The sequence below is a fragment of the Caulobacter sp. GW821-FHT09H08 genome (genome assembly GCF_059415885.1).
Genome location: NZ_JBWKOC010000004.1, coordinates 492812 through 604290 on the forward strand (window position 1 = coordinate 492812; position 111479 = coordinate 604290).

Below are 111479 nucleotides of genomic sequence, written 5' to 3' on the forward strand. Positions count from 1 at the left end.
CTATCGCTTCGTGGCTCCGGTGAGCGTCGAAGGAGGCAGCGTCGGCGAAGACTCGCCACCGCCCGCAGCGCCCGCCTCCACGCCCGCTCCCGCCTGGCGGAGCATCTTCGCGCGCGGCGGCGCCGGGACCCTGGGCGCGGTGGCGGCCGGAGCTCTGGGCGGCCTGATCTACGGCGTCATCGGCGCCGCGCAGGCCGGCGCCAGCGCCGTCTCGACGGTGCTGGTCCTGGCCTGCCTCACCGTGGTCATCGCCCTGCTGGGCGGAGCGGGTGTCGCCTTCGGCATCGCCGCCGCCGAGCTCGCTCCCGGCCGTCCCTGGTGGCGCGCGCCGTTCGGCGGGGCGGTCGGCGGTCTGGTCGTCGGCGCGGCGGTCAAGCTCGTCGGCCTCGACGCTTTCGCCCTGCTGTTCGGCCATGCGCCCGAAGGCATCACCGGCGGCGGCGAGGGCGTGCTGCTGGGCGGCGCGGTCGGCCTGGGCGCCTGGCTGGCCGAGCGGACGAAGGGCGGCCTCCTGCGGCGCACCGGCCTCGCCGCCCTGGCCGGCGGCGCGGCGGGCCTCGCGATCCCCCTGCTGGGCGGACGCCTGATGGGCGGCAGCCTGGACCTCCTGGCCCAGGGCTTCCCGGACTCCCGCCTGCGGCTGGGGACCATCGGCGGCCTGCTGGGCGAGGCGACCTTCGGCCCGCTCAGCCAGGCTGTCACCGGCGCGGCCGAAGGCGCGCTGTTCGCCGCCGGCCTGATCGGCGCGATGCTCTGGGCGAGGCGGCGGGAGCGCTAGGCCCCTACTTCGCCGCCACCGTCGCCGTGTCCGCCCCCAGCCAGCGCGTGCGGAAGGCCAGCTGCGCGTCCGTCGGCTTCAGGCCGGCGGTCTCGTAGCGCACCACTTCCAGCGTCGGGTCCGATCCCACCTTGATCTGCGCCTCGCGCGCCTGCCCGCGCTGGACGAACTTCACGGTCAGGGCCTCGTCGGGCTTGAGACGGCCCAGGGCGTCGGTCCAGTCGGCCTCGTTGGCGAACTCGAAGCGGCCGATGCTGACGATGCGATCGCCGACCTCGAGACCGGCGCCATAAAGCGGGCTGTTCGGGACGGGCGGCTCGGCCAAGATCACCTCGGCGCCGTTCACCCGGACACGAGCCGCGCCCAGCCAGGCCTTCTTGGGCGAGGCGCGACGCAGCTTCAGGCCGGCCTGCTCCAGCAGCGGCTCGAAGTTGGGCAGGTCAGAACCCTCGACGCTGGCCTTGAAGAAGTTGGTGGCGAAGGCCGCATCGCCCGTCACGTCGGCCAAGGCCTGGCGCGCATCCGCCGGCTTGTACGGTTTCTCCGGCGCCCCGTGCTTGCGCCACATCTGCCGCATGTAGTCGTCGAGGCTCAGCGACTTGCCTTCCACTGGGGCCCGCTCCCGCAGCTGCAGGTCCAGCGCCAGGCCGACGATCGCGCCATAGGGATAGTACGAGGTGAAGATGTTCGGATTGGTCGGATCGAGGGCCGCGGCGGCGTCGACGAACGGCGCGCGCAGGCTCATCTCCTGCGGCGAGCCGTAGAGCCGGCCCGGGCTGTTGACCACGCCGTTCAGCGTGCCGCCCAGGGTCTTCAGATACTCGTCCACCGTCGACTGGCCCGAGCGGCGGATCAGCAGCGGGCCGTAATACTGGGTGAAGCCCTCGGCCAGCCACAGCGACGGGGTCGGATTGGCCTTGCTGAAGTCGAACGGCTCCAGCTCGGCCGGGCGGATGCGCTCGACGTTCCAGGCGTGGAAGAACTCGTGGCTGGCCGTGCCCAGCTGGGCGAAGTTGGCGCGGAACAGCGACACCGGCTGGCTGATGAAGGTGGAGTTGCGGTGCTCCATGCCATCGCCGGTGATCTGCGGCATGTAGTCGGCGATGAAGGTGTATTCGCCGTGGTCGAACTTCGGCAGCTCGCCGAACACCTTGATGTGCTCGGGCACGATCTTCTTCAGCTTGTCGGCGAAGACGTCGGCGTCGGCGTCCGTACCCGGAGGGTGCATGGCCAGGCGGAAGGTGTAGGTCTTGCCGGCGTCCGCGACCTGCCACTCGCGCACCGTCAGGGCGCTGATCTCGGTCGGGCTGTCCATGAAGTACTGCAGGTTCGGGGCCCAGTACGTGTCGGCCTCGCCCGAGGCGGCGGGCAGCTGGGTGGCGACTTTCCAGCTGGGATCGGCGCGGTTGAACTTCACGCGGATCGGCTTGTCGTCATAGCCGGCGGCCCACACGAAGGTGGCCGGCATGTTCAGGTGCGCATGGCTGGCGTCGACCTGCGAATAGGTGCCGTCGCCCCGGTCCGCGTACAGAGTATAGGTGAGCTTCACCGTGCCGTCGTGACCGGCGACCGACCAGCCATAGGGCTCGGTCCGCTCGACCTTCAGCGGCTTGCCCGCCCCGTCGGTGGCGGTGACCTGGTAGACGTTCTTGGCGAACTCGTGGATCGCGTAGCGGCCCGGCGACGAGCGCGACATCCGCAAGGCCAGCGGCCCCTTGGGCGCGCCCCGGAAGGTGGCCGTGACCTTGGCCTCGTGGTGGGCGGCGTTCTCGAACGAGATGTCGTACTGGACCGGCGCCTTCGCCCCGGGATCGGCCGCCTTTTCCTGGGCCAGGACCGGCTGGGCCACGAGCGCGGCGAGACCCGTCAGGGCCAACAGAGACTTACGCATCAACATCCCCTTGAGGCCGTCATTCGAACGCGGCCGTGGAGCGCCACCATGTCGAATGGGGGCAGCGCCCGCAAGAAGTCAGGGGCGTAGGCGCGGAGCCCCGCGACCGCCCGCGTGAAAACGATTTGCGCTCGCGCCACCCAGCGTCTCTGATGCGCAGGACAGAGTGCCGTCGCGTCCCGAATCTCCCTCAGGAACCCGTCACCATGCCGGCAGTCGCTTTCCAGGTTCTTCCCGGCGCCGTTCCTGACTTCCAGAAGACCTACTACTCCAGCTTCACCGCGCCCTATCTGGTGTTCATCCATAACGTGACGCCGCTCCAGTTGAACGGCGTCGACTACGTTATCGTCAGCCTCAATTCGATGCAGCGGTTCGGCGAGCAGGGAAGGGTGACCACAGGCCCAGCGGCCAATCGCGAGGTCATCTTCCGCCTCGATGCGGACGGCCACATGGTCGACGTCACCCAGCAGCTGCTGGGCTCGGCCGTCAGCCCGACCACGGGCCTTTCCCTCAACAGCCTCACCGCCCAAGTCTATATCGCCGACGTCAATGGCGACGGCCGCCCGGATATCCTGGTGGCCGAGCACAATGAGGACGGTCGGGGCAGCAACGCCGACAATACCAACAGGGACGCCGTCGCCCAGATCCATCTCTCGCAGCCGGACGGGACCTACAAGCTGGTCAATATCGGCGATCCCGGCTGGGGCGCCATGAACTCGTTCCGGGTGGTGAACAGCGGCGGCCAGACGCTGATCTACTATTCCGTGATCTACGCGCCGGCCGGCACGCCGTTCATCAGCTCCGGCGGGCTGACCTTTACGCCCCAGCCCGTCTATCGCCTGAACAGCGACGGCCTGACCTTCACCAAGGTGGGCACGGCGCCGGTCCATAACTACGGCTCGATCATCCTGTCGGACAGCCAGATCGTGACGCTGGGCTACGGCAACGGCAACACCAAGATGGCCTTGATGGCCAAGGATGGAGCCGGAAACTGGAACGTGACCAGCCAGCTGGACCCGTTCCCCGCGCAGACGCTCAGTGTCGGCTACTATTCCTGGAACAACGAATACTCGGCGTCCTCGAATGTCCGCATGGTGGACGGCGACCTGCTGTTCGAAGGCTTCTATGCGCTGTTTGGCCAACTGACCTCCAAGCCGGACGGTCCGGCCCTGTTCCTGGCCAATCTCACCGGCGCGGTGATGAATACCGTCTCCGCCGACGGCGCCTATCACATCCAGGGCGTCCCCGCGGTCACGCGCTTCTTCCTGCTGGAACTGAAGAACGGCGCGCTGGTCCAGTCGGACGCCAAGCTGATCGGCGAGAATCGAAACAGCGCCTCCAGGGGTGTGCAGCTGCTGGACCTCAACAACGATGGCCTGACCGATATCGTCTCCACCAACGTCAGCCCCCAAGGTGGGCTACCCGACGTCTACATGAACGACGGCCACGGCCACTTCATCCACGTCGATCCGGCCATATTCCCGTCGACGGGGCTACTGACCTCCTATGCCGACTTCATCAAGGTCGGCGACCGCTACGACCTGCTGGTCGTTCCTTCCGGCGTCGACGACGTCCATCACCAGGAGCCGGTCTATCTGAAGGGGCTGGGGACCTTTCCGATGGGCGTCTACGCCATGAGCGGGGCCGAGCTGGCCTCGAACCTGGACGCCCTGCAGACCAACTTCGCCGACGGCCGCCTGGTCTCGATCGCCCTGGAAGACAAGACCGCTCCGACCCTGGCCCTGACCGCCGCCCAGCTGGCGGCCGACAAGGGCGCGCTGGGCAAGGTGATCTCGGCCTTCGCGGTCACGGTCAACGCCTCGACCCTGAACGGCGCCGTCGACGGCCTGGCCGGACACCAGAACACGGCCAGCTTCGCCGCCGCCTCGGCCCAGTACGCGGTCAAGCTCAGCGACACCGGCCTGAAGGTCACGGGCGCGGGCGCCAGCGCCAGCCTCAGCCACGTGCAGTGGCTGCAGTTCGCCGACACCACCGTCTCGGTCGCCGACACGGTGGCGGGGACGCTGTTCAGCCGCGTGCTGCGCGAGGACGCCAAGACCGGTCCCCATGTCGGCCTGGCCAACCAGATCGGCCAGCTGATCGTCGCCGGGACCGACACCCAAGGCCAGGTGCTGAAGCTGGTGATCGACCAAGCTCGGGCCACCAGCTCGGTGGCGACCCTGTCCTACGCCTTCTTCACCGGCAAGACGCCGTCGGCGGGCGGCATGGACTATCTGGTCTCACCGACCGGCCCCAACGCCAACAACCTGAATTCGACCTACTACCAGAGCTTCAGCCTCGAGAACCGCTACATCAATTTCTCGGTCAATCTCGGCAAGGCCGGCGAGGGCAAGGCCCAGTTCCTGGCCCAGTACGGCGACCTCAGCCTGTTCGAGGCGACCCGCAAGGCCTATGCGGCCATCTTCGGCGCCGCCCCTTCCGACACCAAGCTGCACGCCCTGCTGGACCCGACCTTCACCCTGAACGGCGTGACCATGACCCGGTCGGAATATTTCGCCTCCTACGGCCAGGACGGCGTGACCGGCATCGGCACGAAGGCGGCCATGGTGGGCTGGCTGCTGGCCGAGGCCGTCAAGGCAGACCTCGGCATGTACGCCAAGGCCAACGACGCCTTCTGGGCCGCCGTCGCCTTCGACAACGCGGCGTTCGCGGTGGACCTCGTGGGGACATACGGCCAGCCGGGCTACGTGTTCCAGCCGGGCTAGGGCGCGCCTGTGGGAGCAGGGCTTGAACCTGCAACTCCGGTTGTGACCGGTATGTTCTAGTTTACACCATCCCGCGAACAGGCTGACGCGCGCGGCGATGCCGAGTCAACGTTCGTCAGGGGCGGGTAGCGGAAGCGGGAACTTCGCGCCGGCATGCTACAGCCCGCGTCACGACGACCATGCGAGGCCTGGAAATGATGCGCCGAACGCTGCTGACCGGCCTTCTGGCTGGCTTGCTGGGCTGCACGCGGCGATCCAAGGCGCCAACCGCGCCGATCGTGACGCTGATGGAGGCGCAGGCCCTGCCTTGCGTGCTCTTGCAGTCCGGCGTCGGCGCCCCGGTCGGCAAGATCGGCGGACGGCCCGATCTGAACCCCCGCCACCGCTGGCCGACCTGGAAGGGCGCGCCGCAATCGTTCCTGGCTCAACTGGACCTCGCGGCCTTACGCGCCAACGGCGGCCCCGACTGGCTGCCCGACCACGGCGCGCTGTTCTTCTTCTACGACGCCGAGCAATCCACCTGGGGCTTCGATCCGGCGGACCGGGGCAGCTGGGCGGTGATCCACGATCCGAACGGCTTCGCCGCCAAGGCCCTCGCCGCGCCGAACCTGCCCGATCACGCCGTCTTCGACGCGCGCGCCTTGGGCGGACGTCCCGGCCGCTCCCTGCCCGACGCCGAGCTGATGGGCGTCCCGTCTCCGGACGTCGATACGCCGGAATACGAAGCCTATGAGGCCCGGCTGTCCGCGAGCGCGCCCGGGGACGCGCCTTGGCATCAGGTCGCGGGCTACCCCGCCGCGATCCAGTCCAGCGCCATGGCGCTGGAGTGCCAGCCGGCCTCCAGCGGCGTCAATGTCGGCAGCCCCGAAGGCTATGCCTCGCCCAAACGGAAGGCCCTGGAGGCGGGCGCCAGGGACTGGCGGTTGCTGCTGCAGATCGACTCCGACGCCGCCGCCCACATGATGTGGGGCGATGTGGGCAGGCTTTACTTCTGGGTGCGCGAGGACGAAGCCCGCAGGGGCGATTTCGACGGCGCCTGGATGGTGCTGCAGAGCTCGTGAGACGGCATGCTGGGGTCAGCAAGGGGTGGAGAGCGGAACTCTCCTCCCCCGCGATGCGGGGGAGGTGGCCCAGAGGGCCGGAGGGGGCTAACGCGGCCTAAGTCCAGCTTGCCCCCTCAGTCGCTCCGCGACAGCTCAGGGAGGAAAGCCGCTCTTCCCTCCCCCTTGTGGGGAGGGGGGACCAGCGAAGCTGGTGGGTGGGGCTTCGTCAGCCTCCCGAACCTTGACCGCCCCGCGCCGATCCCCACCCGACCCGCTACGCGGGCCACCCTCCCCACAAGGGGGAGGGAGTTGTTCGCGAACATCCGCAAAGGCGCGCGCCCGGTCGCCCGACCTCCCGAGACCCAACTTCCCAGCAAATGCCCCGGACATGGATCGCACCCGCCAACGGTGGGCTCGCCCCAAGCGCGCCCAAGCGTCGCGACGTTGGAAGCGCTTTCAGCCTCCAGGACAAATTTTGACGGAAGAGTCAAAAACTGAGCCGTAACCCAGATACACCAAACCCGCCGCGGGGGATAATCGCGACGGGCTGGCTATTTTCTCGATCACTCGATCTAGGCGGGCGTTTCCTCCCCGAAACGCCGAAGAACGGGAGCTCTCTGTTGGGCTCGTTTCGTCCTTGCAGTGTGTAGAAACGTCAAATTCGTGACGGTGTCAACGCGCCAAACGCCTTTTTCGCAAAGGGTTGGCCGAATTTTTGACGCGAGTGGCGTAGTTTGGACGCCTCAGTCGAAGTTACCCCCGGATTCAGCGCTTATTTTTGACGGAAATATCAAAACTTACTTTTTGAGGGCTTCAGCGAAGCGGTCCAGCACCGCCGAGCGCGACTCGAACACATAGTCCGGGCGCGACACGGTCACCGGCTCGACCCCGGCGGCGGCCAGGGCGGCGGCGGCGTCGAACAGGTCGGCGGTGGCCAGCAGGGCGCCGTTGGCCCGGCGCGAGCCGCCCTTGGCGACGAAGGCGGCCACGGCCGCCTGGCCCGCGGCGTCCTGCTCGGCCGGCCAGACCAGGGTGGCGAGCTTGCCCGCCCGGCCCTTGGCCTCGACCACCGACAGCAGACGCTTGAGGCTCTCCAGCTGCTCGGGCGACCAGTCGGTGATCAGCGAGGCGGTCAGCTGGGCCTGGCTCTTCAGGATCACGCCGTCCGACAGGATCTTCAGGCCGTTGGCCGCCAGGGTCGCGCCGGTGGTGGTGATGTCGACGACCAGTTCGGCCGCGCCGGCGGCCGGCGCCCCCTCGGTGGCGCCGCTGCTCTCGACGATGCGGTAGTCAGCGACGCCGTGGCGCGCGAAGAAGGCGCGGGTCTGGGTGACGTACTTGGTCGCCACCCGCAGGCGGCGGCCGGTCTTGGCGAGATGGGCGTGCCCGACCTCGTCGACATCGGCCATGGTGTCGACGTCCAGCCAGTTCTTGGGCGCAGTCACCACCAGGTCGGCGCGGCCGAAGCCCAACGCCCGCAGCAGCATGACCCGACTGTCCATGTCGTCGCCGCGCTCGCGCAGCAAATCTTCGCCGGTGACGCCCAGGTGCAGGTCGCCGCTGTCGAGGCCGGCGGCGATGTCGCCCGCCGACAGCAGACGCACCGAGACGCCGGGCAGGCCGGCCAGCTCGGCCGAGTAGCCCCGCGCGCCGCCGGTCATTTCCAGCTTGAAGCCGCACTCGGCCAGCCAGGCCTCGACCTGGTCCTTCAGGCGCCCCTTGGAGGGGATGGCGAAGATCATCGGAGCAACAGTCATTCGCCGCCTCCCGCATAGGCGCGCGCCGGGCGGATCATGAAGCCCACGGCGCCGGTGTTGGCGGTAACGCCCAGTTTCGAAGGCAGGCCGTCGTAGCGACCGCCGGCGGCCACCGGCCGCTCGTCGCCAAGAACGGCCGAGCGCACCTCGAACAGGTAGCCGTCGTAGTAGCCGAAGGCGCGGCCGAAGGCGGCCGCCAGCGTCATGCGATCCAGGGGCGCGCCGCGCTCGGCCATGCCCGCCAGGCGCGAACGCCAGCCGGCGATGGCGGCCGTCAGGGCTCCGTCGTTCGGACCCGCGAGCGCCGCGATGGCCGACAGGGCCGCGTCCGGACGATCGGCGACGGCGAGGAAGGCGCGGACCTTGGCGGCCTGCTCGGCGTCCAGACGACCGGCCTTGGCGGCCTCGGCCTTTTCGACCAGGCGATGGGCGATCTCGGCCGGGCGGCGCCCCCCGACGGGCTCGATGCCGGCCAGGGACCACAGCTCCTGCAGCACGGCGGAGGCCTCGGCTTCGGGCAGGCCCGCCAGGACCGAGGCGATGCGGCTTTGCTCGCCCGACAGCGGAGCAGCGGCGTCGCCGTCCAGCTCGGCCTTCAGCTGGCGCGGCTTGGCGAAGGCGCGCTTGAGCCGCGCGGCCAGGGGCGCGGCCAGGTCCAGGCTGTCGACGAAGGCCGCGAACAGCGAGACGTCGCCCAGGATCAGCGAGAGGTCGGTTCGTCCGCCGGCGGCGGAAGACGCCCAAGCGAGCGCGGCGATCTCGGCGTCGGCGGCCACGGGGTCGCCCGCTTCGAAGGCCTCGACGCCCAGCTGCAGGAACTCCTCGGCCCGGTCCGAGCCGCGCGGCGCGACGCGGAACGCCTTGCCTTCGTAGCGGTAACGGCCGGCCTCACTGCCCCCCGCGAAGTGCTCCCGCGCCACGGCGACGGTGAAGTCGGGACGCAGGCAGGCCTCCTCGCCGCCGTCGCCGGAGACGACGAACAGCCGCGAGCGCATGGCCTCGCCGGCCAGGTCCAGCAGCAGGCCCAGGGGCTGCAGCACCGGGGCGTCGGTCGCCACGGCGCCGGCCGCCAGCAGAGGAGCGCGGATGGCGTCGAGCGCCTCCGCCGGAATGGAACGCTCGAGCCTCACGTGATCAGCCCCCGATGATCTTGCGGACGGCGGCCACGAGGTCGCCACGCGGGATGGTCTGCTGGCCGGGACGCTCGGCCTTCCAGGCAGCGTTGTCGGCCAGGCCCTCGGCGGCCATGCGGCCCGCGTCGAGGTCCTTGATCGTCACCGTGCCGGCGGCGATCTCGTCCCCGCCCAGCATGACAACGGCCGGCGCGTTGCGGCGGTCGGCATATTTCATCTGCGGCTTCATGCCCGAGGTCCCGAGATAGACCTCGGCCGGAATGCCCGCCGCGCGCAGCTGTCCGACCACGGAGAAGTACTCCGGCATGTGCGCCTGGTCGAAGGTGATCACCACCACCGGCCCGCGCGCCACGCCGCCCGGCTCGCGCCCGGCCGCCCGCAGCGCCGCCGCCAGGCGGGTGACGCCGAACGAGAAGCCCGTGGCCGGCGTCGCCGTGCCGGTGAACCGCGCCACCAGGTCGTCATAGCGCCCGCCGCCGCCGATCGAGCCGAACGAGACCTTGTTCCCCTTCTCGTCCGTGGTCTGCAGCAGCAGCTCGGCCTCGAACACCGCGCCGGTGTAGTATTCCAGCCCCCGGACGATCGACGGATCGATGAAGGCCTGGTCGTCGGCGATGCCGAGGCTGGTCAGCGCCGCGTCGATCCGCGACAGCTCCAAGAGGCCCTCGTCGCCCTCGGCTGAGCCGCCGATCACCTTGGCGATGTTGTCCAGCGTCGCCGCCCGACCGCCCGCCCCGGCGGACACGAAGTCCAGCACCGAGTCGACCGCCTTGCCCTTCAGGCCCGCGCCCTTGGTGAAGTCGCCGCTCTCGTCGAGGCGCCCCTCGCCCAGCAGCAGGCGCACACCGTCCACGCCCAGGCGGTCCAGCTTGTCGACCGCGCGCAGCACGGCCAGCTTCTGGCCCGCGCTCTCGGCGCCGGCGGACGTCAGCAGGCCGTTCAGCAGCTTGCGATTGTTGATCTTCAGCACCGCCGCGCCGCGCGGCAGGCCGGCCGCCTCCAGCCCCTCGACCGCCATGGCGATGATCTCGGCGTCGGCCTCCGGACGGGCCGAGCCCACCGTGTCGGCGTCGCACTGGATGAACTGGCGGAAGCGCCCCGGCCCCGGCTTCTCGTTGCGCCACACCGGCCCGAAGGCGTAGCGGCGGAACGGCTTGGGCAGGGTCTCCCAGTTCTGCGCCGCGAACCGCGCCAGCGGCGCGGTCAGGTCGTAGCGCAGCGCCATCCACTGCTCGTCGTCGTCCTGCAGCGCGAACACGCCCTCGTTGGGCCGGTCGCTGTCGGGCAGGAACTTGCCCAGGGCGTCGGCATATTCGAACGCCCCGGTGTCCAGCGCCTCGAAGCCGTAGCGCTCATAGACCGCCGACACCGCCTCCAGGATCGCCCGCTCGGCGCGTAGGTCGCGCGCGCGCTTGTCGGCGAAGCCGCGGGGGGCGCGGGCCTCGGGGCGGAAGTCTTGAGTGTCGTTGGCGGAAGTATCGTCGGTCATCTGCGTCGGTCCTGAATCTTCAAGGCTTCGACGGATGGCGCTTGCGCTTAAGCCCCATCCGCTAGGCGGGGCTCTGGCTGGGTCGCTGGCTTTAGAGCGAACGGACCCGGCCGATCCCGCGAGGCGAGGTCGGATGGTGGTGGTGGCCGTGATGGTGCGGCGCGCGGGTCATCGGGCGGGGGTATAGAGGAAGGCAGGCGTCGGGGGAAGGGAGCAAAAAGGGCTAACGAAGATCAGCACACCCACGGGCCCTCTGCACTAGAAGCCAGGCCCCTTAAATCAGGGATTGTGTTTCCGTGTGCCCCCTCACAACTTAGAGGGCATGACAAATCTAGCAATCTTGATCGGAAATAGCAGCTACGAGACTCAGGCTGCCTTGCCTTGCTGCGAAAACGATGTTGAGGCGGTCCGCGAGCTAATCGAGGCGACCGGCCGATATGACGTCATAAAGACAATAATAAACCAGCCTGCAAATATACTGAAGGCCGATATCCGTCACGCCATCGATAACAACACTCCTATAGGCGATATATTTCTATTCTTCAGCGGTCACGGACATCAATACGAGGCCGAACTATATTATTGCGCGACAAATTTTGACTCTAAGCGGCCAAACGAGACCGGCTTGTCGAGCTCTGAGCTACACGACTTGCTACGCCCATCAAAGCCTGACTTGTTAGTAAAAGTTACCGATGCTTGCCACTCAGGGACGTTGCTCTTTAAGAGAGATAACGTATTGCCCGCCATCGACAAGTCTACATTCAAAAATGTAATTCAAATATCATCATGCTTGGACAATCAAGTTTCCCTCACTGGAGATCCTTTGAGCGAATTTACAAAAAACTTCTGTAAGGCAGCAATCAGAAAGCAAGACGGCCAGATATTTTATACGGACTTAATTTCAGCACTTAGAGACGCCTACATCGGCAACGATAATCAGACACCACACTTCGTTTCGCAGAGCTCCGGGCGCGAAGTTTTTGCTGAAGACGCACGAAGGCTGGACATTTTCAGAAACGCCTTTCCGCAGAAATGGAACGGCGAGCCCCCGGACCAAAAGATAGAAGAGGCGGAGGAAGCAGCACCCACTCAGGAAGCTGCCCCATCAATATTGGAAGCACTACATTCCGCTGAGAACCGCCTCGCGAGTCCAGAGGACATGGCCAATCTCACTAATAGGCTTTTTGATAATCTCAGATTGCGTCTCGAAAATCATAAATTCTTATCTATGTTCGATGTCGATTTCGCCGAACATTCTGCATTCCCGGAGCGGACAACACGCGGCTTCATTATACGATCTCTTCATAAAGAAGATCGCCCCGACGACTTCGTCTCGGCGGAGATAATCAGAACTAAGAAGAAAAAGAAGAAAAATCCCTGGGAGTTTAGATTCTCGACTCTGTCTTCATTTTACGACGACGATGACGAATTCGACGAGACGTGGCACCTCCACCTCAACTGTAAACTCGACCGCGCACAGCTTCGCGTGAGCTTTGACCCAAAATTCAAAGCACTTCAAAAATTAATTCTGGTAGTTAGCTGCGCCCCGAGCCTAGATAGGTGCTATATATTTGAAATGCTTACCATTCACAAAAGAACTGACTTCGATGCATTCGAGGAACTTGGTTCCGATGTCGTCAAGCGCTGGTACCGACAAGATTGGAAGAGTAGCATCAACTCGCTCGTCGACAGTATAGTCGAGCGCTTAGAAGATGCAGTGACTGCTCACGTATCGCAGGTGATCGGCAGATCATAGCTTCCCTTGCATCTCACGGCGAGACGATCGCTGTGGCGGGCCGGGGTTGCTCAATACGCCGCAGCCTCCAAGAGGTGTAAGGCTTGGCCCGACCTGGTGCGGTCGGTCAGCGCTGGGGTTTACCGGTTAGCTCCAACCACAAAAACACCCGCCACCCCGCGACTTGTTCGCGGGCACCCATTTGTCCGCCGTAAGTGCGGCGCGGAGCGGAGCCCTCACGGGTCAGCTGAACCATGGGTCCCGCGCATGAAGCGCGGGATGACGGCGGTGTTGGCGGGGGTGGTGGCGACGGAGACCCCCTCTACCGGCGTTCGCCGGTCCCCCTCCCCCAAAGGGGGAGGAAAGCGAGCCTTTACCCGGTCGGTGAGGCGGCTGGAGCTGTCCTCACCCACGCCACGACGAACAAAGCCCCCAGCACCAGGTCCACCGTCCCGAACACCACCACCGGCGCCGCCACCCGTCCCTGGAACCACAGCACCCAGACCGGGACGCCGAACGCCAGCTTCTCCAGCACGCCCGCCCACATCGCCGGGCGGAACCGCACCGGGTCGCTGGCGATGATCAGGAACAGCACCTGCGCCGCCAGGGCCGTGCCGATGAAGCCGTAGTAGTTCTCGGCGTGCGGCAGGACGGCGGCCGGGGCGGCGACCTTGGCTTCCAGGAAGTACATCGGCAGCAGGACCACGATCCCGTAGATCGCGGCGATGCGGAATATCCAGCGCGCCAGTCGCATGGCGGAGAGCCCTCCCCGTTTGTCGTTGGAGGCGAGGTTAGCGGCAGCGGCGGCCGGGGTTCAACGGGCCACCGCCGCAGGCCCCCACCTGACCACGCGACGCGTGGTCGTCCGCCCCCGGAGGGGGCGGAAGGTTCGCGCGGCCTCCTTCTTCCCCCTCCGGGGGAGGAGCGCCGCAGGCGCGGAGGGGGCGAGTATGGGGATAGAGCGCCCTCTATCCCCGGCGTTCGCGATCTCGAACCCAACGAAATCAACCGCTTCCCACTTTTACGCGCTCGCCAATCCTCCGCGTCCAGCCCCGCTGCATACTTGTCCTCGCCCCATCGCCGGGGAGGCCGTCCAGCTGGCGACCTGACGGGCGGTGGGGGCGGTCGAGCGGGTAGCGCTCGTCGGGGTCCCTTCGGGGACGCCTTCGCGACGATCCGGATGCGGGCTCCCTGAAACATCGGGACGAAGCGCCGGCGCCGAGGGTTCGGCGAACGCGCCAGGCGCGGGCTGAAATCGCCCGCGCGGTCCGGAGGGTTCGCTTGCCCTCCGCCCGCCGCAGGCCTCTCGTCGGGAGCGGGTTAAGACCCCGCGCCCCGAAGGCTTGCGCATCGACGATCGCGCGGAGCGCTCCGGCCTCGGCCGAAACGGTTCCTCTACCTATCCCTTCCGGGCCCTGCCCGGACGCTCCGCCGCCTCCCCAGCCCGCCGGCTTTCCCGGCGGAAGACCGTCGCCTCATGCCTCAGCCCCAAATGCCTCGATCCAAGGAGACTTCGAATGTCCAAGTCCCGCGCCTCCGGCAAGACGCCGACCCGTCCGCCCGGCGAGAGCCCCATCACCCCTGAGAGCGACCTGCTGAACATCCTGCGGGCCACGGTGGCCGCGCGCACCGAGATCCTGCGGCGCACGGCCTATGACGACTATCTGGTCGTGAAGGCCCAGCTTGACGCCCTGCCGCCCTTCCTGGGCCTGGGGGTGAACGCGACACAAGACGACTGAGAAACCGACGCTTCAATTCACCAATTCTTAAGTCTAACCCGTCTCGGAGAAGACTTATCCACAGCGCTGCCGGTATAGAAACATGAACGGCGTGTAATGTGACCCCGAAGTAACCCACATGTCAGGCTTGTAACTTGAGATGAACGGTCGTGGCGTCCAGACCTCTCCTCGCTGAGGGGAACTAAGATGACCAAGACCATTCTACTGGCCACCGCGGCCGTATTCGCTATCGCCAGTGCGGCTCACGCCGGCGAAGCGGCTCAGGTTCCGGCCACGACCGGCGCCGCCGCGCCGCAGGACGAGGCCGCCCAGCGTGGCGTGCTGGTGTTCCAGCCGGACTTCTTCGCCGCCCAGCGCCCGAACACGGCGCAGGACATGGTCAACCGGGTGCCGGGCTTCTCGATCAACGACGGCGCGGGGACGCGCGGCTTCGAGGGCGCGGTCGGCAATGTGCTGATCAACGGCGACCGCCCGGCCTCGAAGAACGACACCGGCTCCAGCGTCCTGTCGCGCACCCCGGCCAGCCGGGTCGAGCGCATCGAGCTGATCCGCGGCGGCGCCCCGGGCGTCGACATGCAGGGCTATTCGGTCGTCGTGAACGTGATCCTGAAGAAGGGCGCCAGCCGCCAGTCGATCGCGACCTGGAACGCCCAGTTCTTTGACGGCGGCCACGACATCTACGGCGGCAGCTACCAGTTCACCGCCACCAACGGCGACCGGACCTGGGGCGTGTTCCTCAGCGACGGCACCTCGTCCAGCGACAGCAACGGCCCGGGCACGAACGTGCGCCACGACGGGACCGGCAAGCTGATCCGCGACGAGAAGTTCCTCAACGACAGCTGGGGCGGCGGCAATTCGATCCGGGGCAACTATTCGGGCCCCTTCGCCGGCGGCAAGATCGAGGGCACCGCCCGCTTCGGCGTCAACGACTGGCAGCAGTGGCAGACCCTGACCTCGGCCTCGGCCCTGCGTCGCAGCGACTATGCCGAGGAGAGCCACTCGGGCGAGGTCGGCCTGACCTACACCCGCCCGCTGGCCCCGAAGTGGAACCTGGAAGCCCGGGCCATCCACAGCTTCTCGAACTTCGACAACGTCTCGACCAGCAACGAGACCCTGAACGGCGTCAAGAACCCCGAGCAGCGGTTCATGGCCGACGGCGACGACAGCGAGTCGATCGCCCGCGCCCTGGTCCGCCACGACTTCTCCAAGGCCCTGACCATCGAGGCCGGCGGCGAAGTGGCCTACAACATGCTGGACGTGCGGCAGGCCTATAGCGTCGGCGGGACGGCGGTGCCCCTGCCCTCGGCGTCGGTCAAGGTCGAGGAAATCCGCGGCGAGGCCTTCACCAAGGCCACCTGGCGCGTGAACCCCAAGCTGACCCTGGAAGGCGGCCTGCGCGCCGAGAAGTCGACGATCAAGCAGTCGGGCGACGCCGACAACGAGAAGAGCTTCTTCTACGTCAAGCCGCGCTTCCTGGCGACCTGGACGCCGGTGGCCAACAACCAGTTCCGCCTCCGCTTCGAGCGCGAGCTGGGCCAGCTGGACTTCGGCGACTTCGCGGCTTCCTCGGATCTCGAAGACGAAACCGTCTATGGCGGCAATGTCGACCTGAAGCCGGAACAGCGCTGGATCACCGAGGTCGGCTACGAGCGCCGCTTCTGGGGCGAGGGCATCGTCGCCGTCACCTATCGCCACGACGAGATCATCGGCGTGATCGACCGCCTGCCGCTGCCCAACAACCTGTCGGCCACGGGCAATATCGGCGACGCCACGCTGGACAAGCTGTCGGTCAACATCGTGATCCCGACCGACAAGCTGGGCATCAAGGGCGGCCGCTTCACGTTCCGCAACGACTGGAACGAGACCCACGTGAAGGACCCGACCTCGGGCAAGGACCGTCCGATCTCGGGCGTGCGTCCGACCCAGGCCAATATCGGCTTCCAGCAGGACCTCGTGAAGTACAAGACCCAGTGGGGCATCAACGTGCTGCCGCTGCTGGGCCAGGGCACCTACGACGTCGACCAGACCAATGTCTGGCGCGGCTCGCGCTACTACGAGGCCTTCGTCGAGTACAAGCCGACCGCGACCCTGGCGATCCGCACCCAGCTGAACATCTGGGACGACTTCACCATCCGCCGCACGGTCTTCGCCGACCGCACGGCCCGCGCCATCGCCTTCGTCGAGGACCGCGAGATCAACCCCCGGACCTTCGTCTCGGTCCGGGTGCGCAAGACGTTCTAGGGGCTTATGAGCGGCATTAAACTAGAACGAGCATTTTTCTGATTGCAATCTTGTGTGGGCCTCCCAATGTCGACGGGCAATGGGAGGCTCAAACCATGCGTAAATATCTTCATGCGGCCGTGATGGCCGTGGCTCTGATGGTGGCGACCACGGCGCACACGCCGACCGCCAAGGCCGGCGTCGATGAATGCACCTATGCCGCCTGGCAATGGTGCCAAGGCTTCCAAGGCCCCAATGGCGAAACCATGCACCCTGGTGGTCAGGGTTGGCTGGAGTGCGTCGCCGACGCCAAGCAGTACCTGGCCGAATGCACGCCGCCGCCTGGCACCGGAAATATCGGCACCTGGTGCTACTACGACGGCTTCGGCTGGGTCCGCTGCGGCTAGGCCTCGGGCGGGCGGCCTGGCCGCCCGCCTTCACCTACTTCTTCAGGCGCTGAATCAGCGCCGTGGTCGACGGGTCATGCTGGCCCGTCGCGCCGCTCTCCAGCTCGGGCAGGATGCGGTTCGCCATCACCTTGCCCAGCTCGACGCCCCACTGGTCGAAGCTGTTGATCCCCCAGATCACGCCCTCGACGAAGGTCTTGTGCTCATAGAGCGCGATCAGGGCGCCGAAGGTCTGGGGCGTCAGGCGCTCCAGCACCACCAGGGTCGAGGGCCGGTTGCCGGCGAAGGTGCGCTGCGGGGCCAGGGTCGCGATCTCGGCGTCCGAGACGCCCTTGCCCTTCAGTTCGGCGACCACATCTTCGGTCGAGCGGCCGACCATGAAGGCCTCGGCCTGGGCCAGCAGGTTGGACAGCAGCTTCTCGTGCATGCCGGCCGGCCCCTCGTCCGACTTGGCGACGCCGATCAGCTCCATGGGCGTGATGTCCGTGCCCTGGTGCATGCACTGGAAGTAGGCGTGCTGGACATTGGTGCCCTCGTCGCCGAACACCACGGTGGCGGTGCCCCGCTGGGCCGGCTGGCCGTTCGGGCCGACCGACTTGCCGTTGCTCTCCATCTCCAGCTGCTGGAGGAACGAGGCCAAGCGGCGCAGGCGATGCGAATAGGGCACGACCGAGCGGGCGCGGCGGTCCAGGCCGTTGCGGTTGAAGATCTGGGCCAGGGCGACCAGCACCGGGGCGTTCTTCTCCAGCGAGGCCGTGCGGAAATGCTCGTCCATGGCCGCCCCGCCGTCCAGGAAGCCTTGGAAGGCGTCCCAGCCCGCCGCCACAGCGACCGACAGGCTCACGGAGGACCACAGCGAATAGCGACCGCCGACCCAGTCCCAGAAGCCGAACACCCGCTCGTCCGGCACCCCGAAGGCGGCGGTCTTGTCCAGCGCGGTCGAGATGGCGGCCAGGTGCTGGTTGGCGCCGGTCTCGCCCAGAGCCTCGACCAGCCAGGCCCGCGCGGCGCCGGCATTGGCCAGGGTCTCCTGGGTCGTGAAGGTCTTCGAGACCACGATGACCAGGGTCTCTTCCGGATCCAGATCCGCCGTGGTCAGCACGAACTCGGCGCCGTCGACATTGGCGATGAAGCGCAGGTCGATGCTCGGCTTCACCGGCCGCAGGGCGTCCCACAGCAAGCGGGGGCCAAGGTCGCTGCCGCCGATGCCGATGTGCAGGATCGCCTTGAACGGCTTGCCGGTCGCGCCCTTGATCTCGCCGGAGCGGACAGCCTCGGCGAAGGCCTTCATCCGCTGGCGGACGCTCTCGACCTCGGCCATGACCGGCTGGCCCTGGGCCTTGAAGTCGGCGTCGGCCGAGGCGCGAAGCGCCGTGTGCAGCACCGCGCGGCCCTCGGACGAATTGATCGCCTCGCCGCCGAACATCCGGGCCCGGGCGCCTTCGACGTCGGCCGCGTGGGCCAGGTCGAGGGCGGCTTCGAGACCGGCCTCATCCCAGGCCTGCTTCGACAGATCCAGGTGCAGGCCGGCGACATCCAGGGTCAGCGCCTCCAGGCGATCCGGCTCGGAGTCGAAGAACTCGACGATGCGCTTCTCCCCGGCGGCCTTGGCGGCGTCTTCCAGGCGGGTCCAGGCGGCGTCGAGATTGGCCATCAGCTTCCTCTAGATCTTGGTAAATCGGCGTTTACAGAACGGGGCTTATCAAAGAGGCGCCGCCACGTCATGGCAGACCAATGACGTTTTTTGCGGGAGTATCCCATGTCGTGTGACGTCGTCGCCTTTTCCGCCATGCTCTGGATGGCTTCGTTCAATCCTGGCCAGGCCACGGACGCCAAGCCGACGCCGCAGATGATGCAGGCGCCTGCCGTCCCGGCATCCGTCGCGAACGAGCCGCTGTTCATCGACATCGTCAAGCGCGCCAAGCAGTTGAAGGCCCAGACCGAGGCCTACCGCGCCCAACTGGCCAAGGCCGACCCGGCCGGCGCGGCCCTGACGCTGAAGGGCTTCGACGTCTTCTCCACCAAGATCGGCGACCTCTCGGCGCTGGACATGAAGGGCCATGTGACCCTGAAGGAGCGCGGCGCGGTCGACGACCTCAAGTGCATCCTGCGCGGCATCAGCCAGGACCTGCCCGAGAAGCTGACGGCCGTCGGCGCGGCCACCACCCTCAAGGCCCAGGACCTGGCCCTGCGCGACATGGTCTATCTGCTGAACGACAATGTCGAAGTGATCACCGCGCCGCCCCAACCGGCGGCCTAGGCGTCCCCTCTACGCATCCTTGTACTTCACCGAGCAGCCGTAGGGTGTGGCGAACGGCGTCGCGACCTTGCGGCCTGCCTTGACGTCAGCCAGGGCGGCGGCGACCAGGTTCTTGGCGGTCTTCAGGTCCTCGACCTTGCTGGTCGGCGTGTCGTCGATCGCGCCCTCGTAGACGACCGCGCCAGCCTTATCGATGACGAACATGTGCGGCGTGGTCTTGGCCTTGTAGAGCGTGGCCACCTTGTTGTCTGAGTCGAGCAGCAGGGCCGTCGGCTTGGCGCCCTTGGCGTCCATCCAGGTCCTGGCGGCCCCGCCATCGGCGAAATAGCCCTGCTTGCCTGGCGCGGACGAGGCGATGGTCAGCCACACCACGCCATCCGCGCGGGCGGCCTGCTGCAGGCCTTGCATGTTCCCGGAATAGTGCTTGCGGACATAGGGGCAGCCCTCGTTGACCCACTCCAGCACCACGGTCTTGCCCTTGAACTCGGACAGCGAGCGGGCCTTGCCGTCGGCGTCGACGGCGGTGAAGTCGGGGGCGGGCCCGGCGTGCGCGACGGCCGGGACCAGGGCGGTCAGCGGCAGGGCGGCGGCGACGAGACGGCGTGTGATCGACATGTCGGTTCTCCAGCTTCGAACTCCCCGGCGGCGACCTTCTCACGGATCGCGGATTTGCGAAACGGTCGCAGGACCAATCGTCACGGAAGGCCGAAACTTCGCCATTCTTGCTTGATCCAATAGGCCTCCACGCTCAGAAGAGCGGCCGATCCTCCCTGCTCTTCGAACTCGATGTCCCGCTTCAAGAACCTCGCCGCCCTCGCCGGTCTCGGCCTGATCCTCGCCGCCTGCGCCACCGAGACGAACACCACCGTCTTCGTGCCCGTCGTCGCGCCCGTGCCGCCCAGCTCGCTGACGCCGCAGCCGATCATGCTGTTCAACCAGACCAAGGACGGCCGCAAGCTGTTCACCCTGGACGCCGAGTTCCCCTATTGCGACGTCGAGACCGGCAAGGTGATCGTGGTGCCGCGCTGGTACGTCACCGACTTCGCCAGCGTGCCCTGGTACGGCCAGGGCTTCGTCGATCCGCAAGGCCCGACGGCACGCGCGGCCATCGTCCACGACTGGCTCTACACCATCGGCGAGCCGGGCAAGCGCGAGGAGGCCGACCAGATCTTCCTGCGGGCGATGATGAAATACGGGGTCACGCCGTTCCAGGCCAACATCGCCTACCAGGCCGTGCGGATCGGCGGCGAGAAGGGCTATGGCCTGCCGACCGATTGGCGCTTCGTCGACCCCAAGCGCCAGGACCTGGCCCAGCCCGCCCCGTTCGCCAAGCCGCGCGCCGGCATGGTCCGCTATCTGCCGAAATGCACAGGCTTCAACGCCCTGATCCAGACCGGCTGGCGCGCCTATCCGGTCAAGACCGCGCCGGTGAACGTGCCGCCGCCGGTCGTCGTGACCAAGACGCCGCTGGACCAGGTGAAGGCCAAGCTGCCGTTCGGTAGCGACAAGAAGCGGTAGCCTGAGTAGCCGTCCTCGCCCTTCGACAAGCTCAGGGTGAGGACTACTTTCGCGGCGACTCGGTAGATAACCTCACCCTGAGCCCGTCCAAGGGCGAGGTTATCGAGACCTACACCCCCGCCTTCTCGATCGCCTCGATCACCAGGCCCTCGGTCAGCAGCTGGGGCAAGATCACCGGCGCTGCGCCGTTCTTCGGATAGACCACGTACAGCGGCACGCCGACACGGTTGAACTCGGCCAGGGCCTTGGCGATGGCCGGGTCGCGGTTGGTCCAGTCGGCCTTCAGATAGACGGCGTTCTGGGCCTTGAAGGCGTCAGCGACCTTTGTACCCGACAGGGCGACTTTCTCGTTGACCTGGCAGGTCACGCACCAGGCGGCGGTGAAGTCGACCAGCACCGGGCGGCCTTCCGCCTGCAGCGCCTTCACCTTCTCGGGCGACCAGACCTCGGCGGCCAGACCGGGGCCGGTGGGCGCTTCCGTCGACGCCGCGGCGGTCGGCGGCTTCGCGTGCAGAGCGCCGAAGGTCGCGACGGTGAGGGCGAGACCAAGGGCCAGCAGCGCGACCAGCATCGAGACCAGGGCCGGCTTGCCCGAAGCGCGGCGGTTTTGCGCCAGGCCGTAGAGCCAGGCCCCGAACGCGGCCAGGACGCCGGCGGCCAGCAGGTGGGCCAGGGACAGCGGCCCGGACTGCTGGGCGAACACCCAGACCAACCACAGGGCCGCGCCGTACATCGGGAAGGCCAGGCCCTTCTTCAGGACGTCCATCCAGGCGCCGGGGCGCGGCAACAGCTTCAGGAGACCCGGGATGAAGGCCACCGCCACGAACGGCGCGGCGAAGCCCAGGGCCAGGGCCAGGAACACCAGCAGGGACACGATCGCCGGCTGGGTCAGGGCGTAGCCGAGGGCTCCGGCCATGAACGGCGCGGTGCAGGGCGCAGCCACGACCACGGCCAAGGCGCCAGTGAAGAAGGCGCCGGTCGCGCCGCCCTGTGCCGAGGCGCCCGAGCCGACGTTCTGCACCGAGGTCCCGATCTCGAAGACCCCCGACATGTTCAGGGCCACCAGCAGCATCAGCAGAGCCAGGCCCGCGATGACCAGCGGCGACTGCAGCTGGAAGCCCCAGCCCACCGCCGCGCCGCCGGCCCGCACGGCCAGCAGCAGGCCGGCCAGGGCCAGGAAGGTCGCCACGACGCCCAGCAGGAACACCAAGCCCTGCAGGCGGGTCTTGCCGGCGTCGTGGGCATGGCCAGCCAGGCTGGCGGCCTTCATCGACAGCACCGGGAAGACGCACGGCATCAGGTTCAGGATCAGCCCGCCGACGAAGGCGAACAGCAGGGCGCCGAGCAGGCCGCCTGACGCGCCAGCTGCCGGCGCGGTCTCGGCCGGCGGCGCGCCCAGGCCCGAGGCGGTCGCGGGCGGCTCGCCCGCCGTGGCGGTGACTTCCCAGGCGCCGGCCTTGGTCGAGATCACCCCGGCCAGTTCGGTCGGAGCGGTCCCACCGCCGACGAAGTCGTAGCCGGGCTTCAAGGTCAGGGTCAGGCCCTCGGGGCCACGCTCGATCACCTGGTCGGCGGCGTGCTCGATGACCTTGGGCGAGTAGGGATAGAAATAGGCTCCGGCCATGTCGGCGCCCTTGAGCGGACCGCCGGTGACGGCCAGCTTCAGCGCCTGGCCGTCCAGCTTGAACACCGCCTTCAGACCGGCAGGCTTGGGCGCATCGGCCAGGACCTTGCCGACGACCGCGCCCCACTTCGGATCGGCCGACGGCGCGCCTGCCACGACCGGCAGCAGCAGGGTCAGCTTGGCCTCCTCGGGCACGCAGACCTGCTCGCAGACCAGATAGAAGACATCGGCGGTCAGGCTGACCGTGGTTCCGACCTGGGCGTTCGCCGCCGCCGTCACCGGCACGGGGATCAGCACCTCGCCCTCATAGGCGTAGTCGAGCAGCGGACCCAGCTTGGCCTTCTGCGGCGTCGGCCAGACCATGTCGCCGGCGCTCCAGCCGGCCGGCAGGGTCCAGGTGATCTTGGTCGCCTCGCCCGCGTCGCCGGGATTGCGCCAATAGGTGTGCCAGCCGGGGATGATCTTCTGGCGGAGGGCCACATAGACCGTGCCGCCCGGCGCGATGCCCGTCTCCTGGGCGACCAGCTCGGACTCGATGTGCCCGGAATTGACCACCGGCCCGGCGGCGGCCGGAGAGGCCAGCAGCACCGCCATCAGCAGGGCTTGCAGGGCGAGGACGGCTCTCTTGAGGAACATGCGCGGGTCCGGACGGAAAACGACGGCGGAGGAACACATGGCCCGCCTGCTTCCTCTCGACAATGCTCAAGAGGGAACAGACAGTCGATTAGGGAATCAACCGGAGCAGCCACCCATGCCCGCCGCCTTCGACGACATCGAGATCGGCCAGGTCGTGAACCTCGGCTCCCGCGCCGTGGACGGGAAGGCGCTCGAGGCCTTCATCGCCGCCTTCTCGCCGGGCTGGCCGCTCGAGAACGGCGCGCCGGACGGCATGGTCTTCGCGATCTGGAGCCGGCTGGACGGCGAATCCAGCGCCGCCTGGCCGCAGACCAAGCGCGTGGGCGTCGACGCCCTGCGCTGGATGCGCAACCCGCCCGTCGGCGAACTTCTGCGGGGCCGCATGACCGTGATGGGCAAGGATCCGGTCGGCGAGGGCAAGGGTATCGTCATCGCGCAGCACGACCTGCTCGACGAGGCCGGGCGCCTGGTCTTCTCGTGCCTGACGCGCAGCATCTTCGCGCGCTGAACGCCGGGACCGCCGACCCAAAGAAAAAGGCGGCGGAGCCTGGGCCCCGCCGCCTCTTCGTCTTCAGCTGACGCCGAACCCTAGTTCAGGTTCGCGGCTTCGGCCTGCTTCATCATGGTCTTGTTGATCAGGCGATCCCAACCGAGCAGCGACACCAGGTGCGCATAGATCTGGGCCAGGGCGCCGTTCTCTTGCAGTTCCTTCAGCTTCTCGGCCGACAAGGCGTTCAGCTTCTCTTCCGAGACGCCGTAGTACTCGGCGACGGTGACCGGCTCGCCGGCCGGAGCGCCGGCTTCGTCCTGCGGCTGGAAGGTGGCCTTCTTCAGCTCGAACAGGTCGTTGTCCTTCAGGATCTGGACGAACGAGTCCGTGCGGCGGCGCTCGACTTCGAAGTCGTCGCAGAACTTGATGCAGTTCTTGGTGTATTCGGTCGGCTCGCCCTGGGCGTCGAACAGCGGGGTCTCGCCCTTCTCGGTCAGCAGGTCCGAACCCGTGTCGATGCAGACGATCAGACGGTCTTGCGTCTCATCGTTGGCCAGCACGAACGGATAGCGGCGGATGTAAGCCGGGATGTAGACGTTCACTTCGATCGAACCGTCGACGCCGACGAACAGGTTTTCCTGCTGGTTCAGGCCCATGACGGCCAGCGGCACGCGCTCTTCGCCGGCGAAGATCACCGGGTAGGTCAGGGCGGCCGGAGCGAATTCCGAGACCGTCAGCGGCACGGCGGTGCCGGCGGCGGCGAAGCTGTAGGGCTTATCCTTGTGAACCAGGGCCAGCTTGGCGTGCTGCTCGCGGTTCAGCGGTTCCGGCGAATGGTAGAACAGGACGTTGCCGGAGATTTCGCCGGCGGACTGGGGCGTGGTCATGAAGAGCTCTACGACAAAATTAGAAACGGACGCTCGAACGCTTCAAGACGACCGCAAAGGCCCGGCGTTCTAGCCGATCCCGGAGGAACCGGCAATCTAGGCCGCTGTCATAGCGAGACTCGAGGCCGGAATTCCCCTCCAGGGGGAGGCGGAAACCTTGATATCCACCTCCTAGGCGAACGCAGTCCGGGGCCTGGAGGGAGGATTCCAGGCCCCGGCGCGTGGCGGGTCCGCTGGGGGCTGACTAGGGGACCCGCCCGATCACCCGGCTAGAAGCGCCAGGAGAAGCCGGCGCGGACCGAACGGCCCGGCGAAGGCGCGAAGTCCTTCAGGAACGAGGCGTGCTCGCGGATCGTCGCGTTGGTCAGGTTGCGGCCGTCGATGAACAGGCGCAGCGGCGAGTCCTCCAGCGGCTTGAAGGTCGCGATGGCGTTGACCTGAGTGTAGCCGTCGGTCGGCAACTCGAACGCCGCCACGCGGTCCTGGTCGGCCACCCGGCGGACCTCGCCCTTCACCTCCAGGCGTGATGAGCTCCAGACGACGCGGCCGGTCAGGGCCCACGGCGGCACGCGAGCGGGGACGCCCAGGTCGGTCTCGCCGCGCACCCAGTCATAGACACCTTCCAGCTTCAGCGACCGCTTGCCCTCGCGCCAGACGACGTAGCTGGTCTCGAGCTCGGCGCCGTGGAACTTGGCGCCGGTCTGGAAGTACTGGAACACCGGCAGGTCGTCCTCGATCGCGCCCGTCTGGGCCTCCTCGATGAAGCCGTCATAGTGCGCGCCCCACAGGTGACCCTCGACGCGCAGGCGCTCACCGGTGAAGCGATAGGTGGCCTCCAGCGAGGTGACCTTCTCGGACTTCAGGTCAGCATCGCCGACCTCGTAGCCGCCGGTGCCCGGGTGCGGGCCGTCGGCGAACAGCTCGAACTCGGTCGGGGCGCGGCCGTTGCGCGACAGGCTCAGCGCCACGAACTGGTGCTCGGCCGGCTTGTAGAACAGGCCCAGCGAGGCCGAGACGTTGTCGAAGGTCTTCTTGGCGAAATCGGTCTTCAGCTGGCGGCTATCAAAGCGCAGGCCCGCATCGATGCCCCAGTCACCCTTGTCCAGGCGCTGCAGGGTGAAGACGCCGAACTCCTTGATGTCGGTCGAGGGCACGAACGCCTCGTCGCCGATGGCCGAGAAATGGCGCTTCAGGGCCTGGAAGCCCACCGCGCCCTGCCAGCCGTCACGCTCCTTCTGGACCAGCTCCAGGCGGCCTTCGGTGCCGTTCGACAGGAAGCGAGTGCCAACCTCGCCATCCTCGACCGAGACCTCGGCGTGCTCGTACTTGGCGTGGCCGGTCGACAGGCGGATCTTGTCGAACGGACCGAAGTCGCCGTCCTGCTCGCCGCGCAGGTCGTAGCGGGTCTGCTGCAGGTGGATCGAGACCGGGCCTTCCGCATCCGGATCGATCGGAGCCAGGATCTGGCGATAGGGCACGCCATAGGTCGTGTCGGTCTTCTTCACCGCCACGCCGAAGAAGCCGTTGTCGTGCACGTAGCTGACGCCGGCGCCATAGGCGTCCATCTCGACGTCGGTGTTGCGGACGGTCTTGTCCGGGTCCGGCGTCAGGCCGTCGCGCTTGGCCAGGCGCGCCGAGACCGGCGCGGTCGGCACGTCGTAGTCGCTGCTCTCGCGATGGTCGGCGTCGATAGCGAACACCAGCGGGCCCTTGCCGAACTGGGCCGAGCCGTTGATCGCCTTGCCCTTGTCGACCGACGACAGCGAGCCGGCCAGGCGGCCCTCGAAGCCGTTGTCAGGCGCCCTGTCGGGCACCCGGTCATCGATGATGTTGACCACCCCGCCGATACCCGAGCCGCCATAGGCCAGGGTCGAGGGGCCGCGCAGCACCTCGACGCGCGAGGCCTCGCCCGGGTCGGTGGCGACGGCATGGTCGGGCGACAGCGACGAGGCGTCGACCTGGCCGACGCCGTTCTCCAGCAGCATGACGCGCGGCCCCGACAGGCCGCGGATCACCGGGCGGCTGGCGCCGGGACCGTAGAAGGTCGAGCGCAGGCCCGGCTGGCCATTCAGCATGTCGCCCAGGCCCGCCGGCGGGGCCAGATCCAACTGGTCGCGGGTCACGACGTTGACGCTGCTGGTCACCGTGTCCAGCGACACCGCGTACGGCGCGGCGGTGATCACGACCTTGGAGACTTCCGTGTCCGGCCCCGCGTCCGGCGCGGCCTTGGCGGGGTCTTCGGCATGGGCGGAAGCAGCGGCGGCGAGCACGAGCAGGCTCGCGGCGGAGAAGGCGACGCGACGAAGCATGGAGGGTCCTGAAACCACGAGAAACTTGGCCGGGGGAGCGGCCGCGAGGAAGTGTTATGAAATAACATATCTCTTCGTCAATCCGCTTTTTCTTGACTGAGGAGATTCCCGGTTCTCTGTGGGAAGATGACCTCAGGGACCCATCCCATGACCCGTTTCGCGCTGATCGTGGCCGCCATAGGCGGCCTGGCGGTCGCCGGCTGCTCGGCCGACGGCGGCCCCGACCTGTTCAAGAGCAAGGCGCCTGTCGCCACGACTCCGCCCTCCGCCGGCTGGGCGAAGCCGCCGCCAGGCTACCTGGCGGAGAACGGCGGCATCGACGCCGCCGTGATCCTGGGCCCGCCGCCCGCGCCGGACTCGCCGCGCGGCAAGGCCGAGCGCACCCAGTTCAACGAGACCCGCAAGCTGGTGAACACGGAGGCCTGGAGCCAGGCGATCGCCGACGCCGACCTGACGGGCAAGACCGGCATGAAGAACTTCTCGTGCGCGGCCGGCGTCACGCTCAGCGCCGAGGCGACTCCGACCCTGGCCAACATGCTGCTGCGCATCACCGACGATGCGGCCAAGATCTACCAGCCGGCCAAGGCGGTCTATCAGCGTCCGCGCCCGCCCGTGGGCAACAAGGCCCCGATCTGCGTGCCGCGCGAGGCCTGGATCGACACCGACGGCTCCTATCCGTCGGGCCACAGCCTGATCGGCTGGGCCTGGGCCTCGGTGATCGCCGAGCTCGTGCCGGAGAAGGCCAGTCCGATCCTGGCGCGCGGCAAGGCGTTCGGCGACAGCCGGATCATCTGCGGCGTCCACTTCCAGAGCGACATCGAGGGCGGCCGCTATCTGGGCTCGGCCCTGGTCACGCGGCTGCACGACGACCCGGCGTTCATGGCGGATCTCGCCAAGGCGCGGGAAGAAGTGGCGGCGTCGAAGGCCAAGGGGCCGCCGACGGGGTGTGGCGGCTAGGCCCGCCCTCGCCCTTCGACAAGCTCAGGGTGAGGACTACTTTCATGCCGGACCAGGAGAAAACCTCACCCTGAGCTTGTCGAAGGGCGGGGTTTTCAACTCCTCAGCTTCAGGCCTAGGACCGCGCCACGTAGATCACATGCGGCTTCAGCGGATCGCCTTCCGGCAGCCCGGGATGCATGAAGTCGCGCGCCGGCTCGTGGATCATGCCGATCCGGTGCATGACCGCCTGCGAGGCCAGGTTCGTCTGGGCGGTGAAGGCGATGATCTGCGACTGCTTCAGCACCTCGAAGCCGTAGGCCAGCGCGGCCTTGGCGGCTTCGGTGGCGTAACCCTGGCCCCAGGCGCTGGGATGGAAACGCCAGCCGATCTCGACGATGGCGCCCATGTCCATCTCCGGCGGGACCCACCAGACGCCGGTCATGCCGATGACGCGGCCATCGGCCTTGCGTTCCGCGACCCAGAAGCCGTGGCCGTGCTCGGCGTCGTGGGCCTGGACCCGGTCGACGAAGGCGTCGCTAGCGGCGCGATCGCGCGCCCCGCCCAGCCAGGCGCCGACCTCGGGGTGGGCGTTCAGCTCGGCGATGGCGTCCCGGTCGGCGTCGACCGCCGGGCGCAGCACCAGGCGGTCGGTCTGGATCACGCCGGGCGGCCGTTGGCCAGGGCCGTGTAGAACTCCGGCCGGCGATCGCGGAAGAAGCCCCAGGCGGCGCGGTGCGTCGTCAGGAAGTCGAGGTCGAAGGTCGCATTGACCAGGCCTTCGTCGGCGCGGCCCAGCTCGCTGACCAGATCGCCGCGATGGTCGGCGATGAAGCTCGAGCCATAGAAGGTCTGGCCGCCGTTCGGATAGCCGTCCCACGGCTCGAAGCCGATGCGGTTGGCGCCGACCACCGGGATGACGTTGCTGACCGCGTGGCCCTGCATGGCGCGCCGCCACGGCAGGGCGGTGTCCAGGCTGGGGTCGTGCGGCTCGCTGCCGATGGCGGTCGGGTAGAACAGCGCCTCGGCGCCCATCAGGGCCATGGCGCGGGCGCATTCGGGGTACCACTGGTCCCAGCAGATGCCGACGCCCAGGCGGCCAAAGCGCGTGTCCCAAACCTTGAAGCCGGTGTCGCCGGGCCTGAAGTAATACTTCTCCATATAGCCCGGACCGTCCGGGATATGGCTCTTGCGATAAACGCCCAGCAGCGAGCCATCGGCGTCGGCCATGACCAGGCTGTTGAAGTAGTGCGGGCCCTCGCGCTCGAAGATCGAGATCGGGATCACCACGCCCAGCTCGCCGGCCAACGGCGCGATGGCCTTGACCACCGGGTGCTCGCGCCACGGATGGGCCTCGGCGAACCAGCGCTCTTCCTGGGCGACGCAGAAGTACGGCCCCTGGAACAGCTCCGACGGCAGGATGACCTGCGCGCCCTTCCCCGCCGCTTCACGGATGAAGTGCTCGGTCTTCTTGATGTTGGCCTGCAGATCCATGCCGTACGAGGTCTGGATCGCGGCGACGCTGAGCTTACGGGCCATCAGGCGGTCTCCGGCTCTTGCTGGCTGATGCAGTGGAACGAGCCGCCGCCGGTCAGAATGGCGGTGGACGGCAGGCCGATGACCTGGCGCTCGGGGAACAGCCCCTTGATCACCTCGACGGCGAAGGCGCCCGACTCCTCGGCGTAGATCGGCACGATGACCGCCTCGTTGGCGATCAGGAAGTTCATGTGCGAGGCCGGGATCACATCGCCATCCTCGTCCAGCAGCCTGCCCGGCGAGGGGATGCGGACCACCTGCAGCGGGCTGCCGCGGCTGTCGGTCATGCCGGCCAGCATCTTGGCCGTGTCGCCGTAGACTTCCGTGTTCGGATCGTCGAGGCCGTAGCCCATCGGGCAGGCGACGACGCCCGGCGCCACGAAGCGGGCCAGGTTGTCGACGTGGCCGTCGGTGTGGTCGTTCTTCAGGCCCTTGCCCAGCCACAGCACCTTCTTGGCGCCCAGGGCCTGGGTCAGAGCGGCCGTGGCCGTGGCCTCGTCCCAGCCGGTGTTGCGGTTGTCGTTCAGCAGGCACTGGCGGGTGGTCAGGATGGTGCCGCTGCCGTCGTGGTCCAGCGCGCCGCCTTCCAGGATGAAGTCGTTGCGGACCAGCGGCGCGCCCGAGGCGGCGGCGATCTGCTCGGCGACGATGTCGTCGCCCTCCAGGCTGTACTTGCCGCCCCAGCCGTTGAACTGGAAGCCGGCGGCCGAGGCCGAGCCGTTGTCGTCGACAAAGATCGGCCCGGTGTCGCGCAGCCAGATGTCGCCGAACTGGCCCCGGACGATCTCGACCGTGGTGTCGGAGAGCAGGGCGCGGGCGGCGGCTTCCGCTTCGTCGCCGACCACCATCAGGCGCACGCGCTCGCCGCCCGGGCCGGCCAGGGCGCGGGCCAGATCGGCGACTTCCTGCTGCGCCTGTTCCAGATCCTCTTGCCAGAGGTCGGCGTGGCTGGGGAAACCCACCCACATGGCGCGGTGCGGAGCCCACTCGGCGGGAACGGTGACGGTCATTCGGAAACCCAATGGAAAACGTGGGGAAAACGAAAGGGGGCGCAGATGGCCCCTTCGGGCCTCTGGGTCAAGCGCCGCCTAGATAGCAAACACAGATGACAAAGAAAAAGGGCGGCCCGAACGGGCCGCCCTTCTCTTGTCTTCCGACGCTGACGCTTAGAAGCGCGCGTGGATCGTGGCGACGACCGTGCGCGGAGCGCCCGGCTGGCCCAGACCCGTGCCGCTCGGGTTGACCGCGAGGTCGCCCAGGTAGCGTTCGTTGAACAGGTTGCGGACGTTGACCTGGAAGTAGGTGTCCTTCAGGCCGAAGGCGTCCAGCTTGTAGCGGGCGTCCACGTTGACCAGGCTGTAGCCCGCCGCCTTTTCCGTGTTGGTCAGGTTCGTCCAGCGCTCGCCGACGATCTTGACCCGCGCGCCGACGCTCAGGGCGTCGGTGATGTCCCAGTCGACGCTGAGGCCGCCCTGGTACTTCGGGGTCTCATAGACTTCCTTGCCCTTGGTCGGCAGGACCGAGCCCAGGGTGGTGCCCGGGATGTTCGACTTCAGCTCGGTGTCGATGAACGAGAACGAGGCGTAGAAGCTCAGATACTCTTCCGGCTTGAAGCCGAACTGAGCGTCGAAGCCCTTGTAGACGACGTCGCCGACGTTGACCGAGAAGGCGATGTTGTCCTGCTCGTTGAAGGCGCGCTCGATGCGGTTCGAGAAGTTGTTCTTGTAGACCGAGGCGGCGAACAGGATGGTCGGCGACTGGAAGCGATAGCCGAAGTCGATGGCCTTGGTCGTTTCCGGGTTCGGGCTCGTCATCTTGCGGTCGTACAGGTCGTCCGTACGCGGCACCGAGATGGTCTCGGCGTAGCTGGCGTAGACCGACTGGTGCTTGGCCAGCTCGTAGCTGACGCCGACGTTCGGCAGAACGTCGTCGTACTTGCGCGAGAACTTGCGCGGACGACCGTATTGGGTCGTGCCTTGGCCCGGCAGGGTGACCAGGGTCTGGCCATTGCCGTCATCGGTGCCGGCGACGGCGGTCGGCGTCTGGAGCGAGCAGTAGGCCGTGAACGTGTCCGCCTGATAGCAGAAGTTGTTCAGGTTACGCTTGAAGAACGGCGCGCGGACGCCGACGTTCACCAGCACCTTGTCTTCCAGGAAACGGCCGCGATATTCGGCCGAGAACTGGTTCAGGGTGGCGACCGAGACGCGGTCGCGACGACGCAGGATCGTGCCGTCAGCAGCCTTGATCGGCTCGCCGTAGCCGTCCTTGCCGCCGAACACGCTGGTCGGGACCATGTTCTGGTCGAAGCGGGTGTACTCGCCCGTCTGACGGTGGTGAGCGTCGTCGTAGGTGTAGGCGGCGCGGACGCTCTGGTTGTCCGAGAACTTCCAGATCAGCGACGAGGTGATGCCGTAGCGGCGGGTGTTCGTCGTGTTCGGCGCGTAGACCAGGACGGTGTCCAGGGTGTCGCCGTCGCCGTTCAGGTCCAGCGTGCCGGTCGCGGCCGAGCCACGGATCAGGCTGTTGTTCGTGCCGGTGCCGTCTTCACGGAACAGGGCGCGACCACCACCGTTGGCCAGGGTGTACTGGAAGTACGGGTCGGCCGTGATGATGATGTTGTCGCCGATGTGGAACAGCGACTGACCGCGCAGGTTGCCGGTGTTCGACGGGTTGATGTTGTACTTGTAGCAGGTGCCCGGGTTGGTCTCGACTTGGGCGCCGGCGCCCGGGGTCGGACGCGCGCAGGTCGATTCCAGATAGCCCACGCCGGTGTTCGCCTGGAACTGCGCCAGCGTCATCCGGTTGATGAAGTTGTTGCGGTTCTCGTTGTAGTTGGCGATCAGGCTGACGAAGTCGCCGTTGTCGCCGACCGGCTGGTAGATACGGGCGTTGTACTGGACCTTGTGGATCTTGCCCGGGCCGTTGAACACGTCGTTCTTGGCGTTGGCGTAGCTGAACCAGGCGCTGGTGCCCCACGGGCCGACCTGGCCGGTGTCGATCACGCCGAAGAAGCGCTTGAAGTTGTCTTCACCGACCTGACCTTCGACGGTCACGCCGAAGTCGTTGTACGGCTTGCGGGTCACGTAGTTCATCGTGCCGCCGGCGGCCGCGGCCGTCGGGCTGTCGACGTCGGTCGTGCCCTGGTTGACGTCGATCTTGCCGATCAGTTCCGAGTCCAGCTGCTGGTTCGGGTAGATGGCGTAGTTGCCGCTGTCGTTCAGCGGAATGCCGTCCTGCAGCAGGGCGACGCGCTGCGAGTCGAAGCCGCGGATGTTGATGTCGCCGCCGGCCGAACCGTACGAGTCGTTGTTCGTGAAGTTCACGCCCGGCAGCAGGTTCAGCGAGTCCAGGACCGTCTGGCCCGGGATCTGGCGACCGATGAATTCCTGCGTGATCGAGACACGCGACTTCGGCGCCGTCTGAGCGACAATAGCGCCGTTCTGGTTACGGACGGTCGAGGCCGTGACCACGACCTGTTCGACAGCTTCCGTACCCGTCGATTGCGCCATCGCGCCGTTGGCCGCCAGCAGGCTGCCGACCAGCGCGGTCGTCGCCAGGGCGAAATTTTTCATGTTCATCTTGAAGGATCCCCTCATTTTCGACACGCCCACCGTTAGACCAGCATGGTTCCGCGCCGTTGAGGGCCGTTTAGCGAAAGTTTTAGAAGGTTTGGTGACGGAATCGCCACGCCCACCCACAAACTGTCACAAACCCTCGGATAAGCGGAAGAATTGGTCAGTTTTTTCTTACTTGGTTAATCAGGCGTCATGCAAGCCGCTCCAGACACCGCACAATTCCCGGTCGAGGCCCGCGCGTGGCGGTTGACGCTGCTGATGGTCGGCGGGCTGACGATCGTGCGCCTGCTCGCCCTGTTCGCGACCCCGCTAGAGCTCTATCCGGACGAGGCCCAGTACTGGTTGTGGTCGCGGGAGCTGGCGTTCGGCTACTTCTCCAAGCCGCCGATGATCGCCTGGCTGATCTGGCTGACCACAACCATCGGGGGTGACGCCGAGGCCTGGGTGCGCCTCTCCGCGCCGCTGTTGCACGGAATCACCGCTCTGGTGATTCATCGCATCGCCCGGCGCCTTTATGGCGGCTGGGCGGGCCTGGTCGCCGCCGCGATCTACAGCCTGATGCCCGGCGTGGTGCTGTCCTCGGGCCTGATCGCCACCGACGCGCCGCTGCTGCTGTTCCTGTCCCTGACGATCTGGGCCTATGTCGACCTGGCCGACGCCTACGCCCCGCGCCGCTATTTCGTCGCGTTCGGCATGGGCGTGGCCCTGGGCCTGGCCTTCCTGTCGAAATACGCCGCCGTCTACGCCCTGGGCAGCATCGCCCTGCACTTCGTCATCTCGAAGGAGGCGCGCAAGCGCTGGTGCCCGGCCGCCGCGGTCCTGTTCGTTACCGCCTTCGTCCTGACCCTGGCCCCGAACTTCGCCTGGAACGCCAGCCACCACTTCTCGACCGTCAAGCACACCGCCTCGAACGCCAACTGGGGTGCGCACAGCCTGTTCAATTTCCGTGAGCTGATCGAGTTCATCGGCTCGCAGTTCGGCGTGTTCGGCCCCGTGCCGTTCGCGGTCCTGCTGGGCGGGGCGATCTGGCTGGGGGCCAAGCGCAAGCTGGCCTCGCCGGACCTGCTGCTGCTGTGCTTCGCCGCGCCGCCGCTGATCGTCGTGGCCGGCGAGGCCTTCGTCTCGCGCGCCAACGCCAACTGGGCCGGCGCGGCCTTCGTCGCCGGCTCGGTGCTGGCCGCTGGCTGGCTTCTGCGCTGGAACGCCCGCAAGTGGCTGATCGGCGGCCTGGCCTTCCAGGCCCTGTTCGCCCTGTTCTTCGTCGCCTGCATGATCAGCCCCAGGGTCGCCGACGCCACCGGCCTGTCGAACGGTTTCAAGCGCGTGCGCGGCTGGGACCAGACGGTGCAGGCGATCGTCGAGCGGGCCAGCGAGGAACAGGCCCTGCGCGGCGGGGTCACCGCCGTCGCGATGGACGACCGCTTCGTCTACAACGCCGCCGCCTACTACGGCCGCGACTATTTCGGCCAGCCGGGCGCGCCGCCGCTGCGCATGTGGGTGCACGAGGCCTATCCGCAGAACCAGGCCGAGGCGGAGACGCCGATGGACGAGCCGCACGGCCGCCGGGCGCTGATCGTCAGCCTGGAGGGCGGCTATCGCCCCGAGATCGAGCAGGACTTCAAGACCAGCTCCGCCCTGCAGATCTCCCGCGTGCGCCTGGACAAGAAGCGCTCGCGCCGGATCGACCTGTTCATCGCCCAGGGCTTCGCTCCCCTGCCCCGCGACCCGATCACCGGCCTGCCGCCGGAGCCGAAGCGCAAGCCCGGCTGACCCTGGCGGCTTTCGAGGGATCCCCGTCCTTTCGCGGAGCCGCCCGCCGTCGATGCTTCCCGCGTCTCACGGGAGGTTCCGATGCTGCGTCTTTTCGTTTTCCTGCTGGCCCTGGTCGCTGGCGCTCCAGCCATGGCCAAGCCCCTGGTCGTGATCCTGGCCGACCCGCGTGGCACGGAGACCACCGACCTGATTGCACCCTATGCCGTGCTGGCCGAGTCCGGCGCGGTCGAGGTGAAGGTCATCGCGCCCAGCCTGGCGCCCGTGCGGCTGATGCCCGGCCTGGCCTGGGTCCGCCCGCAAGCGACCTATGCCAGCCTTCGTCAGCGCCCGGACGTCATCGTCGTCCCCTTCATGATGCCGGCCTATGACCCCGCCCGCGACGCCTGGCTGCGCGAACAGGCCAAGGCTGGAGTCCGCATCGTCTCGATCTGCGCCGGGGCCGAGACCCTGGCTCACGCCGGTCTGCTGGACGGCCGCGCGGCCACCACCCACTGGTACGAACTGAACCGCCTGGCCAAGACCTATCCGAAGGTGGACTGGCGGCGCGACCGGCGCTGGATCGTCGATGGCCCTGTCACCACCACCGCCGGCGTGACGGCCTCGATCCCGGCCAGCCTGGCGCTGCTGCGCGACCTGGCGGGAGAAGAGACAATGCGCGCCACGGTGACGCGACTGAACGTTCCGGCGCCCGCCCAGGCCCATGACGGCGCGGCGTTCCGGGTCGGCGGCGACGCGGCGATGACCGGGCTCTCAGGCTGGATGAATGTCTGGCGGGCCGAGAAGGTCTCGGTGCGGATCGCCGACGGTTTCGACGAGCTGGCCTTCGCGACGAGCCTGGACGCCTGGTCACGGACCAATCGCTCGGAGGCCTTCGCCAGTCGGGACGCGGTGTCGCGACACGGCTTGCAGGTGATCGCGCCGACGAAGCCGCCGCATGCGGGACGGTCGGTGGAGGCGCGGTCAGGCGATCCGGCGACGGTGCTGGGGGAGATCGCGCAGGCCTATGGCAAGGCTACGGCGCGGTACGTGGCGCTCACGCTGGAGCATCCGTACTGGCTGGAAAAATGAAGGCGCGGCGGGCCTCGCCCTTCGACAGGCTCAGGGTGAGGTCCGACTTCGAGCCCGGCGCTAGCCGATAACCTCATCCTGAGCTTGTCGAAGGACGAGGTTATCGCGCCACCGGTCTTTAGAGGCTGACCTCGAACGCCGCCTCGGTCTTGGCCTTCACCTCGTCCACCGTCACGCCCGGCGCCAGCTCGATCAGCTTCACTGGCGTCTTGCCGCGATTGATCTCGAAGACGCCCAGTTCGGTGATCAGCAGATCGACAACACCAGCGCCCGTCAGCGGCAGCGAGCACTGCTTCAAAAGCTTAGGCGCGCCCGACTTCTCGCAGTGGTCCATCACGACCACCACGCGCTTGACGCCGGCCACCAGATCCATGGCCCCGCCCATGCCCTTGACCATCTTGCCGGGCACCATCCAGTTGGCCAGGTCGCCGTTTTCCGAGACCTGCATGCCGCCCAGGATCGACAGGGCGATATGGCCGCCGCGGATCATCGCGAAGCTGTCGGCCGACGAGAAGTACGAGCTCGAGTCCAGCTCGGTGATCGTCTGCTTGCCCGCGTTGATCAGGTCGGCGTCCTCCTCGCCCTCATAAGGAAAGGGGCCCATGCCCAGCATGCCGTTCTCGCTCTGCAGCGTGACGTGCATGCCTTCCGGGATGTAGTTCGCCACCAGGGTCGGGATGCCGATGCCCAGGTTCACGTAGAAGCCGTCCTGCAGCTCCTTGGCGGCGCGGGCCGCCATCTCGTCGCGCGTCCAAGCCATTACGCTTGTTCCTTCTGGCGGGTGGTCACGCGCTCGATGCGCTTCTCGAACTTCGCGCCGGCGACGATGTTGTCGACATAGATGCCGGGCGTGTGGATTGCGTCCTTGTCCAGGGCGCCGATCGCGACGAGCTCCTCGACCTCGACGACGGTCTTGCGCCCCGCCGTGGCCATCATCGGATTGAAGTTCCGGGCGGTCTTTCGATAGATCAGGTTGCCCTCGGCGTCGGCCTTCCAGGCCTTAACGATCGCGAGGTCGGCGGTCAGGCCGCGCTCCATCACGTACATCTCGCCGTCGAACTCGCGCACTTCCTTGCCCTCGGCGACCAGGGTGCCGTAGCCGGTGCGCGTGAAGAAGGCCGGGATGCCCGCGCCGCCCGCACGGATGCGTTCGGCCAGGGTGCCCTGCGGATTGAACTCCAGCTCCAGTTCGCCGCTGAGGTAGAGCTGTTCGAACAGCTTGTTCTCACCCACATAGGACGAGACCATCTTCTTGATCTGGCGGTTCTCCAGCAGGATCCCCAGGCCGAAGCCGTCGACGCCGCAATTGTTGGAGATGACCGTGAGGTCCTTCGTGCCCGCCTCGCGGATCGCCGCGATCAGGTTCTCCGGAATGCCGCACAGGCCGAACCCGCCGGCCATGATGGTCATGCCGTCGAACAACAGCCCCGAAAGGGCCTCGATGGCGTCCTTCTTCACCTTGTCGACCATGGTGTCTCCCTATCCCCGGACTTATACGTCCGACGCTGGGCGAACCGTGTCGCCCGAGCCGCGAAGAAATTCAACCCTTGATGAATTATTTTCCCGAAGGGCCGCTTGATGACCGACGCTAGCACCGGCTCCGTGACGCCCGCCACCTCCGGCAAGACCCCCGGGGTGCTTCTGGTGCTGGCCCACCCCGCGCTTGAACGTTCTCGCGCCAATCGCGCCCTGGCGAAGGCCGCCAAAAGCCTTCCCGGCGTCACCTTCAAGGACCTGTACGAGACCTATCCGGACTTCGTGATCGACATCGAGGCCGAGCAGGCCGCCTTGAGCACGCACGAAGTCATCGCCCTGCAGTTCCCGCTGTTCTGGTACTCGACCCCATCGTTGATGAAGGAGTGGCTGGACCTCGTCTGGCTGCACGGCTTCGCCTATGGCGAGGGCGGCGAGGCGCTGAAGGGCAAGAAGCTGTTCGTCGGCTGCACCACCGGCGCCACGGCCAAGGCCTATCACGCCCACGGCTACAACCGCTTCTCGATGGACGAGTTCCTGCGCCCGCTGGAGCAGACCGCCCATCTGTGCGGCATGGAATGGGAGACGCCGTTCGTCGTGCACGGCGCCTCGGTGAAGGACGATGCGGCGCTGAAGGCCGAGGCCGAGCGTTACAGGGCGCGGGTGGCTTCGCTGCTGCCGCTGAAGACGGAGGCGTAAGGGCGCATGGAGAACTTCCTTACCCAGACCCTGGTCTATCTGGGCGCGGCCGTCGTCTCGGTGCCGATCGCCAAGCGCCTCGGGCTCGGCTCGGTGCTGGGCTATCTGATCGCCGGCGTGGTCATCGGCCCGTTCGCCCTGGGCCTGATCGGCGCCCAGGCCGACGTCATGAAGTTCGCCGAGTTCGGCGTCGTCATCCTGCTGTTCCTGATCGGCCTCGAGGTGCAGCCCTCGATGCTGTGGGACATGCGCAAGGCCATCTTCGGCTTCGGCGGCGCCCAGGTGGTCGGCACCTCGGTGGCCATCGCCGGAGCCTCGATGCTGCTGGGCCTGCCGTGGCAGACCGCGCTCGCGGTCGGGATGGTGCTGGCCATGTCGTCCACGGCCATCGTGCTGCAGACCCTCGACGAGAAGGGTCTCAGGCAAGGCCCCGTCGGCCGCGCCGCTTTCGGCATCCTGCTGCTGCAGGACCTGGCGGTCATTCCGATGTTCGCCCTGCTGCCCTTGCTGGCGACCGTCGCGCCGGAAACCCACGGCGCGGCCGGCGGGCATGGCGGGAGCCTGGTCTCGCACCTGCCGGTCTGGGCCCAGACCCTGTCGGTGTTCGCGGCCGTGACGGCCGTGGTCGGCGGCGGGCGCTATCTGGTTCGCCCCGTGTTCCGCTTCATCGCCAAGGCGCGGCTGCGCGAGATCTTCGTCGCCGCGGCCCTGCTGATCGTGGTGGCGGTGGCCAGCCTGATGCAGATCGTCGGCCTGTCCCCCGCCCTCGGGGCCTTCCTGGCCGGGGTGGTGCTGGCCGAGAGCGAGTTCCGCCGCGAACTGGAGACCGACATTGAGCCCTTCCGGGGCCTGCTGCTGGGCCTCTTCTTCATCACCGTCGGCGCCGGCGTGAACCTGCCCCTGATCGCCAGCCAGCCCCTGACCCTGATCGGGCTGGTGGTTGGGCTGATGCTGTTGAAGTTCCTGGTCCTGCTGGGCCTGGCCCGGATGTTCGGCGCCCCCATGCGCGGTGCGGCCGCGGTCGCCACGGCTCTGGCCCAGGGCGGCGAGTTCGCCTTCGTGCTGCTCAGCTTCACGGTCGGCGCGGGCGTGATCGGCGCGCAGCTGGCGGCCCTGCTGACCGCCGCCGTCGCCGTCTCGATGGCGCTGACGCCGGTGGCCATGATCCTCTACGAGCGCATCGCGGCCCTGCTGGACGCGGCCATCCCGGACGTCGTCCCCGACACCGGCGACTTCGACGAGGGCGAGCCGGACATCATCATCGCCGGCTTCGGGCGCTTCGGTCAGATCACCGGCCGCCTGCTCAGCGCCAACGGCTTCAAGTCGACGGTTCTGGACAGCGACATCGAGCAGATCGAGCTGCTGCGCCGCTTCGGCCGCCGCGTGCACTATGGCGACGCCACGCGCCTGGACTTGCTGCGCCAAGCCGGCGCCGACCGGGCGCGGATGCTGATCGTCGCCCTGGACGACCGCGAGAAGACCGTCGAGCTGGTCGAGACCGCCCGCAAGGCGTTCCCGAACCTGACCATCCTGGCCCGCGCCTGGGACCGCCGCCACGCGTACGACCTGCTCGCCAACGGCGCCGACGCGGTCGAGCGCGAGACCTTCGAGTCGGCGCTCGCCCTGGGCGCCACGGCCCTGCAGCGGCTGGGCTTCCGCGCCCACCGGGCTCACCGGGCCGCCGCCTTCTTCCGCCGCCACGACCGCCGGGTGTTCGAGGAGCTGCGCCCGATGTGGGGCCAGGAGGAGGCCTATATCCTGGCCTCCCGCGACGCGGCCCAGACCATGGACCGCCTGCTCGACGCCGACCTGCACCGCATGCGGCCGGGGGATGCGGGCGGCGCCTGGGATACGGCCAGCCTGGACGAGGAACTGCGGGAGCGCGCGGAGCAGGAGGGGGCGGAGTAGGTTTGTACCTCTCCCCGTTCAACCCCCTGCCTTCCTAGGCCTTGTGCCTAGGAACCATCCTTCAGCTTGCGATGGGTTCGACCCGCTGTGCGCCCACGCTGGCGGTGATCTCACGGAAGCCTGGAGCCAAGCCGCGCCATGGGTCCTAGGCACAAGGCCTAGGAAGGCGGGTTCTTTGGTTCGCTCTATTCCGCTGGAATGGCGACCGCCTCCGGGATCGCTTCCCCCTTGAACGCCTCCACGAACGGCGTCGCGAAGCCCCCGGTCAGGCTGTGCGGATCTTCCGCCACCGCGCCGAACGTCAAACCCGCCGGGCGCTCGCCAGGGACGTGGAGCGTCCCGAACAGCCGGTCCCAGACCGCCAGGCAGCTGCCCAGGTTCTTGCCGAAATGGGCGGGGTCGGCCGAGTGGTGGATCTGGTGGTGGGCCGGGCTCAGCAGCCACTTGCCCAGCGGCGCGAACGTCATCCAGGCGTGCGAGTGCTGCAGGTGGATCACCGTCATCACGAACACCAGGAAGATGGCGTTCTGGCCGAACATCAGGGGCGCGTGCCAGGCCGAACCGAACGCCCAGGCGAGCACCCCGCCGGTCCCGCCGGTGGCCAGGGCGGCGATATTGGCGAACTTCAGGCTCTCGATCGGGTGGACGCGGTAGACGGTCAGCGGCGTCAGCGTCTCGGCCGTGTGGTGGACCTTGTGGAAGGCCCACAGGAACTTGACCTTGTGGCTGAGCCAATGGTCGAGCCAGTAGCCCAACTCGTAGGCCAGGAAGCCCGCCACCGTCCCGACCACCGCCACGATCGGCCAGGGCGTCGCGCTCAGCGGCCCCTCGCCCAGTGTCGCGCCCAGCCAGCCGGACAGACCCTGGGTGATCGCCTGGCTCGACAGCAGCGCGCCACTCAGCAGGACGCCGGCGCACCAGACGTTGAAGACGAAAAACACGAGGTCGGCGCGGCTGGAGGCCGTCAGCCAGATCTTGCGGGGAAACAGCGCCCTCAGCAGCAGGCGCGGCGAGGTCTTGCGGCCCCGCGAACGGCGGCTCAGCACGATGTGCGCGGCGACGATGACCAGGGCGCAGGCCAGCGAGACCAGGGAAAAGGTCGAGCCCAGAGGCAGCAAGGTGTCGAACAGCGGCGCGGCCAGCCGATGGCCGGCGGCGGCGAAGTCGATCCCTGTCGAACCGGTGGTCACGCCCGAAGGTCCCCGTGAAGCAGGAAACCTTCTTAGCGAAGACGCCTCAACCGCCGCTTAATGGGCCGGCTGGTCGGCGGTCCCGGCCCGGTTCTTCCGACCAACCCGGCGGAAGAGGTCAGCGAGGGCTTCGAACAGACCCTTCTCGGACGCGCGGTGATAGATCGAGTCCGAGCCCAGTTCCTGGGCCAGCCGAGCGTGGGCCTTGCCGAGGTTGTGGTATGGCAGGCGCGGCAGCAGGTGGTGCAGAGCGTGGTAGCGCAGGCCGACCGGCGCCCACAGTTCCGAGGCCAGGTTCGGCGGCGGGACGTTGACCGAGTCGAGGAACTGCTCCTCCAGGCTCATCTTGTCGCCGTCGTTGTCCCAGTGGTGGGCGACCAGGGTGCGGGCCTGGTTGACGAAGGTGGCGACCGAGAAGATCGCCAGACCCGTCAGCACATAGCGGACCGGCAGCCAGCCCAGAGCCATGGTCACGATCACCGCCCACGACCACAGCCAGCACGCGACGTCCTGGGCGATCCAGCCGGCGCGCCAGCGATGCAGGTCCTCGCGCACGAAGTCGGGATTGATCATCAGGGCCGACAGCCTGGTCTTCACGTAGCGGCCCAAGGGCGGGATCAAGAACGACAGCGGGATCAGGATCGCCGAACGCAGGATCACGCCCAGCGGCGCCAACAAGGCGATGAAGAGGAAGACGGCCAGCTTCAGCGGCGTGAAGCGCGACAGCGGCAGGTATTCCGGATCCAGGGCCGTGCCGAAACGGTCCTTGATATGGTGGATGTTGTGCACGCCCTCGTACATCAGCGAGGGCGTCATCAGGGGGACGCCGACCAGGGCGTTCCAGCCGAACAGGAAGCCTGGCGTCTCGTCGGCGCGCAGGTGGGTCAGTTCGTGGATGAAGCTGAGGCCCCGATAGAGGGCCAGCACGCTGACGGCGCCGGCGACCAGGCCGATCACCACGTTCGAGGTCGTCACGGCCACCGCGAAACCGGCCCACATGACGACGACCGACGCGATCAGGTCGATCCAGTAGACGGCCGCGTTCGGCGTCATCAGGTCTTCGGCCAGGACCTGGGCCTGCCGCGTCAGACTGATTTCGCTCGCCGTCTTCGCCACTTCGTCCTCGCGCCGCGCCATTCGAGGTGACGAATTGGCGATGGCGCGAGGGAAAAGCAACTGTTTGCGTCTTGGGCGCGACGATTGTGCGCCCTTACGCGTAGCTAGGTCAGCGGCCGCAGGATGATCTCGACCCGGCGATTCTGGGCGCGGCCGGCCGGGGTGGCGTTGTCCGCGATCGGCTGGCGTTCGCCCATTCCGGCCACAAAGATGCGGTCCTGCAGCACCCGGCCAGGATTGGTCAGGTAGCCGGCCACCGCACTGGCGCGGCGTTCCGACAGGGTCTGGTTGTAGTCGTCCGGACCGCTGCTGTCGGCGTGACCCACCACGTCGATGGTCGTCTGCGGATAGGCGTTCAGGGTGCGGGCTACGTCGTCCAGCACCTTGGTGAACTGCGGCTGCACGTCCGACTTGTCGACCGCGAAGGTCACGTCGCTGGGCATGACCAGGACGATCTGGTCGCCGTTGCGGCGGATCATGACGCCCGAGCCTTCCAGGCTGCGGCGGAAGTCGGCCTGCTGGCGGTCCATGTAATTGCCGATGGCGCCGCCCGCGAGCGCGCCGACGCCCGCGCCGATCAGGGCATTCTTGCGCCCCTGCTCGCCCTTGTTGGTGTTGGTCAGATAGCCCAGCAGCGCGCCGCCCGCGGCCCCGGCCAGGGCGCCCGTGCCGGTGTTGTTGCGCACCTTCATGCCGGTATAGGGATCGGTGGTCGAGCAGGCGACCAGGGCGCTGGCGCCAAGCATCAGAGCGGCCAAAGCAAACTTGCGCATTCTCGCAACCCTCGTGTGTTTGTTGTAGATCAACGTCACTCGGGCAAACGCCCGTCTTATGGTCAAGTTCCAACACCGCACATGACGCGAAGCTGAACGGCCTTCGTTTCGGCTTCAATTCGGTGTAGTAAGAAAGAACTTACTCATTCCCGTATTCGCTTTCTTGGGGCTCGCAGAAGTGTCCACGTCCGCCATCGATCCGATCTCGTTCTCCCTCTACAGCAAGGACTTCCCGCGCTTCGCCCAGGAGCTGGGCGCGTCGTTCGAGCGCTACGGCTTCGCGGTGCTGTCGGAGTACGACATTCCCCAGGACCGCATCGACGCGGCCATTTCCGACACCAAGGCGTTCTTCGCCCTGCCGGTCGAGACCAAGAAGCAATATGCCGGGATCAAGGGCGGCGCGCGCGGCTACATCCCGTTCGGGGTCGAGACCGCCAAGGGCGCGACGCACCACGACCTGAAGGAATTCTGGCACATGGGCCGCGACCTGCCGCCCGGCCACCGCTTCCGCGCCACCATGGCCGACAACGTCTGGCCGGCCGAGATCCCGGCCTTCAAGCATGACGTCAGCTGGTTCTACAACGCGCTCGACAACATGGGCGGCAAGGTGCTGGAGGCGATCGCCACCTACCTGAAGCTGGACCGCGACTTCTTCAAGCCGACCGTCGAGAACGGCAACAGCGTGCTGCGCCTGCTGCACTATCCGCCGATCCCGCTGGACGCCACGGGCGTGCGCGCCGGGGCTCATGGCGACATCAACACCATCACCCTGCTGATGGGCGCCGAGGAAGGCGGGCTGGAGCTGCAGGACCGCAATGGCGAGTGGCTGCCGATCAACCCGCCCCCGGGCTGCATCGTCATCAATATCGGCGACATGCTGGAGCGCCTGACCAACCACGTCCTGCCCTCGACCATCCACCGCGTGCAGAACCCGCCACCCGAGCGCCGCCACATCCCGCGCTATTCGACGCCGTTCTTCCTGCACTTCGCGTCGGACTACGAGATCAAGACCCTGCCCAACTGCGTCACGCCCGAGAACCCGGACCGCTATCCGGAGTCGATCACGGCCGACGAGTTCCTCCAGCAGCGCTTGCGCGAGATCAAGCTGGCCTAAGGGCGGCGCAATCCCGGACAAGACAAAGCCCCGCCGATCGCTCGGCGGGGCTTTTTCGTTGGACCGTAAGGGCTGGCGCTACTTGGCGATCCGTAGCGACGAGATCTCCTGGGCGATGGCCTTGAACGAGGACTTCAGCTCCGAACCGGTCGACGGGAAGAAGGCCTTGGTCGAGTCGGTCGCGCAGTACTTCAGCATCGCCTTGGCGTCGTCATCGTCCACGTCAAAGCCGACCGTGTAGATGGTCAGTTCGTAGGCCGACTTCTTCATCTCGTCGCAGACCTTCTTGGTCTGGGTGAAGGGGTCGCCGTTGGTGGAATTGCAGTTGATGTGGTCGTCGCTGCTGCCGCTGCCGGAGTCGGCATCCTTGGCGATGACGCCCTTGCAGTAGGGGGTATTGAAGGCGCCGTCGGTCATCAGCACCACGACCTTCATCAGGTCCTTGGTCTTGTAGGCGGCCGGTTTCTGCGAAGCATTGGGCCACAGGTAGCCGAAGTTCGGCGAGATCATGTACCAGCCCCAGGTGAAGCCGATCTGGCCGGCCGTCGAGCCGCCGACCGACAGGCCGGTGATCTTGGCCTTCAGGGCCGTCCTGTCGCTGGATAGCGGCATGATCTCGGCCGTCGGGCAGGGGTTGGCGCTTTGGGTCGTGTAGTTGCGTCCGACGTACGAGGTGCTGGGCGCGGTATCGAGATAGGAGTCCGTGCCCGTCCGCTCGCTGACGCAGGTGCTGATCGGGCGCGTCTCGGTGGTGTTAGCCGCGCTGGTGAAGGTGAAGTTCGTGCAACCCGGATTGGTGCTGGTGTCGCAGGTCGCCGTACCGCCCGAGGTGTAGGTCGAGGCGCTGGAGGTGTTGGCGTTGATGGTGAACGTGTTCGTTGTCACCGCGCTGATCGTATAGGTGTTGCCGTTCAGCGAGGTCATGCCGCCGATGCCGCTCATGGCCACCTTGTCGCCGACGATGTAGCCGTGGCCGTTCGAGGTGACGACGGCGTTGTTGGCCTTGGTGACGCCCGTGACGGACCGCGAGGTCACTGGCCCCCGCACGGAGTCGGCGTACGAGCCGACGTTGACGCCAACCGAGTACGGCACGATCGCGACCTTGGAATAGAAGGGCGCCTGCACGTCCTTGACGATGATGTCGACCAGGTCCGACGCGCCGGTCTTCAGGTCGGTGATCCGGGACCCCGACATCGAGCCGGTGATGTCGAGCACCACGGCCACTTCCAGGTTCTTCGACGACCGCACCACGTCCGACGTGGCGACGATGGTGACGTCGCCGCTCTTCCACAGATTGGCGATGATCGGCTTCAGGGTCGCCGTCGCGGTGCCGACGACGTGGTTGTCGGTCGCGTTCTTGAACGTGGCGGCCGAGGCGGTCAGGCCCATGTTCAGGCCGGCGATCTCGGCCACGAAGGCGGGGTCGCCGACCGCTTCCAGTTCCGCGTCCGTGACGGCGGTGGAGCGGGCGGCCATCAGGGTGGAGGCGTCCAGGGCGTCCTGCATCTGCCGGCGCTGCAGGCTGATGCGGCCCAGGTCGACCAGGGCGAAGACCAGCACCGACAACGGAATGGCCAGGAACGCGAACTGCACGGCGATGGCGCCGCGCTGGTCGCGCCGCAGACGGCCGGCAAAGGCGACGACGCCTTCAACCAGGCGTCGGAAGGGGCGGCTTTGGCTCGACATCGGCGTTTCCCGGGCGTTTCCAGACGTGACTTCTCCGCGTGAACATCGCGCACGAGGGTGAACAAGCCGAAAACGGCCTTGGTGAACGCCGTTCGCCCCTGCGGAGCCGGCGCTCCGAAATACCGGCTTCGACTCCAGGCCCGCGTGCGGCTAAAGAGCCGGGATGCCGTTCACCGCCACCGTCATGACCATGTTCCCCGAGGCCTTCCCGGGCCCCCTCGGCGTCTCGATGATCGGGACCGCCTGGAAGGAACAGGACCTGTGGCGTTTGGAAACACTGGACATTCGGGCCTTTTCCAAGGATAAGCGCGGCTTCCTCGACGACACCCCCGCGGGTGGCGGCGCGGGAGCCGTGCTCAAAGCGGACGTCATCGCCTCTGCGCTCGATAGTGTGGAGCTGGATGGTCGGCCGCTTTTGTACATGAGCGCCCGGGGCAGGCCCCTGACCCAGGCGCGCGTAAGAGAGTGGTCCAAGGCGCCCGGTATCGTGGTGCTGTGCGGCCGCTTCGAGGGGGTGGATCAGCGGGTGCTAGACGCCCGAGGGTTCGAGGAGGTCTCGGTCGGAGACGCGGTCCTTGCCGGTGGCGAGGCGGCGGCGATGGTCGTGATCGAGGCGTGTGTTCGACTTGCCCCGGGTGTTCTGGGGAATATCGAGAGCACGCTGGAAGAAAGCTTCGAGGACGGCCTCCTCGAACATCCGCAGTACACGCGACCGCGGACGTTCGAAGGACTGGATATCCCCGAGGTGCTGCTGTCGGGCGATCACAAGCGGATCGACCAATGGCGCAAGAGTATGCGTGAAGAAACGACCCGCGAGCGGCGTCCAGATCTCTGGGAAACGCATCTCGCCAATCAACAGGCAAAAGGCGGCCCGAAAACGGGTAAGCCCAAAGGAGAATAGACCATGGCGATCAACATCGTCGCTCAGCTCGAGCAAGAAGAAGCGGCCCGTCTGCTGGCCGTCCGCGCGATCCCGGAATTCCGTCCCGGCGACACCCTGCGCGTCAACGTGAAGATCAAGGAAGGCGAGCGCGAGCGCGTTCAGGCCTATGAGGGCGTCTGCATCGCCCGCGCCGGCACCGGCGTCCACGAGAGCTTCACGGTCCGCAAGATCTCGTTCGGCGAAGGCGTGGAACGTCTGTTCCCGCTGCTCTCGCCGAGCATCGAAAGCATCGAAGTCAAGCGTCGCGGCGTCGTCCGTCGCGCCAAGCTGTACTACCTGCGCGACCGTCGCGGTAAGTCGGCTCGTATCGCCGAGCGCGCTGGCAGCCCGAAGGCTTCGGCCTCGACGGAAGCCTAAGGCTCTCGATCTTCGAGACATGAACGAGGCCCCGGCGGTAACGCCGGGGCCTTTTTCTTTTTGGAGCGCGAGAGGCGCACTCCCCCCTTTTCCTTATCTCCCGTCATTCCCGCCCTTGTGGCGGGAATGACGGTAAGATTTGAGCGCAGTGCTCAACCTTCCTTATCGCGGCGCCATCAGGCGCGGATACTTGCGGGGCGGCGACGGCGTGCGCAGGGCGGTCCACAGCTGTTGCAGGATCAGCACCCAGCCGAACGTGGCTTCCTTATGGGTCTTGAGCGCCAGGTCCATCATCGTCGCCTTCCTTGGATTTTCGTGATGACGAAAATCGCCGTTCTGCGAGCCCGTGACAAATGCGGCCTCCTTGGCTATCCATAAGCCTTACTTATGCCCGACATCCTCGCCCGCCTGCCGCTCAGCGCCATTCGCGTCTTCGAGGCGGCCGCTCGCCTGAAGAGCTTCACCCGCGCGGCCGACGAGCTGGGCGTGACCCAGGCCGCCGTCAGCTGGCAGGTGAAGGCGCTGGAACAGCGCCTGGACCAGCCGCTCTTCAACCGCCTGCCGCGCGAGGTGACCCTGACCCCGGCGGGCGAGCGCCTGTCGAGAGCCTCCACCGAGGCGATCTCCCTGCTGCGCTCGGCGGTCTCGGACCTGGTCGAGACCGAGGACGGGGTGCTGTCGATCACCACGGTCCAGAGCCTGGGCGGCCAATGGCTGGCCCCGCGTCTGGGCGGCTTCCAGATGGCCCATCCGCGCATCGCCGTGCGCCTTGAGGCGTCCAGCCGGGTGATCGACCTGTCGCGCGAAGGCGTCGACATGGCCATGCGCGGCGGCCAGGGGAAATGGCCGGGCATGACCGCCCATTTCCTGATCCCCGCCGTCCAGACGCCGCTCTGCACGCCCGAGTTCCTGGAGCGGATCGGCGGCCTCAAGCGACCCGAGGACCTGCTGGATGTCCCGCGCATCGGCATCGCCCGCGAGTGGGAGGAATGGTTCCAGGCCGCCGGTGTCGCGATCGAGAGCGATCGGCGCGAGCCGCGCCTGGCCTCCGACGCCCAGGCCCTGGAGGTGGCCAGCGCCCTGGCCAGCCACGGCGCGGCCCTGGGCTCGCCGATCTTCTTCGCCCGCGAGCTGGCCGAGGGCCGCTTGGTTATGCCGTTCGACGTGGTGGCCCGCTACATGGGCGGCTACTGGCTGGCCTATCCCAGCGACCGGGCCCGGGTGCGCAAGATCGCCGCCTTCCGCGACTGGGTCCTGGCCCAGGCCGCCGCCGATCCGCTGATCGCCCGTTATGCCGCCGTCGCGCCGCTGGAGAAACCCACGGCCTCGCCCCTGTCACGGCCGGGCGCCTAATGGTCAAGCTTAGGTGCGAACGCACCTAGATTGACAAACCTTCGTTCCGTGACATGATCCCCCTACCCCCGGCGTCAGCCGGGCTTCCAGACCGTCTCCTTTCTAGTGGACGGCCCTCTTCGAGCGGAGCCATCGGCCCTCGAAGGCTGAAAATGATGCTAGGGCGCGCCGAAACACAGGCGCGCCCTATGTCGTTTGGGGCACGCCATTGCTTTTCTTGAAGGCTGCAGAGCCACAGGGCGCAAGAAATTGTCGCGGAGGCGGGGCACCACTGGATTTTGGCGCATGATCCGCCCTATATCCCCGCCATGTCCGGCAAAACCCTTTACGACAAGATCTGGGACGCCCACGTCGTCAGCGAAACCGACGGCGAGGCCATCCTCTATATCGACCTGCACCTCATCCATGAGGTCACCACCCCGCAGGCCTTCGCAGGGCTTCGCGCGGCCGGCCGCAAGGTGCGCCGGCCCGATCGCACCCTCGCCGTGGCCGACCACAACATCCCGACCGAGGGCCAGGCGCTCGGCGTCGACGCCGTGGCCGACGAGGAAGCGCGCCTGCAGCTCAAGACGCTGGCCCGCAACGTCGCCGACAACGGCATCGAATTCTTCCCGATGGGCGACATCCGCAACGGCATCGTCCACGTGGTCGGTCCCGAGCAGGGCCGCACCCAGCCGGGCATGACCATCGTCTGCGGCGATAGCCACACCTCGACCCACGGCGCCTTCGGGGCCCTGGCCCACGGCATCGGCACGTCCGAGGTCGAGCACGTCCTGGCAACCCAGACCCTGCGCCAGAAGAAGGCCAGGAACATGCTGGTCCGCGTCGACGGCAGCCTGGCTCCTGGCGTCACCGGCAAGGACATCGCTCTCGCCGTAATCGGCGAGATCGGCACCGCCGGCGGCACCGGCTATGTCATCGAGTTCGCCGGCCAGGCCGTGCGCGAACTGTCGATGGAGGGTCGCATGACCCTCTGCAACCTGACCATCGAGGGCGGCGCCAAGGCCGGCCTGGTGGCCCCGGACGAGAAGACCTTCGCCTATATCCAGGGCAAGCCCGCCGCGCCGAAGGGCGCGGCCTGGGACATGGCCGCCTCGCACTGGAAGACCTTCTTCACCGACGACGACGCCGTCTTCGACCGCACCGTGGTCATCGACGGTTCGGCCCTGGTCCCGATGGTCACCTGGGGCACCAGCCCCGAGGACGTCATCCCGGTCACCGGCAATGTCCCCGATCCGGAAAGCTTCGCCACGCCCGACAAGCGCGCGGCCGCTCACCGGGCGCTGGACTATATGGGCCTGACCGCCGGCCAGCCGATCTCGGAAGCCCGCATCGACCGCGTCTTCATCGGTTCGTGCACCAACAGCCGCATCGAGGACATGCGCGCCGCCGCCGCCGTGGTGCAGGAAGCCTTCCTGCACGGCCGCCTCGTCGCCCCGCACGTCAAGGCGATGGTCGTCCCCGGCTCAGGCCTGGTGAAGGAACAGGCCGAGGAAGAAGGCCTGGACGCCATCTTCAAGGCCGCCGGCTTCGACTGGCGCGAGCCCGGCTGCTCGATGTGCCTGGCCATGAACCCCGACAAGCTGGCCCCGCAGGAGCGTTGCGCCTCGACCAGCAACCGCAACTTCGAAGGCCGCCAAGGCCGCGCCGGCCGCACCCACCTCGTCTCCCCCGCCATGGCGGCGGCGGCGGCGATCGCGGGTCACCTGGTCGACGTCCGGACCTTCCTGGATTGAGGCGGCGAGCCGCGTGAACTTTGGTTGGAACGAGTCGATGAAGCGGTTTGCGGCAGCAATGCTGTTCGCCGTTGCATTGGCAGGATTGGGCATCGCTTTCCAACCCCCGCGGCTGGACTTCCCGTTCCTCGCCAAACCAGAGGCGGGCGTGCTCGAATGGACGGAGATTTCGCCGACCTACAACGGCTTCATCTTCAGCATGGGAGTGGTCGGGAGGGCGCGGCCGCTCGTCTACGACTGCGCAACAGGCCGAAGAGGCGACTGCATACCCTTCAACAGCCTGCAGGATATGGCGGATGTCGCCTCGCCCCTAGAAGTTCGGTATGTAGCCGTGGGTGATGAGCTGGTCATGCTGACAGTCGATAGCCGCCAGGTTATCCGGCTCTGGCTCGAGCAAGCTCAGCAGGTCTGGCTTCCTTTGTTTTGGCCGCTCGTGGCCATTCTCATCGCGATCTGGGCGACCAGACGCTTGGTTATCGAAGACCGCCTTTCGGAGGCCTCGACTTGAAAGCTTTCACCCGCCTCGACGGCCGCGCGGCTCCGCTGGAGCTGGCCAATATCGACACCGACCAGATCATCCCCAAGCAGTTCCTCAAGACCGTGGAGCGCGAGGGCCTGGCCAAGGGTCTGTTCTACGACTTCCGCTTCGACGGCGACGGGAACGAGATCGGCGACTTCGTGCTGAACAAGCCGGAGTACAAGAACGCGTCCGTGCTGATCGCCGGCGACAACTTCGGCTGCGGCAGCTCGCGCGAGCACGCCCCGTGGGCCCTGATGGACTTCGGGATCATGTGCGTGATCTCGACCAGCTTCGCCGACATCTTCAACAACAACTGCTTCAACAACGGCCTGCTGCCGGTGGTGGTCAGCGCTGAAGACCTGTCGCTCCTGATGGATGAGGCCAAAGGCGGCAACCACATGGTCAGCGTCGACCTGGAAGCCCAGACCGTGGTCTCGCCGTCGGGCAAGACGATCGGCTTCGACATCGATCCCGTCCGGAAAGAGAAGATGCTCAAGGGCCTCGACGCCATCGGCGAGACCCTGCAGCACGGCGGCGACATCGACGTGTTCGAGAGCAAGCGCGCGATCAGCCAGCCCTGGCTGGAGGCCTGAACCGCCTCCCCTCCCCTTGATGGGGAGGGGTAGGGGTGGGGTGACGCGGCGGTTCGGCCGCGCCAGACCCCGACAGGCTGTCACCCCCATCACTGGCCCTTCCCCCATCGATGGGGGAAGGGGGAGATCCAGAAGATGACCATCATCCTCGCCGGCACGATCCGCATCGCCCCTGACCGCCTGGCCGACCTGCGCCCGCACCTCCGCGTCCAGGTCGAGAACACCCGCGCCGAGCCGGGTTGCCTGGACTACGCCCTGACCGAGGACACGCTGGATCCCGGCCTGATCCGGGTCTACGAGCACTTCGAGAGCGAGGCGGCGCTGGAATTCCATCGCGACACCCCGCACATGGCCGCCTGGCGCGCCGCCTGCGCCGAGCTGGGCGTCCACAGTCGCGACCTCAGTTCCTTCGACGTTTCCGACTACCGTAAAATCTAAGCCGCAAGATCTAGAGAGAAGCTCCCATGTCCACCCTGCTGCTCCTGCCCGGCGATGGCATCGGCCCCGAAGTCTGCGCGCAGGTGCGCCGCGTGGCGGCCGCCCTCACCCCGGACCTCCAGGTGTCGGAAGCCCCCTATGGCGGCTCTAGCTATGACGCGCACGGCACACCGCTGCTGGACGAGGTGCGCGACCAGGCCATCGCCAGCGACGCGGTGCTGATGGGCGCCGTCGGCGGTCCGCAGTGGGCCACCGCTCCGCGCCATCTGCGCCCGGAAGCCGGCCTGCTGAACCTGCGCAAGGCCATGGACGTCTACGCCAACCTGCGTCCGGCCTACTGCTTCGAGGCCCTGGCCGGCGCGTCCAGCCTGAAGACCGAGCTGGTCTCGGGTCTGGACATCATGTTCGTGCGCGAACTGGTCGGCGGCGTCTATTTCGGCGAGCCGCGCGGCATCGAGACCCTGGCCGATGGCCAGAAGAAGGGCTTCGACACCGCCGTCTACACGACCAGCGAGATCGAGCGCGTCGGCCGCGTGGCCTTCGAACTGGCCCGGGGCCGCACCAACAAGGTCCACTCGGCCGAGAAGTCGAACGTCATGGAGTCGGGCCTGCTGTGGAAGCAGGTCATCACTGACCTGCACGCCCGCGAATATCCGGACGTCCAGCTGGAGCACATCCTGGCCGACAACTGCGCCATGCAGCTGGTCCGCGCGCCCAAGCAGTTCGACGTCATCGTCACCGACAACCTGTTCGGCGACATCCTCTCGGACGCCGCGGCCATGCTGACCGGCTCGCTGGGCATGCTGCCCTCGGCGGCGATCGGCGACCCGAACAAGCCGGGCCTCTACGAGCCCATCCACGGCTCGGCCCCCGACATCGCCGGCAAGGGCCTGGCCAATCCGCTGGCCGCCATCCTGTCGTTCGAGATGGCCTTGCGCTGGTCGCTGAAGCAGGTCGAGGCCGCCGACGTCCTCCTGGCGGCGGTCAAGACCGCTCTCGACACCGGCGCCCGCACCCGCGACCTCGGCGGCTCGCTGACCACCGCCCAGATGGGCGACGCGGTGCTGGCGGCGCTCTAAGCCCCTTCCCGAACAACCGTTACAGGTCCTAGGTTCCTCCCAACGATAAGAGTTGGGAGGAACCGATGATCCCGGGCCTGATGCAGACGACGCCGCTGATGATCAGCAGCATCCTGACCTATGCCGCCCAGGCTCACGGCGCGCGCGAGATCATCTCGCGGCTGATCGACGAACCGCTGCATCGCTACGACTATGCGGGCCTGGCGCGCCGCGCCGGCCAGGCCGCCAATGCCCTCCAGCGCCTGGGGGTCAAGGCCGGCGACCGGGTCACCTCCCTGGCCTGGAACACTCACCGCCATCTGGAGCTTTTCTACGCCGTCCCCGGCATCGGCGCGGTGCTCCACACGGCCAACCCGCGCCTGTTCGACGAGCAGATCGTCTACACGATCAATCACGCGCAAAGCGCGGTGCTGTTCTTCGACCGAAACTTCGCCGCCCTGGTCGAGCGGATCGCCCCGCAGCTGACCACGGTGAAGACCTTCGTCATGCTGTCGGACGCCGAACGAACCATCCCCGGATCGGTCGGAGCGATCAGCTACGAAACCCTGATCGCCGGCGAGCCCGACACGATCGCTTGGCCGTCCTTCGACGAGAACGCCGGAGCCTTCCTCTGCTACACCTCGGGCACGACCGGCGACCCCAAGGGGGTGCTCTATTCGCACCGCGCCGTGGTGCTGCACGCCATGGCCGGGGGCCTCAACAGCGCGTTCGGCTTCACCGCCTTCGACGTGGTCATGCCCTGCTCCAGTCTCTACCACGCCACCGCCTGGGGCCTGCCGTTCAGCGCGCCGATCTGCGGGGCCAAGCTCGTCTTGCCCGCCGACAAGATGGACGGCGCCAGCCTGCACCAGCTGATCGAGGGCGAGGGCGTCACCTTCACCGGCGGCGTGCCGACGATCTGGACCATGTATCTCGACTGGCTGGACAAGACCGGCCAGCGGCCGGACAGCCTGAAGAAGGTGGTCATCGGCGGCAGCGCCGTGCCGCGCGCCATGGCCGAGGCGTTCAAGCGCCGCTACGGCGTCCAGACCCTGCAGATCTGGGGCATGACCGAAACCTGCCCGATCGGCGTCGTCGCCACCCCCACCCCCGCCCTCGCCGCGCTCGGCGAAGAGGCCATGGACGAAGCCATCTGGACCCGCCAGGGCCGCCTGCAGTTCGGCATCGAGCTGAAGGTCGAGACCGAGGACGGCGGCGACGCCCCCTGGGACGGTGAGACTTCCGGCGCCCTGCTGGTGCGCGGCCCCTGGGTGGTGCGGCGCTACTTCCGCAAGGAGGCCGACGCCGCGCGCGAGGACGGCTGGTTCGACACCGGCGACATCGCCACGCTGGACGCCAACGGCTTCATGCGCATCACCGACCGCCAGAAGGACGTCATCAAGTCGGGCGGCGAGTGGATCAGCTCGATCGACTTGGAGAACGTCGCCGTCGGCTGCCCGGGCGTGAAGATCGCCGCCGTGATCGGGGTGCCGCACCCCAAGTGGGAGGAGCGCCCCCTGCTGGTCATCGAGGCGCACGAGGGCTCGGAGGTCAGCAAGGCGGCCGTGCTCGACTACCTGGCGCCCAGAATCGTGAAGTGGTGGACGCCGGACGACGTGGTCTTCGCCTCGGTCCCGCTCACCGCCACCGGCAAGATCGACAAGAAGGTCCTGCGCGAGGCCTGGAAGGGGCATCTCGCCGGCGGCTAGAGCATTTTCCGACGAAGTGGACGCCGGTTCGTCGTCAGAAAATGCGTCAAAATAGAAAAGTCAGTCCGCGAACCCGGCGATCATGCCATCGACGAACCCGCCTCCGAACTCCATCACGAGGCGGAGCAGGACGAGGGCCAGGATCACCTGGAACGCCGTGGTCAGCGGCGCTTGCCGCCAACGGTCGAGGAACATCAGCTTCATGGCGCCTAGAGTTGCGCGAAATCTTCCGCTCGCGCCAGCGCCATTCTCGGCGTCAGAACTTCAACCGCCAGCTCTCCGAGGTCAGCCCCTCGGCGAAGCCGTCATAGTCCCAGCTTTCCTCCAGCACGAAGCCGAACTTCGCATACTGCCGTCGCGCGGGCAGCAGGTTGCTCTGGGTCCACAGCACCACCTCGGCATAGCCGGCCTCGCGGGCGAAGGCCAGGCATGCGCGGATCAGGGTCTCGCCGACGCCCAGCCCCCGCGCCGAGGGCTCGACCAGCAGCAGGCGCAGGCGGCCGACCGTGTCGGTCTCCTTGGCCATCATGATCGAGCCGACGGGCTTGCCCTCATGCTCGGCGATCCAGCAGGCCTCGCGGGCCGGGTCGAAGGTTTTGACGTAGTCGGCGACGACGCCGGCCACCACGCCCTCGAAGCGATGGTCCCAGCCCTCTTCGGCCGCATAGAGCTCGCCGTGCCGCTGGATGATCCAGCCCAGGTCGCCGGGCCGGGTGGTGCGCAGGGTGATCATGCTTCGACCAGCGCCTTCAGCTTCGCCAGATCGCGGCCCACCGCCGCCGCGTCGCGCTCAAAGGTGGCGGCGTCGAACATCCCGGGCGGCCGGTAGAGGGTCAGCACCACCTCGGCCGCCGCGCCGTTCGCGACCACCCGCAGCGGCATGTAGAGCTCGGTCCCGTCGGGGAGGGTCACCCAGTGGTCCAGCACGCCGTACGGGTTCTCGGGCGAGAACCGCACATGGACGTCGCCGCCCGGACCGTGGGCGATCCAGCTGTCTCCGTCGCGGGTCAGGCCCGAGGCCAGGCCCGCCGCCCACTTCACGAAGCTCTCGGGGTCCTTGGTGAAGGCGTAGACCTCCGCCGCGCTCTTGTGGATCCGGATGCTGATGTGCCGAGACTCGAACATGGCTGCTACTCCACTGTCATCTGGGTCTGGGTGACCACCGCCACGAGCTTGCCCTCTTCGGTCTCGATCCGCGTGGTCCAGACGCTGGAGCGCCTGCCGATGTGCAGCGGGATGGCGGTCGCCACGACCGCGCTCCCGACCTTGGCCGAGCCGATGAAGTTGGTCTTGCTTTCCAGCGTCGTGGTGCGCTTGCCGTCCGGTGTCGAGAGGAAGGCGCCGATGGCCCCAAGCGTATCAGCCAGGGCCATGGCCGCCCCGCCATGCAGGATGCCGCCGGCGGTGCAAAGGTCGGGCCGAACGACGAGCCGCCCCTCGACGCGGTCGGGGGCGGCGTGAGTTACCGAGACGCCCATCAGGGCGGCGAACGGCAGCAGGTCGAGGTCGAAGGCGGGGATGCTCATGCGAGCATTTCACCCCCGTCTCCCCACGTCAGGCAAGATGGGGCGTGAAGGTGGTCAGCGCTCGCTGTCGAGGTGGGTCATCATCGCCTCGGCATAGCGCGTGCCGGCCACGGCCTGCGCCGGCACGGCGGCCTCGATGGCGGCGAGGTCCTCGGCCGTCAGGTTCACATCCAGCGCGCCCAGGGCTTCGCTCAGGCGGTCCCGGCGGCGGGCGCCGATCAGCGGCACGATGTCGTCGCCGCGCGAGGCCACCCAGGCGATGGCGGCCTGGGCCGTGGTCACGCCCTTGGCCTCGGCCACCGCGCGCAGGGCCTCGACCAAAGCGAGGTTGGCGTCGAGGTTCTCGCCGACGAACCGCGGGCTGAAGCTTCGGAAATCGCGCCCAGCCTTGCCGCTGTCCTTGTTCCAGTGCCCGCTGATCAGGCCGCGCGACAGCACGCCATAGGCCGTCATGCCGATGCCCAGCTCGCGCAGGGTCGGCAGGATGTCCTTCTCCACGCCGCGCGAGACCAGCGAATATTCGATCTGCAGGTCGACGATCGGCGCGACCTTGGCCGCGCGGCGGATGGTTTCCGAGCCCACTTCCGACAGGCCGATGTGGCGCACCCAGCCGGCCTGGACCATGTCGGAGATGGCGCCGATGGTGTCCTCGATCGGCACGGTCGGATCCAGGCGCGAGGGGCGGTAGATGTCGATGTGATCCACGCCCAGGCGCTTGAGGCTGTAGGCCAGGAAGTTCTTCAGCGCCGCCGGACGGCTGTCGAAGCCGAGAAAGGCGCCGTTCGGATCGCGCAGGGCGCCGGTCTTGACGCTGAGCACCAGCTTGTCGCGCTTGTGGTTCTTCAGCGCCTCGCCGATCAGCATCTCGTTGTGGCCCATGCCGTAGAAGTCGCCGGTGTCGATCAGGGTCACGCCCGCCTCGACGGCGGCGTCGAAGGTGGCCAGGCTCTCGGCCCGATCGCTGGGGCCGTACATGTCCGACATGCCCATGCAGCCGAGGCCGAAAGCGGAAATGACGGGGCCGGTGCGGCCAAGTTGGCGGGTCTTCATGGGGATCTCTCCGTCAGGTGTGGGAAAGCTTATGCGCCCGATCACTTCGTGCGATAATCTGGATAAGTCCGCACGGGCTGTTCTGGATTTCGCACAATGCAGCAGGCCGACTTCGCCGATCTCGACGCCTTCACGGCGGTGGCCAATGCTCGGGGCTTCCGGGCGGCCGCGACCCTGCGCAACGTCTCGGCCTCGTCGATGAGCGAGGCGGTGCGGCGGCTGGAGACCCGGCTGGGCGTACGACTCCTGAACCGCACCACCCGCAGCGTCACCCCGACCGAAGCCGGCCAGAAGCTGCTGGAGCGCCTGTCCCCCGCCCTCGCCGACGTCTCCCTGGCCCTGGACGAGGTCAACGCCTTCCGCGACAGCCCTACCGGCACCCTGCGGCTCAACGTACCGATCGTGACGGCCAAGACGGTGTTCCCAAGCCTGATCCCGAAGTTCCTGGTCCAGAACCCCGGCGTCGCCGTCGAGATCGTCGCCGACGACAACTTCATCGACGTTCTGGCCGCCGGCTTCGACGCCGGGGTGCGCTACGACGAGCGGCTGGAGAAGGACATGATCGCCGTGCCGCTCTCGGGCCCGCAGCGGTTCGTCGTCGTCGGCTCCCCGGCCTATTTCGCCGAGCACGGCCGGCCGACCCATCCGCGCGAGGTGCTGGACCACGCCTGCATTCGCCACCGTTTCGCCAGTGGCGTGTCGTACCCGTGGGAGTTCGAGAAGGACGGCGAGGTCATCCGCCTCAATCCGCCCGGCCGACTGACCACCACGGACGGCGACCTGAAACTGGCCGCTTGCGAAGCGGGCGCCGGCCTCCTGGCCACCTTCGAGGACTTCGTCCGTCCCGCCATCGCGGCCGGACGGCTGGAGGCGGTGCTGGAGGACTGGCTGCCCCCATTCACCGGCCCCTATCTCTACTATCCCAGCCGCCGCCACATGCCCGCCCCGCTGCGGGCCTTCATCGACTTCGTGAAGGCCGAGCGACTGGTCTAGGTCGCCGCGACCTCGTCCCGCGCGGCCTTGCCGAACAGCCAGGCCGCCAGCAGCCAGCCAACCGCGAAGACGCCGCTGGCCACGAAGCCCTCGGCCGAACCCATCAGCTGGGCGATGATGGCGACCAGGGCCTGGACGAATGCGGTGGCGACCATGGCCCGCGCCAGTCCGCCCGCCCGGAACCGGCCGACGAAGCCGCCGGCCAGGGCGACGACCAGCACGGCCACGAACATCAGGTTGGCCGCGTTGTTCTCGTCGCCGATCACTCCGACGGCGCCACAGGCCCAGACGATGAAGAAGCCAACCGCCACCGCCACGGCGACGGCGGCGCGGAAGGCGATATTCCCGGAGGCCCGCACGCCCAGCTCGAACGTCCCGCAGGCGATGGCCAGCATGGCTCCCGCGACCGCGAAGTCGAAGGCGGTCCAGGCGACCTCCTTGGTGAACTGCATGGCCACCAGCGGAGCCAGCAGCAGCAGGCCCGCCCCGGCCCAGACGATCAGGCTCCAGCGGCTGCCGCGTCGCGGCGTGGTGGTCGGTTGGGTGAGTTGGTCGTTCATGGCGTCGCCCCGTGTTGAATGAGGCTCGATCCATGGCGCTCAGGCCGCCTGAGCGGCATGAGGGAAATGTGAGGTCTTGCTGAAAAGACCTAAACCGGCAGCGGCCGGGGCTTCCGGTCTTCACCGATCGCCACGAAGGTGAAGACGCCCTCGGTCACCTTGTGGGCCTGCTCGCCGTCGCGGCGGCGGCGCCAGGCCTCGACCGCCACCTTCAGCGAGGTGCGGCCGGTGTGGACGACCTTGGCGAACAGGCTGACCTCGTCGCCGACGAACACTGGGCTGATGAAGGTCATGCCGTCGATGGCGATGGTGGCGCAGCGGCCCGCTGCACGGTGGAAGGCGATCGAGGCCGCCGCCAGGTCCATCTGCGACAGCAGCCAGCCGCCGAAGATGTCCCCTTCGGGATTGGTGTCGGACGGCATGGCGATGGCGCGCAGCACCGGGGCTTCGTGCGGCCACTCGGCCTGCTCCCACGCCTTGGCGAGGGTCTCGGCGCGCTTCGACGTCGCGATTTCGTCGGTCACAGGCTTAGTGGCCGCCGGCGCCTTCATAGACGCCCGGGGCCAGGCGCTCGTCCTCGTCGCCCTCGGCCGTCGAGGCCACGAAGCGGCGATCGCAGTACGAGCAGTCGACAAAGCCGGCCGCGCCCATCTCCAGCCACACGCGCGGATGGCCCAGCGCCCCGCCGACGCCATCGCAGGCGATGCGGTGCGAGCGGACCGAGATCGTCTCGGGCGCGGGGCCGGCGATCGCGTCCAGGTCCATGGCGGTCGGCGCGGTGGCGGGGGTCTTGGCCATATCGGCGAGTCCTTGAATTCGGAACGTGACGCCTTGGCGGCGTCGCGAACGAGGCATACCTATGCGACGCTCGAAGGCGCCGTCAATCGACGCGCGCCTCATAGGGCGTTGTCGCCTATCTATCTGGCCCATCTCTCTCTGGAATGTTCATGGACCTGCCCGCCTACGCCATCGAAGCCGAAGGCCTCTACAAGACCTATGCCGGCACCAAGACCTCGCCGGAAAAGCGCGCCCTCAACGGCGTCGACCTGAAGATCCCCCGGGGGTCGATCTTCGGTCTGCTGGGTCCCAACGGCGCGGGCAAGTCGACCTTCATCAACATCCTGGCCGGCCTGGTTCGGAAGTCTTCCGGCACGGTGCGGATCTGGGGCCGCGACATCGACCAGCGCCCGCGCGACGCCCGCGCCGCCATCGGCGTGGTGCCCCAGGAGCTGGCCGCCGACGTCTTCTTCACCCCGCGCGAGTCGCTGGAGGTGCAGGCCGGCTTCTACGGCGTGCCCAAGAACGAGCGCCGCACCGACGAGCTGCTCAACGCCCTGGGCCTCGGCGACAAGGCCAACGCCTATGTCCGCCAGCTGTCGGGCGGCATGAAGCGCCGCCTGATGGTGGCCAAGGCCATGGTCCACCAACCGCCGGTGCTGATCCTCGACGAGCCGACCGCCGGCGTCGATGTCGAGCTGCGCCGCCAGCTCTGGCAGTACGTGACCAGCCTCAACAAACTGGGCGTCACCATCGTGCTGACCACCCACTATCTGGAAGAGGCTCAGGAGCTCTGCGACCAGATCGCCATCGTCAATCGCGGCGAGGTCGTGGCCTGCGAGCCGACGCCCAAGCTGCTCAGCCGCATGGACAGCCGCAACGTCGTCGTGACCCCGGAGTCGCCGGTCGAGACCGCCCCGGCCCTGGCCGGCTTCGACACCAAGCTGCGGGCGGGCGGCGCGTTCCAGGTCAGCTACCGCACCGGCCAGTCGAGCGTCGAACAGGTGCTGGCCGCCGTGCGCGCCAGCGGCGTCCACATCAAGGACATCGCCACCGAGGACCCGGACCTGGAAGACGTCTTCCTGGCCCTGACCTATGGCGACCCGAACGCGGCCGATCCCACCAAGGACTAGCGTTGCCATGACTAGCAAGCCTGACGCGCTGCGGCGCCTGATCGACCTCCCCGGCGTCAACGACCTGGAGTACCGGGCGTTGCTCAAGCGCGACTTCGCCGAGCCCGAGGCCCGGGCCGAGTATCCGGAAATCGACGCTTGCGTGCTGGCCCTATTCGGCCTGACCACCGACGACGCCGAGGCGGTGGAGCGGCCAGCAGGCTGGGACCACGTCGAGAACCAGCCGCCGGCCGCGCAGGTCCTCGCGTTCGAGGCCGAGGGCTGGGACGTCACCGACGACAAGCGCCGGCCGTTGCGCGTGCTGGGCCACTTTTCCGCGCCGCTATGGCTGGCCCTGCGCGGCGTGGCCGGAACCCTGCCCTTCCAGCCGGAAAGCACCGAGCCGGAAGAATGGATGTCCAAGCTCGAGGCCGAGGCCAAGCGCTTTCGCAAGCGCTAGGCGCTTCGGGCGGCGTCGAACCGCCGGCGCCCACCTAAGGCTTGCCTTCCGGGACTCGCCCGCCAACACTCCCGCTTCGCATCGGACTTGATGTCGGGTTTGGGGGGCAGACCATGAGTTTCCTGGAGAAGCAGTTCGGGCTGAACGCCCAGGGGACCTCGGTGCGCACCGAGGTGCTGGCCGGCTTCACCACCTTCCTGACCATGGCCTATATCGTGATCGTCAATCCGGCGATCCTGGGCCAGGCGGGCATGCCGATCGCCGCGGTCGCCGCCGCCACCTGCCTGGCGGCCGGCCTCGGATCGATCCTGATGGGGCTGATCGCCAACTACCCGATCGCCCTGGCTCCGGGCATGGGGCTCAACGCCTATTTCACCTTCACCGTCGTCAAGGGCATGGGCCTGCCGTGGGAGACCGCCCTGGGCTGCGTCTTCCTGTCGGGCGTGGCCTTCCTGGTGCTCACGGTCGCCGGCATCCGCCAGCTGATCGTCGGCGCCATCCCGCGTCCGCTGTTCTCGGCCATCGCGGCGGGCATCGGCCTGTTCATCGCCTTCATCGGCCTGAAGGAGGCCGGCATCATCGTCGCCAACCCGGCCACCACCGTCGCTCTGGGCGACCTGACCAAGCCGACGGCGATCCTGGCGCTGCTGGGGCTGATGGTCATGGGCGGGCTGATGGTCTGGCGGGTGAAGGGCGCGATCCTGATCGGCATACTGGTCGCCGCCATCGCCGGCTGGGCCCTGGGCCTGGCCAAGATCGTCCCCGGCGACTACGGCCTCGCGGCCCTGTCGGCCACCGCCTTCAAGCTGGACATCCCGGCCGCCCTGCACCTGAACGGCGGGGCCGGCATGGCCATCGCCGAGGTGATCTTCGTCTTCCTGTTCGTCGACCTGTTCGACAATGTCGGCACCCTGGTCGCGGTGACCAAGAAGGCCGGCCTGGTGCAGCCCGACGGCACGATCCCGCGCCTCAACCGCATCCTGACCGCCGACAGCATCGCCACCATCGGCGGCTCGCTGGCCGGCACCTCGACGGTGGTCAGCTATATCGAGAGCGCCTCGGGCGTCGCGGCCGGCGGCCGCACGGGCCTGACCGCCATCGTGGTCGGCGTGCTGTTCCTGCTGACCCTGTTCTTCGCACCGTGGGTCCAGGCCATTCCGGCGGCGGCCACCGCGCCCGCCCTGATCATCGTCGGCTCGATGATGGTCGGCGCCCTGGCCGACATCGACTGGGAGGACCCCGGCGTCGCCATCCCCGCCTTCCTGACGGTCATCGCCATCCCGCTGACCTTCTCGATCGCCAACGGCCTGGCGTTCGGCATCACCGCCTATGCCGGCCTGAAGCTGGTGCGCGGCCAGGCCAAGCCCGGCGATTGGCTGCTGTTCGTCCTGGCCGCCCTGTTCGTGGCGCGGTTCATCTACATGGGAGCGGCGTGATCGGGTTTGCCCCAAACCCGTTTGCGCGAAGGCCGCCTTTCGGCTAAGACCCGCTTCCGCTCGCCCGACAGGGCGGCATGCACCCGTAGCTCAGCTGGATAGAGCGTTGCCCTCCGAAGGCAAAGGTCACACGTTCGAATCGTGTCGGGTGCGCCATTCTTCCCAAGAGCCTTTGAACCAAAGTCGCCAACGCACTGCGAAGGCGCGCTCTGCGTTCGGATGGGCCAAAGCGAAACCTCGATCTTGGGCTCGCTATAGGATTCGGATTATTTATCCGGATAAAAATATAGACAGTCTTTATCGGGCGTTTCAGTAGGCCCAATAGCGGTCGGCGCGCGCCGCCAGCCACGCGAACAGGGTCCGGCTCAGACTCACCACGAACTTGCTGATCATGAGGGCCTCCATGGGGTCCTCCGATGATGTTCGCGTCCCACCGCTTCGCAATGCTCAACCGGCAGGGCGGCGGCGGGGAATCGAATAGGCATGGGATTCAGGCGCCGCGTCTCGGAGGGGCCTGCTTTTTCAGCAGTCCGGCGAATTCGGGAGGATCGTCAGGTCGGCCGTCGGTATTACGATTGCCTCAATTCGTAATATGTCACTCCCTGCCCTCAGCGAACGTGGAGGGAGCCGCTGATGAGTGTCCTGTTCAACCGCAAGCGTTTCATCGCCGCCCTGGCGGTGTCCTGCCTGGCGCTGGCTTCTTGCGGTCAGAAGGCCGGCGACAAGGCCGAAAGCGCCGCGGCGCCGGCGGCCGCGGCCAAGACCGAATACAAGATCGGCTGGACCATCTATGCCGGCTGGATGCCGTGGGCCTACGCCCAGCAGTCGGGCATCGTGAAGAAGTGGGCCGACAAGTACGGCGTGACGATCGAGCTCGTACAGATCAACGACTATGTGGAGTCGCTGAACCAGTACTCGGCCGGCAAGCTGGACGGCGTCACCGCCACCAACATGGACGCCCTGACCGTGCCCGCCGCCGCCGGCAAGGACACCACCGTGGTGATGATCGGCGACTATTCCAACGGCAATGACGGCGTCATCCTGAAGAACGGCGCGACCCTGGCCGACCTGAAGGGCCGCCCCGTCAACCTGGTCGAGCTGTCGGTGTCGCACTACCTGCTGGCCCGCGCGCTGGAGACAGCCGGCCTGAAGATGGCCGACGTCAAGACGATCAACACCTCGGACGCCGACATCGTCGCCGCCTACGGCGCCGCCGACACCAAGGCTCTGGTGACTTGGAATCCGCAGCTGTCGGAAGTGAAGAAGGCGCCCGGCGCGACCGAGGTCTTCGACAGCTCCAAGATCCCCGGCGAGATCCTGGACGGCCTGATGGTCAGCACCGAGGCTCTGAAAGCCAATCCGAACCTCGGCAAGGCGCTGACGGGCATCTGGTACGAGACCATGGCCTTGACCGTGGCCCAGACGCCGGAAGGCAAGGCCGCGCGCGAGCAGATGGCCAAGCTGTCGGGTGCTGATCTCGCCAGCTTCGAGGGCCAGCTGAAGACAACCTATCTGTATGCCGATCCGAAGGCGGCCTTGGCCGCGACGGTCAACCCCGACCTCGTGGTCGCCAATGACCGCGTGCGCAAGTTCAGCTTTAGCATGGGCCTGTTCGGCCAGGGCGCGAAGTCGGTCGACGACATCGGCATCAGCTTCCCGGGCGGCAAGACCCTGGGCGATCCGAAGAACGTCAAGCTGCGCTTCGATCCGGCCTATGTGCAGATGGCCGCCGACGGCAAGCTCTAGGCCTCTGGCGTGTCTCCGCGCCTAGCGGGGGCGCGCGCCCTTCACCTCTCAGCGACGAGCCATCATGCGCCTGTTGAACGTCAGACCCCGGGGTGGTCTCGCGGTCCTGCTCGGGACCCTGCCACTGCTGGCGGCGGCGCTGCTCTATCTGATGGCCTCGCAGGCCCGCCACGCCGAGAACCCGCGCGACAAGCTGTTGCCGACGCCCCAGGCGATGGTCGAGGCCGTACAGCTGATGGCCAAGGTCGATCCGCTGACCGGCCACGCGCCGCTGCTGGTCGACACCCTGGCCAGCCTGGAGCGTATCGGCCTGGCCCTGGCCGCCGCCACGGCGATCAGTCTGATCCTGGGTCTCGGCTTGGGCCTCCTGCCGCTGCTGCGCGCCAAGTTCGGGCCGCTGGTCGCGGCGATCGCGGTGATCCCGCCCATCGCCGTACTCCCGATCCTGTTCATCGTCTTTGGCCTGGGCGAGACCGCCAAGATCGCCCTGATCGTCATCGGCGTGACGCCGGTCATGGTCCGCGACCTCGCCGCCCATGTCGCCGCCATTCCCGAGGAGCAGCTGGTCAAGGCCCAGACCCTGGGCTCCAGCACTTGGCAGCTGGCCCTGCGCGTAGCGCTGCCCCAGGCCATGCCGCGCCTGATCGATAGCCTGCGCCTCTCGCTCTGCCCGGCCTGGGTCTACCTGATCTCGGCCGAGGCGATCGCCGCCGACACGGGCCTGGGCTACCGCATCTTCCTGGTTCGTCGGTACCTCTCGATGGACATCATCCTGCCCTACGTCGCCTGGATTTCGATCCTGGCGGTGGCGATGGACGTGACGCTGAAGCTGGTCGCCCGCCGCGCCTATCCGTGGGCCTATCCGGAGAGGGCGCGCTGATGGCCGGCCTGCTGACCTTCCGCAACGTCTGGGTCGAGTACGGCGACAAGGTCGTGCTTGAGAACGTCGACCTGTCGATCCAGGCGGGCAGCTTCGTCTCGATCGTCGGGCCATCTGGAGCGGGCAAGAGCACCTTTCTGCGGCTGATCATCGGCCAGGAGAGGCCGACGCGCGGCGCGATCGACCTGGATGGCGACAAGCTGCGCGCCGAGCCCGGCCCCGATCGCGGCGTGGTGTTCCAGAAGTACTCGGTGTTCCCGCACCTGTCGGCCCGCGACAATGTCGTGTTCGGCCTGGACTGCGCTGGCTCGCCCTTGCTGGGCAAGCTCTCTGGCGCGCGCCGCCGCAAGGCGCTGGAGGAGGCCGACGCCATGCTGGCCGCCGTGGGCCTGTCCGACAGCGGCGACCTCTATCCGGCCAAGATGTCGGGCGGCATGCAGCAGCGCCTGGCCATCGCCCAGGCCCTGATCAAGAAGCCGCGTATCCTGCTGCTGGACGAGCCGTTCGGCGCCCTGGACCCTGGCGTGCGGCTGGACATGCACGAGCTGATCACCGGCCTTTGGCGCGATAACGGCCTGACCATCATGATGGTCACCCACGACATCAAGGAGGCCTTCAAGCTGGGCACCCGCGTGCTGGCCTTCGACAAGCGCCGCCGCGACCCGCACGCCCCGCACCGGTATGGGGCGACGGCGGTGTACGACTTCCCGCTGGACAAGCCGGGGGCCGCGATCCCGGAGGCCGTGATGGCGATGCAGGAGAAGCCGGCGGCCTGAGGAGCCGAAACCTCGCCCTTCGACAAGCGCAGGGCGAGGTTTCCGATGATGCGCCGAGCTAAAAGTCGTCCTCATCCTGAGCTTGTCGAAGGACGAGGACGGTCCCTTAGAGCGTAGCGATGTACGCCCGCCAGCCGCCCAGGTCCGTGATATCCGTCGCGCCATTCAACGCCCGAGGTTCGGCGACGAAGCCCTTCACAGAGGTTCCGTCCTCCAGGGCCACCGTGCCGATAGCCAGGGGCGCAGGCACTTCAGCCGTGAAGCTGCCGAACGCTTCGACGTCGAGTTCGTAGACCTCGACCAGGATCGACGAACCACCTTCACCCACATGCACCAAGGCCGGCTTCGGCGGGGTCGAGTTGGCGATGGCGTAGAGCTTGTAGGCCGGCGCTGTCCTGGTCGCCGAGACCAGCCGGGCCTCGCGCGAGGTCAGCTGCCAGTGCAACGGCATGCCGCCTAGATGCGCGCCGACCACGGCCAGCTTCACGCCAGGCTTGTGGGGCGTCAGGTCCAGCGGAGGCGTGTCGGCCATGGGGAAGCTCTCCAGATAGTGCTCGGCCAGATCCAGCAGGGCGCGGTCGGCGAAGGCGGGGCCGATCATGGTCACGCCGAAGCCCGTCCCGTCGGCGCGGAAGCCGGCCGGAACGGCGAGGGCGGACAGGTCCAGCAGGTTCACGAAGTTGGTGTAGAGGCCGAGATTGGCGTTCAGCGCCAGCGGCTCGGCCTTGAGTTCCTTGAGCCGGTAGATGGTCGGCGCGGTGGGCAGGAAGAGCACGTCCGCGACGTCCCAGATCACCTCGGCCGCGCGGCGATACCCTTCCAGGGCGTAGAGCCCCTTGAAGGTCTCGACGCCGGTGGTCGCCAGGCCGCCTTGGACGATGGCGCGGACGGTCGGCTCTATGGCGCTGGGCGAGGCGCGCAGCAGGGGCTCGACGGCGGCGGTGCGCTCGGCGACCCAGGGGCCGCTGTAGAGCAGCTTGGCCGCGTCCAGCAGCGGGGCGATGTCGACCTCGACGGCGACGCCGCCGGCCGCTTCCAGTCGCGCGATGGCGGCGGCGTAGAGGGTCTCGGACTCGGCATCGCCCAGGAAGATACGCTGCTCGGGTCGTGGGATCGCGAAGCGCAGGCCGTCCATCGACAATGCATGCGGCGTCGCCGGCGCGCGGCGGGAATAGTCGTCCTCGGGATCGAAGGCGGCCAGCACTTCGTCGACCCGCGCCGCGCCGGCGAGGTCGGCGGCGAAGACGCTGATGCAGTCCAATGAGCGGCAGGCCGGAACGAGGCCGCGCGTGCTCCAGCGCCCCTTGCTGGGCTTGAGGCCGACCAGGTGGTTGAACGCCGCCGGCACGCGACCCGAGCCGGCGGTGTCGGTGCCGAGCGAGAAAGCGACCAGGCCAGCCGCGACGGCCACCGCCGAACCCGAGCTCGACCCGCCGCTGACGAAGGCCTGGTTGAACACGCAACGCGGCGCGCCGTAGGGGCTGCGCGCGCCGACCAAGCCTGTGGCGAACTGGTCGAGATTGGTCTTGCCGATCAGCACGGCGCCGGCCGCGACGAGGCGCTCGACGACGGTGGCCGAGCGACCTGGCGTATAGGCGAAGGCCGGGCAGGCGGCGGTGGTCGGCAAGTCACCGACGTCGATATTGTCCTTCACCGCGAACGGGACCCCGGCCAGCGACAGGGTCTCGCCAGCGGCGATGCGGGCGTCGACGGTGCGCGCCTGGGCCAGGACGGTCTCGGCGGGCAGGCGCAGGATCCAGGCCTGAGGCTGGATCAGGTCGTACTCGACGACGGCGTCCAGCGCGGCCTGGGCGACCGCGACGGCGCTTTCGCCACCGTTCACGCGCGCGGCGATGGCCTCGACGGAAAGGCGCTGGAAGCTCACGCAGCGGCCTCCGGGTCCGGGGTCACCGCGACGACCGGCGCGCCGGCGGCGATGGATTGCGAAGGCTGGGCGTAGACGGCGCTGACGACGCCGGCGACCGGAGTGTTGACGTCGCACTCGGCCTTCATGGCCTCGATGATGGCGATGACAGCCCCGGCCTCGACCCGCTGGCCGGGTTCGACCAGCACCTTCCAGACATTGCCGCCCAGCGGAGCCTCAATCAGGTCCGCGCCGGGCGGGACCTCGACGGCGGCGGTCTCCTCCTCGGCGTCCGCGACACCGGACAGGGCCTCGACCCGCGCGAACTCGCCCCTGGCCTCCCAGTCGGCGCGTTCGGCGTCGAAGGCGGCCTGGCGCGTGGCCTGGAAGATGGCGATGCTGTCGGCGTCCTCGGCCAGCATCTTGCGGTAGTCCGAGAGGCGGAACGTCTCCTCCTCGATGCGGAGCTGACGACGGCCCAGCGGGAAGTCGCGCCGCCACTCGGTCAGCTCGTCGGCGCTGACCGGGAAGAAGCGGATCTGGTCGAAGAAGCGCAGCAGCCAGGGCTTGCCGTCGGTGAAGGCCTCGGTCTGCCGCCAGGTATTCCAGACCTGGATCGTACGCCCGAACAGCTGATAGCCGCCCGGACCCTCCATGCCATAGATGCACATATAGGCGCCGCCAATGCCGACGACGTTGGGCGGCGTCCAGGTGCGGGCGGGGTTGTACTTGGTGGTCACCAGGCGGTGGCGTGGATCGACCGGCGTGGCCACCGGCGCGCCGAGATAGACGTCGCCAAGGCCCATCACGAGATAGCGGGCGTCGAAGACGATGCGCTTGACGTCGTCGATACTGTCGAGGCCGTTGACCCGGCGGATGAACTCGATGTTGTCCGGGCACCAGGGCGCGTCGTCGCGGACGGCCTGCATGTACTTGTCGATGGTCTGGTAGATCGCCGGGTCTTTCCAGCTCAGCGGCAGGTGGACGACGCGCGAGGGGATCTCGAAGTCGTCCAGGCCCCCCAGCCGGTCCTCGGCGGCGACCAGGATCTCCAGCAGCTTGGCTTGGGTCAGGCGGCGGCTGTCATAGTGGACCTGCAGCGAGCGGATGCCCGGCGTCAGGTCGATGACGCCCTCAGGCGCCTGGGCCTGCAAGTCCAGCAGCAGGGCATGGATGCGCAGCCGCAGCTCCAGGTCCAGCACGATCGGACCGTACTCGACCAGCAGGTGCTGATCGCCCTGGCGGCGGTAGAGCACGCGCGGGCGATGGCCGTCTTGCGGCAGCTCGTGAAGGATCGGGCTGGCCTGCTCGTCGACCGGCGGTGCGACGGGGAGAGGCGGGGCCGTGAGGTCGGCGATCAGGGCTTCTTGCGCGTCCAGCGCTGCGGCGGCGGTCGCGTCGTCAACTACGGCGAAGCGGACCGTGTCGCCGGGCGCCAACTGGCCGGCCTTCCAGAGGTCGGCCTGGATGATCACGAACGGACAGACGAAGCCGCCTAACGACGGGCCGTCCGGACCCAGGATGATCGGCATGTCGCCGGTGAAGTCGACGGCCCCGATGGCGTAGGCGTTGTCGTGGATGTTGGACGGGTGCAGCCCAGCCTCGCCGCCATCGCGCCGCGCCCATTCGGGCTTGGGTCCGACCAGACGCACGCCGGTGCGGTTGGAGTTGTAGTGCACCTTCCAGTCCGTGCCGCCGATCATGGCGACATCGGCCGGGGTGAAGAAGTCCGGCGCGCCATGCGGACCGGGCAGGACGCGGATGGTCCAGGCCTTGGTGGTCTCTGGGCGCAGGTCCGCCGCAAGTGCGGGCGCGGCGACCGTACCGGTGGGCTCCAGCAGCCGCAGAGCATCGCCGGCCGTCAGGTTGCGGCCCGCGTGGCCGCCAAAGCCGCCCAGGGTGAAGGTCGAGCGGCTGCCCAGATATTCCGGCACGTCCAGGCCGCCGTGGAACAGCAAGTAGCCGCGCAGGCCGGCCTCGACCGCCCGGCCGATCTTCAGCACCTGGCCGGCCTGGATCGTCAGCGGCGCGTACGGCTCGACCGGCGCGCCGTCCAGGCGGGCGTCGAAGCGCGCGCCGGTCAGGCACACGGTGGCGGGGCGGTTGAACTTCAAGGTCGGGCCGAGGGCCGTGATTTCCAGCCCCGCCGCATCCTCGCCATTGCCCAGCAGACGGTTGCCCAGCCGGAACGCGAAGGCGTCCATCGGACCCGACGGCGGCACGCCGACGTCCCAATAGCCCTGGCGGCCGGGCCAATCCTGCACCGTGGTGGCGGGGCCGCCGCTCAGCACCTGGATGGTGTCGGGCGTCCAGGTCACCGTCTCCAGGGCGCGGGTCGAGACCTGGCCCGTCGTGAACGGTTCGCTGCGGACCACGGCCCGCAGCCAGTCGAGATTGGTCTCGATGCCGGCCAGGCGCGTGTCGTCGAGAGCCTGTTGGAGGGCGACGACGGCCGCCGCGCGATCCGGCGCGGTGACGATCAGCTTGGCCAGCAGCGGGTCGTAGAAGGCGCTGACCTCGGTCCCGTCGACCACCCAGCCGTCGGCGCGGACGCCGTCCGGGAAGGCCACCTGCGTGAGCACGCCGGAACTGGGGCGGTAGTCCTGGGCCGGATCCTCGGCATAGAGCCGCACCTGGATCGACGCGCCCTTGGGCTCGGGCGGCGGGACATCGAGGAAGGCGAAGTCGCCGGCCGCGCCGCGCACCATCCACTCGACCAGGTCGACGCCGGTGACCTGCTCGGTCACGCCGTGCTCGACCTGCAGGCGGGTGTTGACCTCCAGGAAGAAGAAGTCGTCGCGGTCGGCGTCGTACAGGAACTCGACCGTGCCTGCCGAGCGGTAGTTCGCCGCCAGGGCCAGGCGCACGGCCGCGTCCAGCAGGGCTGTGCGAGTGGCGGCGGGTAGGCCGGGGGCAGGGGTCTCCTCGACGACCTTCTGGTTGCGACGCTGCAGGGAACAGTCGCGCTCGCCCAGGGCCAGCACCTTGCCAGCGCCGTCGCCGAACACCTGCACCTCGACGTGGCGGGCCTTGCGGACATAGCGCTCCAGGAAGACGCCGCCGTCGCTGAAGTTGCCGGTCGCCAGACGCTGGACGGCCGCGAAGGCCTCCTCGACGGCTTCGGCGTTTTCGCAGACCCGCATGCCGATGCCGCCGCCGCCGGCCGTGGCCTTCAGGATGACCGGGAAGCCGATGCGCTCCGCCGCCTCCAGCGCCGCCGCCGGATCGACCAGCAGGTCGGTGCCGGGCGCCAGCGGCACGCCGTGGGCCTGAGCCAGATCCCGCGCTGTGTGCTTGAGGCCAAAGGCGCGAATGTTCTCGGCCGTTGGACCGATGAACGCGACGCCAGCCTTCTCGCAGGCCTCCGCGAACGCGGCGTTCTCGCTGAGGAAGCCATAGCCCGGATGGATCGCCTGGGCGCCTGTGGCCTTGGCGGCCGCCAGCACCAAGTCGGCGCGCAGATAGCTCTCGGCGGCAGGCGCGGGGCCCAGGCGCACGGCCTCGTCGGCCAGGGAGACGTGCAGCGAGCCGGCGTCGGCGTCGCTGAACACCGCCACCGACTTCACGCCCATGGCGCGCAGCGTACGGATGATGCGGCAGGCGATGGCGCCGCGATTGGCGATCAGGACCTTGTCGAACATGAGAGCGGTCCTACTGGGCGATGATCATGCGCACCGGCGTCGGATCGAAGCCGTTGCAAGGGTTGTTGATCTGCGGGCAGTTGGAGACCACCACCACCACGTCCATCTCGGCGCGCAGGTCGACATAGAGGCCCGGCGCGGAGATGCCGTCGACGATCCCCAGGGCCCCGTCGGCCTCGACCGGCACGTTCATGAACCAGTTGACGTTACTGACCATGTCGCGCTTGCCGCGGCCCTGGATGGCGTTGGCGACCAGGAAGTTCTCGACGCAGGCGTGCTGGCTCTTGGTGTGGTGGCCATAGCGCAGGGTGTTGCTCTCGCACGAGCAGGCCCCGCCGATGGTGTCGTGATAGGCCACGGCCGTCGCGGTCACCGTCATCATCGGGCTGCCCTCGTTGGACAGCAGCACGGAACCCTCACGCAGGAAGATGTTCTTCTGGGCGGCGATGGTGTCCTGGGCGCTGTAACGCTCGGCGTCGTCGGCAGCGCTGTAGGCCAGGAAGTCGACCGCCTGGTTACCCTCCAGGTCGACGATGCGCAGGGTCTGGCCGGCCTTGACCGTGCGCAGCCAGGGCGCCCGGGCGGGGACGACCTCGTCGTGGACGATGGTGTTCAGGGGCGGGGGATCGAACGCCATGACGGGGCCTCAGCGCGAGAAGTAGTCTTCGACGTTCAGGAAGGCGCGCAGGCCTTCCGGCGTCGCATTGCGGATCGGGTCGGCTTCCGGCGTGACCGGGCCGCGCCAGGCGGTGGCGCGCACCGGGGTCACGGCATAGGCTTCGCGCGGGTCCAGCACGTGCGGGCAGTTGGCCAGCACCACGATCAGGTCCATTTCGGCGCGCAGGGTCAGGGACCGGCCGGGCGCATAGGGGCCGACATCGATCACCGTCTCGCCGCCCTGGCCGACGCGGACCTCCTTGAACAGGTTCAGGCAGGGATGGATGTCCTTGCGGCCCAGGCCGAACTTGGCGACGCCCAGCGAGAAGCGGTCACGGGCGTTGGGGTGGCCGCCGTGGTTGAACCCGTCGCCATACTTGCGGGCGTTGCTGGCCTGGTTGGAGGCGCCGCAGAAGGCGTCGTGGGTTTCGGCCTCGTCCTCGACGATGCTGGCCAGCACCCGGCCCATGTCGGACAGCAGCAGGCGACCTTCGCCGAGATAGCCGTTCCACTGGACCTTCAGAGTATCGGCGATGTTGAGGCGCTCGATCGGGCGCTCGGCGTTGAAGATCAGCAGCGAGACGGCGGCGTCGCCGGCCAGGTCGGTCAGGCGCAGGCGCGAGCCTCGGGCGATCTGGCGGCTGGCATAGCCGCCCGGCGCGATGGTCTCGTCCCAGACGACGTCGGCAGCCAAGACGCCCGGCGGCAAGTCGACCGCGGCGCTGGCAGGCACCGTCGGCATGGCCTCAACGCGCGTGCCGGCCTGGGCGCGAGCGTGGGCTTGGGCGGCATAGGGTGTGCCCGTTTGACTTAGGATTGGGTCGCTCAAGGAGACTCTCCGTCGGGCTCGTCGCCGTGGAAGTGCAGCGGCGGCAGCAGGGCGGTGGTGGTGACGAGCTTGATCTGCTGGACGCCGCGCACCTTGCGCAGGTCGTCGCACAACTGCTGGAGGCGCTCCGCCGGCCCCTGGACCAGCAGGACCTCCATGGCCTGGTCGTCCTCCAGGAAGACGTTCTGGGCCGAGATCACCTCTTTCACATAGCCCAGCTGAGCCTGGGCCAGGGCGTGACGCACCCGGCCGCTTTCGGCGCGGTAGATCAGGGTGATGGTGCCGGCCAGCACCGCGTCGGGGCGCTCGCCGCTGTGCTCGGCCAATTCGTGACGGATCAGCTCGGCGATCATCTGCGAGCGGCTGGGCAGGCCGCGCTCGGCGACCATGGCGTCGAGCTGGGTCATCAACTCGGCCGGCAGACTGATGCTCAGCCGCGCAAGGGTGGAGGACGTATCCATGGGAAGCACCTAGTTCGTGTTATTACGGGATTTTCAATTCGTAATAACACGAACTAGGGGGCAACACGTTCGGCGCCCTCGAAATGAGCGCGACGCGGCTATTCGCTGAGCAGCATGCACTCTGGCGGATTGAGGGCGCAGGAATCGACCTGGGGCATCCTAGGCTCCGCCGAAGATGAAGTCGGTCTTGTAGTAGCCCTTGGCCGGATCGAGGATATCGACAGCGAAGGGCGCCAAGCCATCCGACAGGTCCGTCAGCCAAGCGGCGTTGGATTTCACCATGACGCCCAACTCGGCCTTCTGCGCCTCGGCCAATAGCCATCCAACCATGGCGGCCTTGGTCCCGATGCCGTTCGGGCCGTCGCCGCCGTAGGTCGCGAAATAGAGGTCTCTACCGCCCGCGAGCAGGGCCGACACCTTGGCGTCGGTGGGCGCCGCGCCGAAGATCGCCGCATAGGCCTTCTTGGTCGCGTCGAACAGCGACAATGTTCCGTACTCGGCCGTGAACTTGGCGCTGCCTTCGCCCAGCTTGCCCAGGTTCACCGCGAAGTTGATGTAGCGGTTCTCCAGGTTGAACGACTGATAGTAGGCGCTGTTGAGATTGTTGCTGTTCGGCCCGATCGGCGAAACCAGGTACTCGATCCCCGCCGCCCCCGGGATCTTTCCGGTGAAGAACTCGTAGGACAGCGTGGCGACCGAGGTCGAAGCGCCCGCGAACTTGACGATCTCCTGGATGCCCTGGGTCGTCGTCAGGGTCCCGGCGGCGATGCGGGCGGCAAGCGTGTCGTGCAGGCCTCGGTTGATGACGGCGGCCGAGTCCGCCCGCAGAACGTTCAGCACGGCGAAGTCCAGTTCCGCGGGCAGCGACAGCACGGGACTGGTCGTCACGAAGTTCGGTCCGGCGCTGATCGTGCCGGCCGTGCCCGTGCCGTCGTCGTCGCGGATGAGGACGGTCGCGGTGGCCGAGGCCGCGCCGCCTTCGAAGCGACCACCCACGGCATTGGTGAACGAGACGGTGAACGACTCGTCGCCCTCGATAAGGGTGTCGCCGATGACGTCGAAGCCGACCCAGCTGCTCGTCTCGCCGGCGGCGATCGTGAGCGTGCCGTTCCGCGTATAGAAGTCTGCGCCGGCCGCGGCCGTGCCCGCGACGGTCGTGAAGTTGATCGTTATGTTCGTCGTCGCCGGCTGGGACAGCAGTACGTAGACGCCGCTCGTGCCCCAGGACGAATTACCCTCGTTGAAGCCAGCCCCCACGACCCGAATGAGCGGCGTCGCGCCGCCGTCATGGGTTGGGCCAAAGACGTTCATCGCGGGTGTGCCGATCCCGCCCGCGCCGGTTGTCTGCCCGCCGTCGTCGTCGATGATCGTCCCCGTCGCCACCACCGCGGCGGCCTTTCCGGGCAGCACCGCACCCTGAACGTCGCTGATCACCACGTAGAACGTTTCGTTCTGCTCGATGGCCGTGTCGCCACTGACAACGACCGAAATGACCGCGCTGCGCTGACCTGCCGCCATGGTGATGGTGCCGGAGTCGGAGTCGAAGTCGCCCCTTCTGCTCGACGCCGTACCGTCGAAGAAGGCGTAGCTAAACGTGACCGCCGCCGTGGGGGCCCGGTCCAGGGTGACCACGAAGCGACTGTAGTGCCAGCCGCTTGCGCCCTCGTTGATCGCGGCGTTCGAAACCGTCAGCGTCGGCAGCGTCGATGACGCGGTCGGTGGCGTGTAGGCGGGCAGGCCCAGATTCCCGACCCCGCCTGTCCCGGAGACCGCCCCGCCATCGTCGTCCAGGATCGTCGCCGTCGCGGTCAGGGCCGGGGCATTGTTGGCGAGCACGGCGTTGGTCGGAGCCGTGAGAACAAGCTGGAAGGTCTCGTTCGGCTCGATCCGCCCGTCGCCGTAGTAGTAGAACGGAACAGCCGTGCTGCTGGAGCCGGCCTTGATCGTCGCGGTTCCGCTATCCTGTTGGTAGTCGACGCCCTCCGCCGCCGAGCCATCCGCGAACCAGTAGCGCACGGTCACGTCCGCGGTGGCCGGACGGTCCAGCGTGATCAGGAAGCGCCCGAATTGGGAGCCGGTGTTGCCTTCGATCACCGAAACATCGCGGACGGAAATTGTCGGAATCGTCGCGGAAATGGCCGCGCTCGTCGCCAGACCAACGGCTTCGCTCCCGATGCCGCCGGTTCCGCTCAACGCACCGCCGTCGTTGTCCAGGATCGTACCGGTGGCCAGCAATGCCGGAGCGCCGCCCGCGAAGACGCCATTGGAAATATCGTACAGAACGAGCTGCATCGTCTCGTTCGGCTCGATCAGGGTGTCGCCGTAGACACTGACGGTGATCCGCACGCTCTGCGTGCCCGGATTGATGGTGATCGTCCCGAAGTCGCCACTGTAGTCCGCGCTGTTGTTCGCGCGCGCGGAACCGTCCTGGGTATAATAGCGGAACGTGACCGGCGCGGTGGCGACCTTGTCCAACGTCACCAGGAACACCAAAGCCGTGCTGCTCGAATTAGCCTCGATCATCGCAACGTTGCGCACGGACAGCGTTGGAAAGACCGAGGAAGCGGAAGCGGGGCCGAAGATTTGCTGGGCGGCGGCCGTCGATCCGCCCGAAGGGGCGCCTCCGTCGTCGTTCAGGATCGTGGCCGTGGCGAGCAGGGCCGCGGCGCCGCCCGCGAGTTGCGCGTTTGCGCCACCAAAAATGACGAGCTGAACCGTCTCGTTGGCTTCAATGGCGGTATCGCCATTGTAGTTGAAGCTGACGGTCGCCGAAGTCTGCCCTGGGTTGAACGTAATGCTGTCATAGAATCCGTAGTAGTCGACGTTGTCTGCGGCGCTTCCATCAACGATGTAGTAGTAATATGTCTGCGGCGTTGTCGGCGAACTGTCCAGCGTAAGCGTAAAGCTTGCCTTTGATGTGCCGCTATTACCCTCAGTGAAACTGATATTGTTGGTATTCAGCTGTGGCATAGCGCCCTCCGCGCATCAGGACATTAATCCGCTACATCCGAGATTCTTTGGATTCCTACCAATTCACTGTGAGAATTTTGCAACGACTGACGGAGACGGCGCTTACCGCTCGCCTGCACGCTCTGCATTCGCCCCCCACTCGCAACTCAAGCGTGCGAATCGAGAACGGTCAAGCTCGACCTTGAGGCGAAGGCGACTTTACCTTCCCCAAGTACGAGATGCGCCCAAGCAGGACAGGGAGAGAGATCGCCACCCTCGGTCCGCACCCGGCTGCGCTGGGCGGGGCGCATCATTGCGCAAGCCGGCGCACGATCAGGCCAGGACGCAGGTTGGGAGGCTAAGCCGGGCTACCGCCCTACGCCGCCGCGACCGCCTTGCCGGCCTGCGCCTCGCGTCGCTGGACCAGGCAGCCGTACCAGCCCAGGCCCTGATAGGTCTCGTAGCCCGGGGTCAGGGCATAGCCGACGGTGATGTCGCCGTCGGCGTAGCTGCCCATCGCGCCGCCGGTGGTGTCCAGCGGGAAGGTCTCGGTCAGGACGCCCAGGCCGTCGGACGAGGCCAGGACGCGGCCTCTCTGGTCCAGCAGCATGACCCGCGAGCGTTCGCGCTCCTCGGGTGTCAGGCGCACGCCGTCGACAACCGCCTGGGCCTGGGGCCTCCAGTCGAAATGGACGCCGAGCACGCCCAGCGCCTCGCCCTTGGCCTGGCCACCGGCGCGGATGGCGGTGGCGTAGGTGGCGACGGGCGCGTCGCCCAGCGCGCCGCTGCGTTCAATGTCGCAGGCCACGAAGTCGTCGCCGGTGGCGGTGCGCATACCGTCCTGGAACCAGCGCGCGTCGGCCACCGAGCGGCCGATCACGTTCGGGTAGCGTCCCGGCCGACCATTGGCGACCACGCGCCCCTTGGCGTCGCAGATCCACAGGTCGAGATAGACGGTGTAGGCGTCCAGGATCACGCCCAGCCGCTCGCTGGCGTAGCGGCGGACGGCCTTGTCGTCGGCCTCGGCCAGGCAGGCGACCACCGCCGAGTCCGTCGCCCACCAGCGCACGTCGCAGGTGCGCTCATAGAGATTGCGGTCGACGATCTCGATGGCGTTGAGCGCCAGGTCCGCCAGGCGCTGGCCGCGCATGTGGCCCAGGATCGCCCCGCCGATGGCGGTCAGCTCGTCGAGGTCGGCGCGCACCTGGCTCTCCAGCGCGGCGGCCACGGCGTCGATCTCGGTGGAGATCTTCTTGAACTCCTCGGCGACGATGGCGAAGCCCTTGCCGGCCTCGCCCGCGCGGGCGGCGACGATCAGGGCGTTGATCGACAGCATCTTGGCGGCGCGGTTCACGCGCGCGATCTCGCCGATCTTGGCCCCGGCCACGCTGGACAGTCGCTCGGACAGGTCCAGGATCCGTTCCGGGCGCAGGCTTGCGTCCTGGTCCATCGAGAAGGCGCCCCCACGCAACTTTTCGAGCGAATCGGCTCGACCCACGCAAGATGACGCCCTCGTCAGGCTCGCGCGATGACAGCGCAGGTCACCGCCAAGTCTGTAGGCTGGCCGACAAAGAAAAAGCGCCGGAACGCCCGAGAAACGGGCGCCCGGCGCTCAACAATTCAGCGAAGAGAACGCTGTTCTAGACGTCGACCTCCGCATCCAGGGCGTTTTCCTGGATGAACTCGCGACGCGGCTCGACCAGATCGCCCATCAGGCGGCTGAACATCTCGTCGGCGTCGTCGGCATGATTCACCCGCACTTGCAGAAGCGTGCGAGCCTCCACATCCAGTGTGGTCTCCCACAGCTGGTCGGGATTCATCTCGCCCAGGCCCTTGTAGCGCTGGATGGTCAGGCCCTTGCGACCCGCTTCCATCACGGCGGCCACGAGGTCCATCGGACCACGGACGGTGGTCGACTTGTCTTTACGGCGGAACACCGCGCGGCCGGAGAAGATCTCGGCCAGGCTGCCGGCCCGCTCGGCCAGACGACGAGCGTCGGCGGCGTGCAGCAGGCCATCGTCCAGCACCACGCTCTCGGTCACGCCACGGCGGATGCGCTTGAACACATAGGCGGTGTCGCCGCGCTCGCCGGTCCACGGACCGTCGCCTTCCTCGGCGTAGAGATCCAGGCGCGCCGAGGCGGCCGCGATGTCCGGCTTGTCGCCGAACAGGCCGGCCAGGGCCGATTGCTCGACGGCGAACGACGGCGCGCGGGCGGCCAGACGGTCGATATTGCCCTTAGCCTGGCGGCACAGCTGCACCAGGGCTAGCAGGTCCTGGCCGGTGCGGCGCTCGCCCGACGGCAGGTCCAGCTCGGCCCCGTCGACGCCCTCATCGATCAGGAAGGCGTCCATCTCGCTATCGTCCTTCAGATAGCGCGAGGATTTGCCCTTGGCGGCTTTGTAGAGCGGCGGCTGGGCGATGTAGATGTAGCCGCGCTCGATCAGCTCCGGCATCTGCCGGTAGAAGAAGGTCAGCAGCAGGGTGCGGATGTGGGCGCCGTCGACGTCGGCGTCGGTCATCAGCACGATCTTGTGGTAGCGCACCTTGTCCGGGTTGAAGTCGTCGCGGCCGATGCCGGCGCCTAGGGCCGTGATCAGCGTGCCGATCTGGTCGGACGACAGCATCTTGTCGAAGCGCGCCCGCTCGACGTTCAGGATCTTGCCGCGCAGGGGCAGGACGGCCTGGTTGTCGCGATTGCGGGCCTGCTTGGCCGAACCGCCGGCCGAGTCACCCTCGACGATGAAGATCTCGGACTTGGCCGGGTCGCGCTCGGAGCAGTCGGCCAGCTTGCCGGGCAGCGAGGTGATATCCAGCGCGCTCTTGCGGCGGGTCAGTTCGCGCGCCTTGCGGGCGGCTTCACGAGCCGCGGCGGCCTCGGCGATCTTGGACACGATGGCCTTGGCTTCGTTCGGGTGCTCCTCGAACCAGGTCGCCAGGCCCTCCTGCACCAGGCCTTCGACGGCCGGGCGCACTTCGGACGAGACCAGCTTGTCCTTGGTCTGCGAGCTGAACTTGGGGTCCGGCACCTTGACCGACAGCACGCAGGTCAGGCCTTCGCGGGCGTCTTCGCCGCCGACATTGACCTTTTCCTTCTTGGTGATGCCCGAGCTCTCGGCATAGCCGGTGATGATGCGGGTCAGGGCCGCGCGGAAGGCCGAAAGGTGCGTGCCGCCATCCCGCTGCGGGATGTTGTTGGTGAAGCACAGCATCTGCTCGTGGTAGCTGTCATTCCACCACATGGCGAGGTCGACCTCGACCTTGTCCTTGACGCCGCGCACGACGATCGGGGCCTTCAGCAGCGGGGTCTTGACCTTGTCCAGGTGCCGGACGAAGGCCTCGATGCCGCCGTCATAGTGCAGCTTCTCTTCCCACGGCTCGGCGTCGCGATGGTCCTTGAACCAGATCGTCACGCCCGAGTTCAGGAACGCCAGCTCGCGCAGGCGGTGCTCCAGGGTCTTCCGGTCGAATTCGATGAAGGCGAAGGTTTCGCGCGACGGGAAGAAGGTCACTTCCGTGCCCGACAGCTGCTCGCCGGCCTTGGGGCCGTCCTCGCGCACCGGCGAGTCGCCCGTGACCTTCAGCGAGGTCACCGCGTCGCCGCGCTCGAAGCGCATCTGGTGGACCTTGCCGTTGCGGTGGATCAGCAGCTCCAGCCAGTCCGACAGGGCGTTGACGACCGAGACGCCGACGCCGTGCAGGCCGCCGGAGACCTTGTAGCTGTTTTGGTCGAACTTACCGCCGGCGTGCAGCTGGGTCATGATGACCTCGGCCGCCGAGACACCTTCGCCCTCGTGGATGTCGGTCGGGATGCCGCGACCGTCGTCGGTGACCGTCACCGAGCCGTCGGCGTTCAGGATCACCTGGACCTTGGTGGCGTGACCGGCCAGGGCCTCGTCGATGGCGTTGTCGACCACCTCGTAGACCATGTGGTGCAGGCCCGAACCGTCATCGGTGTCGCCGATGTACATGCCGGGGCGCTTGCGGACGGCGTCCAGGCCCTTCAGCACCTTGATCGAGTCCGCGCCGTACTGGGCGGCGGCTTCCTCGGTGGTCATTTCCGGGGCCGATTCGGGAACTTGGTCTTCGGTGTTCTCGGTCATTCGTCTTCCAGAGCTATGCGCCCATTGGGGTCAGGCCGGCGTCGCACACGCGAACACCTAATGCCCGACCCTTGAGATGGTCGAACAGCGACTCGTCCGTGCCGGTGAGGAAGGCCTGGAGCTTGAGCGCCGTGAGTTCGTCGGCCAATGCGGCTCGCCTGGTCAGGTCGAGATGCGCGGCGACTTCGTCGAGTAATATTATAGGATTCGGCGCGGATTCCGCACGCGAAAGTCGCGCGGCCTGGGCCAAAACGAGGTTCAAAATCAGGGCTTTCTGCTCTCCGGTCGAGCATTCCGCCGCCGGACGGTCCTTGTCGACGTGGAAGATGGCCAGATCGCCCCGGTGAGGGCCGGTCAAGGCGCGCCCGGCGGCCCCGTCGCGAGGCCGCGCGACGGCCAGGGCCGAGGCCAGTTTCAGCTCGATCTCGGCGAACGGGACTTCGTCGAGGGCCAGCTTTTCCCACTCGCCGGTCAGGGTCAGGCGGGCCATCGGAAAGGGCCGGTCGCCGCGCCCGTCGATCTCGGCCTGCAGGGCCATGAGGGTGCGGGCCCGGGCCTGGGACATCAGGGCGCCGGACTCGGCCAGACGCGCTTCCAGGGCGTTCAGCCAGGTCGCGTCGGGCGCGGCCCCGCTGTCGGCCGCATCGGTCAGCAGCCGCATCCGCTCGCGCTGGGCCTTGTCATAGGCGTTGGCGTTGGCGGCGTGGGAGGGCTCGCCGGCGAAGACCAGGCGGTCGAAGAACCGGCGGCGCTCGGAGGCGGCCTCCAGGAACAGGCGATCCTGGGCCGGGGTCAGCCAGATGGGGCGCAGATGGTCGGCCAGGCGCCCCGGCGGCACTGTCTCGCCTTCGATACGGACGGTGCGGCGGGCGGCGCCGCCCTGCTCGACCCCGGTGCCGATGCGGACGGGGGCGTCCTCCCCGGCTTCGACCTCGGCGGCCACGGCCCAGGCCCGGCCCACGGCCTCGCCCGGCAGGCGGCGGCCGACCTCGGCCATGCTGGCGCCGCGCAGGCCCTTGCCGGGGGTCAGCAGGCTGATCGCTTCGAGAAGATTGGTCTTTCCAGCCCCGTTGGCCCCGAACAGGTAGACGCTGCGCCCCTCGGTTTCGAGGCGGGCGCGCTCGTACGAGCGGAAGTCCGTCAGGGTCAGGGAAAGCAGTGCGGCCGACGCCATGGGGCGTTCTTAAGGGGTGTCGGGCGCGTGGGCTATACTAACCCGAGACACCCGCTCCATGAGGACGCTTGGAGCGGGTCCCGCCTCGGAATGGCCCTCCAGAGACTTGCGCGACATGTAGGCCCCGCCGAGGTCCAAGTTGCCTCAGCTACTGTGGCCACACCATGGCAAAGCTGGAACGTGGACTCGAATTAAGAATCCAACACCCGAGGGGACTTAGCCGATCTTGTAGCCACAGAGCTTGTTGCCATCCAGGTCGCGGAAATAGGCGAAATAGGCCTTGGGCATCCGCGCGCCCGGCGCGCCCTCGTCGGTGGCGCCCAGTTCGATGGCCTTGGCGTGGAAGGCGTCGACCTCCTCGACCGTGTCGAAGGCGAAGCCGCCCATCATGCCGTTGCCGACGCAGGCCGGATTGCCGTCGTACGGGCCCAACACCCCGAACATGCTGCCTTCGCTGCGGTACAGCCGCCCGCCCGAGGGATGGTCGAACAGCGGCTTGAAGCCAATCGTCGCGAGCAAGGCGTCGTAGAATTCCCGCGCCTTCGCCAGGTCGTTCGAGCCGACCGTCACGTAGTTCACCTTGGCCATGGGCCACCTCCCGTTTTTTTACGAAACGGACTGTAGCGCCCTTATGAGCATCCGCAATATGACCCTAACGTCAGGCGTAGCCGTCCTCGCCCTTCGACAGGCTCAGGGTGAGGACGAATTTTACGCCGCACTGAAAGAGAAACCTCATCCTGAGCCTGTCGAAGGAAGAGGTTTCGTCAGGCGCTACTTCCCACCCAGCCCCAGCACCTTTTGCAGGAACTGGGTCTCGACCTCGCGGCGGCGGTCGTTGTTCGCCTTCTTCAGGAAGCCGTGGCCCTCGTCCTTGAACTGCACGTACCAGGTCTCGACGCCCTGTTCGCGCAGCTTGGCGACGACCTGGTCGGACTCCGACTTCGGCACGCGCGGGTCGTTCCAGCCCTGCATGACCAGCATCGGCTTGGTAATGGCCTTGACGTTGTTCATCGGCGAGATCGTCTCGAAGGCCTTCAGCATCTTCGGATCGCGCTCGTCGCCATACTCGGCGCGGCGCAGATCGCGGCGATAGGCCTCGGTGTTCTGCAGGAACGAGACGAAGTTGCTGATCCCGTAGCGCTCGATCCCGGCGGCCATGCGGTCGGAATAGCGGGTCATCACCGCCAGCGACATGTAGCCACCGTACGACTGGCCGTAGACCACCACCCGGTTCGGATCGAGGTCGGGCTGGGTCTTGATCCAGTCCAGCAGCGCGCCGATGTCCTTGACCGAGTCCTCGCGCTTTTCGGCGTTGTCGAGGTTCAGGTAGGTCTTGCCGTAGCCGGTCGAGCCCCGGACGTTGGTGACGATCACCGCCGCGCCCAGCTCGGCCACAGTGTGCTGGTGGAAGGCGCTAAAGGTCGGCCGCGACTGACCTTCCGGCCCACCGTGGATGTCGATGATCACGGGCGCCTTCTGACCTGCCGCGAGCTTGGGCCGATAGACGAAAGCCGGGATGGTGCGCTTGTCGAACGAGGGGTAGCGGACCAGATCAGGCGTCGCGAGCGTCTTGGCGTCCAGGCCGCCCAGCTCCGAGGCCGTCCAGCGTTCCAGCTTGGCGTCGGTGACGCCCCAGCTCCAGGCGTCGCTGACGGCGGTCGGCGTGGCCAGGCTGAAGCCCAGTTTCGAGCCGTCCGGCGACAAGGCGATGCCCGACACCACGCCCATCGGCAGCTTGGGCTGCGGCAGGGCGCGGCGGGTGCGGAAATCGCGCACCACCAGCTTCGAATAGCCGTCCTCGTTGACCACATAAGCGAGAATCCGACCGTCGCCGGACAGGGCGAAGTCCTCGACATCCCACGCCAGTTCGCCCGAGACATTGACCTTGGCGCCGGTGGCCAGGTCGAACTGCACGAGGCGGGCGAAGTCCGAGCCCTCGTCGGACAGCATCAGGATCGACCGGCCGTCAGGCGTGAACTTGCCGCCACTGTAGGCGACCGAAGTCTTGCCGGGATTGAGCTCGGTCAGCTTGCCGCTGGCCACGTCCAGCAGCCAGCGCTTGCTGTCGTTGATCGAGAAGTAGCGGCCCAGCAGCACGGTCTTGCCGTCCGGCGACACCGCCACCGGCCCGACCTGACCCTCGCCCTTGTAGATGACCTTCACCGCGCCGGACGCATCGCGCATCAGCACGTCGTAATTGGCCGAGCCCTTGGTCGCCCGCGACCAGACCAGGACCGAGGCGTCCTTGGACCAGGCCGGCGACTGATTGCGCGTGCCGGTCTCAGTGATCTGCGTGGTCTTGCCGTCGGCGTCACGCAGGAACAGCTGGAACCACTCGTCGCCGCCGGTGTCCTTGGAGAACAGGATCTGGCCGTTCGGCAGGGTCTGGGCCGAGCCGACCGGCTCGTCGTAGAAGGTGATCTGGCTGCGGTCCGCGCCGGGCGAAGCGACCGTATGCAGTTGGTTGGTGTTGCCGAAGCGCGTGGTGATCACCATGCCGCCACCCGGCGCCCAGTCGTCGAAGACCGCTGAGCGGGCGTTCTGATACTTGGCCAGGCTCTCCCGGATCGAGGCAGGCGCGATCGGCACGTTCTCGAGGATCTGGTTGCCCATCTCGCGGCGCTCGACTTGAGCCAGCGCGGGAACGGCGGCGGCCAGCGCCAGGACGGCGACCGAAGCGGCGAGCAACTTCTTCATGACAGGACCTCGAAACCAAAACGGGCGCTCGAAAGCGCCCGTTTATTAGTTTTCCAACCAGACAATGCGGATCAGACCCGCAGCGGCATCAGCACGTACTTCACACCTGGATCGACCGGGTCGACCACCAGGGTCGGGCTGGCCGGGTCGGCGAAGCGGAACTCGGCCTGCGGGCCGGCGATCTGGCCGCAGACGTCCAGCAGGTAGCGGGCGTTGAAGCCAATTTCGAAGGGCTCGCCGTCGTAGTCGACCTCGACCTCTTCGACGGCCTGGCCGGCTTCCATGTTGCGGACGGTCAGGGTGATGCGGCCCGGCTCAATGGCCAGCTTCACCGAGCGGCTCTTCTCGGCCGAGATGGTGGCGACGCGGTCGACGGCCTTGGCGAACAGGTCGTTGTCCAGGGTCAGGATCTTGGCGTTGTCGCGCGGGATGACGCGCAGATAGTCCGGGAAGGCGCCGTCGATGACCTTGGAGGTCAGGGCCGCCTGGCCGAACTCGAAGCGGACCTTCTGGGGCGACACCTGCAGGTCGACCGTCTCGCCGGCCGATTCCATCAGGCGGCGGGCCTCGGCGATGGTCTTACGCGGCACGATCACGCCCGGCAGGCCGGCCGCGCCCTCGGGGGCGGGCATCTCGGCCAGGGCCAGGCGATGGCCGTCGGTGGCCACGGCGCGCAGCTTGGTCTCGCCGCCCTCGTTGACTGTGTGGAGATAGAGGCCGTTCAGGTAGTAGCGGGTCTCTTCGGTCGAGATCGCGAAGCGGGTCTTGTCGATCAGGCGGATCAGCTCGTTGGTGTCGACCGCGATGCGGCTCGACAGACCGTCGCTGCTCATCACCGGGAAGTCGCCGGCCGGCAGCACCGGCAGGTTGAAGCGCGAGCGGCCGGCCTGGATGACCAGGCGCGGATCGTCGCCGCTGAAGCTCAGCGAGACGTCGGCGCCGTCGGGCAACTTGCGGACGATTTCATAGAGGGTGTGGGCCGGCGCGGTGATCTGGCCGGGGATGTCGATCTGGGCGAAGCCCTCGTCGATGATTTCCATGTCCAGGTCGGTCGCCGAGAAGGACAGGCGATCGCCCTCGGCCGACAGCAGGATGTTCGACAGGATCGGGATGGTGTTGCGGCGCTCGACGACGCTCTGCACGTGCCCCAGCGCCTTCAGGAGCGCCGCCCGTTCGATCGTAAGCTTCATAATCCGGTCCAGGTGCGAGGCCGCCGCCCCAGGAGAATCGTCCTGTTACGGCCCCGTTGAGAAGGGACCGCCGACATTAGCGAAATCGCGCGCGTGGGGAAGAGGGGCGAGCCTCTTGCGGAAGCTGAATCCGCTCCCATTTTCTAAGAATGATTCTCAACTAGGAGCGCGCCGATGCGCCTCGCCCTCAAGACCCTGACCTACGCCTCGATGCACCTGACCGTCGCGGTCATCGTCGCCTACGCCCTGACCCGCGACTGGAAGATCGCCCTGGCGGTCGGTCTGGTCGAACCGATGGTCCAGACCGTGTCGTTCAACATCCACGAACGACTGTGGTCGCGCGCCGACAAGCGAGCGCGCGACCGTCAGGATCAGGCCTTGGCGTCGAACGTGCCGCCCGAAGCGTCCTCGGCGCTGGCGCCGGCATAGGGATTGGCCGAGGCGGCCGGCGCTTCGCCGGTCGAAGGCCCCGTCGAACCCTTGGCCGCCACGGCGACCATAGCCGGACGGACCAGACGGCCCATCAGCTCGTAGCCGGCCTGCAGCACGGTCAGCACGCCGCCGGCCGCGACTTCGGTCGAAGGCTGCTCGGTCACGGCCTGGTGCAGGTGCGGATCGAACTTCTCGCCCTTGGCCGGCTGAATCTGCTTCAATCCGTTGCGTTCGAAGGCGCCTTGCAGCTCCTTCTCGGTCATCTCGACGCCGATGATGAAGTTCTTCACCGCCGCGTCGGTCGAGTCCTTGGGGCTGTGGGCCGTGGCCCGCGCCAGATTGTCGGCCGCGCCCAGCAGGTCACGGGCGAACTTCTGGATCGCATAGGCGCGCGCGTCGTTCATCTCGCGCTCGGCGCGGCGCTTGGTGTTCTCGGCCTCGGCGGCGTAGCGCAGGGCCTGCTCCTTCAGAGCGGCCACTTCCAGCTTCAGCGCCTCGATCTCTTGCGACGCATCGTCAGCCTCGAAGGCGACGTCTTCGGCCGGCGTCTGCTCGTCGGTCATCTCTAAGTCCTTATCCATCCATCATCCGCCCGAGCACCCGGGCGGTATAGTCCACCAACGGAATGACGCGGGCGTAGTTCAAACGCGCGGGCCCGATCACGCCGATCGCGCCCAAGACCTTCTGTCGGCCCGTCATATAGGGCGCCGCGATCACCGAGGAACCCGAAAGCGAAAAGAGCCGCGTTTCGGCCCCGATATAGATGCGCACGCCCTCGGCGTCACGGACGTCGTCCAGCAGGCCGATCAACTGGCCCTTCTGCTCGAGATCATCGAACAGCTGGCGGACGCGGTCGATGTCCTCGCGGGCCCGAGCGTCGGCCAGCAGGTTGGCCTGCCCGCGCACGATCAGCGAGCGGGCGTCGCCCTCCCCGCCGCTCCAGGCGGCCAGCCCGTCCTCGACCAGGCGCGCGGCGGTCTCGTCCAATTGGCGACGCGCGATGTCCAGTTCGCCACCCATCTCGGTGCGGGCCTCGCTCAGCGTGCGGCCGCGCAGGCGGGCGTTGAGGAAGTTGGACGCCTCCTGCAGGGCCGACGGCGTGACGCCCGGCGCCTGGCGCATCAGCCGGTTCTCGACCTGGCCGTCCTCGAACACCATGACCGCCAGCACCTGGCCGCCGCCCAGCGGCACGAACTCCACGTGCTTGACCCCGCCCTCGCGGACGGGTGTGACCACGATCCCCGCCCCGCCGGCGAGACCCGACAGGATGGACGAGGCCTCGGCCAGGGCTTCCTCGAACGAGCGCCCCTTCACGGCCAGTCGCGCCTCGATGGCGCGCTTCTCGGCCTCGGCGACGTCGCCGACCTCCAGGAAGCCGTCGACGAACATGCGCAGGCCCGAATGGGTCGGCATCCGGCCGGCGCTGGTGTGGGGGGCGTCCAGCAGACCCAGCTGCGCCAGGTCCTGCATGGTGTTGCGGATCGAGGCGGGCGACAAAGCCAAGCCCGCCTTGGACAGGGTGCGCGACCCGACGGGCTCGCCGGTCTCCAGATACGACTCGACGACGCGGCGGAAGATGTCGCGGGCGCGGCTGTCCAGCTCCGTCAGGCCCGGCGCGCGGACGATCGGTCCGGGGAAGAGATGCGTCATGTCATCTCGATCATCTGGAGCGTGTCTTCGAAGACCCGGTCGGCGAACAAAAGGAGTCAGCCTCTTTCAAGTGCGGCTCTCAATAGGATAAGCGGCCACCCACACACATTCAAATTGTCCCTGAGATCAGGAGTTTCCCATGCGTCCGTCCGAACGCGCCCCCGACCAGCTGCGCGCCGTCACGCTGGAAACCGGCGTCAACCGCTACGCCGAGGGTTCGTGCCTGGTTTCGTTCGGCCACACCAAGGTGCTGGTCACCGCCACGGTCGAGGAAAACGTCCCCGGCTGGATGCGCAACAAGGGCGCCGGCTGGGTCACGGCCGAGTACGGCATGCTGCCCCGCGCCACCCACACCCGCGGTCGTCGCGAGGCCGCCGCCGGCAAGCAGAGCGGCCGCACCCAGGAAATCCAGCGCCTGATTGGCCGGTCCCTGCGCGCCGTCGTCGACCTGAAGGCCCTGGGCGAGCGCCAGATCAGCCTCGACTGCGACGTCATCCAGGCCGACGGCGGCACCCGCACCGCCGCCATCACCGGCGCCTGGGTCGCCCTGCGCCTGGCGGTCAACTACCTGCTGGAAGAGGGCGTGCTGAAGGCCGACCCGATCCTGGGCCAGGTGGCGGCCGTCTCGTGCGGCGTCTTCAAGGACACCCCGGTCCTCGACCTGGACTACGAGGAAGACTCCAACGCCGAGGCCGACAGCAACTTCGTCCTGACCGGCAATGGCGACATCTGCGAGATCCAGGCGACCGGCGAGAAGCGCGGCTTCACCCGCGTCGAGTTCGAGTCGCTCTATTCGCTCGCCGAGAAGGGCATCAACGAGCTGTTCGCCCTGCAGCGCGCGGCGATCGCGGGGTAGTTCTAGACCCACTCGAGAAATCCGCCTTCCTGGGCCTTGTGCCCAGGACCCATGGCGCGGCCAGGCGCGGTGCTCGCCAAAGCGCTCCGCCAGCGTGGTCGTGCGCCCTGCAGTCGGGGCGAACGGACGCATGGGTCCTGGGCACAAGGCCTAGGAAGGCGGATGTTATGGCGGGGCGTAGAACTGACAGCCCCTTGCCCGCTGAGACCGCTACCCCCAGATTCCAATCCTGAAGGTTAGGAGTCTCGCGTGACCACCCCGTTCGATGGCTATGAAGTCGAAGCCCGCCTGCGCCCCTCGGCCGAGGCGTATCGCTTCGACCTGGACCAGGCGCTGGCCTCGATGGTCGCCCTGGAGGCGATCGTGCCGGCCGACGCCTATACGGCCGCGATTCTCGGGACCGAGCGCGTCGGCAACGGCGTGGTCGTCGGTCCCGGCGGCCTCGTGCTGACCATGGCCTATCTGATCACCGAGGCCGAAGAGGTCATGCTGACCCGCAACGACGGCCGCCAGATCCCGGCCCACGTGCTGGGCCTGGACGTCCGTTCGGGCCTCGGCCTGGTCCAGGCGCTGGAGCCGCTTGACCTGCCCGTCATGACCATCGGCTCGGCCGATGACCTCGACGTCGGCGCCCCGGTCATCGCCGCCGGCGCCGGCGGCCGCGCCCACGCCATCGCCGGCAAGGTCCTGGCCCGCATGCCGTTCGCCGGCTACTGGGAGTACCTGCTGGACGACGCCATCATCACCGGTCCCGCCCACCCGCACTGGAGCGGCGCGGCCCTGATCGGCCCCAAGGGCGACCTCGTGGGCCTCGGCTCCCTGACCCTGGAAGGCCGCGGCGAGGACGGCGCCGCCCGACCGATCAACATGTTCGTGCCCGCCGAGCTGCTGCCGCCGATCCTGGACGAGCTGGCGCGCGGCAAGAGCCCGCATCCGCCACGCCCCTGGCTGGGCGTCTTCGCCCAGGAACTGGAAAACCACGTCGTGGTGGTCGGCATCTCGCCCAAGGGGCCGGCCGACCGCGCCGAGCTGCGGGCCGGCGACCTGATCCTGGCCGTCGACGGCCAGCCGGTCTCGGACCTGGCCGAATTCTACACGGCGATGTGGGACCTCGGTCCGGCCGGCGTCACCGTCCCCCTGCAAATCCTCCGCGAAGGCGACGCCTTCGAGGTCGAGATCCGCTCGATGGATCGCGGGACCTTGCTCAAGAAGCGACGCCTGAACTAGCCAATGACCACGCCGTCAGGTCCCTGGGACCAGCCCCCGGAACCCGTTCGACCGCAACGGCCCGCCCGCCGTTCGGTCGCGCCGGGTCGCGTCTGGCTGTGGCTGGCCGTGCTGGCGGCGATCGGGGCGGTGACCTTCGCCCTGGCCCGCGCCTTCCCCGAGGCCGTGCAGAGCGGCGAGGACAAGAGCTACCTGGCCTACCGCCTGGGCGTGGTGGTGCTGGTCTCGACGGTGCTGCTGCGCGGCCTGCGCGGCTCGATCGGCCAGCACCTGAAGCATGTGGCGCTGTGGAGCGGCATCATCGCGGTGCTGGTGCTGGGCTACGCCTATCGCGCCGAGCTCGCCGCGATCCCACGGAAAGTGGCCCTGGCCTTCAATGTCGGGACCCCGGTCCAGGTCGGCGAGCGGACCCTGGTCGTGCCGCAGGGCGAGGACGGCGCCTATGTCGTCGACGGCCTGGTCAACGGCCAGCGCGTGCGCTTCGTGGTCGACACCGGCGCGACCGAAACCGTGCTCAGCCCCGCCGACGCCCGCCGCGTCGGTGTACCGGTCGATACGCTGGACTACGGCTACAAGACCGAGACCGCCAACGGCGTGGGCTATGGCGCGGCCTATGACGCCACGAGCCTGGAGGTCGGGGCCATCAAGCTGGAAGGCTTTCGGATGATGGTGAACAAGGCCCCGATGAGCACGTCGCTGCTGGGGATGAGCTTCCTGCAGCGCCTGGAGGCCTTCGAGTTCCGCGATCGGCGGCTGATCCTCAAGTGGCGCGAGGACGAGAAGGGCCGGGCCTACTAGCCGGGCCTTAAGCGTCGTCGTAGTCGGTGGCGTCGGCCGGGCCGTACTCAAAGCTCAGCAGGTCGCCGGGCTGGCACTGGAGCTCACGGCACAGGGCGTCGAGGGTCGAGAACCGCACCGCTCGCGCCTTGCCCGTTTTCAGGATCGACAGGTTGGCGATCGTCACGCCCACGCGGTCGGAGAGTTCGGTCAGCGACATCCGGCGCTCCAGGAGCACGCGGTCGAGATTCACGCGGACAGGCATGCGGCGGTCGCTCCGGTTCAGATCGTGAGTTCGGCTTCGCGGCGAAGGCGGGCGCCCTCGCGGAACACCTCGGCCAGGACGAACACCACCAGCACCGAGAACCAGGCGGTCAGGGTGAAGCTGTCGTCGATGATCTTGGCTTTCGGGGCCAGCCAGCGGGCCAGTCCCGAGAAGACATAGCGGCCGATCTCCAGCCCCCCCAGCACCAGGCCGATCAGGCGCAGGCGCACCACGTTGTCGGGATGGAAGGGGTCGCCGGCCGTCAGGGTGGCGAAGATCTTGCGCAGGCGCTCGACGATGATCATCCAGCCGCCCAGCAGCAGGGCGTAGGCGGCCAGGCCGCCGGCCATCAGCGCGCCATTGCGGCTGACGGCTTCGACGGCGTCGCTGATCGGCAACATCGAGGCGAGAAGTTCGGGATTGAAGCTGAACAGCAGGGCGACCAGCGTGAACAGCGACAACAGAACCACGAAGATCCAGAGCCCGACGTAGATGACGTCCAGGATGATCTTCAGGAAACTCGATACGGAGCCAGGCCCCAAGGCGCGCATGGCTGCTCCCCAACAGCGACGCTGAGCAAAATGCCCCGCATCGCGGGAGGCGTCAAAAACGGGCCTCTAAATCCCTGGAAACCTATGTCCCGCTTAGAGCGTCTGCACCACGAACGCGATCGCAGACACCGGAACAGCCACGATAAGGGCGGCGGTGATGACAGTCATGACGACTTTGTCGGCGATGCGGAACAGGCGGGCGGTGGACATCGTGTTTTCCAGTTTGAGAGACAGGTTTGGAGCCGTTTGGTGCGGCCCTTCGCCTAGGATCAACAGATAGGGGACGTTTCCGGTTCCGCCAATCTTGTTTATCGAGAAACGATATTAAACTCTGGTAATGATGCACACTGGTCCGCAGGCGTTGCGCTCAAGTCACAGTGGCGTGGGTGGCGATCATTGAGGTGCGCTTTGAAACGCGCTCGTACCAGGCCGAAAGGCCCGGTCGGCCAGACCGCCAGTCGCTAACCTGGCGCACGTCCTGGTAGGCCAGCTGCACCGCCACGGCGATCTCGCCGATCTCGAAACGGTCATGGGAGAGGTCGCCGTTCGCCAGGGCCGCCTCGAAAAGATCGAGGGCCGCGTTGACGGCGCGCAGCTGGCGCTCGAACAGGTCCGCCCGGTGCTCTTCCTTGGGCCGCATCCGTTCCCGGACGATCAGCACCGAGGCGTCGCCCATCCCGTCGGCGGCGCTTTCCAGGGTGAGGGCGCGGCGGCGGGCCGGCTGCGGCGGCGGGATCAGGCGCGGCTCGGCCAGGCCATCGACATAGTCGGCCACCACGCTGGAATCGAAGATCACCTCTCCATCTTCCAGGATCAGGGCCGGCACCTTGCAGAGCGGGTTCTGGGCCCGGAGGGTCTCGTCCGCGAACGGCGCGACGATCTCCAGGGCGAAGAGGTCCGAGAGCCCTTTTTCCAGGGCCAGGACGCGAACCTTGCGCGCAAACGGCGAAATAGCAGCGTAAAGAAGCCGCATCGGATTGTTTCCCCCTAAACGGGCCACCAGTGGAGTGACGAGATGGCGCTGAAGCTTGAAATGGGATCGAAGCTCGTGGCCGCCACCCACAATCCGGGCAAGGTGCCCGAGATCGCCGCCCTGCTGGACGGCCGCTTCGAGATCGTCACCGCCGGCCAGCTCGGCTTGCCCGAGCCGGACGAAACAGAACTGAGTTTCGTCGGCAACGCCCTGCTGAAGGCCCGCCACGCGGCCGATCTTTCCGGCCTGCCGGCCCTGGCCGACGACAGCGGCCTGTCGGTCAAGGCGCTGGACGGTTCGCCCGGGATCTATTCGGCGCGCTGGGCCGGTCCGACCAAGGACTTTGCCATGGCCATGAAGAAGGTCGAGGAGCGCCTGGATGAGACCGCCTCGGACGATCGCTCGGCCTGGTTCACCTCGGCCCTGGCCGTGGCCTGGCCGAACGGCCCGGCCGTGGTGGTCGAGGGCCGCGTCGACGGGACCCTTGTGTTCCCGGGCCGTGGGACGCGCGGCTTCGGTTACGACCCGATCTTCATGCCCGATGGCGAGAGCCTGACCTTCGGCGAAATGGAACCCACCGCCAAGGACGCCATGAGCCACCGCGCCCGCGCCTTCGCCAAGCTGAAGGCGGCGCTGTTTGACTGATCCGGCCAAGGCCAAGTTGGGCGTTTACGTCCACTGGCCGTACTGCGCGCGCATCTGCCCCTATTGCGACTTCAACGTCGTCCGTGACCGGGGCAAGACCGCCGAGCAGCAGGCCCTGGCCGACGCCATCGTCGCCGATCTGGAAGCCCAGCGCGCCCTGACCGGCGAACGTGAGCTCCTGTCGATCTTCTTCGGCGGCGGCACGCCCTCGCTGATGGACCCCGTGCAGGTGGCGCGGGTGATCGACACGGCCAAACGCCTGTGGTCACCCGCCGCCGACCTTGAGATCAGCCTCGAGGCCAACCCCACCGACGCGGAAGCCGACCGCTTCGCCGCTCTGGCCAACGCCGGTGTCCAGCGACTGTCCCTCGGCGTCCAGGCGCTGGACGACGAGTCCCTGAAGGCGCTGGGCCGCAACCACGACGCCGGCGCCGCGCGACGGGCCATCTCCGCGGCGACCAAGGCCTTCCCGCGCCTCTCCATCGACCTGATCTACGCCCGCCCCGGCCAGACTGACGCGGCCTGGCGCGCCGAGCTTTCCGAGGCCATCGCGCTCGGCCCCGAGCATGTCTCGCCCTACCAGCTGACCATCGAGCACGGCACCGCCTTCGACCGCGCGGTCGGACGTGGGACCCTGGTCGTCCCCGACGAGGACCTGGCCGCCACCCTGTTCGAGACCACGCAAGAGCTGCTGGAGGCCGCCGGCTTCGACGCCTACGAGGTCTCCAACCACGCCAAGGGCGCGGCCGCCCGCTCGCGGCACAATCTCGTCTACTGGCGCGGCGTCGACTATGTCGGCGTCGGCCCCGGCGCCCACGGCCGCCTCGCCCTGCCCGAAGGCCGCGCGGCGACGATCGCCCATCGCGCCATCAAGGACTATGTCGCCGCCGTCGCCGAAACCGGCCTCGGCTTCGAGCGCGAGATCCTCACGCCTGAAGAAGCCGCCGAGGAACGCCTGGTCCTTGGCCTGCGCATCGACGACGGCGTCAGCTTCGCCGAGATGGCCCCACTCGCCCTGACGCCTGACCTGCCCAAGGTCCGCGACCTGGTCGAGACCGGCCTGCTCGCGGACGACCGACAGCGCTTACGCGCCACCCGCGCGGGCCGTCTGGTGCTGGACCGGCTGACAGGCGCGCTCGCAACCTGATATGGGTTCGCCCCGACCGTCGAAGGACATCGCGCCTTGAGCCGCCAGCTTCCCCCGCCAGCCCTGTCCGACGCGCCGCTGGCGCCGGGCCTCTATCTGGTGGCGACGCCGATCGGCAACCTGCGCGACATCACCCTGCGGGCCCTCGACGTTCTGGCCGGCTGCGACGTGCTGCTGGCCGAGGACACGCGCGTCACCGGCAAGCTGCTGTCGGCCTACAGCATCAAGACCAAGCTGGAACGCCACGACGAGCACGTGGCCGAGCGCGCCATCCCTGGCATCCTGCAACGGCTCGAAGCCGGCGAGCGCGTGGCCCTGGTCTCGGACGCCGGCACGCCGATGGTCTCCGACCCCGGCTACCGCCTGGCCAAGGAGGCGATCGCCGCCGGCCATCCGGTCATCCCGATCCCCGGCGCTTCCGCCGCCCTCGCGGCGCTCACCCTGGCCGGCCTGCCGACCGACCGCTTCCTGTTCGCCGGCTTCCCGCCGCCCAAGAGCGCCGCGCGCCGGACCTTCTTCGAGGAGTTCGCCAACACCCGCGCCACCCTGATCTTCTACGAGGGCGCCTCGCGGGTCGACGACTGCCTAGCCGACATGGCCGCCGTGTTCGGCGGGACGCGCCAGGCGGCGGTGTGCCGCGAGCTGACCAAGCTCTACGAGACCTGCATCCGCGGCCCCCTCGCCGAGCTGGCGGTCGACCCGCGCTTCGAGGCCCCCAAGGGCGAGATCGTCATCCTGGTCGGTCCGGGCTCGGAAAAGGTCGCCACCGCCGACGACGCCGAGGCCGCCCTGCGCGAAGCCATGGCCCGCCTCCCCCTGGGCGAGGCGGCTTCGGAAGTCGCCAAGGCGCTGGGCCTCTCGCGCAAGGACCTCTACCGTCAGGCCCTGGCGCTGAAGGAGCAGGCCTGATGGTCTCCGGCGTCCGCCAAGCCCGAGGGACCCAAGCCCGCAAGGTCGGCCGACGCGCCGAGGTGATCGCCGCCCTATGGCTGATGGCCAAGGGCTACCGTATCCTGGGCTTCCGCCTGGCGACGCCGCTCGGCGAAATCGACCTCCTGGCGCAACGCGGGCGGACCTTGGCCGTTGTGGAGGTCAAGCAACGGACGACGATCGAGGACGCCCTGGACGCCGTGACGCCGACCCAGCGCGAGCGCCTGCGCCGCGCCGCCGCCCACCTCTCCGCGCACCGTGCCGGACTGCGCGATCTTCTCGTGCGCCTGGACCTGATCGCCCTGGCCCCCGGTCGCCCGCCGCGCCACCTCGCCGACGCCTGGACAGGAGCCTAGGATGACGCGGGACGAGGCCGAGGAGGTCCTGACGAAGGCCGGCGAGGGCCCCGACGAGGGCTTTCCCCTGTTCCAGGCCGCCCTGGCCTGCGCCGTCCACGACGATCCCAGCCGCGACACCAAGCCCGCCGTCGACCTGGCCAACGACGCCGTCGAGCGCCTGCGCCGCCGGGCCGAGGCCGAGTCGCCGGAGGAGGCCGTGGCCGAGACCCTGGCCGGCGACCTGCGCCTGACCGGCGACGTCATCACCTACGACCACCCCGACAACGCCGACGTCATCGCCATCGCCCACCGGCGCAAGGGCCTGCCGGTCGCGCTGGGCGTCTTCTACCTGCACGCCGCCCGCGAGGTCGGGCTGGACCTCTACGGCGTCGACTTCCCCGGCCACTTCCTGCTGCGCATCGAGACCGAGGAAGGCCCGCTGGCGCTGGACCCGTTCAGCGAGGGGCGGGTCGTCCTGCCCTCGGAGCTGTCGCGCCGCGCCCTGCGCACCGGCCTGATGCCCGACGTCGCCGCGCGGCTGGAACTCTTGATGGCGCCGATCCCCGACCGCGCCGTGCTGATCCGCCTGCAGAACAACATCTTCGCCCGCGCCCAGCAGGCCAAGGACTGGGTCCGCGCCGAGCGCTCGGCCCTGCGCCGCGCCCTGCTCAACCCCGCCGACCACCGCCCCTGGCTGGACGTCGCCGCCGCCCGCGAAGGCCAGGGCGCGTTGGCGGGCGCGCTGCAGGCGCTGTCCCGCGCGCAGGTCCTGGACGGCGGCGCGGCCATCGCGGCGCGCGCGGCGCGCGAGCGGATGCGGTTGAGACTGAACTGAAAGGCATGAAGAAGCCGAGCTCCGCGGGTTTCCTGCTGCTTGCTCTAGTGACGCTAACCGGCTGCGAGCATGAGGCCCCACCTTCAGTGAAGACAGAGCATGCGATCGTCGAGGCCCTATCGAAACGAGAAGGAACGCGCGTCGAGATCGTCGAAGTAACCCATGAGCAGCGACAGGGGCATGCCGTGAGTTGCGGCTTCTATCGACCCGTTCCTAAGACGCCGCCCCCGCCCAACGCTGTGATTGACGCAACCTACTTCGGCTGGATGGACGATCAGCTCGCCATGAAAATCGGCCCCGACTGGACCCCCGTCACGCATTGTTTGATCAAGCACTACAACGCGCCGCTACCCTGAAGTGGCGACCAAACACGCTCGCTCTCGCAATCCCCAGAAATCGGCTTAACTAAGCCGTCGCGCCAGACGCCCGAGAAAGACCCCAGGAGCTCCCATGTCGCTGCGAGTCGCCGTCCAGATGGATCCCGTCCTGGGGATCAACATCGACACCGACACGACCTTCCTGATGATGATGGAGGCGCAACAGCGCGGCCATAAGCTGTGGTTCTACACGCCCGACAAGCTCTCGCAGGAAGACGGCCGGGTGTTCGCCCGCGCTCAGTCGCTGGAGGTCTTCGCCGAGAAGGGCGCGCACGCCAAGCTGGGCGAGGTCCAAGTCATCGACATGAAGGACGACATCGACGTCGTCCTGATGCGCCAGGACCCGCCGTTCGACATGGCCTACATCACGGCCACCCACTTCCTGGACAAGATCCACCCCCACACCCTGGTCGTGAACAACCCGACCGAGGTGCGCAACGCGCCCGAGAAGCTGTTCGTCACCGACTTCCCGGGCGTGCAGCCGCCGACCCTGATCACCTCGGACCACGAGGCGATCTACGACTTCCGCGCCCGTCACGGCGATATCGTCCTGAAGCCCCTCTACGGCGGCGGCGGCTCGGGCGTGGCCCGTCTGCTGGCGGACGATCCCAATCTCGACGCGCTGCTGGAGCTGCACGCCATGATCGGCCGCGAGCAGGTCATCGCCCAGAAGTTCGTGCCGGCAGTCAGCAAGGGCGACAAGCGCGTCCTGCTGGTCGACGGCGAGCCGGTGGGCGCCATCAATCGCGTGCCGGCGACCGGTCAGGTCCGCTCCAATCTTCGCGTCGGCGGCCGCGCCGAAGCCGTGGAATTGACCGCGCGTGATCTGGAGCTCTGCAAGATCATCGGCCCCGAACTAAAGCGCCGTGGACTGATCTTTGTCGGCATTGACGTCATCGGCGAGTACCTGACCGAAATCAACGTCACGTCGCCGACCGGCGCTCAACAGCTCAAGCGATTTACCGGTATCAACGCCGCGGCCGTACTCTGGGATCGTATTGAGGACATTCGTCGCAACGGTGGGTAACTCTGCGTAAACACGAGCGTTTCCCGAAACGTTCGTTTTTCGTTCTTGCTCTATTTCGCAAGCTATGCTGTGCCTTGTGGATAAATACATACATCCATGAGGCTTATATGGCCGCCAAGGTCGTCACGGTTGCGTTCGAGGGCGTCGAGGCCCGTCGCGTCGATGTCGAGGTGCAGCTGACGACCGGTCAGCATGTCTTCGTCGTGGTCGGCCTGGCCGACAAGGCGGTGGCCGAAAGTCGCGAGCGGGTGCGCGGCGCCTTCGCCGGTCTCGGCCTCTCGCTGCCAGGCAAGCGCATCGTCGCCAATCTCGCGCCGGCCGACATGCCCAAGGAAGGCACCCACTTCGACCTGCCCATCGCCCTGGCGGTGATGGCGGCGCTAGGCGTCATCCCGCTGGACGCCCTCGACGGCTGGGCGGCCATGGGCGAGCTCTCGCTGGACGGCCGCATCGTCCCGGCGGCGGGCGCCCTGCCGGCGGCGATGGCGGCGGGGGCCATGGGCCTTGGCCTGATCTGTCCCGAGGCGTCCGGTCCCGAGGCGGCCTGGGCGGGCGACACCCGCATCCTGGCCCCGCGTTCGCTGGTCTCGCTGATCAACCACTTCCGAGGCGCCCAGATCCTGTCGGCGCCGACGCCCGGTCCCATCGTCGAGGGCGAGCGGCCCAAGGACCTGCGCGACGTGAAGGGTCAGGAGCACGCCAAGCGCGCCCTGGAGATCGCCGCGGCCGGCGGCCACAACCTGCTGTTCGTCGGCCCGCCCGGCTCGGGCAAGTCGATGCTGGCCCAGCGCCTGCCAGGCCTCTTGCCGCCCCTGACCTCGACCGAGCTGCTGGAGACCTCGATGGTCCATTCGGTGGCGGGGCTTATCGCCCGTGGCGCGCTGACCCGCGCGCGGCCGTTCCGCGCGCCCCACCACAGCGCCAGCATGGCCGCCCTGACCGGCGGCGGCCATCGCGCCAAGCCGGGCGAGGTGTCGCTGGCCCACAATGGCGTCCTGTTTCTCGACGAGCTGCCCGAGTTCGGCGTCCAGGCCCTGGACAGCCTGCGCGGCCCGCTGGAGACCGCTGAGGTGATGGTCGCCCGCGCCAACGCCCACATCCGCTATCCGGCCAAGGTGCAACTGGTGGCGGCCATGAACCCCTGCCGCTGCGGCCATGGCGGGGCCGGGCGCGGCGCGTGCGGCAAGGCTCCGCGCTGCCAGAAGGACTACCAGGGCCGCGTCTCGGGCCCGCTGATGGACCGCATCGATCTTGCCGTCGACATGCCCGCCGTCACCGCCGCCGACCTGGCCCTGCCGCCGCCGGTCGAGGGCACCGCCGAGGTCGCCGCCCGCGTGGCCCGAGCGCGCGCCCTGCAGCTGGATCGCGCCGAGGAACACGGCATGGCCGACGGCCTCAACGGCCGCGCCGAAGGCGCCTTCCTGGAGGCCATCGCCGCCCTGGACCAGCCCGGCCGCGAACTCCTCACCCGCGCCGCCGAGGCCGGCCGGATCAGCGCCCGAGGCTGGACCCGCGTGCTGCGCCTCTCGCGCACCATCGCCGACCTGGAAGGAACCGACAGCGTCCGCCGCGTCCACGTGGCCGAGGCGTTGGCCCATCGGCGGACGACGACGCCGGGCGAGGAAAGCTTGCTTCCGATCGGTCCCGCTTGACCCTCCATTAAGCCGCGCCGGGTAACCTTGATCTCCATGAGCGATCAGAAAAGCGGCGTCACGCCCGAGCAGCTGGCCACCCTGAGCCACGAGTTCCGCACCCCGCTGAACGGCGTGCTGGGCATGGCGCGGCTCCTGGAAAACACCAAGCTGACGGCCGAGCAGCGGTCCTACGTCACCGCCCTACGCGAAAGCGGCGACCACCTGCTGTCGCTGGTCAACGACGTCCTGCACTTCGCCCGCCTGGGCGCGGCCTCGATCGAGCTGTCCCTGGCCCCGGTCGACATCGAAGGCCTGCTGCGCCAGGTCGCCGAACTGATGAGCCCGCGCGCCCACGAGAAGGGCGTCGAGATCGCCTGGGCCCTGCCCGCCGCCCTGCCGACCATCCGCGCCGACGAAGGCCGCCTGCGCCAGATCCTGCTGAACTTCGCCGGCAACGCCGTGAAGTTCACCGAGGCCGGCGGCGTCCTGCTCTCGGCGACGACCACCGGTGAAGGCCGCATCCGCTTCACGGTCACCGACACCGGCCCCGGCGTCCCGCCCGAGGCCCGCGCCCGCATCTTCGAGGCCTTCGTCCAGACCGACATCACCCACAACACCCAGCTGGGCGGCGCGGGCCTGGGCCTGGCCATCGTCTCCACCCTGACCAAGGCCATGAACGGCGAGGTCGGGGTCGGCGGCGAGCCGGGCCAGGGCGCCGAGTTCTGGTTCGAAGCGCCCTTTGAGCTGGCCGCTCCCGCCGTCCGAGCCGCCCCTCTCGAGGGCCGCACCGTCGCCATCGCCTCGCCCAACGCCATCGTCCGCGCCGCCACCGTGCGTCAGATCGAGGCCGCCGGCGGCCGCGCCTATGCCGCCGTCGACGTCGCCTCGGCCCTGTCGGGCGCGCCGGCCGACGCCGTGCTGCTGATCGACGCCGCCCTCTCGGGTCCGCGCGGCTTCAAGCCCCCTGCCGGCCGCCAGGCCGTGGTGCTGCTGACGCCGGAGCAACGCGACCGGATCGACAAGCTCAAGGCCGCCGGCTTCTCGGGCTATCTGATCAAGCCCCTGCGCGCGGCCTCGATGGTCGCCCAGGTGCTGCAGGCCGGCCCCGCCAGAAATGAAGAAGGGGCCGCCCCGGCCGAAACGCCGGTCCACGACGACCGCATCGCCGGGGCCGTGGCGCGCGGCGTCCGCGTGCTGCTGGCCGAGGACAATCCGATTAACGCCCTGCTGGCCCGCACCCTACTGGAACGCGAAGGCTGCAAGGTCGACCGCGTGGCCGATGGCGAGCAGGCCGTGGCCGCCGCTTCCGCTGGAGCGTACGACCTGATCCTGATGGACCTGCGCATGCCGGGCCTCTCGGGCGTCGAAGCCGCCAAGGCCTTGCGCGCCAAGGGCGTGGCCTCACCCATCGCCGCCCTGACCGCCGACGCCTTCGACGAGGACAAGCGCGCTTGCCTGGCCGCCGGCATGGACGACTTCCTCGTCAAGCCCCTGACCCAGGAAGCCCTGCGCGACGCCCTGACCCGCTGGACCACCACGGGCGCCCATGGAGGGATTTCCGGCGGCGTCTCGCGCGGCTGGACGAAAACCGCGACGCGAGCCAAGGTCGCCAGCTAATCCGGGGCTGCATCCCCGGGCAGGGGGATCGCCACATGACCGAAGACGCCAAGGCCGACGCCGCGCCCGAGAAGAAGAGCCTGCTTGCGACCCTCGCCTTCTTCGGTGAGCGGCGCAGCCTGGTGATGCTGGGCCTGGGCTTCGCCTCGGGCCTGCCGTTCATGCTGATCTTCGACACCCTGTCGCTGTGGCTGCGCGATGCGGGCCTGTCGCTGTCAGTGATCGGCTTCTTCAGCCTGGCGACCCTGTCGTTCTCGTTCAAGTTCCTGTGGGCGCCGCTTATCGACCGGACCAAGGTGCCGATCCTGCATAGCCTGCTGGGCCATCGGCGCGCCTGGATGCTGGTCTGCCAGGCCGTGATCATGCTGGGCCTGGCGACGATCTCCGGACTGAACCCCGCCGCCAACCTGTGGCTGATGGCCGTGGTCGCGGTGATCACCGGCTTCGCCACCGCCACCCAGGACATCGTCATCGACGCCTGGCGGATCGAGGTGGTCGACACCGAGCGCCAGGGCCAGATGGCCGTGGCCGTGCAATGGGGTTATCGCGGCGCCATGATCGCGGCCGGCGCCGTGCCGCTGCTGCTGGCCGAGCGCTTCAACTGGAACATCTCGTACCTGGTCATGGCCGCCGCCATGATCGTCGGCGTGCTGGCCACTCTGTGGGCTCCCCGCGAGCAGGCTCACACGATCCGCGAGATCCACACCGACGGCGTCAACCAGGCCAAGCCGCTGGAAATCGGCGAGTGGCTGATCCGCCTGGCCATCCTGCTGGTCGGCGCCCTGCTGGTCGGTTCGGGCCTGTCGGGCGACGCCAGCCTGCTGTCCAAGTTCGCGGGCGGCGAGGCCCTCGAAGCGGCCTGGAAAGCCAAGCCCAACGGCGTCTGGCTGCAACTGGCCGGCGTGGTCACGGGCCTGCTCGTCGTCCTGGTCGCCGCCTGGCCGATCCCCAAGGTCCCGACCAAGCCGGGCGTCTATCTGTCGACCGCGCTGGGCTCGCCGCTGAAGGACTTCATGACCCGCTTCGCCGGCGTCGCCGGCCTGATCCTGGCGACCATCTGCGTCTACCGGGTCTCTGACTTCGTGCTGAACATCATGAACCCCTTCTACCGGGACATGGGTTTCACCCTGACCGAGATCGCCGAGATCCGGAAGGTGTTCGGCATCATCGCCTCAATGGCCGGGGTGTTCCTGGGGGGTGTGATCGTCGCCCGCTTCGGCCTGATGAAGGCCCTGGTCATCGGCGCCTTCGCCCAGCCGATCAGCAACCTGCTGTTCGCTCTCCTGGCCATGAGCGGCCACAACACCGGCATGCTGTTCGCCTCGATCTGCCTGGACAACATCGCCGGCGGCGTCGCGGGCACGGCGCTGATCGCCTACATGTCCAGCCTGACGACAGCGGGCTTCACCGCCACGCAGTACGCCCTCTTCTCATCGCTCTACGCCCTGCCCGGCAAGCTGGTGGCCTCGCAGTCGGGCCGCATCGTCGAGGCGTCGGCCCAGGCGGCCGAGCACGGCGGCGTCACCGCGCCCCTGAAGGCGCTCTTCAACCGCCTGCCGCCCGAGAGCTTCACCGCCGCCGGCGCCAAGCTGGGCGTCAGCGCCCAGGCTATGGCGGCCGGCTACACGGCCTTCTTCATCTACACGGCGCTGATCGGCGTGGTGGCGATCATCCTGTCGTTCGCGGTGATGGCGCGACAGGGCAAGTTCGAGGCGGCGAAGGCGGAAGCGGCGGCGGCGGCCTAGCCTAGACCGCCCCTGGCCCTCCCACCGGGAGGGCCTCAAACCGCCAGGCAAACCACCTGCGCTACCCGCAGGTCGCGTCGCAGCCCGTCGGCGACCCGGCCGTAATTCTCGGTGGTGATCGGCTCGGACGGCGGGAATTCCGACGCCGCCGGCCGGCGGCGGTTGCCCAGCACGGTCTTCAGGCTCTCGGGCGCGGTCGTGTAGATGCGGCCCCGACGCGGAGCCTCGGCCACCGTCACCCCGATCACCCGCCCGGCGCTGTCCAAGGCGGGCGCGCCCGAAAGCCCTGACAAGGTGCCCTTCAGGCTGTCGGTCCGCCCGACCTCGGCCCAGACCAGGACCGGCTCGGTGCGGGCGCCGCGCCCGTGGACGACCAGATTCTCGCGGCCCAGCAGGCGAGAGGCGGCCTCGCCCGGATGGCCCTGCGGGAAGCCCGGATGATAGGCCCGCGCGCCCCGGCGCAGGGGAATGTCCAGCCCCAGCTGCACGGCCGGCGCGCCGCCTTCGGTGGTCAGGATCGCGGCATCGGCACGGGGATCCACATGGATCTTGGCCGCCACGCCCCGCCCGTCGGCCACGACGATGGCGGCCTGCTTGCAGCCCTCGACCACGTGGCGCGCGGTCAGCCAGGTCCCGTCGTCGCCGACCGAGAAAGCCGTGCCGGAACCCGGCTCCGGCCTGTCGGGCACCTGGACCACGATCGACGGGTCGAACGGCGAGGACGGCCCCAACGGCAGCCCCTCCTCGCCCGGCACCGGCGGCGGGGGCGCGGGCGCGTCCGAGCGCTCCTGCCGGCCCACGGCGACGATCACCAGCGCGCTGACCGCCGCGGCATAGACCAGCCAGTCGGGAAGCTTGGGGAAATGCACGGGAGAGCCCCGCCCCTACGCGATCAGCCCGCCACCGCGGCGGCCAGGACCAGGGCGGTGGCCAGCTTGGCGCCGACCAGCAGGGCGGCGGCCGAGATCTCGCCATCCTGGATGCGCTCGGGCAGCCCCTTCAGCACCATGTCGGCGCCCCGGAACACCAAGAGCTGGACGGCCAGGGTCGCCGCGCCCCAGATGACGATCTCGATCACCGAGGTCGACGCCTTCAGCGACACCGACAGCGGAATGGCCAGGCCCACCATGACCCCGCCCAACGACAGGGCGGCGGCGGCGTTGCCCTCGCGGATCAGGGTGATCTCCTTGTGCGGCGTCATCAGCGCGTAGAGCGCCGTGCCCAGGATCAGCATGACCAGGGTGACGCTGGCGTGCAGCAGGGTGACCGGGAAGCCGGTGGCGAAGGCCTGGACTTCGGGCGACTGGAGCTGGGACGGCATGGACGCGGACTACCCTGGAAGATTGCGGCCCACTGACTAACACGGGTCGCCGAGTCTTGCGTAGAGGGCGCCCGCGCCAGGGGAGTCCGGGGCGACTTGTAGAAGCCCCCTATTTGTAAAAACCCTGGCGCAGGTTCAGGCCGTGCTCGACGAACACCTTCATGGCGCACAGCATGCCGGTCCAGCCCTCGCAATTGCCAAAGGCGGCCTTCTCGCCCGCCGGGGTGTCGCTCCAGCCGGCCTCGTGGATCTTCACCAGCGTGCGGCCATCGCCCGTGTCGGCGAAGGTCATGGTCACTTCGGTTTTATTCGTGGCGTTCGGCTCGGCCGAGCCCCAGCGCAGGACGATCTTCTCGTTCTGGACGACCTCGACCACCTCGACCGGGAAGGCGCCCGGGAAATCATGGAAATCCCAGGTGACCGTCGCGCCGGTCTCGAGCCGTCCCTGCGCGCCGCCGGTGGTGAAGTAGCCGGAGAGCTTCGCAGGGTCCGCGACGGCCTCGAAGACCTCGGCCACGGGCTTGGCGATGCGGCCACTGACGGTGAATTCGTGGGACATGGATCATCTCCATCCTTGCTGGCCCAAATCGTATGTTATAATCTTATAACATGTCAAACGAGGACGAAGCAGACCTGATCTTCAAGGCGCTGGGCCACCGGGTCCGGCGCGCGATGCTGGATCTGCTGAAGACAGAGTCGCTGACGACCGGCATGCTGTGCGCGCGGTTCGCCGAGCTCGATCGCTGCACCGTGATGCAGCATCTGGGCGTGTTGGAAGAGGCCGGTCTGGTCGTCGCCGAACGGCGCGGGCGCGAGCGGTGGAACCATCTCGACGCCCTGCCGGTGCACGCGATCCACGAACGCTGGATCGGGCCGTATGCGGCCTATGCGGCGGGGATGCTCAGCCGGCTGAAGAGGGCGGTTGAGGAAGAGGCTTAACGCCCTTCTCCCCAACAAACTCGTGTCATCCCGGCCGAAGCGAAGCGTTGAGCCGGGACCCAGGGGGTGACGAAACTCAGTGCGCGCCGCCCCTGGGTCCCGGACAAGCCCTGCGGGCTTTCCGGGATGACAAGAAATTGGGAGCCTTGAAGTCGAGGCGGCCCTAAGCCGCCTCGTCCTCGTCATCACCGAGCATCCCAGCCATCGCCGCCATCGACAGCTTGCGCAGCGCGCTCGCCCGGACCTTCTCGCTCTCGCTCTTCAGCTGGCCGCACGCCGCCAGGATATCGCGCCCACGCGGGGTGCGGATCGGCGAGGAGTAGCCGGCCTTGTTGAGGATCGCGGCGAAGGCCTCGATCGTCGACCAGTCCGAGCACAGATAGTCGCTGCCCGGCCACGGATTGAACGGGATCAGATTGACCTTGGCCGGGATGCCCTTGATCAGCTTGACCAGGGCGCGGGCCTCGTCGGGGCTGTCGTTGACGCCCTTCAGCATCACGTATTCGAACGTCACGCGGCGGGCGTTGCTGAGGCCCGGATAGGCGCGGATGCCGGCCATCAGCTCGGCGATCGGGTACTTCTTGTTCAGCGGCACCAACTCGTCGCGCAGGGTGTCATTGGTGGCGTGCAGGCTGATCGCCAGCATGGCCTGGGTCGTATTGCCCAGCTTTTCCAGCATCGGCACCACGCCCGAGGTCGAGACCGTGATCCGGCGACGCGAGATGCCGATGCCCTCGTTGTCGCTGATGATCTCGATGGCGTCGGCCACCTGGCCCAGATTGTACAGCGGCTCGCCCATGCCCATGAACACGATGTTCGAGAGAACGCGGTCTTCCTTGTCCGACGGCCATTCGGCCAGGTCATCCTTGGCCACCTGCACCTGGGCGACGATCTCGGCCGTGGTCAGGTTGCGGACCAGCGGCTGGGTGCCGGTGTGGCAGAAGCTGCAGTTCAGCGTGCAGCCGACCTGGCTGGACACGCACAAGGCGCCGGCGCGGCCGACGCCGGGTATGTAGACGCTCTCGACCTCGATGCCCGGGGCCATGCGGATCAGCCACTTGCGGGTGCCGTCCTTCGACACCTGGCGCTCGACGATCTCGGGACGATTGAGCGTGAAGGTCTCGGCAAGGCGCGCGCGGGTTTCCTTGGCGACGTCGCTCATCAGAGCGAAGTCGGTGACGCCGCGATGGTGCATCCAGCGGAAGATCTGGGTAGCGCGCATCTTGGCCTTGCCGTGCTCGACCACGCCGCTCTCGACCAGGGCCGCGACCAGCTGCGGGCGCGTGAGGCCCGAGAGGTTGACCATGGGTTTGGCGACGGGAGTTGCGGGCGCTGCGCCAGTGGAGACGCGCGACAGGTCGAGGGTGACGCTCAAGGGGGTGTCCGGATGCTCGGGGGTCGAGGCGGACATATAGCAGGTCCGGGGCGGTTTTCCAAAAGGACCGGCCCGCGACAAGCGGCCTCGCCCGGAGTTTACCCGCGGGCCGGCTACGCCGGACCCGTGGGACGGGCTCAGGTTGAGGCCTACTGGTAGGCCCCGACCTCAACCGAAAACCTCACCCTGAGCTCGTCGAAGGGCGGGGTTTTCGCACCCCTAAACCTTCCGGAACCGGCTCCCCTGGCTGGCCATCAAGGCCAACGCCCAGTCGTCCGGCACGATCTTGGTAATCGCGGCGATGGCCTTGTTCGGCGCGCCGGGGACGCAGATCGAGCGGTTGGCCTCGGCGGCCTCGTAGCCGGCGGCGGCGACCTCGTCTGCGCCCAGCCACATCCATTCGGGCACGCCCTGGCTGACCTGGGCCCGGGTGCCGTTGGCGTCGTGGAATTCCGAATAGGTGAAGCCCGGGCACAGGGCGCTGACATGGACGCCGGTCTGCAGGTTCTCCAGGTGCAGGCTCTGGGAGAACTTGACCAGGAAGCCCTTGGTCGCCGCGTACAGCGTATGGCCGGCCGAGCCGGGGACCAGGCCCGCCAGCGAGGCGACATTGACGATCCGGCCGAACTTGCGCTCGACCATGCCCGGCAGGACCTTGTGGGTCATGGCGCAGACCGAGGTCAGCATCAGCTGCAGGAACTTCGCCTGGTCGGCCCACGACGTGGAATCGTAGGTCCCGGGCAGGCCATAGCCGGCGTTGTTGACCAGGGCGTCGACGACGCGGCCCTGCTCGGTGATCGCGGCCAGGACGGTGTCGACGCCGGTCGGCTCGGCCAGGTCGGCGGGGATGGCGTAGGCCTCGACGCCCGAGCGCAGCTTGATCTCGGCGGCCAGGCCCTCAAGACGGTCGGCCCGGCGCGCGGTCAGGGCCACGTCATAGCCGTGGCTGGCGTAGATGCGGGCGGAGGCGGCCCCGATGCCGGCGGAGGCGCCGGTGATCAGGGCGAGACGGCGGGCCATGCTGGGGTGATCCGGAGAAAGACGAAACTTCGCCGGAGACGAGCACGGCCCGTGATTTGGTTCAAGCAGCCCTCGAAGAAGGGGGTGGAAGGGGCGCGCCGGAATGGCGTGGCGCGCCCCTTCCGCGGTCGCGGCTGGGAGGGAGACCTCCGCGACCTAGGGGACTTCAGGCGTCAGGCGGCCCCGTTAGGCGGCCTTGTCGAGCTGGGCGGCGGCGCTGGCGCCGACCGACCAGCGGACGGCGGCCTTGGCGACGCGCTCACCCAGCAGGCGGGCGGTTTCGCGGTCGCCGGCCGGCGGGCTGATCTCGGTCGAGGCGTTGTCCGACTGGGCCGCGACGCCGATGAACGAGCCGACGCGGTTCAGGGTGTCGGGACCACGCTCGGCGGCGGTCACGTTCGGCGGGGCGATGCCGAGGTTGATCCAGTTCATGCCGTGCTGGGCGGCCAGGATCGTCAGGCTGCCCAGGGCGTGGGCCTTGTCGCCGGCGAAGCTGTGCGAGTTGGTGAAGCCGGCGGCCAGCTTGTCCTTCCAGGCGCTGGTGAAGAACGCCGACGAGGTGGCGTCGGCGAACACTTTGAACACGCCCGAGACGTCGCCCATGTAGGTCGGCGCGCCGAAGATCACGGCGTCGGCCTGGGTGATCTGGTCGATCAGCGGGGCGAAATCCTGGGCGGCGCTCTCGATCTTCAGCAGCACGGGCGTCTGGCCGGCGTCACGGACGCCTTCGGCGACCTTCTGGGCCAGGACTTCGGTGTGGCCGTAGCCGGAGTGGTAGGCGATGGCGACGGTGGTCATTTTGAAATTCCCTCGTTTAGAAACTGGAACGGTAGCGATTACGTAATGCGCCGCGCGCCGGCCGCCAGAGGATCAGCAACAACGGTTGGTGCAATTTTTCTGCGGGCGGCTTTCAGCGCCGCTTAAGGCCGCACCTCGACGAACGGCGAAATGCCGAACGAACTTGCGACAACGTTGTCATTTCCTTATCTACAAGGAACTTTTGCAATGCAGCATGACGAACGGCGCACCGGCCTGTCGGCGCGCCGCGTCCGTGTTGCGCCGCGTGTGTGTGAGGCGCTGACATGACTACAGAGACCCGTGCGGTCCATCCTGCTCTCGTCCTGGCTGCCCTGGCCCTGGGCGGCTTCGCGATCGGCACGACCGAATTCGCCTCGATGAGCCTGCTGCCCTATTTCGCCAAGGACCTGGGCGTGGACGCCCCGACGGCCGGCCATGCGATCAGCGCGTATGCGCTGGGCGTGGTCGTGGGCGCGCCGGTGATCGCCGTGGCGGCCGCGCGCCTGCCGCGCCGGGTGATCCTGACTCTGCTGATGGCGGTGTTCGCGGTCGGCAACCTGCTATCGGCCTTCTCGCCGAGCTTCCAGTGGATGCTGGCCTTCCGCTTCTTCAGCGGTTTGCCGCACGGGGCCTATTTCGGCGTCGCCGCCCTGGTCGCCGCCTCCGTCTCGCCGCCGCACAAGCGGGCCCAGTCCGTGGCCATGGTGATGATCGGCCTGACGGTGGCGACCATCGTCGGCGTGCCGCTGGCCAACGTGGTCGGACAATGGATCGGCTGGCGCTGGGGCTTCGTGATCGTCGCCGTCCTGGCGGCCCTGACCGCACTCTCGGTCTGGCTCTACGCCCCTCAGGCGCCGGCCGACGCCAAGGCCAGCCCGCTGCGCGAGCTGTCGGCCCTGGCCAAGGGCCGGGTGTGGTTGACCCTGGCCATCGGCGCGATCGGCTTCGGCGGTCTGTTCTGCGTCTACACCTATCTGGCCAACACCCTGATCGAGGTCACCCACGCCTCGCCCGCCACCCTGCCGGTGGTGCTGGCGGTGTTCGGCGCCGGCATGACGGTGGGGACGCTCGCCTGCGCCTGGGCCGCCGACCGCGCCCTGATCCCGGCCATCGGCGCCATCCTGCTGTGGAGCGCCGGCGCCCTGGCGCTCTATCCGCTGGCGGTGGGCAGCCTGTGGACCCTGCTGCCGGTCGTGTTCCTGATCGGCTGCGGCGGCGGGCTTGGCTCAGCCCTTCAGACCCGGCTGATGGACGTGGCGGGCGAGGCCCAGACCCTGGCGGCGGCGCTGAACCACTCGGCGTTCAACTTCGCCAACGCCCTGGGCCCGTGGCTCGGCGGCCTGGCCATCGCGGCCGGCTACGGCTGGGCGTCGACGGGCTGGGTGGGCGTGGCCCTGGCGCTGGGCGGTTTCGCGATCTGGGTGGTGGCCGCCGTGGATGTGCGGATCGAGCGCCGGACCATGCTGGCCCCGGCGGAGTAGTCGCCAGCTAGCAGGCCGGGACGGCCTCGTGCGCCCCGTGCAGCAGGTCGGCCACGGTGATCTGCGCCAGCCGCTCGTGCGCGGCGCGGTCGGCGGCGTGGATGGCCGAGCGGACCGCGTCGGGGATCTTCTCGCCGACCGGGCAGCCCTTCACGCCCTTGGGCGCGACGCCCAGGTGGGCGCAGCCGTTGACGGCCTTCAGCACCGCGTCGAGCGTGATGGTGTCGGCCGGCTTCAGCAGCCAGGCCCCGCCATTGGCGCCGGCGCGCGCGCCGATCAGCCCCGCCTTGCCCAGCATGGCGGTGACGCGGCGGACCACGACCGGGTTGGTCGGCACAGAGGCCGCCAGTTCGGCGCTAGCCACCGCACGGTCGGCCGAAAAGGCCTCCTTGTGCGCCAGATAGGCCAGGGCATGCGCCGCAACGGGAAATTTCTGACTGTCCGACATCTCAACCGGGGAACGTAAGGACAACGTCCGTGCGTTCAACTGAAAACTGTTTCATGCTCGAAACGAGCGTTGTCCCCTTGTCCATACGCACGCGGACGTCGGGGGATGATTGAACACGTCGCGGATTGGGTGTATCGCGCCGCGCTTGATCGATATGGGTCGCCCGACAGCGTTTTGCGAGGGGCCCCCGGAGGGATTGAATGGCTTCCGAGGCCTCCGGCGCTTCCAGCACCGATTGCGCGCCCGCTTCTACCGACATTCCGCAGCAGGACGGAGCCCCCTCGAACGGGCATGGCAATGGCCATGACTCCAAGGGACACGGCTTCTTCGCCCTGGCGCTGGGATCGATCGGCGTCGTGTTCGGCGACATCGGCACCAGCCCGCTCTACGCCCTGCGCGAAGCGCTGAGTCACGCCCGCTCGTCGGCCTCGACCGAGCATGCGGTGCTGGGCGTGGTGTCGCTGGTCCTGTGGACCATGACCCTGTTCGTGACGATCAAGTACGTGATCTTCTTCATGCGGGCCGACAACAAGGGCGAGGGCGGGACCCTGGCCCTGATGGCCCTGGCCCAAAAGGCGCTGGGCGGCATCGGCCGCAAGCGCTCGGTGGCCGTGTTCTTCCTCGGCGTGGTCGGGGCGGCCCTGTTCTACGGCGACGGCATCATCACGCCGGCCATCTCGGTTCTGTCGGCGGTGGAAGGCCTGAAGGACGCCCCCGGCCTGGGCCACACCCTGTCGCCCTATATCGTGCCGATCTCGGCCGGCATCCTGATCGCCCTGTTCGCGGTCCAGTCTCGCGGCACCCACAAGATGGCCTCGCTGTTCGGACCCTTCACGGCGGTGTGGTTCCTGATCCTGGGGGCGCTGGGCGCCTTCCACCTGACCGACGACCTGTCGATCTTCCGCGCCTTCATGCCCTGGTACGGCATCCGCTTCCTGCTGGAGAACGGCTTCGTCGGCTTCGTCATCCTGGGCAGCGTGTTCCTGGTCGTGACCGGGGCCGAGGCGCTCTATGCCGACATGGGCCACTTCGGTAAGCGCCCGATCCAGGCCTCGTGGCTGTGCCTCGTCTTCCCCTGCCTGGCGCTCAACTATCTGGGCCAGGGCGCCATGGTGCTGGCCAACCCAGCCGCCGGCCGCAACCCGTTCTGGGAGATGGTCCCGAGCTTCGCGTATTGGCCCGTGCTGCTGATGGCCACCGTCGCCACCGTCATCGCCAGCCAGGCCGTGATCACCGGCGCCTTCTCCATGACCCAGCAGGCCGTGCAGTTGGGCCTGCTGCCGCGCATCGAGATCAAGCGCACGTCCGAGACCCAGGCCGGCCAGATCTTCGTGCCCGCCGTGAACCAGTTCCTGCTGATCGGCGTGCTGGTGCTGCTGTTCGCGTTCCAGAGCTCGCACAAGCTGGCCAGCGCCTACGGCATCGCCGTCACCGGCGCGATGTTCGTCGACACCCTGCTGGCCTATGTCGTCATCCGCCGCGTGTGGAAGTGGCCGCTGTGGCAGACGGGCCTGCTGCTGATCCCGCTGGTGGCGCTGGACGTGGTGTTCATCGCCTCGAACATGCTGAAGATCCCCGACGGCGCCTGGCTGCCGCTGGTGTTCGGCGGCGTGCTGGTGCTGATCATGTGGACCTGGACCCGCGGCGCCAACATCCTGACGGCCAAGACCCGCCGCGACAGCGTGCCCCTGGTCGACCTGATGGAGATCCTGCGCGCCCGCGCTCCGCACCGCGCGCCCGGCACGGCGATCTTCCTGACCTCGGACCCGGACATGACGCCGGTGGCCCTGATGCACAACCTCAAGCACAACAAGGTTCTGCACGAGCGCAACGTCATCCTGACGGTCCGCACGACCGAGACGCCGCGCGTCGCCGAGGACGACCGGGTCAAGATCGAGAAGGTCAACGACGACTTCAAGAAGGTCATCGTCAACTACGGCTTCATGGAAAGCCCGAACATCCCCAAGGCCCTGGCGGTCTGCCGCAAGCAGGGG

The 111479-nt window shown here is 67.9% G+C and carries 104 protein-coding genes, 1 tRNA gene and 1 pseudogene (2 of these 106 running past the window's edge); 52 read left to right on the forward strand and 54 right to left on the reverse strand.

Annotated elements, in window-relative coordinates; genetic code table 11:
* A protein-coding gene (locus AC07NN_RS16865) for a winged helix-turn-helix domain-containing protein (protein ID WP_494643298.1) crosses the window boundary here: on the forward strand, positions 1-778 show its 3' portion. Its footprint begins 287 nt before the window's first position; only the last 778 of its 1065 coding nucleotides appear in the window; the start codon falls outside the window, past its left edge; the stop codon is at positions 776-778.
* Positions 779-782: 4 nt separating this feature from the next.
* Here AC07NN_RS16865 and AC07NN_RS16870 read toward each other — a convergent pair whose 3' ends face one another.
* Positions 783-2669, reverse strand: a complete 1887-nt coding sequence (locus AC07NN_RS16870; protein WP_494643300.1) for a M61 family metallopeptidase — start codon at positions 2667-2669, stop codon at positions 783-785.
* Between the two features lie 206 nt (positions 2670-2875).
* On the opposite strand from AC07NN_RS16870, the gene AC07NN_RS16875 reads away from it, so the two are divergent.
* Both AC07NN_RS16875 and AC07NN_RS16880 read left to right on the forward strand, forming a co-directional pair.
* The gene (locus tag AC07NN_RS16875; protein WP_494643302.1) at positions 2876-5395 is read left to right on the forward strand and encodes a hypothetical protein; all 2520 of its coding nucleotides are present in this window, start codon (positions 2876-2878) and stop codon (positions 5393-5395) included.
* Between the two features lie 194 nt (positions 5396-5589).
* Positions 5590-6456: a YwqG family protein gene (locus AC07NN_RS16880; protein WP_494643305.1), complete on the forward strand. Its 867-nt coding sequence runs from the start codon at positions 5590-5592 to the stop codon at positions 6454-6456.
* A 779-nt stretch (positions 6457-7235) separates the two neighbouring features.
* Here AC07NN_RS16880 and hisG read toward each other — a convergent pair.
* From hisG to hisS, 3 genes are read right to left on the reverse strand one after another with little or no spacing between them, the layout of a single operon-like run.
* Positions 7236-8195: an ATP phosphoribosyltransferase gene (hisG, locus tag AC07NN_RS16885; protein WP_494643307.1), complete on the reverse strand. Its 960-nt coding sequence runs from the start codon at positions 8193-8195 to the stop codon at positions 7236-7238.
* Positions 8192-9373 (reverse strand): ATP phosphoribosyltransferase regulatory subunit, encoded by a 1182-nt coding sequence (locus tag AC07NN_RS16890; RefSeq protein WP_494643312.1) that lies wholly within the window; start codon positions 9371-9373, stop codon positions 8192-8194. The genes hisG and AC07NN_RS16890 overlap by 4 nt, the downstream gene beginning before the upstream one ends.
* On the reverse strand, positions 9330-10817 hold the full coding sequence (gene hisS / locus AC07NN_RS16895; RefSeq protein WP_494643318.1) for a histidine--tRNA ligase: 1488 nt from the start codon (positions 10815-10817) through the stop codon (positions 9330-9332). Before hisS ends, AC07NN_RS16890 begins: the two co-directional genes overlap by 44 nt.
* 322 nt (positions 10818-11139) lie before the next feature.
* Here hisS and AC07NN_RS16900 point away from each other — a divergent pair, with 322 nt between their 5' ends.
* Positions 11140-12573, forward strand: coding sequence for a caspase family protein (locus tag AC07NN_RS16900; protein ID WP_494643323.1), 1434 nt, complete (start codon positions 11140-11142; stop codon positions 12571-12573).
* A 352-nt stretch (positions 12574-12925) separates the two neighbouring features.
* Here the strand turns inward: AC07NN_RS16900 and AC07NN_RS16905 are convergent, their stop codons facing one another.
* Entirely contained in the window at positions 12926-13306 is a 381-nt protein-coding gene (locus AC07NN_RS16905) for a hypothetical protein (protein WP_494643325.1), read from the reverse strand.
* Positions 13307-13415: 109 nt separating this feature from the next.
* Here AC07NN_RS16905 and AC07NN_RS16910 point away from each other — a divergent pair.
* The 4 genes and pseudogenes from AC07NN_RS16910 to AC07NN_RS16925 all read left to right on the forward strand — a co-directional run.
* Positions 13416-13495, forward strand: a pseudogene (locus tag AC07NN_RS16910) (hypothetical protein); the annotation flags it as partial.
* Between the two features lie 574 nt (positions 13496-14069).
* Positions 14070-14291 carry a hypothetical protein gene (locus AC07NN_RS16915; RefSeq protein WP_494643329.1) on the forward strand — a complete coding sequence of 74 codons (222 nt, stop codon included), beginning with the start codon at positions 14070-14072 and terminating at the stop codon, positions 14289-14291.
* A gap of 186 nt (positions 14292-14477) precedes the next feature.
* A complete protein-coding gene (locus tag AC07NN_RS16920; RefSeq protein WP_494643331.1) occupies positions 14478-16532 on the forward strand; it encodes a TonB-dependent receptor plug domain-containing protein in 2055 nt (684 codons plus the stop codon).
* A 95-nt stretch (positions 16533-16627) separates the two neighbouring features.
* Entirely contained in the window at positions 16628-16918 is a 291-nt protein-coding gene (locus AC07NN_RS16925; protein ID WP_494643333.1) for a hypothetical protein, read from the forward strand.
* Positions 16919-16952: 34 nt separating this feature from the next.
* Here AC07NN_RS16925 and pgi read toward each other — a convergent pair whose 3' ends face one another.
* On the reverse strand, positions 16953-18572 hold the full coding sequence (gene pgi / locus AC07NN_RS16930) for a glucose-6-phosphate isomerase (protein WP_494643337.1): 1620 nt from the start codon (positions 18570-18572) through the stop codon (positions 16953-16955).
* Between the two features lie 105 nt (positions 18573-18677).
* Between pgi and AC07NN_RS16935 the strand changes: the two genes are divergently transcribed.
* A complete protein-coding gene (locus AC07NN_RS16935; RefSeq protein WP_494643339.1) occupies positions 18678-19178 on the forward strand; it encodes a hypothetical protein in 501 nt (166 codons plus the stop codon).
* Positions 19179-19187: 9 nt separating this feature from the next.
* Here AC07NN_RS16935 and AC07NN_RS16940 read toward each other — a convergent pair whose 3' ends face one another.
* On the reverse strand, positions 19188-19793 hold the full coding sequence (locus AC07NN_RS16940; RefSeq protein WP_494643341.1) for a thioredoxin family protein: 606 nt from the start codon (positions 19791-19793) through the stop codon (positions 19188-19190).
* A gap of 171 nt (positions 19794-19964) precedes the next feature.
* Between AC07NN_RS16940 and AC07NN_RS16945 the strand changes: the two genes are divergently transcribed.
* Positions 19965-20696, forward strand: a complete 732-nt coding sequence (locus tag AC07NN_RS16945) for a DUF1353 domain-containing protein (RefSeq protein WP_494643346.1) — start codon at positions 19965-19967, stop codon at positions 20694-20696.
* 109 nt (positions 20697-20805) lie between these two features.
* Here AC07NN_RS16945 and AC07NN_RS16950 read toward each other — a convergent pair whose 3' ends face one another.
* Positions 20806-22956 (reverse strand): protein-disulfide reductase DsbD family protein, encoded by a 2151-nt coding sequence (locus AC07NN_RS16950; protein WP_494643352.1) that lies wholly within the window; start codon positions 22954-22956, stop codon positions 20806-20808.
* A 115-nt stretch (positions 22957-23071) separates the two neighbouring features.
* On the opposite strand from AC07NN_RS16950, the gene AC07NN_RS16955 reads away from it, so the two are divergent.
* A complete protein-coding gene (locus tag AC07NN_RS16955; RefSeq protein WP_494643354.1) occupies positions 23072-23464 on the forward strand; it encodes a hotdog family protein in 393 nt (130 codons plus the stop codon).
* A gap of 80 nt (positions 23465-23544) precedes the next feature.
* On the opposite strand, the gene AC07NN_RS16960 is transcribed toward AC07NN_RS16955, so the two are convergent.
* Together AC07NN_RS16960 and AC07NN_RS16965 are read right to left on the reverse strand one after the other, a co-directional pair.
* Positions 23545-24333 (reverse strand): SapC family protein, encoded by a 789-nt coding sequence (locus tag AC07NN_RS16960; protein ID WP_494643356.1) that lies wholly within the window; start codon positions 24331-24333, stop codon positions 23545-23547.
* Between the two features lie 269 nt (positions 24334-24602).
* Positions 24603-26642: a TonB-dependent receptor gene (locus tag AC07NN_RS16965; protein WP_494643357.1), complete on the reverse strand. Its 2040-nt coding sequence runs from the start codon at positions 26640-26642 to the stop codon at positions 24603-24605.
* Between the two features lie 147 nt (positions 26643-26789).
* Here AC07NN_RS16965 and AC07NN_RS16970 point away from each other — a divergent pair, with 147 nt between their 5' ends.
* The gene (locus AC07NN_RS16970) at positions 26790-27599 is read left to right on the forward strand and encodes an acid phosphatase (protein ID WP_494643359.1); all 810 of its coding nucleotides are present in this window, start codon (positions 26790-26792) and stop codon (positions 27597-27599) included.
* A 115-nt stretch (positions 27600-27714) separates the two neighbouring features.
* On the opposite strand, the gene AC07NN_RS16975 is transcribed toward AC07NN_RS16970, so the two are convergent.
* The 4 genes from AC07NN_RS16975 to AC07NN_RS16990 all read right to left on the reverse strand — a co-directional run bounded on the left by AC07NN_RS16975 (position 27715) and on the right by AC07NN_RS16990 (position 32692).
* On the reverse strand, positions 27715-28242 hold the full coding sequence (locus AC07NN_RS16975; RefSeq protein ID WP_494643361.1) for a GNAT family N-acetyltransferase: 528 nt from the start codon (positions 28240-28242) through the stop codon (positions 27715-27717).
* Positions 28239-29117, reverse strand: coding sequence for an N-carbamoylputrescine amidase (aguB, locus tag AC07NN_RS16980; protein WP_494643363.1), 879 nt, complete (start codon positions 29115-29117; stop codon positions 28239-28241). The genes AC07NN_RS16975 and aguB overlap by 4 nt, the downstream gene beginning before the upstream one ends.
* A complete protein-coding gene (locus AC07NN_RS16985; protein WP_494643365.1) occupies positions 29117-30124 on the reverse strand; it encodes an agmatine deiminase family protein in 1008 nt (335 codons plus the stop codon). The genes aguB and AC07NN_RS16985 overlap by 1 nt, the downstream gene beginning before the upstream one ends.
* A 156-nt stretch (positions 30125-30280) precedes the next feature.
* Complete coding sequence (locus tag AC07NN_RS16990; protein ID WP_494643367.1) at positions 30281-32692, reverse strand: TonB-dependent receptor; 2412 nt, start codon at positions 32690-32692, stop codon at positions 30281-30283.
* Between the two features lie 189 nt (positions 32693-32881).
* Here AC07NN_RS16990 and AC07NN_RS16995 point away from each other — a divergent pair, with 189 nt between their 5' ends.
* Positions 32882-34459 (forward strand): ArnT family glycosyltransferase, encoded by a 1578-nt coding sequence (locus AC07NN_RS16995; protein WP_494643369.1) that lies wholly within the window; start codon positions 32882-32884, stop codon positions 34457-34459.
* Between the two features lie 81 nt (positions 34460-34540).
* Positions 34541-35530 (forward strand): DJ-1/PfpI family protein, encoded by a 990-nt coding sequence (locus AC07NN_RS17000; RefSeq protein WP_494643371.1) that lies wholly within the window; start codon positions 34541-34543, stop codon positions 35528-35530.
* A 118-nt stretch (positions 35531-35648) separates the two neighbouring features.
* Here AC07NN_RS17000 and AC07NN_RS17005 read toward each other — a convergent pair whose 3' ends face one another.
* Both AC07NN_RS17005 and AC07NN_RS17010 read right to left on the reverse strand, forming a co-directional pair.
* A complete protein-coding gene (locus tag AC07NN_RS17005; protein ID WP_494643374.1) occupies positions 35649-36290 on the reverse strand; it encodes a 3-oxoacid CoA-transferase subunit B in 642 nt (213 codons plus the stop codon).
* Positions 36290-37000, reverse strand: a complete 711-nt coding sequence (locus AC07NN_RS17010; RefSeq protein WP_494643376.1) for a CoA transferase subunit A — start codon at positions 36998-37000, stop codon at positions 36290-36292. The genes AC07NN_RS17005 and AC07NN_RS17010 overlap by 1 nt, the downstream gene beginning before the upstream one ends.
* Here AC07NN_RS17010 and AC07NN_RS17015 point away from each other — a divergent pair.
* From AC07NN_RS17015 to AC07NN_RS17025, 3 genes are read left to right on the forward strand one after another with little or no spacing between them, the layout of a single operon-like run.
* Positions 36903-37109 (forward strand): hypothetical protein, encoded by a 207-nt coding sequence (locus AC07NN_RS17015; RefSeq protein WP_494643378.1) that lies wholly within the window; start codon positions 36903-36905, stop codon positions 37107-37109. The two genes, AC07NN_RS17010 and AC07NN_RS17015, sit on opposite strands and share 98 nt — an antisense overlap.
* Positions 37109-37702, forward strand: coding sequence for a glutathione-regulated potassium-efflux system oxidoreductase KefF (gene kefF / locus AC07NN_RS17020; protein WP_494643380.1), 594 nt, complete (start codon positions 37109-37111; stop codon positions 37700-37702). The genes AC07NN_RS17015 and kefF overlap by 1 nt, the downstream gene beginning before the upstream one ends.
* A gap of 6 nt (positions 37703-37708) precedes the next feature.
* Positions 37709-39610: a monovalent cation:proton antiporter-2 (CPA2) family protein gene (locus AC07NN_RS17025; RefSeq protein WP_494643382.1), complete on the forward strand. Its 1902-nt coding sequence runs from the start codon at positions 37709-37711 to the stop codon at positions 39608-39610.
* Positions 39611-39795: 185 nt separating this feature from the next.
* On the opposite strand, the gene AC07NN_RS17030 is transcribed toward AC07NN_RS17025, so the two are convergent.
* From AC07NN_RS17030 to AC07NN_RS17040, 3 genes are all read right to left on the reverse strand, one after another.
* The gene (locus AC07NN_RS17030; protein ID WP_494643384.1) at positions 39796-40800 is read right to left on the reverse strand and encodes a sterol desaturase family protein; all 1005 of its coding nucleotides are present in this window, start codon (positions 40798-40800) and stop codon (positions 39796-39798) included.
* Between the two features lie 57 nt (positions 40801-40857).
* A complete protein-coding gene (gene cerH, locus AC07NN_RS17035; RefSeq protein ID WP_494643389.1) occupies positions 40858-41916 on the reverse strand; it encodes a ceramide hydroxylase CerH in 1059 nt (352 codons plus the stop codon).
* 104 nt (positions 41917-42020) lie between these two features.
* Positions 42021-42689: a YiaD family glycine zipper/OmpA-like lipoprotein gene (locus tag AC07NN_RS17040; protein WP_494643391.1), complete on the reverse strand. Its 669-nt coding sequence runs from the start codon at positions 42687-42689 to the stop codon at positions 42021-42023.
* A 178-nt stretch (positions 42690-42867) separates the two neighbouring features.
* On the opposite strand from AC07NN_RS17040, the gene AC07NN_RS17045 reads away from it, so the two are divergent.
* Positions 42868-43803, forward strand: a complete 936-nt coding sequence (locus AC07NN_RS17045; protein WP_494643394.1) for an isopenicillin N synthase family dioxygenase — start codon at positions 42868-42870, stop codon at positions 43801-43803.
* Positions 43804-43881: 78 nt separating this feature from the next.
* Here AC07NN_RS17045 and AC07NN_RS17050 read toward each other — a convergent pair whose 3' ends face one another.
* The gene (locus AC07NN_RS17050; RefSeq protein WP_494643396.1) at positions 43882-45489 is read right to left on the reverse strand and encodes a TadE/TadG family type IV pilus assembly protein; all 1608 of its coding nucleotides are present in this window, start codon (positions 45487-45489) and stop codon (positions 43882-43884) included.
* A 163-nt stretch (positions 45490-45652) separates the two neighbouring features.
* Here AC07NN_RS17050 and trmD point away from each other — a divergent pair, with 163 nt between their 5' ends.
* The gene (gene trmD / locus AC07NN_RS17055) at positions 45653-46390 is read left to right on the forward strand and encodes a tRNA (guanosine(37)-N1)-methyltransferase TrmD (protein ID WP_494643400.1); all 738 of its coding nucleotides are present in this window, start codon (positions 45653-45655) and stop codon (positions 46388-46390) included.
* Positions 46391-46393: 3 nt separating this feature from the next.
* Positions 46394-46789 (forward strand): 50S ribosomal protein L19, encoded by a 396-nt coding sequence (rplS, locus tag AC07NN_RS17060; RefSeq protein ID WP_494643402.1) that lies wholly within the window; start codon positions 46394-46396, stop codon positions 46787-46789.
* Positions 46790-46951: 162 nt separating this feature from the next.
* Here the strand turns inward: rplS and AC07NN_RS17065 are convergent, their stop codons facing one another.
* Positions 46952-47083, reverse strand: a complete 132-nt coding sequence (locus AC07NN_RS17065) for a hypothetical protein (protein WP_494643404.1) — start codon at positions 47081-47083, stop codon at positions 46952-46954.
* Between the two features lie 93 nt (positions 47084-47176).
* Between AC07NN_RS17065 and AC07NN_RS17070 the strand changes: the two genes are divergently transcribed.
* The 7 genes from AC07NN_RS17070 to AC07NN_RS17100 all read left to right on the forward strand — a co-directional run bounded on the left by AC07NN_RS17070 (position 47177) and on the right by AC07NN_RS17100 (position 54196).
* The gene (locus tag AC07NN_RS17070) at positions 47177-48142 is read left to right on the forward strand and encodes a LysR substrate-binding domain-containing protein (RefSeq protein WP_494643406.1); all 966 of its coding nucleotides are present in this window, start codon (positions 47177-47179) and stop codon (positions 48140-48142) included.
* Positions 48143-48450: 308 nt separating this feature from the next.
* Positions 48451-49878 carry a 3-isopropylmalate dehydratase large subunit gene (leuC, locus tag AC07NN_RS17075; protein WP_494643408.1) on the forward strand — a complete coding sequence of 476 codons (1428 nt, stop codon included), beginning with the start codon at positions 48451-48453 and terminating at the stop codon, positions 49876-49878.
* 37 nt (positions 49879-49915) lie between these two features.
* Positions 49916-50386: a hypothetical protein gene (locus tag AC07NN_RS17080; RefSeq protein WP_494643411.1), complete on the forward strand. Its 471-nt coding sequence runs from the start codon at positions 49916-49918 to the stop codon at positions 50384-50386.
* On the forward strand, positions 50383-50991 hold the full coding sequence (leuD, locus tag AC07NN_RS17085) for a 3-isopropylmalate dehydratase small subunit (RefSeq protein ID WP_494643413.1): 609 nt from the start codon (positions 50383-50385) through the stop codon (positions 50989-50991). The genes AC07NN_RS17080 and leuD overlap by 4 nt, the downstream gene beginning before the upstream one ends.
* A gap of 135 nt (positions 50992-51126) precedes the next feature.
* On the forward strand, positions 51127-51429 hold the full coding sequence (locus AC07NN_RS17090) for a putative quinol monooxygenase (RefSeq protein WP_494643415.1): 303 nt from the start codon (positions 51127-51129) through the stop codon (positions 51427-51429).
* 26 nt (positions 51430-51455) lie between these two features.
* Entirely contained in the window at positions 51456-52508 is a 1053-nt protein-coding gene (gene leuB, locus AC07NN_RS17095) for a 3-isopropylmalate dehydrogenase (protein WP_494643417.1), read from the forward strand.
* Between the two features lie 65 nt (positions 52509-52573).
* Positions 52574-54196, forward strand: coding sequence for a long-chain fatty acid--CoA ligase (locus tag AC07NN_RS17100; RefSeq protein WP_494643420.1), 1623 nt, complete (start codon positions 52574-52576; stop codon positions 54194-54196).
* A 60-nt stretch (positions 54197-54256) separates the two neighbouring features.
* On the opposite strand, the gene AC07NN_RS17105 is transcribed toward AC07NN_RS17100, so the two are convergent.
* Genes AC07NN_RS17105 through AC07NN_RS17125 form a run of 5 tightly spaced genes read right to left on the reverse strand, consistent with a single transcriptional unit; the run spans position 54257 to position 56772 of the window.
* Complete coding sequence (locus AC07NN_RS17105; RefSeq protein WP_494643422.1) at positions 54257-54400, reverse strand: hypothetical protein; 144 nt, start codon at positions 54398-54400, stop codon at positions 54257-54259.
* Between the two features lie 52 nt (positions 54401-54452).
* Positions 54453-54929, reverse strand: a complete 477-nt coding sequence (locus tag AC07NN_RS17110; protein ID WP_494643424.1) for a GNAT family N-acetyltransferase — start codon at positions 54927-54929, stop codon at positions 54453-54455.
* Positions 54926-55321: an SRPBCC family protein gene (locus tag AC07NN_RS17115; protein WP_494643426.1), complete on the reverse strand. Its 396-nt coding sequence runs from the start codon at positions 55319-55321 to the stop codon at positions 54926-54928. The genes AC07NN_RS17110 and AC07NN_RS17115 overlap by 4 nt, the downstream gene beginning before the upstream one ends.
* 5 nt (positions 55322-55326) lie before the next feature.
* Positions 55327-55722, reverse strand: a complete 396-nt coding sequence (locus AC07NN_RS17120; RefSeq protein ID WP_494643428.1) for a PaaI family thioesterase — start codon at positions 55720-55722, stop codon at positions 55327-55329.
* 54 nt (positions 55723-55776) lie between these two features.
* Positions 55777-56772, reverse strand: coding sequence for an aldo/keto reductase (locus AC07NN_RS17125; protein WP_494643430.1), 996 nt, complete (start codon positions 56770-56772; stop codon positions 55777-55779).
* 96 nt (positions 56773-56868) lie between these two features.
* Here AC07NN_RS17125 and AC07NN_RS17130 point away from each other — a divergent pair, with 96 nt between their 5' ends.
* Positions 56869-57765, forward strand: a complete 897-nt coding sequence (locus tag AC07NN_RS17130; RefSeq protein ID WP_494643432.1) for a LysR family transcriptional regulator — start codon at positions 56869-56871, stop codon at positions 57763-57765.
* Here the strand turns inward: AC07NN_RS17130 and AC07NN_RS17135 are convergent.
* From AC07NN_RS17135 to AC07NN_RS17145, 3 genes are all read right to left on the reverse strand, one after another.
* Positions 57762-58325 (reverse strand): hypothetical protein, encoded by a 564-nt coding sequence (locus AC07NN_RS17135; RefSeq protein WP_494643434.1) that lies wholly within the window; start codon positions 58323-58325, stop codon positions 57762-57764. The two genes, AC07NN_RS17130 and AC07NN_RS17135, sit on opposite strands and share 4 nt — an antisense overlap.
* An 89-nt stretch (positions 58326-58414) precedes the next feature.
* Positions 58415-58876, reverse strand: a complete 462-nt coding sequence (locus AC07NN_RS17140; RefSeq protein WP_494643439.1) for an acyl-CoA thioesterase — start codon at positions 58874-58876, stop codon at positions 58415-58417.
* Positions 58854-59123: a zinc-finger domain-containing protein gene (locus AC07NN_RS17145; RefSeq protein ID WP_494643444.1), complete on the reverse strand. Its 270-nt coding sequence runs from the start codon at positions 59121-59123 to the stop codon at positions 58854-58856. The genes AC07NN_RS17140 and AC07NN_RS17145 overlap by 23 nt, the downstream gene beginning before the upstream one ends.
* Positions 59124-59272: 149 nt before the next feature.
* Between AC07NN_RS17145 and AC07NN_RS17150 the strand changes: the two genes are divergently transcribed.
* The 7 genes from AC07NN_RS17150 to AC07NN_RS17180 all read left to right on the forward strand — a co-directional run bounded on the left by AC07NN_RS17150 (position 59273) and on the right by AC07NN_RS17180 (position 65512).
* On the forward strand, positions 59273-60235 hold the full coding sequence (locus AC07NN_RS17150; RefSeq protein ID WP_494643448.1) for an ABC transporter ATP-binding protein: 963 nt from the start codon (positions 59273-59275) through the stop codon (positions 60233-60235).
* A gap of 7 nt (positions 60236-60242) precedes the next feature.
* A complete protein-coding gene (locus tag AC07NN_RS17155; RefSeq protein WP_494643450.1) occupies positions 60243-60674 on the forward strand; it encodes a hypothetical protein in 432 nt (143 codons plus the stop codon).
* A gap of 113 nt (positions 60675-60787) precedes the next feature.
* Positions 60788-62110, forward strand: coding sequence for an NCS2 family permease (locus AC07NN_RS17160; protein WP_494643452.1), 1323 nt, complete (start codon positions 60788-60790; stop codon positions 62108-62110).
* A gap of 79 nt (positions 62111-62189) precedes the next feature.
* A tRNA-Arg gene (locus AC07NN_RS17165) sits at positions 62190-62266 on the forward strand.
* Between the two features lie 477 nt (positions 62267-62743).
* On the forward strand, positions 62744-63856 hold the full coding sequence (locus AC07NN_RS17170; RefSeq protein WP_494643454.1) for a putative urea ABC transporter substrate-binding protein: 1113 nt from the start codon (positions 62744-62746) through the stop codon (positions 63854-63856).
* A gap of 64 nt (positions 63857-63920) precedes the next feature.
* On the forward strand, positions 63921-64736 hold the full coding sequence (locus tag AC07NN_RS17175; protein WP_494643456.1) for an ABC transporter permease: 816 nt from the start codon (positions 63921-63923) through the stop codon (positions 64734-64736).
* Entirely contained in the window at positions 64736-65512 is a 777-nt protein-coding gene (locus AC07NN_RS17180; RefSeq protein WP_494643458.1) for an ABC transporter ATP-binding protein, read from the forward strand. The genes AC07NN_RS17175 and AC07NN_RS17180 overlap by 1 nt, the downstream gene beginning before the upstream one ends.
* Positions 65513-65618: 106 nt before the next feature.
* Here the strand turns inward: AC07NN_RS17180 and atzF are convergent, their stop codons facing one another.
* The 12 genes from atzF to dnaN form a co-directional block, all read right to left on the reverse strand.
* Positions 65619-67397 carry an allophanate hydrolase gene (gene atzF, locus AC07NN_RS17185; RefSeq protein WP_494643460.1) on the reverse strand — a complete coding sequence of 593 codons (1779 nt, stop codon included), beginning with the start codon at positions 67395-67397 and terminating at the stop codon, positions 65619-65621.
* On the reverse strand, positions 67394-71017 hold the full coding sequence (gene uca, locus AC07NN_RS17190; protein WP_494643462.1) for an urea carboxylase: 3624 nt from the start codon (positions 71015-71017) through the stop codon (positions 67394-67396). The genes atzF and uca overlap by 4 nt, the downstream gene beginning before the upstream one ends.
* Before the next feature lie 10 nt (positions 71018-71027).
* Positions 71028-71654 (reverse strand): urea amidolyase associated protein UAAP2, encoded by a 627-nt coding sequence (locus AC07NN_RS17195; protein ID WP_494643464.1) that lies wholly within the window; start codon positions 71652-71654, stop codon positions 71028-71030.
* A 9-nt stretch (positions 71655-71663) separates the two neighbouring features.
* Positions 71664-72503: an urea amidolyase associated protein UAAP1 gene (locus AC07NN_RS17200; protein WP_494643467.1), complete on the reverse strand. Its 840-nt coding sequence runs from the start codon at positions 72501-72503 to the stop codon at positions 71664-71666.
* Positions 72500-72973, reverse strand: a complete 474-nt coding sequence (locus AC07NN_RS17205) for a CopG family ribbon-helix-helix protein (protein WP_494643470.1) — start codon at positions 72971-72973, stop codon at positions 72500-72502. Before AC07NN_RS17205 ends, AC07NN_RS17200 begins: the two co-directional genes overlap by 4 nt.
* A 150-nt stretch (positions 72974-73123) precedes the next feature.
* Positions 73124-75934 (reverse strand): Calx-beta domain-containing protein, encoded by a 2811-nt coding sequence (locus tag AC07NN_RS17210; protein WP_494643474.1) that lies wholly within the window; start codon positions 75932-75934, stop codon positions 73124-73126.
* A gap of 355 nt (positions 75935-76289) precedes the next feature.
* Positions 76290-77432, reverse strand: coding sequence for a methyl-accepting chemotaxis protein (locus AC07NN_RS17215; RefSeq protein WP_494644027.1), 1143 nt, complete (start codon positions 77430-77432; stop codon positions 76290-76292).
* A 121-nt stretch (positions 77433-77553) separates the two neighbouring features.
* A complete protein-coding gene (gyrB, locus tag AC07NN_RS17220) occupies positions 77554-80016 on the reverse strand; it encodes a DNA topoisomerase (ATP-hydrolyzing) subunit B (RefSeq protein WP_494643479.1) in 2463 nt (820 codons plus the stop codon).
* 13 nt (positions 80017-80029) lie between these two features.
* Positions 80030-81190: a DNA replication/repair protein RecF gene (recF, locus tag AC07NN_RS17225; protein ID WP_494643484.1), complete on the reverse strand. Its 1161-nt coding sequence runs from the start codon at positions 81188-81190 to the stop codon at positions 80030-80032.
* Positions 81191-81406: 216 nt separating this feature from the next.
* A complete protein-coding gene (locus tag AC07NN_RS17230; RefSeq protein ID WP_494643488.1) occupies positions 81407-81778 on the reverse strand; it encodes a VOC family protein in 372 nt (123 codons plus the stop codon).
* A 183-nt stretch (positions 81779-81961) separates the two neighbouring features.
* Positions 81962-83887: a S9 family peptidase gene (locus AC07NN_RS17235; RefSeq protein WP_494643493.1), complete on the reverse strand. Its 1926-nt coding sequence runs from the start codon at positions 83885-83887 to the stop codon at positions 81962-81964.
* Positions 83888-83958: 71 nt separating this feature from the next.
* The gene (gene dnaN, locus AC07NN_RS17240) at positions 83959-85077 is read right to left on the reverse strand and encodes a DNA polymerase III subunit beta (protein ID WP_494643496.1); all 1119 of its coding nucleotides are present in this window, start codon (positions 85075-85077) and stop codon (positions 83959-83961) included.
* 174 nt (positions 85078-85251) lie between these two features.
* On the opposite strand from dnaN, the gene AC07NN_RS17245 reads away from it, so the two are divergent.
* Complete coding sequence (locus AC07NN_RS17245; RefSeq protein ID WP_494643498.1) at positions 85252-85506, forward strand: DUF2061 domain-containing protein; 255 nt, start codon at positions 85252-85254, stop codon at positions 85504-85506.
* Here AC07NN_RS17245 and grpE read toward each other — a convergent pair.
* Together grpE and hrcA are read right to left on the reverse strand one after the other, a co-directional pair.
* Positions 85449-86072 (reverse strand): nucleotide exchange factor GrpE, encoded by a 624-nt coding sequence (gene grpE / locus AC07NN_RS17250; RefSeq protein WP_494643501.1) that lies wholly within the window; start codon positions 86070-86072, stop codon positions 85449-85451. The two genes, AC07NN_RS17245 and grpE, sit on opposite strands and share 58 nt — an antisense overlap.
* Before the next feature lie 10 nt (positions 86073-86082).
* A complete protein-coding gene (gene hrcA / locus AC07NN_RS17255; protein ID WP_494643505.1) occupies positions 86083-87159 on the reverse strand; it encodes a heat-inducible transcriptional repressor HrcA in 1077 nt (358 codons plus the stop codon).
* A gap of 139 nt (positions 87160-87298) precedes the next feature.
* Between hrcA and rph the strand changes: the two genes are divergently transcribed.
* From rph to AC07NN_RS17270, 3 genes are all read left to right on the forward strand, one after another.
* Entirely contained in the window at positions 87299-88015 is a 717-nt protein-coding gene (gene rph / locus AC07NN_RS17260; protein ID WP_494643507.1) for a ribonuclease PH, read from the forward strand.
* A 249-nt stretch (positions 88016-88264) separates the two neighbouring features.
* Positions 88265-89242, forward strand: a complete 978-nt coding sequence (locus AC07NN_RS17265) for a S1C family serine protease (protein WP_494643508.1) — start codon at positions 88265-88267, stop codon at positions 89240-89242.
* A 3-nt stretch (positions 89243-89245) separates the two neighbouring features.
* On the forward strand, positions 89246-90040 hold the full coding sequence (locus AC07NN_RS17270; protein ID WP_494643510.1) for a retropepsin-like aspartic protease family protein: 795 nt from the start codon (positions 89246-89248) through the stop codon (positions 90038-90040).
* A 7-nt stretch (positions 90041-90047) separates the two neighbouring features.
* Here the strand turns inward: AC07NN_RS17270 and AC07NN_RS17275 are convergent, their stop codons facing one another.
* From AC07NN_RS17275 to AC07NN_RS17290, 4 genes are all read right to left on the reverse strand, one after another.
* Positions 90048-90284 (reverse strand): helix-turn-helix domain-containing protein, encoded by a 237-nt coding sequence (locus AC07NN_RS17275; protein ID WP_494643512.1) that lies wholly within the window; start codon positions 90282-90284, stop codon positions 90048-90050.
* Positions 90285-90301: 17 nt separating this feature from the next.
* Positions 90302-90835, reverse strand: a complete 534-nt coding sequence (locus AC07NN_RS17280; RefSeq protein ID WP_494643514.1) for a DUF2975 domain-containing protein — start codon at positions 90833-90835, stop codon at positions 90302-90304.
* Positions 90836-90928: 93 nt separating this feature from the next.
* Positions 90929-91045, reverse strand: a complete 117-nt coding sequence (locus AC07NN_RS17285; RefSeq protein WP_494643517.1) for a hypothetical protein — start codon at positions 91043-91045, stop codon at positions 90929-90931.
* 157 nt (positions 91046-91202) lie between these two features.
* Positions 91203-91808: a glutathione S-transferase N-terminal domain-containing protein gene (locus tag AC07NN_RS17290; RefSeq protein ID WP_494643520.1), complete on the reverse strand. Its 606-nt coding sequence runs from the start codon at positions 91806-91808 to the stop codon at positions 91203-91205.
* A gap of 42 nt (positions 91809-91850) precedes the next feature.
* Here AC07NN_RS17290 and rdgB point away from each other — a divergent pair, with 42 nt between their 5' ends.
* The 10 genes from rdgB (at position 91851) to AC07NN_RS17340 (ending at position 102103) form a co-directional block, all read left to right on the forward strand.
* Positions 91851-92453, forward strand: coding sequence for an RdgB/HAM1 family non-canonical purine NTP pyrophosphatase (rdgB, locus tag AC07NN_RS17295; protein ID WP_494643523.1), 603 nt, complete (start codon positions 91851-91853; stop codon positions 92451-92453).
* Positions 92446-93600, forward strand: coding sequence for a radical SAM family heme chaperone HemW (gene hemW, locus AC07NN_RS17300; RefSeq protein WP_494643525.1), 1155 nt, complete (start codon positions 92446-92448; stop codon positions 93598-93600). Before rdgB ends, hemW begins: the two co-directional genes overlap by 8 nt.
* A gap of 36 nt (positions 93601-93636) precedes the next feature.
* Positions 93637-94509, forward strand: coding sequence for a 16S rRNA (cytidine(1402)-2'-O)-methyltransferase (gene rsmI, locus AC07NN_RS17305; RefSeq protein ID WP_494643528.1), 873 nt, complete (start codon positions 93637-93639; stop codon positions 94507-94509).
* Complete coding sequence (locus AC07NN_RS17310) at positions 94509-94886, forward strand: YraN family protein (RefSeq protein WP_494643530.1); 378 nt, start codon at positions 94509-94511, stop codon at positions 94884-94886. Before rsmI ends, AC07NN_RS17310 begins: the two co-directional genes overlap by 1 nt.
* Before the next feature lies 1 nt (position 94887).
* On the forward strand, positions 94888-95703 hold the full coding sequence (locus AC07NN_RS17315) for a SirB1 family protein (RefSeq protein WP_494643533.1): 816 nt from the start codon (positions 94888-94890) through the stop codon (positions 95701-95703).
* 5 nt (positions 95704-95708) lie between these two features.
* Positions 95709-96059, forward strand: a complete 351-nt coding sequence (locus AC07NN_RS17320; protein ID WP_494643535.1) for a hypothetical protein — start codon at positions 95709-95711, stop codon at positions 96057-96059.
* 94 nt (positions 96060-96153) lie between these two features.
* Positions 96154-97107 (forward strand): glutathione synthase, encoded by a 954-nt coding sequence (gene gshB, locus AC07NN_RS17325; protein ID WP_494643538.1) that lies wholly within the window; start codon positions 96154-96156, stop codon positions 97105-97107.
* A gap of 107 nt (positions 97108-97214) precedes the next feature.
* A complete protein-coding gene (locus AC07NN_RS17330) occupies positions 97215-98759 on the forward strand; it encodes a YifB family Mg chelatase-like AAA ATPase (protein WP_494643541.1) in 1545 nt (514 codons plus the stop codon).
* Positions 98760-98795: 36 nt separating this feature from the next.
* Positions 98796-100358: a response regulator gene (locus tag AC07NN_RS17335; RefSeq protein WP_494643543.1), complete on the forward strand. Its 1563-nt coding sequence runs from the start codon at positions 98796-98798 to the stop codon at positions 100356-100358.
* Positions 100359-100393: 35 nt separating this feature from the next.
* On the forward strand, positions 100394-102103 hold the full coding sequence (locus AC07NN_RS17340) for an AmpG family muropeptide MFS transporter (RefSeq protein ID WP_494643547.1): 1710 nt from the start codon (positions 100394-100396) through the stop codon (positions 102101-102103).
* Between the two features lie 35 nt (positions 102104-102138).
* On the opposite strand, the gene AC07NN_RS17345 is transcribed toward AC07NN_RS17340, so the two are convergent.
* The 3 genes from AC07NN_RS17345 to AC07NN_RS17355 form a co-directional block, all read right to left on the reverse strand.
* Complete coding sequence (locus AC07NN_RS17345) at positions 102139-102972, reverse strand: S1 family peptidase (RefSeq protein ID WP_494643550.1); 834 nt, start codon at positions 102970-102972, stop codon at positions 102139-102141.
* Between the two features lie 23 nt (positions 102973-102995).
* Positions 102996-103424, reverse strand: coding sequence for a DUF350 domain-containing protein (locus AC07NN_RS17350; RefSeq protein ID WP_494643555.1), 429 nt, complete (start codon positions 103422-103424; stop codon positions 102996-102998).
* 109 nt (positions 103425-103533) lie between these two features.
* Positions 103534-103983, reverse strand: coding sequence for an SRPBCC domain-containing protein (locus tag AC07NN_RS17355; protein ID WP_494643557.1), 450 nt, complete (start codon positions 103981-103983; stop codon positions 103534-103536).
* Positions 103984-104033: 50 nt separating this feature from the next.
* Between AC07NN_RS17355 and AC07NN_RS17360 the strand changes: the two genes are divergently transcribed.
* Positions 104034-104363, forward strand: a complete 330-nt coding sequence (locus tag AC07NN_RS17360; RefSeq protein WP_494643560.1) for an ArsR/SmtB family transcription factor — start codon at positions 104034-104036, stop codon at positions 104361-104363.
* A gap of 163 nt (positions 104364-104526) precedes the next feature.
* Here AC07NN_RS17360 and rlmN read toward each other — a convergent pair whose 3' ends face one another.
* The 3 genes from rlmN to AC07NN_RS17375 all read right to left on the reverse strand — a co-directional run bounded on the left by rlmN (position 104527) and on the right by AC07NN_RS17375 (position 107556).
* Positions 104527-105738, reverse strand: a complete 1212-nt coding sequence (rlmN, locus tag AC07NN_RS17365; protein ID WP_494644030.1) for a dual-specificity RNA methyltransferase RlmN — start codon at positions 105736-105738, stop codon at positions 104527-104529.
* Between the two features lie 219 nt (positions 105739-105957).
* The gene (locus AC07NN_RS17370; protein ID WP_494643563.1) at positions 105958-106758 is read right to left on the reverse strand and encodes an SDR family NAD(P)-dependent oxidoreductase; all 801 of its coding nucleotides are present in this window, start codon (positions 106756-106758) and stop codon (positions 105958-105960) included.
* A gap of 186 nt (positions 106759-106944) precedes the next feature.
* Positions 106945-107556 (reverse strand): flavodoxin family protein, encoded by a 612-nt coding sequence (locus tag AC07NN_RS17375; protein ID WP_494643567.1) that lies wholly within the window; start codon positions 107554-107556, stop codon positions 106945-106947.
* Between the two features lie 284 nt (positions 107557-107840).
* Here AC07NN_RS17375 and AC07NN_RS17380 point away from each other — a divergent pair, with 284 nt between their 5' ends.
* On the forward strand, positions 107841-109037 hold the full coding sequence (locus AC07NN_RS17380) for an MFS transporter (RefSeq protein ID WP_494643574.1): 1197 nt from the start codon (positions 107841-107843) through the stop codon (positions 109035-109037).
* 7 nt (positions 109038-109044) lie between these two features.
* Here the strand turns inward: AC07NN_RS17380 and AC07NN_RS17385 are convergent, their stop codons facing one another.
* A complete protein-coding gene (locus AC07NN_RS17385; protein ID WP_494643576.1) occupies positions 109045-109485 on the reverse strand; it encodes an Rrf2 family transcriptional regulator in 441 nt (146 codons plus the stop codon).
* 200 nt (positions 109486-109685) lie between these two features.
* Between AC07NN_RS17385 and AC07NN_RS17390 the strand changes: the two genes are divergently transcribed.
* Positions 109686-111479: the 5' portion of a potassium transporter Kup gene (locus tag AC07NN_RS17390; protein WP_494643578.1), read on the forward strand. It continues 192 nt past the right edge of the window; 1794 of the gene's 1986 nt are visible here — the first part of the coding sequence; the start codon lies at positions 109686-109688; its stop codon lies off the right edge, out of view.

What these genes read in the sequence shown, in the direction of transcription:
- AC07NN_RS16870 (WP_494643300.1), bottom strand. Translation starts at nt 2,669, where the DNA reads ATGCGTAAGTCTCTGTTGGCCCTGACGGGTCTCGCCGCGCTCGTGGCC.
- AC07NN_RS16875 (WP_494643302.1), top strand. Translation starts at nt 2,876, where the DNA reads ATGCCGGCAGTCGCTTTCCAGGTTCTTCCCGGCGCCGTTCCTGACTTC.
- AC07NN_RS16880 (WP_494643305.1), top strand. Translation starts at nt 5,590, where the DNA reads ATGATGCGCCGAACGCTGCTGACCGGCCTTCTGGCTGGCTTGCTGGGC.
- hisG (WP_494643307.1), bottom strand. Translation starts at nt 8,195, where the DNA reads ATGACTGTTGCTCCGATGATCTTCGCCATCCCCTCCAAGGGGCGCCTG.
- hisS (WP_494643318.1), bottom strand. Translation starts at nt 10,817, where the DNA reads ATGACCGACGATACTTCCGCCAACGACACTCAAGACTTCCGCCCCGAG.
- AC07NN_RS16900 (WP_494643323.1), top strand. Translation starts at nt 11,140, where the DNA reads ATGACAAATCTAGCAATCTTGATCGGAAATAGCAGCTACGAGACTCAG.
- AC07NN_RS16905 (WP_494643325.1), bottom strand. Translation starts at nt 13,306, where the DNA reads ATGCGACTGGCGCGCTGGATATTCCGCATCGCCGCGATCTACGGGATC.
- AC07NN_RS16915 (WP_494643329.1), top strand. Translation starts at nt 14,070, where the DNA reads ATGTCCAAGTCCCGCGCCTCCGGCAAGACGCCGACCCGTCCGCCCGGC.
- AC07NN_RS16920 (WP_494643331.1), top strand. Translation starts at nt 14,478, where the DNA reads ATGACCAAGACCATTCTACTGGCCACCGCGGCCGTATTCGCTATCGCC.
- AC07NN_RS16925 (WP_494643333.1), top strand. Translation starts at nt 16,628, where the DNA reads ATGCGTAAATATCTTCATGCGGCCGTGATGGCCGTGGCTCTGATGGTG.
- pgi (WP_494643337.1), bottom strand. Translation starts at nt 18,572, where the DNA reads ATGGCCAATCTCGACGCCGCCTGGACCCGCCTGGAAGACGCCGCCAAG.
- AC07NN_RS16935 (WP_494643339.1), top strand. Translation starts at nt 18,678, where the DNA reads ATGTCGTGTGACGTCGTCGCCTTTTCCGCCATGCTCTGGATGGCTTCG.
- AC07NN_RS16940 (WP_494643341.1), bottom strand. Translation starts at nt 19,793, where the DNA reads ATGTCGATCACACGCCGTCTCGTCGCCGCCGCCCTGCCGCTGACCGCC.
- AC07NN_RS16945 (WP_494643346.1), top strand. Translation starts at nt 19,965, where the DNA reads ATGTCCCGCTTCAAGAACCTCGCCGCCCTCGCCGGTCTCGGCCTGATC.
- AC07NN_RS16950 (WP_494643352.1), bottom strand. Translation starts at nt 22,956, where the DNA reads ATGTTCCTCAAGAGAGCCGTCCTCGCCCTGCAAGCCCTGCTGATGGCG.
- AC07NN_RS16955 (WP_494643354.1), top strand. Translation starts at nt 23,072, where the DNA reads ATGCCCGCCGCCTTCGACGACATCGAGATCGGCCAGGTCGTGAACCTC.
- AC07NN_RS16960 (WP_494643356.1), bottom strand. Translation starts at nt 24,333, where the DNA reads ATGACCACGCCCCAGTCCGCCGGCGAAATCTCCGGCAACGTCCTGTTC.
- AC07NN_RS16965 (WP_494643357.1), bottom strand. Translation starts at nt 26,642, where the DNA reads ATGCTTCGTCGCGTCGCCTTCTCCGCCGCGAGCCTGCTCGTGCTCGCC.
- AC07NN_RS16970 (WP_494643359.1), top strand. Translation starts at nt 26,790, where the DNA reads ATGACCCGTTTCGCGCTGATCGTGGCCGCCATAGGCGGCCTGGCGGTC.
- aguB (WP_494643363.1), bottom strand. Translation starts at nt 29,117, where the DNA reads ATGGCCCGTAAGCTCAGCGTCGCCGCGATCCAGACCTCGTACGGCATG.
- AC07NN_RS16985 (WP_494643365.1), bottom strand. Translation starts at nt 30,124, where the DNA reads ATGACCGTCACCGTTCCCGCCGAGTGGGCTCCGCACCGCGCCATGTGG.
- AC07NN_RS16990 (WP_494643367.1), bottom strand. Translation starts at nt 32,692, where the DNA reads ATGAACATGAAAAATTTCGCCCTGGCGACGACCGCGCTGGTCGGCAGC.
- AC07NN_RS16995 (WP_494643369.1), top strand. Translation starts at nt 32,882, where the DNA reads ATGCAAGCCGCTCCAGACACCGCACAATTCCCGGTCGAGGCCCGCGCG.
- AC07NN_RS17000 (WP_494643371.1), top strand. Translation starts at nt 34,541, where the DNA reads ATGCTGCGTCTTTTCGTTTTCCTGCTGGCCCTGGTCGCTGGCGCTCCA.
- AC07NN_RS17005 (WP_494643374.1), bottom strand. Translation starts at nt 36,290, where the DNA reads ATGGCTTGGACGCGCGACGAGATGGCGGCCCGCGCCGCCAAGGAGCTG.
- AC07NN_RS17015 (WP_494643378.1), top strand. Translation starts at nt 36,903, where the DNA reads ATGCCGCACAGGCCGAACCCGCCGGCCATGATGGTCATGCCGTCGAAC.
- AC07NN_RS17010 (WP_494643376.1), bottom strand. Translation starts at nt 37,000, where the DNA reads ATGGTCGACAAGGTGAAGAAGGACGCCATCGAGGCCCTTTCGGGGCTG.
- kefF (WP_494643380.1), top strand. Translation starts at nt 37,109, where the DNA reads ATGACCGACGCTAGCACCGGCTCCGTGACGCCCGCCACCTCCGGCAAG.
- AC07NN_RS17025 (WP_494643382.1), top strand. Translation starts at nt 37,709, where the DNA reads ATGGAGAACTTCCTTACCCAGACCCTGGTCTATCTGGGCGCGGCCGTC.
- AC07NN_RS17040 (WP_494643391.1), bottom strand. Translation starts at nt 42,689, where the DNA reads ATGCGCAAGTTTGCTTTGGCCGCTCTGATGCTTGGCGCCAGCGCCCTG.
- AC07NN_RS17050 (WP_494643396.1), bottom strand. Translation starts at nt 45,489, where the DNA reads ATGTCGAGCCAAAGCCGCCCCTTCCGACGCCTGGTTGAAGGCGTCGTC.
- trmD (WP_494643400.1), top strand. Translation starts at nt 45,653, where the DNA reads ATGCCGTTCACCGCCACCGTCATGACCATGTTCCCCGAGGCCTTCCCG.
- rplS (WP_494643402.1), top strand. Translation starts at nt 46,394, where the DNA reads ATGGCGATCAACATCGTCGCTCAGCTCGAGCAAGAAGAAGCGGCCCGT.
- AC07NN_RS17065 (WP_494643404.1), bottom strand. Translation starts at nt 47,083, where the DNA reads ATGATGGACCTGGCGCTCAAGACCCATAAGGAAGCCACGTTCGGCTGG.
- AC07NN_RS17070 (WP_494643406.1), top strand. Translation starts at nt 47,177, where the DNA reads ATGCCCGACATCCTCGCCCGCCTGCCGCTCAGCGCCATTCGCGTCTTC.
- leuC (WP_494643408.1), top strand. Translation starts at nt 48,451, where the DNA reads ATGTCCGGCAAAACCCTTTACGACAAGATCTGGGACGCCCACGTCGTC.
- AC07NN_RS17080 (WP_494643411.1), top strand. Translation starts at nt 49,916, where the DNA reads ATGAAGCGGTTTGCGGCAGCAATGCTGTTCGCCGTTGCATTGGCAGGA.
- AC07NN_RS17090 (WP_494643415.1), top strand. Translation starts at nt 51,127, where the DNA reads ATGACCATCATCCTCGCCGGCACGATCCGCATCGCCCCTGACCGCCTG.
- leuB (WP_494643417.1), top strand. Translation starts at nt 51,456, where the DNA reads ATGTCCACCCTGCTGCTCCTGCCCGGCGATGGCATCGGCCCCGAAGTC.
- AC07NN_RS17100 (WP_494643420.1), top strand. Translation starts at nt 52,574, where the DNA reads ATGATCCCGGGCCTGATGCAGACGACGCCGCTGATGATCAGCAGCATC.
- AC07NN_RS17105 (WP_494643422.1), bottom strand. Translation starts at nt 54,400, where the DNA reads ATGAAGCTGATGTTCCTCGACCGTTGGCGGCAAGCGCCGCTGACCACG.
- AC07NN_RS17110 (WP_494643424.1), bottom strand. Translation starts at nt 54,929, where the DNA reads ATGATCACCCTGCGCACCACCCGGCCCGGCGACCTGGGCTGGATCATC.
- AC07NN_RS17115 (WP_494643426.1), bottom strand. Translation starts at nt 55,321, where the DNA reads ATGTTCGAGTCTCGGCACATCAGCATCCGGATCCACAAGAGCGCGGCG.
- AC07NN_RS17120 (WP_494643428.1), bottom strand. Translation starts at nt 55,722, where the DNA reads ATGAGCATCCCCGCCTTCGACCTCGACCTGCTGCCGTTCGCCGCCCTG.
- AC07NN_RS17125 (WP_494643430.1), bottom strand. Translation starts at nt 56,772, where the DNA reads ATGAAGACCCGCCAACTTGGCCGCACCGGCCCCGTCATTTCCGCTTTC.
- AC07NN_RS17130 (WP_494643432.1), top strand. Translation starts at nt 56,869, where the DNA reads ATGCAGCAGGCCGACTTCGCCGATCTCGACGCCTTCACGGCGGTGGCC.
- AC07NN_RS17135 (WP_494643434.1), bottom strand. Translation starts at nt 58,325, where the DNA reads ATGAACGACCAACTCACCCAACCGACCACCACGCCGCGACGCGGCAGC.
- AC07NN_RS17140 (WP_494643439.1), bottom strand. Translation starts at nt 58,876, where the DNA reads ATGAAGGCGCCGGCGGCCACTAAGCCTGTGACCGACGAAATCGCGACG.
- AC07NN_RS17145 (WP_494643444.1), bottom strand. Translation starts at nt 59,123, where the DNA reads ATGGCCAAGACCCCCGCCACCGCGCCGACCGCCATGGACCTGGACGCG.
- AC07NN_RS17150 (WP_494643448.1), top strand. Translation starts at nt 59,273, where the DNA reads ATGGACCTGCCCGCCTACGCCATCGAAGCCGAAGGCCTCTACAAGACC.
- AC07NN_RS17155 (WP_494643450.1), top strand. Translation starts at nt 60,243, where the DNA reads ATGACTAGCAAGCCTGACGCGCTGCGGCGCCTGATCGACCTCCCCGGC.
- AC07NN_RS17160 (WP_494643452.1), top strand. Translation starts at nt 60,788, where the DNA reads ATGAGTTTCCTGGAGAAGCAGTTCGGGCTGAACGCCCAGGGGACCTCG.
- AC07NN_RS17170 (WP_494643454.1), top strand. Translation starts at nt 62,744, where the DNA reads ATGAGTGTCCTGTTCAACCGCAAGCGTTTCATCGCCGCCCTGGCGGTG.
- AC07NN_RS17175 (WP_494643456.1), top strand. Translation starts at nt 63,921, where the DNA reads ATGCGCCTGTTGAACGTCAGACCCCGGGGTGGTCTCGCGGTCCTGCTC.
- AC07NN_RS17180 (WP_494643458.1), top strand. Translation starts at nt 64,736, where the DNA reads ATGGCCGGCCTGCTGACCTTCCGCAACGTCTGGGTCGAGTACGGCGAC.
- uca (WP_494643462.1), bottom strand. Translation starts at nt 71,017, where the DNA reads ATGTTCGACAAGGTCCTGATCGCCAATCGCGGCGCCATCGCCTGCCGC.
- AC07NN_RS17195 (WP_494643464.1), bottom strand. Translation starts at nt 71,654, where the DNA reads ATGGCGTTCGATCCCCCGCCCCTGAACACCATCGTCCACGACGAGGTC.
- AC07NN_RS17210 (WP_494643474.1), bottom strand. Translation starts at nt 75,934, where the DNA reads ATGCCACAGCTGAATACCAACAATATCAGTTTCACTGAGGGTAATAGC.
- gyrB (WP_494643479.1), bottom strand. Translation starts at nt 80,016, where the DNA reads ATGACCGAGAACACCGAAGACCAAGTTCCCGAATCGGCCCCGGAAATG.
- recF (WP_494643484.1), bottom strand. Translation starts at nt 81,190, where the DNA reads ATGGCGTCGGCCGCACTGCTTTCCCTGACCCTGACGGACTTCCGCTCG.
- AC07NN_RS17230 (WP_494643488.1), bottom strand. Translation starts at nt 81,778, where the DNA reads ATGGCCAAGGTGAACTACGTGACGGTCGGCTCGAACGACCTGGCGAAG.
- AC07NN_RS17235 (WP_494643493.1), bottom strand. Translation starts at nt 83,887, where the DNA reads ATGAAGAAGTTGCTCGCCGCTTCGGTCGCCGTCCTGGCGCTGGCCGCC.
- dnaN (WP_494643496.1), bottom strand. Translation starts at nt 85,077, where the DNA reads ATGAAGCTTACGATCGAACGGGCGGCGCTCCTGAAGGCGCTGGGGCAC.
- AC07NN_RS17245 (WP_494643498.1), top strand. Translation starts at nt 85,252, where the DNA reads ATGCGCCTCGCCCTCAAGACCCTGACCTACGCCTCGATGCACCTGACC.
- grpE (WP_494643501.1), bottom strand. Translation starts at nt 86,072, where the DNA reads ATGACCGACGAGCAGACGCCGGCCGAAGACGTCGCCTTCGAGGCTGAC.
- hrcA (WP_494643505.1), bottom strand. Translation starts at nt 87,159, where the DNA reads ATGACGCATCTCTTCCCCGGACCGATCGTCCGCGCGCCGGGCCTGACG.
- rph (WP_494643507.1), top strand. Translation starts at nt 87,299, where the DNA reads ATGCGTCCGTCCGAACGCGCCCCCGACCAGCTGCGCGCCGTCACGCTG.
- AC07NN_RS17270 (WP_494643510.1), top strand. Translation starts at nt 89,246, where the DNA reads ATGACCACGCCGTCAGGTCCCTGGGACCAGCCCCCGGAACCCGTTCGA.
- AC07NN_RS17275 (WP_494643512.1), bottom strand. Translation starts at nt 90,284, where the DNA reads ATGCCTGTCCGCGTGAATCTCGACCGCGTGCTCCTGGAGCGCCGGATG.
- AC07NN_RS17280 (WP_494643514.1), bottom strand. Translation starts at nt 90,835, where the DNA reads ATGCGCGCCTTGGGGCCTGGCTCCGTATCGAGTTTCCTGAAGATCATC.
- AC07NN_RS17285 (WP_494643517.1), bottom strand. Translation starts at nt 91,045, where the DNA reads ATGTCCACCGCCCGCCTGTTCCGCATCGCCGACAAAGTCGTCATGACT.
- AC07NN_RS17290 (WP_494643520.1), bottom strand. Translation starts at nt 91,808, where the DNA reads ATGCGGCTTCTTTACGCTGCTATTTCGCCGTTTGCGCGCAAGGTTCGC.
- rdgB (WP_494643523.1), top strand. Translation starts at nt 91,851, where the DNA reads ATGGCGCTGAAGCTTGAAATGGGATCGAAGCTCGTGGCCGCCACCCAC.
- AC07NN_RS17310 (WP_494643530.1), top strand. Translation starts at nt 94,509, where the DNA reads ATGGTCTCCGGCGTCCGCCAAGCCCGAGGGACCCAAGCCCGCAAGGTC.
- AC07NN_RS17315 (WP_494643533.1), top strand. Translation starts at nt 94,888, where the DNA reads ATGACGCGGGACGAGGCCGAGGAGGTCCTGACGAAGGCCGGCGAGGGC.
- AC07NN_RS17320 (WP_494643535.1), top strand. Translation starts at nt 95,709, where the DNA reads ATGAAGAAGCCGAGCTCCGCGGGTTTCCTGCTGCTTGCTCTAGTGACG.
- gshB (WP_494643538.1), top strand. Translation starts at nt 96,154, where the DNA reads ATGTCGCTGCGAGTCGCCGTCCAGATGGATCCCGTCCTGGGGATCAAC.
- AC07NN_RS17330 (WP_494643541.1), top strand. Translation starts at nt 97,215, where the DNA reads ATGGCCGCCAAGGTCGTCACGGTTGCGTTCGAGGGCGTCGAGGCCCGT.
- AC07NN_RS17335 (WP_494643543.1), top strand. Translation starts at nt 98,796, where the DNA reads ATGAGCGATCAGAAAAGCGGCGTCACGCCCGAGCAGCTGGCCACCCTG.
- AC07NN_RS17340 (WP_494643547.1), top strand. Translation starts at nt 100,394, where the DNA reads ATGACCGAAGACGCCAAGGCCGACGCCGCGCCCGAGAAGAAGAGCCTG.
- AC07NN_RS17350 (WP_494643555.1), bottom strand. Translation starts at nt 103,424, where the DNA reads ATGCCGTCCCAGCTCCAGTCGCCCGAAGTCCAGGCCTTCGCCACCGGC.
- AC07NN_RS17355 (WP_494643557.1), bottom strand. Translation starts at nt 103,983, where the DNA reads ATGTCCCACGAATTCACCGTCAGTGGCCGCATCGCCAAGCCCGTGGCC.
- AC07NN_RS17360 (WP_494643560.1), top strand. Translation starts at nt 104,034, where the DNA reads ATGTCAAACGAGGACGAAGCAGACCTGATCTTCAAGGCGCTGGGCCAC.
- AC07NN_RS17370 (WP_494643563.1), bottom strand. Translation starts at nt 106,758, where the DNA reads ATGGCCCGCCGTCTCGCCCTGATCACCGGCGCCTCCGCCGGCATCGGG.
- AC07NN_RS17375 (WP_494643567.1), bottom strand. Translation starts at nt 107,556, where the DNA reads ATGACCACCGTCGCCATCGCCTACCACTCCGGCTACGGCCACACCGAA.
- AC07NN_RS17380 (WP_494643574.1), top strand. Translation starts at nt 107,841, where the DNA reads ATGACTACAGAGACCCGTGCGGTCCATCCTGCTCTCGTCCTGGCTGCC.
- AC07NN_RS17385 (WP_494643576.1), bottom strand. Translation starts at nt 109,485, where the DNA reads ATGTCGGACAGTCAGAAATTTCCCGTTGCGGCGCATGCCCTGGCCTAT.